This is a genomic window from Sphingobium sp. MI1205 (assembly GCF_001563285.1).
Lineage (GTDB): Bacteria > Pseudomonadota > Alphaproteobacteria > Sphingomonadales > Sphingomonadaceae > Sphingobium.
Genome location: NZ_CP005190.1, coordinates 170,495 through 283,591 on the forward strand (window position 1 = coordinate 170,495; position 113,097 = coordinate 283,591).

Below are 113,097 nucleotides of genomic sequence, written 5' to 3' on the forward strand. Positions count from 1 at the left end.
TCTTGCCGCTCAAATCAGACATCTATCCCTCCAACAGTTTCTTATCGGCGTTCCGGTTTCATTACTGGAACTTGAAGCGCACGGTCAAGCCATATTCGGCGGGTCGACCAGCGTAGCGAACAACGGTATCGTAAGTCTGGATCGTGTTTGTCCAGTAATACTTGTTGAAGATATTGCGACCCCAGCCGAAGACCGCCCAGCGGCCATCAGGCGCTTCCACGCCAAGCCGCGCGGAAACGAGCGTGCGGCCATTCACCTCGTAGAGATCCTTGTCCGCGTTGGTGATGGCCAGAACGCCCAGCGATTTGCTTTGTGAGGAGATCGTCGTGCCCATGGTTAGGTTCACGCCACCCAGCGGCAGGCTGTAGTCCGCGCTCAGGCTCGATTGCCATTTGGGCGAAAACGGCAGCCGTGCGCCGCTGAAATCGCCCCGGATCGGATCGAACAGGCCCACTTCGTTGGCAACGGAGCCGACGATCCCCTGATAGTGGCGAACCTTGGCGTCGATATAGGTCGCGGCCGCACTGACCGTGAGCCCCTCGACCACTCTGGCGCTCAGTTCCAGTTCGGCACCCTTGACGCGCGACTTGGGGACATTGACCAGGCCATCCAGCGCATTGAAGAACGGATCGACGATCTTGGCGCGCAGCTGCTTGTTCTTGTAGTCATAATAGAAAACGCCGCCATTCAGCGTCACTTTGCGATCGAACAGTGTGGTCTTGAAGCCTGCTTCGTAATCGACCAGCGATTCCTGCGTGACGGCGGCATATTGCGCGAACGTTCCGGCGGAGACGCCCGGGAAACTTCCCGCCTTGTACCCTTTCGAAACATTGGCGTAGAGCAGGAGCGTCGGCGTCGCCTTGTAGTTCACGCCGAGCATCCATGACGTGCTGTTTTCATTCAGCTTGTCCCGAAACGTGCCCGGCAAGCCCGTCTGGCTGTTCAGCGAAACCGAATCTCCCAATGGCACCAGCGGTATCGGGCCGCCGAAATCGAAGATCTGGCGATAGGTGTTGATGACGGTGGTGAACAAAGACGAGATTGAGCCATCGCCAAGGTCGAATGTCTTGTTGACCGAGGAACGCTTCGCCTCGGTATAGCGTATGCCGCCCTTCAGCGTCAGTTGATCGCTGATGTCATATTCGACATTGCCGAAAACCGCATAGTTCTTCAGGCGCTGCCGGTTGTTGTAGCCGGCCTGATCATAATCCTGCCCGATAACCTGTGTATTGACATAGCTGGATGTCGAATCGGCGTAGTTGACTTCATCGTCCTCGCGCACACGGCTGTGTTCGTAATTGGCACCGACCACCCATCGGAAAGACGAGCGTGCGTCGTTGGCCAGACGCAGTTCCTGATTGAACGACTTGATCGAACCATCGTTGCGATTGACGTCCAAGATCTGGAGATAGGTGCCGTGGCTCTGTTGCAAAGATTGGCGGCAGTCAGAGGTAGGCTGTCGCTCTGCGCCGATCAGGCGGCTGCTGCGAAATGGTGGTTGAGCATGCCCATGGCCTCCGTCAGCGCCGAGGGCCCAATGCCAAAAGCTCTCTCCACAAGGCGCACCTCGCCCCTGATGCCGGGCTGCAGGCACCAGGGGCGAGCCTGTCCTTTGCGCAGGGCTCGCATGACTTCGAATCCCTTGATCGTGGCATAGGCCGTGGGGATCGATTTGAAACCGCGCACCGGCTTGATCAGTATCTTGAGCTTTCCGTGATCGGCCTCGATCACGTTATTGAGATACTTCACCTGCCGGTGGGCCGTCTCCCGGTCCAGCTTTCCTTCGCGCTTCAATTCGGTGATCGCTGCACCATAGCTCGGCGCTTTGTCGGTATTGAGCGTGGCAGGCTTTTCCCAGTGCTTCAGGCCTCGCAGGGCCTTGCCCAGGAACCGCTTCGCTGCCTTGGCGCTGCGGGTCGGCGACAGGTAGAAATCGATCGTGTCGCCCCGCTTGTCGACTGCCCGGTACAGGTAGGTCCACTTGCCCCGCACCTTGACGTAGGTTTCATCCAGGCGCCAGCTCGGATCAAAGCCACGCCGCCAGAACCAGCGCAGCCGCTTCTCCATCTCCGGGGCGTAGCACTGGACCCAGCGATAGATCGTCGTATGGTCGACCGAAATGCCGCGTTCCGCCAGCATTTCCTCAAGGTCGCGATAGCTGATCGGATAGCGACAATACCAGCGCACCGCCCACAGGATCACATCACCCTGGAAATGGCGCCACTTGAAATCCGTCATCGTTCCGTCCGTCCAATCTCCGCCAAGCATGCTCAAGCTTCACGATTTTTGCAACAGAGCCGTGTTGACCGAGCGCGGCCGCGCCTCGCGCTTCTCCTGCAATTACCACAACTGGGTCTACCGCAACGACGGCAGCCTGATGGGCGTGCCAGACGAGGCGAACTTCTTCGATCTCGACAAGAAGAAATGCGGCCTCGTGCCGATCGCCACCGATGTGTGGGAAGGCTGGATATTCCTCAACCACCAGAAGCAGCCCGAAGTCAGCCTGCAGGAATTCCTTGGAGACTTCGGAACGCGGTTTGCCGGGGTTTCTTGGGAAAATACGGATACGTCACTCTATTTCGAGGCGCATCTCGATGCGAACTGGAAAGTGCTGGCCGATGCCTTTTCGGAAACCTACCATATCCCTTCGATCCACCCGGCGACGATCGGCAAGACTTTCGCCAGCGCGGTCAATCCGCATTCCCGCCCGCTCGATGCACGCTTCTGGGGACCACACCGCCAGTTTTCCACTTTCGGCAATCCGGACTACGCTCCGCCCGAAGATGCGATGGTCGAAAAGATGGCCTATGCGAACCGCGATACCGGCAACGTGCTGGGTGCCGCGGAAACGGCGGGGATGACCGAGTATCTCGATCATCCCGCGATCAATCCCAAGCAATCGAAACACTGGGCGCTGGACATCGCCGTCGCTTTTCCCACGCTGCACATAAACCTTTCGCCCGGCGGTTTCTGGTCGCACAGGTTCTGGCCGATCAGCGTCAATCGCACGCGGTGGGAAGCCGAGTTTCATGTACCCAAGCCACTGACCGGGCGGGAAAAGCTGCAACAGGAACTCTATATCACGCGCATCGCGGAAATCCTGCTGGAGGACGTGACGAACACCGAACGCACCCAGCGCGGCATCGAGGCCGGCGCATACGATACGATGCAGTTGCAGGATGGCGAAGTACAGATCCGCCACAACCTTCACCACGTCGATCGCTGGGTGAACGCCAGGACCGTGCGCGAAGCGCTGGGCATCTGACAGGCAGCGCCCTTCACTTGCCCGTCAGTCAAAAATGGGGTCCTCAATGTCCGGATTGGAGCAACGCAGCTATATCGTGACGGGCGCAGGCGGCAGTATCGGCCGCGCTGCCGCCCTTATTCTTGCCCGTCGGGGCGCGAATGTGGTTGTCGCCGATATCGTCGAAGCCGCAGCCGAGGAAACGGTCAGACTGATACGCGCGGAAGGTGGCAACGCCGTCTACAGCCATTGCGACGTCAGTATCGAGGACAACGCGTGGTCGACCGTGGAACTCGCCATCACCGAATTCGGTCGCCTTGATGGCGCATTCAACAATGCGGGGCTGCCGCCGGTCAACGTGCCGCTTCATCAACTGACGAGCGCCGATTTCCAACGATCCCTGGATATCAACGTGCTCGGCGTTTTTCATTGCATGAAACATCAGATCGCAGCGATGCTGAAAGCGGGGAGCGGCGGTTCGATCGTGAACACGGCGTCGGTTGGCGGCACCGTCGCGATCCCCGCACATGGCGAGTACATCGCAGCCAAACATGCCGTTATCGGGCTGACGCGGATCGCTGCCGTCGATTACGGGCAACAGGGAATCCGCGTGAACGCAGTTCTACCGGGCGCTATCCGCACTCCGATGCTGATGTCGGTGATCGAGAACGAGCCTTCGCACGCGGAATTCCTGAAAACCGCCCACCCGATCGGTCGATATGGCGAACCGGCGGAGATCGGCGAAACGGCAGCCTGGTTGCTGTCGGATGCCTCTTCGTTCGTCACCGGCGCCGCCATTGCTGCCGATGGCGGCTACACCGCAATCTGAACTGCCAGAACCGTTGGGAACCGGACTATGAGCGCAATACGAATGATGGCGGTCTTCGCACGGAGAGTGGGAATGACGCCTCAGGCGTTTCACGATCACTGGCGCTATCCCCACGGCTCGCTGGGACAAGGCATCCGGATTATCAAGCGCTATGTCCAGAGCCATCAGGTCGACGTCGATTTCCTCGATGCCGATCAGAACCGCTACGAAGGCATCGCCGAAGTCTGGTTCGACAGCGAAGCGGACGCTGCCGCCTTCGTGACCGATCCTGATTATGTGGCCTATGCGCTGAAAGATGAGCCGAATTTCGTCGACATGGACAACTTCTTTGCCGTTTTCGCACGCGAAGAGGTTCTCAAAAGCCGCGCCGAAGCGCTGCGCGGTGACGAGGCGGCCTATAACTGGTCGATCGACCGACGACCGAACTTCGCCAAGCTTACCCAGGTGGTGTTCGAGGAAGGCGGCACGGCCTGGGCCGGAGACGACGATTTCGCACTTGGCGAGCGTCTTGGCGCATTTCGCCATACCCGGTGCCATCCGATCGAAAAGCTCGTCCTCCCCGGCCCCTCGGTGATCGGTGTGCGCGAACTTTATTGGCCGACGCGGACATTGGCAGAACAGGGCATAGCTGCAGCAGGTGACGCTTTCCATGCGCTGTTTAGCCGAGCGCCAAAGGCACAAACGATCTTCTCGATAAGTGAGCGCTACGTCTGACGGTGCAGGTTAACCGCCCCTGCGCCTCAAGACGCTTCTCAACCAGACGCCGCTCCTGCGCAGCCCATGGTAGAGCCAGAATGCGATCCATACCGAGCTTCAGCGGCCCTTCCAGGCGCTTCTGCAAATAGCGGCCGATCTCGAACGGGTTAGTCTTCGCCTGCCCTTCCACCACGGTCTTGCCGTCGGGATCGAGAACACAGATGCTCGTGCTGCGCTGGCTGACATCCAGACCCACGCTGTATGTTGCTTCGTGCCGGATAGGCGAGCCGTCCGATCAGGCGCAGGATGTTGCGCTCTGCCGGCGATTGTGGCGCATTGCGCAGCCAGGATAGCCATGTCGCGGCCTGCCCCGGTCGTCGGGCTAGCAAATCGTCCAGACCCTGAGCCAGCCAGCGCGGACGACGGCGATGCTGGCCGATGCGCGAAATCGTCGAAGCCATTTTCTATCTGCTACGGGCAGGATGTCCCTGGCGGCTTTTGCCCGACAGTTTTCCGCCATGGCGCACGGTATACCAGTGGTTCTGCACCTTGCGCGACGATGGGGTATTCGAAAGCCTCAATCATCATCTCGTTCGGATCGATCGCATCCGGACAGGGCGAGAACCAGCACCATCCGCGGCAGTCATCGACAGCCAGAGCGTGAAGACCACCGAAGCAGGCGGACCTCGTGGTTACGACGCAGGCAAGAAGACCATGGGACGCAAACGCCATGCAATGGTCGATACCGATGGTCGCGCCCTTATCATACTGGTCCATCCTGCCGATGTGCAGGACCGCGATGGCGCGGTGCCCTTGCTCCAGCAGTCTCACCAGCGGCATCCCTTCGTCGCGCGCGCCTATGCCGACAGCGCCTACAACAGCGATCGCGTCCGGGACGCCACCTCCATTACGATCGAAATCGTCCGCAAATTCGCCGATCAGACCGGCTTCGTCGTCCATCCCAGACGATGGATCGTCGAACGCACCTTCGCATGGATCAACCGCAATCGCCGTCTGGCCAAAGACTTCGAGCGGACCATCAAATCCGCAACCGCGCTCCTCTATGCCGCCGCTGCCATCGTCCTCATCCGACGCATCGCTCGTTACCCATGAGATTCAAGACAGACTCTTAACAAAATTTCGTTACTTGACGGATTTCTTGGACTTAGGGTTGCAGTGCGCCGCATGTAGATGGCTGTTCGTGGAGAAAGACAACGTGATACGTATGTTGGGTGAATTTTGGCCAGATATATTCGTGATCTTACTGGTCTGTTCGCTCGTATCATTTGCAAACCAAAAATTCGGAATATTTGTCGCTACTCCGATAACATTGGGATCGACTGCATTAACGCTATTGCTCGGAGCCGCTGGGGCGACATGATTCTACTCTTATCTTCCTTTTGGCCTTGGCTTGTTCCAGCAATTGCGTGGATCGGATTTTTCACCGGTCGCTATTTTAGAAGAAAGAGCATAGCGAAAAACACATGATTGCCGCAACTCTGGCGGCTTCGCGCGCCTACGCCGGGCCGGGTTACTCCCGGCCGTGAAAGCGGCATCCATCTGCGGCCTGCACGTCAAGCGTGTCGGCGCTCCTTCGCAGCCGCCAACATCTCGCGCCGAAGGATTGCGTTCATGCGAGCCTGATAGCCCTTGCCCTGGGATTTGAGCCAAGCAAGCACATCGGCGTCGAGCCGCGCCGTTACCTGCTGCTTGATCGGCTTATAGAACCGTCCACGCTCGGCGGTCTTCCAGAAATCCTCTGTCAGCGTCGGGGCATCACTATAGTCGATACCGCTATCCGGCATCGCCTGCAGGGCATCCAGCTCGGCCTTCTGTGCCTCGGTCAAGGGGGGCAGATTGCCCGGATCGAGCTGGAAGCGGACGGTATCAGCGTCTTTCTTCTTCATAACGTCGTCTTTCCTTTCGATCGGCTTTTCGGGCCGAAATGATATGGATGATCTCCACATATTCGCCGTCGTCGTCATCCTCAGCGACGGTGTGGGCCACCAGCAGGAGTAAATGTCCTTCGACCAGGCCCAAGGTCTGCCATCGTTGCTCGCCGCCTTCGATCCGATCATGCACGCTAAGCGCAAAGGGGTCTGCGAAGGCGCTGGCGGCCGTCTCGAAACTGATGCCATGCTTTCTCAGATTGCTCTCGGCTTTGGCTGGGTGCCAGGAAAAGCGCATGGATAACATGACGGGAATATAATTATATTTTTGTCGTTATTCAAGGCGTATCCTTGACCGGCGCTGACCACCCGATCCGCTCCAACGTGTCCGTCAATGTTGATCGCGGCACGCTGAACGTGCGAGAAACCGACGCTTTGCTGGCCCCATTGGACAGAGCGGCAACTATCAACTGCATCTTTTCCGCGGCGATCGTCGGCGGTCGTCCACCTTGTCGGCCCCGCCGCTTTGCGGCGGCCAGGCCCGCCATGATCCGCTCCCGCGTCAACGCTCGCTCGTATTGGGCGAGCGCGCCGAACAGCGAGAACAGCAACTCGCCATGCGGCGTGGTGGTATCCATCTGTTCGGTCAGCGACCGGAAGGCGATGCCGCGTTCCTTGAGGTCGGTGACGATCGCCAGCAGGTGCGGCAGCGAGCGGCCGAGCCGATCGAGCTTCCAGACAACCAGCGTGTCGCCGGCGTTCATGTAGTCGAGGCAGGCTTTCAGGCCGGCGCGATCGTCGCGCGCACCGGAAGCCTTGTCGGAGTAGAGGTGCCGTTGATCGACACCAGCGGCCGTGAGCGCATCGCGTTGCAGATCGACCGGCTCTGTTGCAAAAATCGTGAAGCTTGAGCATGCTTGGCGGAGATTGGACGGACGGAACGATGACGGATTTCAAGTGGCGCCATTTCCAGGGTGATGTGATCCTGTGGGCGGTGCGCTGGTATTGTCGCTATCCGATCAGCTATCGCGACCTTGAGGAAATGCTGGCGGAACGCGGCATTTCGGTCGACCATACGACGATCTATCGCTGGGTCCAGTGCTACGCCCCGGAGATGGAGAAGCGGCTGCGCTGGTTCTGGCGGCGTGGCTTTGATCCGAGCTGGCGCCTGGATGAAACCTACGTCAAGGTGCGGGGCAAGTGGACCTACCTGTACCGGGCAGTCGACAAGCGGGGCGACACGATCGATTTCTACCTGTCGCCGACCCGCAGCGCCAAGGCAGCGAAGCGGTTCCTGGGCAAGGCCCTGCGAGGCCTGAAGCACTGGGAAAAGCCTGCCACGCTCAATACCGACAAAGCGCCGAGCTATGGTGCAGCGATCACCGAATTGAAGCGCGAAGGAAAGCTGGACCGGGAGACGGCCCACCGGCAGGTGAAGTATCTCAATAACGTGATCGAGGCCGATCACGGAAAGCTCAAGATACTGATCAAGCCGGTGCGCGGTTTCAAATCGATCCCCACGGCCTATGCCACGATCAAGGGATTCGAAGTCATGCGAGCCCTGCGCAAAGGACAGGCTCGCCCCTGGTGCCTGCAGCCCGGCATCAGGGGCGAGGTGCGCCTTGTGGAGAGAGCTTTTGGCATTGGGCCCTCGGCGCTGACGGAGGCCATGGGCATGCTCAACCACCATTTCGCAGCAGCCGCCTGATCGGCGCAGAGCGACAGCCTACCTCTGACTGCCGCCAATCTTTGCAACAGAGCCAAAAATGTCGTCGCTCATGTCGGTCTCTCCTATTGTCCTGCGCGGGTGATCGGCGTCGCCGCGTCTGTGGTTTGTTCGGATCTTAGAAAATGAGCCGGTTCCGGATTATGCTGGGCGCAATCGCCGGACAAACGCCGCAATCGCCGCGCCAATCTCGTCCGGACTGTCCTCCTGGATGAAATGGGCGCCTGCGACCGTGATTTCGGTCTGGTTTGGCCATGTGCGGCAGAAGTCGCGCATTCGGCCCGTGGTCAGGTGTCCCGGCTCGGCGTTGATGAAGAGTTTCGGAATCGGGCTTTCGCTGAGCCAGCCGGCATAGTCCCGGGCGATCGCGACCACGTCGGCCGGGGTGCCTGCGATCGGGATTTGGCGAGGCCAAGACAGGGTCGGTCGACGGGCTTCGCCGGCGGCGAGGAAGGGCTCGCGATAGGCGGCCATCTCCGCTTCGCTTAAGGGGCGCAGGATCAATCCGGGGAGAACTTGTTCGACAAAAACATTGTCCTGCAACACCAATTCTTCGCCCGCCTGCGAGCGAAAGGCCTGAAACAGATCGCGAGCCTGTTCGGGAAAATCCGCCCATTCGAGCGGCATGGCGAGCGCTTCCATATAGGCAATCCCCTGTACACGCTCGCGGTGGCGGCGGGCCCAGTCGAAGCCGAGGGCGGACCCCCAGTCATGCACGACCAGAACAACCCTGTCCCCGAGATCGAGCGCCTCCCACAGCGCGTCGAGATAGTCACGATGCTCGGCATAGGCATAACGCTCGGGCCCCGACGGATCGAGCTTGTCCGAATCGCCCATGCCGATCAGGTCACAGGCGATCAGCCGTCCCAGCCCGGCGCAATGCGGCATGATATTGCGCCACAGATAGGACGACGTCGGATTGCCGTGCTGGAAGAGGATCGGATCGCCGGTCCCTTCATCGATATAGGCCATGCGCCGGCCCTTGATCTCAATGAATTTCTTCTCGCCAAATGGCTTTGCGCCGAGGCTCATCGATATTCTCCTTGAGCGATTTTCTGGTCTGCCCGGTCGGCGATGCATATCGCATGATGAATATCATGTCAATCGAGGAATCGTTCTAGCCATTGCCGTCGAGCGGAGAGTTGCTGCCGGAGCATCGATGGATGACGGCGTAGGCCACGCAGGCGCCTCTCAGGCGGTAGCTTTCCTTAGCCCCGGGCGCATCCGAAAGATCGAGGAAGGTTTTGTGAGTCGGATACCAGACCGCGAGAATCTCATCGATATGTTGAGTGCCCACGGCCTGGCCAAACACGGGCGTGCACCACAGGATCCGCGCGCCGGCTCTGTTGCAAAAATCGTGAAGCTTGAGCATGCTTGGCGGAGATTGGACGGACGGAACGATGACGGATTTCAAGTGGCGCCATTTCCAGGGTGATGTGATCCTGTGGGCGGTGCGCTGGTATTGTCGCTATCCGATCAGCTATCGCGACCTTGAGGAAATGCTGGCGGAACGCGGCATTTCGGTCGACCATACGACGATCTATCGCTGGGTCCAGTGCTACGCCCCGGAGATGGAGAAGCGGCTGCGCTGGTTCTGGCGGCGTGGCTTTGATCCGAGCTGGCGCCTGGATGAAACCTACGTCAAGGTGCGGGGCAAGTGGACCTACCTGTACCGGGCAGTCGACAAGCGGGGCGACACGATCGATTTCTACCTGTCGCCGACCCGCAGCGCCAAGGCAGCGAAGCGGTTCCTGGGCAAGGCCCTGCGAGGCCTGAAGCACTGGGAAAAGCCTGCCACGCTCAATACCGACAAAGCGCCGAGCTATGGTGCAGCGATCACCGAATTGAAGCGCGAAGGAAAGCTGGACCGGGAGACGGCCCACCGGCAGGTGAAGTATCTCAATAACGTGATCGAGGCCGATCACGGAAAGCTCAAGATACTGATCAAGCCGGTGCGCGGTTTCAAATCGATCCCCACGGCCTATGCCACGATCAAGGGATTCGAAGTCATGCGAGCCCTGCGCAAAGGACAGGCTCGCCCCTGGTGCCTGCAGCCCGGCATCAGGGGCGAGGTGCGCCTTGTGGAGAGAGCTTTTGGCATTGGGCCCTCGGCGCTGACGGAGGCCATGGGCATGCTCAACCACCATTTCGCAGCAGCCGCCTGATCGGCGCAGAGCGACAGCCTACCTCTGACTGCCGCCAATCTTTGCAACAGAGCCACCAGATATTCATGCCTCCCTTTCTCGCCTTGCCACATGTCGTGATCGCGATGCGGAACCTGCGTCAGCGCGCCTGGATGAATTTCGATCGCCTGTGCAACGTTCATTTGGATGCGGTCACATGCCTCGCCCAAAACGGCATTTGCCATGTCGAGAAGGACAGGGTGGGTGACGAGGTCGGCGGCATGGGGTGAGCGCCTCAGCAGCGAACCAAATCTCTTGGTCCGCTCTCCGTAGAATCCTCCTTTGCAGAAGGGCGCTGCTGAAAAGACCGGCGACAGATCCGCTTCCAGCGCTGCTATTTTCTCGAGCGGCAGAAGGTCAGGGATGATGCAATAGCCCTGCTCCAGCAGTTTCTGTGTCCAAGCGGCGGCATCGACCGTCACAGACGGTGATTGGGCCATCACGCGCGCTCCTCCGCAACAGCTGCTGGCTGCTCCGGGAGGCGCGACGGTTCGTACACGCCCGCACGCTTCAGTCCGGCAATGGTGTCGTCATCGATCTCGATATGGATCGCGACCAAGGCCTGGCCTGCTACGGAGGCCACTGGTCCCAGGGGCTTGCAGCGCCACCCGAAAGTCATGATCTGCTCGGACCAGGCTGGCTCAGCCACACCGGTAAAGCCAGTGAGGTCATGCGCGAGCCCATATTCCGCCAGGGCGGTCACGAGCTGATTGCGTGCAAGGCGCCGCGCCGCCCCTCGGTGGTGCCGGCTCAGGCAGAAGCGCGTGATCTCTCGGACCGCCGGCCCCGAGGGCGGCGGCGCCGCGCAAAGCATGGGGAAGCAAGCGGAGAGAAGATGATCCGTGTCGGTTGGGAGTAGCCGCGCCGAGGCGCGGTGCGCACCGTCCCGGTCGGTGAGTATCACATATTCGGCGCCGGGCCCGTCAAACTGGTCAAGCTCATATTCCCCGGCCAGGACGGGCAGGTCCCAGCCCAGCAAATCGATGAACACTTCCTTGCGGGCCCTGAACATCGCGCGCATCGCCGCGCCCTCTGCGCCGTAAATCATGCTTTTGTTCGAATGTTCGAACATGTCCACCTCCCTTGTTGGAGAGCGAAGCGGACCAGATCAGCCGAAAAGCGGCCATACCTGGATATTGGTATAGCGCTCACTTCCAGATGCTCTGGCGCGGGTGCCTGCCGATTCGGCCTCGACCTTGAGACGCTCGTCTGGCACCTCGGGTGTCGCAATTTTTTGAGGAACGCTAAGAATGACCGGAACGGAACTGATCGAGGCTGTCGCGGCGGCGCAGGGCGCGACGAAGGCTGACGTCAAGAAGATCATTGACGCCGCATTGGCCGCCATTGCCGATCCGAGTGTGCGGCCGCTGGGGAATGCAGGATCGCGGGGATCAGGACCGCCGCCATGGCTGGCGCCATCGCCGCGGCCCGGTGCGACCGTGAAATCCATGCGCCCAACCGACCGCAGCATCTCGTCATGATCGGTGATCCGGTCGCAGATGATGTGGATGACCTCGCCTTCCTTCTGCAGCCGTCCCCGCATCGCGATCATCGAGGCGGACATGACCTGACGCCGGTAGATTTCGAACTTGTTTGGCCAGAGAATGCCCTGCGCGACGCCTGTCTCGTCCTCGATGGTGACGAACAGCACGCCCTTGGCTGAACCGGGGCGCTGCCGCACCAGGATCACGCCTGCGACCTCGACATTGCGCCCGTCGCGGATGGATTGAAGATCGGCGCAGCGCACGATGTTCATGGCGTCGAGCTGCGATCGCAGGAAGCTTAGCGGATGCGCGCGCAACGACAGCTGGAGCGAGCGATAATCCTCCACCACCTCGCGCCCCTCGCTCATTGGGCGCAGATCGACCGATGCTTCCTGACCTTCGGCTGAGAATGTCCCCTCCCGCTCATCGGCCGCGGCAAAGAGCGGCAGCGGCGCTTCGCCAAGACCCTTCACCTTCCAGAGGCCCTGCCGCCGGTCCTGCGCGATACAGGCAAAGGCGTCCGCCTCGGCCAGCCGCTCGATCGCGGCCCGCGGCACCCGTGCACGGCGCCAGACCTCCTCAACGCTCTCAAACGGCGCTGGTCCCCGCGCTGCGACGATCGCCGCACCATGCAGATTGGCGAGCCCGCGCACCTGCCGGAACCCGAGCCGCACCGCTCCGTAGCGGCCGCGCGCGGGTTCCAGCGTGCAGTCCCAGTGGCTGTGGTTGATCGAGACCGGCCGCACCTCAACGCCATGTTGACGGGCATCGCGCACGATCTGTGCTGGAGCGTAGAAGCCCATGGGTTGTGCGTTCAGGAGCGCGGCGCAGAAGACATCGGGATGATGATGCTTCATCCAGGAAGAGGCATAGGCAATCTTGGCGAAGCTTGCCGCGTGGCTTTCGGGGAACCCATAGCTGCCGAACCCCTCAATCTGCTTGAAGGTGCGTTCGGCAAAGTCCTTGGGGTAGCCGCGCGACACCATGCCGTTCACCAGCTTGTCGTAGAAGTGGCTGACCCCGCCCGTCAGCTTGAACGTCTGCTGCGATTATTTGCGCCACGTGATCGTTCCAGGCCTCAAGCGCGGCTCGCTTTTCATCGCGCCAATCATGTCGCTGATAGATCCCCGCCACGCCGGACCGAGCCAAGCCTACGTGATTCAGCACAGCCTCGGTAACTTCGAAGCGGACACCCAGACGTTGAAAGTTCGTTGCCAAGGTGCGTCTGAGATCATGCAAACGCCAGGGGGGCAAGGCGAACCCGCGTTCTGCTGCTATTGCGCTGTCCACCTTCAGTTTGCCTTTGTGATAGCTGGTGAACGAGCCGCCCCTGGAGGTCAAAAAGAGCCTTCCATGGCCGGGCCACTGTGCTCCCCCGGCGACGTCATCAAGGATGCGGATGGCAAGGTCGTTCAAGGGGATCGTATTCGCCTTGCCATTCTTCGCCCGTGTGCCGGGAAGGGTCCAAAGCTTTTCGGCGCGATCGAGCTCCTCCCATGCAATCCTCGACACCTCTTCTCGGCGCTGGCCGGTTACAATGAGGAGCCGAACTATCGGACCGAAACAGGGATCTGCCGCAGGAGCGTGCTTCCAGATTCTTTTAAGCTCATCGTCGGCGAGCCAGCGCTCCCGTGGCGTGACAGGAGGCGGTGTCTCCATGCCTTCCATCGGACTGCGCTCGAGATCGCCCCGGCTGACGGCCCAGCGAAACATGCGTCTGATCACTGCGAAGACATTTCGCCGATTGCCGATCTGGCTGACCGGCATAGCGTCGAAAACAGCGGCTATGTCGGGCCGGGTGATCTGCGGCAGCGGCTTGTTCTTGAGTGTCGGCTTGACATGCAGGTCAAGCGAACGCTTGACCATTTTTGTCCAGCCTCGCCCCTTCACTGAATTGCCAAAGAGATCCGCGTATTTGGAGAAGGCGAGGTCGACGGCCTCTCGCCGCCGCAATTTGTCTGCTTCGACTGGGTCTCGTCCTTGCGCGACAAGGATCAGGAGGCGCTCTGCTTCGGTGCGAGCGGTCGTCGCTGTCCAGGGGGATCCGTGCCTACCAATAGTATATCGCCGCGCAGCAGCCTCACGACCGCCCATCCTGTATTGGACGACGTAGGAGATGGCTCCTGATTTGGTGAATTTGGCCCCGAACCCTTTGGTGTCGAGGTCCCATACAAAGCCGACGTACCCTTTGGACACCAACGAATCGATGGTGCGCTTTGTGATCTTTCCGTTCGCCAATTTGGGGCCTCCCGCCAAGCGTGCCGAGTAATCACCGGGTGATCACCGTAGCGGAAAACACTGCTAAAAGACTACCAGGCTGGCGTAGGCATGTCGAAAAAAACCTTTCATTTTCAACGCTATAATACGATCTACCTACGTCTCCAGCGCATATACCAAGCTTCACGCCGTCACCGATGCCAACGGCCGCCCTTTGAGCTTCTTCATCACGGCAGGACAAATCAGCGATTACACCGGCGCGGCAGCCCTGCTCGATGATCTACCCAAGGCGCAGTGGATGCTGGCTGACCGGGGCTATGACGCCGAATGGTTCAGGGATGCGCTCGAACAAAAGGGCATCACGCCTTGCATTCCGGGCCGGAAATCCCGTTCTTTTCCCGTCAAATACGACAAGCGCCGATACAAACGCCGAAACCGCATCGAGATCATGTTTGGTCGCCTGAAAGACTGGCGCCGTGTGGCAACCCGCTACGACCGCTGCCCAACCGTCTTCTTCTCCGCCCTCGCTCTCGCAGCCACCGTGCTCTTCTGGCTGTGATCAACGAGTCCTGAGCCTAAGGACGCCCAAGGGTGTCATTTCTATCTAGCAGAGGGGTGTCATTTCTATCCGGCGCTTACAGGCTTTATGTCCGATAATAAGAATTATGTTAATAGCAATACCACAACGGTCAATGGCCATTCTGTGTCCATGCTGTGCGTTCAGGTGGCGCGAGGCTCAGTCGCCATTCAGCAGCCTGATCATCAGGGAAAAGTCGCGATTGGCCTCGCCTTGGTTTGCGAGGATTTGGTAGAGTGCTTCGGCAGCATTCCCCATCGGCACGCTGGCACCGACCTGAGCGGCCGCTTCGGAGGCAAGCTTGAGGTCCTTGAGCATCAGCCCCACGGCAAACCCGCCCTGATAATCATTGTCCGAGGGACTTTGCGGTCCAACGCCGGGCACCGGGCAGTAACTGGTCATGGACCAGCTCTGGCCGGAAGAGACGCTGGATATGTCATAGAATGTCTGCGGGTCGAGCCCAAGCTTCTGCGCCATGGCGAAGCTTTCGCAAGTGGCGACCATGGTCGCGCCAAGCAGCATGTTGTTGCAGATCTTGGCTGCCTGGCCGTTGCCTGCCGCGCCGGCGTGGATCACCGCCTTGCCCATGGCCGATAGAATGGGCTTGGCTCGGCCGAAAGCCGCGTCGGTGCCGCCCACCATGAAAGTAAGCGTGCCGCTGGCCGCCGCGGCGATGCCGCCGGAGACCGGCGCGTCCACCATCTCGAACCCGTTGGCGGTCGCCGCCTCGATCACGCGCCGCGCCGTGGCAACGTCGATGGTCGAACAGTCGAGAAACAGCGCGCCGGCTTTCGCGGCACTGAAGACGGAGCCGGTATAGACAGCCTCCACATGTTTGCCCGCTGGCAGCATCGACACGACCGCGTCCGCGCCTTCAACCGCATCGCCTGCGCTTGCGCAGGCGACCGCCCCCGCCTCGACGGCCTTGTCCAGCGCGTCCTTCGAAAGGTCGAAGGCGCGAACGGCATAGCCATTCTTCAACAGATTGGCGGCCATGCCGCCGCCCATATTGCCCAGCCCGATGAATGCGACGGTCATGCTCATTGTCTATTCCTCATCCTGATCTGTTGGGAAGGGCGGTCGCTTAGCGGCCCTTCCACTCGGCCTGGCGCTTCTCGACAAAGGCCGCCATGCCCTCTTTCTTATCTTCGGTCGCTGTTAGGATCTGGAACAGGCGCCGCTCGGTCACGATGCCCTGCGCCAGCCCAGTCTCAAAGGCGAGGTTGACCATTTCCTTGTTCACCATTGCAGCCATCGGCGGCATCGCCCCGATGGCTGCAGCGGTCTTGAGCGCGTCCTCCAGCAGATCGGCCGCGGGAACGACGCGTGCGACCAGGCTGGAACGCTCCGCCTCCTCGGCGCTCATCATCCGGCCGGTCAGGCACATTTCCATTGCCTTGGCCTTGCCGATCGCGCGCGTCAGCCGCTGCGACCCGCCCATGCCCGGCGCCACGCCGAGCTTGATCTCGGGCTGGCCGAACTTCGCATTTTCCGAAGCAATGATGAAGTCGGCCATCATCGCCAGCTCGCATCCACCGCCCAGGGCAAAGCCGTTGACGGCTGCAATCCAGGGTTTGCGCGTGGCGACCACATGGGACTGCCAGCCAGCGAAAAAATCCTCCAGGAAGAAGTCGGCGGCGGGCTTGTCCGCCATTTCCTTGATGTCGGCGCCCGCCGCAAAGGCCTTTTCGCCGCTGCCTGTCAACACGGCGCAGCGCTGCGAAGGATCAGCGTCATAGGCGGCAAAGGCGACGGACAGATCCTTCAGAACCTGCGTATTGAGTGCGTTCAGCGCCTGGGGACGGTTGATGGTGATGAGCGTGACAGCATCGCGCTGTTCCACCAGGATCGTTTCATAAGCCATGTCTTCAAACTCCCTTCAACGGCAGCGGCGTCCATTCTCTTTCCGGCGACAAGGGCGCGAACAGGCTGTCGATCAGCGCGTCGCTCACCTCTTCCGGCGTCGCCGGGTTCCACCTGGGCGCATTGTCCTTATCAAAGATCACCGCGCGCACCCCTTCCACAAAGTCGGGCCGCCGGATCACATGGTAAGCGATCCGATATTCATTGCGCATATTATCGGCAAAGTCGGTAAAGGCAGCGCCTTCCTTGAGCTGGCGCAGGGCGACCTTGACGGTCTGGGGCGACTTGGTGGCAAGGGTTGCAAGCTGCGCCCGTGCGAAATCCGACACGTCCGCTTCCAGCACGGCGAGTATCTCTTCATAACGGTCGGACGCAAACAGGCGGTCGATATCGACACGGTCGGCCTGCCATTGCGATGCAGGCGCGGGGTCGGCCATTTCGTCCAATATCTGCCCCGTCGCCGCTGGATCGGCAAAGATGCGAGACTTGACCGCTTCCAACTTCTCAGACGCCATATAGTGGGTGGCGAGCCCCATGGCCGCGGCGTCCGCGCCCTTGATCCGCGAACCCGTGGTAGCCAGCCAGGCGCCCGTGCGGCCCGGCAAGCGCGGCAGGAACCAGCCGCCCCCCACGTCCGGGAACAGACCGATGCCGGTTTCCGGCATGGCAAAGCTGGTGCGCTCGGTCGCGACGCGGTAGCGGGCCGGCAACGAAATGCCGACGCCACCGCCCATGACGATGCCGTCGATGAAGGCGATGACCGGCTTTTCATAGACGAACAGCAGATGGTTCATCCTATACTCGACGAAGAAGAAATGCTCGGCTTCCGCGCAGTCGGCCTTCGCGCTGTTCGCAAGCAGCGCGATGTCGCCGCCAGCGCAAAAGCCCCTGCCCTCCGCATGGTCGATCATCACCGCGACCACGGACTCGTCTTGTCGCCACGCCAGCAGCGCGTCATTGATCGCAATGCACATGCCGGTCGTCAGCGCATGGATCGCCTTGGGCCGGTTGAGCCGAATGCGTCCAACGCCATTGTCGACGGAAAGAAGAACTTCGTCTGTCATCGATACTCCATGGGCTGCGGGTAACGTCGCGGGCTTACTGCCGCAGCATGTCGCGCGCGACGATCATGCGCATGACCTGGTTGGTGCCTTCCAGGATCGAATGGACGCGCAGGTCGCGCCAGAAGCGCTCGATCGGATAGTCCATGAGATAGCCATAGCCGCCGTGGAGTTGCAGCGCACGGTCAACCACCGAAGAGCCGGTGTCGGTAGCGAAGCGCTTAGCCATGGCGGCAAAGCGCGTCTTATCGGGCGCATTCTCCGTCACCTTGACTGCGGCGGCATAGAGCAGCGTCCGCGCGGCCTCCAACTCCGTCTGCATGTCCGCCAGCGTGAACTGCGTGTTCTGGAAGTCGGCGATGCTCTGGCCGAACTGCTTACGATCCTTGGTATATTGCACGGCTTCGTCGATGCAGCGCTGCGCGCCGCCCAACGAGCAGGCGCCGATGTTGAGCCGCCCGCCATCCAGGCCCATCATCGCGATGCGAAAGCCGTCCCCCTCCCCGCCCACGAGATTCTCGACCGGCACCCGCACTCCGTCGAAATTGACCTGAGCCGTCGGCTGCGAATGCCAGCCAAGTTTCCGCTCCTGCGCGCCGAAGCTGACGCCGGGCATGTCCTTCTCAATGACGAGGCAGCTGATTCCTTTCGGGCCATCCTCGCCGGTGCGGACCATGACGACATAGATTTCGTTCTCGCCGCCGCCTGATATGAACTGCTTGGAGCCGGTGACGACATAATGATCGCCTTCGCGCACGGCCTTGGTCTTGAGCGCCGCCGCGTCCGACCCTGAACCGACCTCGGTCAGGCAGTAGCTGCCGAGCCGATCCATCGGCACCATGGAGGGAAGATATTTGTCCCTTACTTCCTGGCTGCCGAAACGGTCGATCATCCAGGCGGCCATATTGTGGATGGAGATGAAGGCGCTGGTGGAGGGGCAGCCATAGGCCATCGCCTCCATGATCAGCGCCGCCTCCAGCCGCCCGAGGCCGATGCCGCCGGACGATTCGGAAACATAGATGGCGCCAAAGCCCAGTTCCGCCCCGGCGCGGATCGTGTCGCGCGGGAAAATATGCTTTTCGTCCCATTCCGCAGCATAGGGGGTGATCGCATCGGCGGTAAAGCGGCGCGCCAGATCCTGGATTTCGCGCTGATCGTCGGTAAGGTCAAACTGAGACATTTGCTGCTCCTTGGGAGTGCGCGCATGTGGGAGACCAATGCCCGCACCCCGGGACTTGCCGGGGCACTCTCATCGGATACGCCGACGTCTGCGAGGTCTGCACCCCTCGCAAATCGGTCACCCCATCGTCGGAATGACGAAGGCGCTGTCTCCGCTCGCACCGCCATCGGGCCAGCGCTGCGTCACGGTCTTGACCTTCGTCCAGAATTTGACGCCTTCCATGCCGTGCTGGTTGGTGTCGCCAAAGGCCGAACGCTTCCAGCCGCCGAAGGTGTGATAGGCGACCGGCACCGGGATCGGGACGTTGATGCCGACCATGCCGACATTCACGCGGGCGGCGAATTCGCGCGCGGCGTGGCCGTTGCGCGTGAAGATCGCAACGCCATTGCCATATTGATGCTGGCTGGGGAGGGCGAGCGCCTCTTCGAAATTCTCTGCACGGACCATCTGCAGGACCGGACCGAAAATCTCTTCCTTGTAGGTGCGCATGGTGGGCTTCACATGGTCGAACAGCGTAGGGCCGACGAAGAAGCCTTCCTCATGCCCCTGCAGCTTAAAGCCGCGCCCGTCGACCACCAGCTCCGCGCCTTCATCGACGCCCATCTGGATATAGCTTTCGATCTTCGCCTTGTGCGCGGCGGTGACGACCGGGCCATAATGGGCATCCGGGTCAGTGGAGACGCCCACGCGCAACCCCTCGATCGCCGGGATCAGCTTTTCGCGCAGGGCAAGGGCGGTCTTTTCACCAACCGGCACGACGACGGGCAGGGCCATGCAGCGTTCGCCGGCCGAGCCAAAGGCAGCGCCCGAAAGGTCATTGACGACCTGATCGAGATCGGCGTCGGGCATGACGATGCCGTGATTTTTGGCGCCACCCATGGCCTGCACGCGCTTTCCGTTGTCGACGCCGCGTTTGTAGACATAATGAGCGATGTCGGATGAACCGACGAAGCTGATCGCGCCAATGTCGGGATGGTCGAGAATGGCGTCCACCATTTCCTTGTCGCCCTGGACCACCTGAAGGATGCCCTCAGGCAGACCCGCTTCGAGGAACAGCTCGGCAAGGCGGACCGGAACGGACGGGTCACGTTCGGAAGGCTTCATGATGAAAGCATTGCCGGTCGCGATCGCGACCCCCGACATCCACAGCGGAATCATGCCAGGGAAGTTGAAGGGCGTGATGCCGGCGCCAATGCCTATCGGCTGACGGAAACTGTAAACGTCGATGCCGGGGCCGGCGCCCTGCGTATATTCCCCCTTCAGCACATGCGGGATGCCGCAGCAGAATTCGATGACTTCCAGCCCACGCTGGATGTCACCCTTGGCATCGGCGACCACCTTGCCATGTTCCGAGCTGAGCAGATGCGCCAACTCCTCCATGTTCTTCTCGACTAGCGTCTTGAAGTTGAACATGATCCGAGCCCGACGCTGCGGATTCGTCATCGCCCAGGCCGGCTGCGCCTTCTTGGCAGCTTCGACCGCGCGATCGAGCAGCGCAGCATCACCGAGCGCCACACGAGCCTGAACGCCGCCATTGTTCGGGTCGAACACATCGCTATAGCGCTGAGCTTTGCCGTCATGGGCAAAGGCCAGCTTGTGGGTAATCTCGCGCATCAGAACATCACTCCAGCCAATTTGCGCGACCATGATCGAAAGCGATATTGCATTCAACGCCTCATTTATGCAGAGCCGCTCTGCAAGTTTGCAGAGGCTAGAAATGTTTGATTGGGATGATCTCCGCCCGTTCCTGGCCGTCGCTCGGATGAAAAGGGTGGCGCCTGCTTCGCGCCTGTTGGGAATTGATGCGACCACCATCGCCCGCAGGCTCAGTCGCCTATCCGCGGCGCTCGACGCGCAATTGTTCGAGCAGGTTGGCGCGGACCGCATCCTGACGCAACGAGGATTGGCCCTGCTTGCGCAGGCCGAGAGCGTAGAGGGTGCAGCGCTCACTGCGCTGGCGGAAGTCAAAGGTGAAAGACACAGCCTCCATGGTCATGTGCGCCTTTCGGTGGCGGAAGGGTTCGGCACTTGGATACTCGCCCCTGCCCTGCCGGCCTTTCATGCGGAGCATCCGGGCATAAGGCTGGATATCATCACGGCGTCGGGCTTTTTGAACCCGTCCAAGCGCGAAGCCGACATGGCGGTGATGCTCGCGCGGCCGCAGCGAGGCGACCTGCACGTGCAGCGGCTCGCTGACTATCACCTCCATCTCTACGCCTCACAGAACTATTTGGCACGGCGCGGGTTACCCCGCACGCGTCCGGCGCTTAGCGAGCATGCGCTGGTCGGCTATGTGCCCGAATTTCTCTTTTCCCCGGAGCTCGACTATCTTGACGAGGTCCATACCGGCCTTGAAGCCTCGTTGCGCTCCAGTAGCATCGGCATTCAGCGGCGGCTTGTCGTCGATGGCGCAGGCATTGGCGTGTTGCCCGACTTCATGATCAGCAAAGAGGATCAGCTTGTGAAGATTTTGGCCGAAGAAGTCAAGATAACACGCAGCTTTTGGCTTGTCACCCATAGCAATCTAAAAAAACTTGCGCGTATTTCGGCGATATCCAACCTGATTCGTGAACGCGCAGCAGAGGTGCTTTCTCAATCCTCATGATTAAGGTAGATGTGGAACAATGGCTTTCACCTATTTGCCTACTTCGCTTGAAATTCAAATTTCCAGTGCTTGCCTGTCGCTGAATTAGGAGAAACGATTTTTAACACCGGGTTACACTGAATAGGCACAACCATTTGTAACAGATCTATATTAATCCTTCCCGAAGGAAGCGAAGCGCCGACATGTTCAGCGCAGGTTGATCCTTCGATCCAATGGCTTTCTCAGAGTGCCTGAACGAGACACAGCTCGTCGGTTCCAAAGTTGAAACGATGGGACCAGCCCACGCATCTGTTCCCGGAACCGGAGGTGCCGGTGAAGATCGATGGGCGCCGGTTGGGCGGTGCCAAGCTCAAACGTCGTCCATGGCTCAGCCAGGCCGAGTTGCAAGCGCGTGGAACGCTCGAGTTCGTGAAGGCACGCTAAAGCGGCGCTGACCGAGCCCGCTGACTGCGCAGCGGGTCCATGCCCTTCCCCATCCAAGTTGCGCTTCCAGCAGGGTCTGCGCTGCGCTATCCCGAGGGCATGACCCAGCACAAGCTTGACCCCATCGACCAAGAAATTGTGCAGAGATTGTCGCACGATGCGCGCATTTCTAACCGTTCGATCGCAAAAGAGGTCGGCATTACCGAAGGCACCGTCCGGCAGCGGATCAAACGGCTTCAGAAAGACGGATTGATCCAGTTCACGGTTGTGACGGATTCCGCATGGCAGGCTCTCCCAATCTTTGCATGATGGGCATCGATGCCGATCCCTCCTGTGTGAGAACCTTAGCAGAGCAGTTGAGGCGAATTCCCGAGATCAATTGCGTCGTGTTGCTACTGGGTCGCTTCAACCTTCTGGCGATGGGTCTGTTCACCAATATCGAGCAGCTTGACCATCTCGTGAAAACACAGATCCGCAATCTGCCAGGCGTGCAGCGGGTCGAAACGGCGATATCCGTCCACAACCTGAAATATGAGGCGGGCGTCGCCAGGATCATGCCAAAGTCTGAGCCGGCCGCAGATCTGGCTCCTGGAGGCGCTCCGCTCGCAAATAGCAAGTCCAAACGCTCAACTCGAAAGCGCCGAGTGTCTGTCTAGATCGGAGGCTTTGCATTCGTGCCGGTCAAAATGGGGCTTGTTGCGGATGAACCCCTGCCTTTCTTTCATAGGGCGGTGACGATGCCGCGCTTGTAAACGCATGCTCCTAGGCAGATGATAAGCCCTCGACTCACAAGAGGAGCGCGGTATGCAAGTCGAGAGCCAAACCGATCATATCGCAATGCTGGCCCTTATGATGGTTGGCGTACTCATCAAGCGGCTGGACGATGTGGGCCAGCTTGATGATGCGACGAAGCATCACCTTCATAAGCTTGCGTCGGCAGTTCGCATTCACGCTGAAAATGCGGGGCACGCTGATCTGCATATACTTTTCGACAACATCGATCGAGCACTGGGCACGGAGTCTGAAACCGCCGCTGGCTAATCAGACCTGAGATGACCATCAGTGGGTGACGCAAAATGCCTCGACTCATTGTCACAACCCGGAGCGGCGAAGAGACTTTGATTGTGGAGTCACGGGAGGTTTCGGTCATGGAAGCCATCCGCGATGCTGGGATCGATGAAGTGCTGGCGCTCTGCGGAGGCTGTTGTTCCTGTGCGACGTGCCATGTTCATGTTGACGAAGATTGGTTCGAAAAGCTGCCCCCGATGACCGACGACGAGGGCGATCTGCTGGATAGTTCGGATCATAGAACAGCAACGTCTCGTCTCTCCTGCCAGCTGCCGTTTAGCGAGGCCCTTGATGGTCTGCGGGTGACTATCGCTCCGGAGGATTGACGTTCACTGGTTGGTGAGTGCGTGCGCATCGGACTCACCTTCTCGGTGACCTCGGGCAGACCGGCGCAAGCAAAGGGGCTGAAAGTTCAGCCGTTCCTCTTATTGGTAGAGGCCGATCCCGATGACAAATCCGAGGGCCCCCTCCCCGACCGGTAGTTCAGGATTTTCCCGCCCCCTATGAGGCGTGCGTCGTAAGCGAGGTGGGTGGGGCAAACTGATCGAGCCTCAGCAGCCCATGCCCTTTTTGACCGGCAACAATTGCTGTGAACGTCGCAACATTACGAAGTGGAAAGCGAAGTTTGCTGAGTGCAGGCATAACTTTCGTTCCGAGGGCTGCTGGATTGATCTCGCTGTAGATCTCGCCGCCAGCCGCTCTGATCATGGCACCTGGTTGATTGACACTGTCTATCTTCTGCATTGGACAGAGCGTCACATCAACAACGCAACATTTACATGTCTACAAATATGTTTAAAGGGGGCATTCTCACTGATCAACGGGTCGATCCTCATGGCAGACGAAAGCACGTCCGACATCACCGCGCTTACCGTTCAACTTCTGAGCGCATTCGTATCCAACAACACGGTTTCCAGCGAAAGTCTTGCTGAGCTGATCAAGACCACGCGAGCCGCGTTGACAGAAGACCTCTCGCCTGCGGCCAACGAAGCGCCAGCACAGGAATTTGTGCCAGCAGTTTCCGTCCGCAAGAGCTTGTCCTCACCAGATCACGTCATCAGTCTCATTGATGGCAAGCCCTATAAGACGCTGAAGCGGCATCTTGCCACGCATGGGCTGACGCCAGAACAATATCGCGAACGCTACAAGCTGCCCAAGTCCTACCCGCTGGTGGCCGCGAGCTATTCGGATGCGCGTCGCGCTGTAGCGGAGAGGCTTGGTCTTGGCAGGAAGCCGGCCGCCGCTTCTGTTCCCACCAATGTCCCGGCTGTGGAGGCACCGGCTGCTGCCGAGAGCAAAAACGCTGCCAGCAAAGCACCTGCCAAGGCCGCAAAGCCCAAGGCGCCCGCTGCATCGGCTGAAAAGGGCGAAGTAAAGGTGCCTGCAGCCGCCAAGGCCGCCCCCCGCAAGCGCCTTTCCATTGCATTTTCCAAGGAAGAAAAATCTCCCACTCCGCCTATTGAGAAAGCGGAGAGCCCGGACACTGTGATGAGCGGCGGGAGCAAGACCGCCAAGCCCAAGGCAAGCGCCGCGAAGGCAATGCCTGCGCCCAAGGTCAAGGCCGCCGACAAGCCCAAATCGTCGAAAACCAATATCACGGCCGCCGCTGCAAATGTGAATGCAAAGGTGCCCGAGCCGACAACTAACTGATCGAAGGATGTGCACCCCTGCCATCGAGTGGGGCTGCACATCCTTTTTGGGGACGATTGCCTGACGGCCAATCTGATGGTCGCATCGCTCTCCCAGCCTCTCTGGACACCGCAGCGGCCTTTCCGTTAAGCGGATGCGATGCCACAAGAACTCAGTCTTGCAGTTGTCGGCGCACTGCACCCCAACCTGGACGGCACGAACCGGCAGTTCGAAATCCGGATGCTCAATCCCGGTGATGCTATTTCGCTGGTGCGGGAGCCCAACAACAAGGCCGACAGCTCCGCCGTTGCGGTGTTCTCATTCCGCGGATTGCAGATCGGTTATCTATCGGCTGAACGGTGCGGCTGGATTGGCTCCAAAATTGGTCAAGGTCAGGATGTCCGCGCCATTTTCCAGGCTGCCACGAAGGACGGCGCAATCATTCGGGTGCATCTCGATGGCGGCACCCCCACCCTACCGCCGCGGCCACCTGAACCAGTCATGACAGAAGACGAGTTGCATGACAGCAACGCCGACCCGGATTGCGGCTTTTGGCCGGATTATATTCCACCGGATGATTGAAGCGTGCCGATCCGACGGGGCTCACTCTAGTGCACGCGGCCTAAAGCTCTCCTCGCCTCCGGCGTGATCGTGTAGACCGCCTCCCGCTGCGCGCCGCGGTTCGCGTGATCGACACGATACCCCTTATAGTGGCGCCGCAGCAAACCCGCCCGCACCAGGTCCGACGCGGCGCGGCTGATGCTTGTCCGTCCGGACCGCAAGATCCGCGCTTTCACCTCATCAGCGAGCACGATCTCCGCGGCAGCAGGATCCTCCGGCAGTTGACCTTTGGCGACCAGGTCCGCGCGCACCGCTTCAATAAGTGTGCGCCGCCGACCGTCACGCTGCGCCAGCGGAATCAACGCCTCGCAGAGCCAATCGCGTACCGGAAGAAGGGCGCCGCCATAGCGGACATAAGGTCCAACGCTGTCACCCTGGCCTACGGCCTTGTAGATGAGGTTCAGCACCATGAACGCATAACGGGGTCGCTTGGAAACCTGCGAAATACGTTCGATGAGATCAGGCAGCGAACCCAAGGTGGACGCTGCTTCATAGGGTGCGAAAAGATCGGCCTGCTGGAACATATCAGGAATCTAGCACAAGCTGCCCGCATGTGAATCCCCCGTACCCGTGGCAAACGACAAAAAACACACGTGTCACTTTACCGTGAGGCGCAGGGCTCTCTCGCCTGGCAAATCTCGTTGCCCGAAGTGGAAAAGCCGATAGATATGGCGCTCCATTTTTTCGGAGATCTTCATGAACAATAGCGCTCTCGCCGAAGCCATCGCGACCGAGCATGGCCTTAGCAAAGCCGACGCCCGCAGCTATGTCGACGCGGTGTTCAATGCCATTGCTACCGCCGCTGCCAACGGCAATGAGGTGAGCTTGAATGGCTTTGGCAAGTTCAAGGTGAAGGATAGCCCTGCTCGTGAAGGCCGCAATCCTGCCAATGGGCAAACGATCCAGATTGCAGCGTCAAAGAAGCTGACGTTCACGCCTGCCAAGGCTGTCAAGGACCAGCTGAACGGCTGAGAAAGGAGCGCCGCCGGACGCGGCGGCGCACTATCTTCGATCCGGGTGTCACTTTTTCTAAGCAGGTAAAGTGACACTTCTGGCATTCAGTTGGTCGGTGCCAGTAGCTGCGCGAGGGCGCTGATTGCACTTTCTGCAATCGCCCTGTCGCCGTTCGCAGTTGTCGAAGGCAAGGTGCGATGCGAAAGGAGGCCTGCCTTTCAGGCATCCTCTCCTAAGACTTAGTGGGCTGGTCGTTCGATCGGCCCTTTTTTTTCGCCTGGCCTGTCCGGATCACCCTTATAGGCTCCGTGGCCGATCATTTGCCGCACAGCCGCTTATCGCGATCCTTGGGGAGCATGCCGCGCTGAGGCTTAAATTTGGCGGGCATAAACCCCCCCGATGCATCATCGACCAGCACTTCAAATCCGTTCGTTATTGCGGTGACGGCCCTCCGCGGCGAACAAGCGTGCAGTTGACAAGCTCGCTCTCTTGTTCTCGGTTTCTAGCCTGAATGCAGGGAGACACATCATGCACCGGATAATGGCGTTGGGCGCGGCGATCGCGGCAGTCGCTAGCACGCCCACGCTCGCGCGAGACAATTCGGCTCGCGCAGTGCAGCTGATTGATCTGACGGGCAGCGCGCCAAACGCCGCTGAGCAGCCAAGCTCGGCTGCTCAGGCTGAAAGCCCGCACCGCGCAGCCGCCGAGCCCAAGATCGCGTCCAGTGCTATGGCATTCCGCGTTCATGACCTCAGCCGCCGTTGGGTAGAGTTCCAAATGGCAAGCAGTCTTGCTGAGCCTGACGAGCTGCCCGTTGCAGTCACCACCGCCGTGTCTGAGACGGACGGTCTCGTCATCCCTGCCTGGATGCGCGGCGGTTCTCCCCTCCCCTCGGCCAATTTACCAAGCTATATGTCGGGCTGTCACCCGCGGGGGTACCGTCCAACCGGCTTCCTCACTCCCGACGCAGAAAGCAGACGCCAGAGCTATTTTGCGCTCATGAGCAGGATCGCCTGCGAACATGGCCTTCCGATCGGCCTCTTCGACGCCATGATCATCCAGGAGAGCCGCTACAATCCGCTCGCGCTTTCCCCCAAGCGCGCGTTCGGCCTCGCGCAACTCATGCCGGGTACCGCCGCAATGCTCGGCGTCAACCGGTTTGATGTGATCGATAATCTCCGCGGCGGCGCCAGATATTTGCGCAGTCACCTCGCTCAGTTCGGCCGCTATGATCTCGCGCTAGCGGCCTATAATGCAGGTCCAGGAAACGTCCAGAATGGCCGAATACCTCCATTCCGCGAAACGCGCGGCTATGTCGCCAGCATCCTTGATTTCTGGCAGAGGCTGAGCGGACCAGTCCAGGCGCAGCCGATATTGTCGCGCACTTCAGGAGCGAGGGTCAGCCGTAGCGTCGCGGTTTCAACCTTCTGAAGCGGGCGTCAGTCTTCCCCGAGCGCAAATTCATCGCGGATGCGGCGGCGCCGGTCTAGCTCGGCGAGCACCCGCTTGATCAGCAGTTCGGCCAACGGCCGCGACCATTCCCTTCGGAACTCCACGCCTTCCAGTTCGGGCGTATTCAGCATCATCTCCGGGAAGGTCGCATTGAACTCCATCAGAAACGCATAGAAGGCGTCAAAGCTCTTATCGTGCGTCATGTCTGCGGTTTCCCGCTTCTTGGCGCCGGCCCACGCATGGATCATTTCAAAACCCAAGGCGCGCAGGATGCCGATGAATTCCGGTAGCTGCATGATGACGCGCTTCGCCGGCTGCCGATGCAGGATGATGCCGAGACGGCTCTTGGAGATTTGGGAGCGGATCGCAAGATCCCGCAGCGTCATTTTCCGCTCGTCCAGCATGCCGTGAATCACTGGAATGTAGCGGTCCATTTCGGCGAAAACCGCAGAATGTTGGCCCTCATCCCGTACACTAGCGTCCATCACTATGCCCCTGTTGCGAACTGATCGCAACTCGCAAAGCATATCATTGGGCCCGTGGCAAGACCCCATTCCTGCAATAAGCTGTTGATTCTAGGTCAATATGAAGTTGATTTGATGTCACTATTTGGTTTCCATCGCGTCAACCAAAGACACCGCGGCGTGCTCAATTACATAGTCGATCAGCATCACTGTGACGGCCTGAGCCTCGCTGATATCCTGGCCCAGATGCTCGGCGATGATTGTCTTGTGCCGCTGGAATGTTTCGTGATCCGCCTCGGGCAGATCGAGCCGCACCGGCAAGGTTGCGTCACCACTGGCGACGACGAGATAATCCCGCAGGTCAGTTGCCGAAGTCTGCGTGATCGCGCGGTCATGATTATGAAGTCGATTGGTGATGATTGAGGTGACTGGATCCTCCTTTTTTGTTTCCGACGAGTAGAGCTTGAAGCTTGCGAGAGCAAGTCCATGAAGGGGAACTGAGATCTCGAACTTCAACGCGACTTTACCCGATGTCATTCTCAGTCCCTACATCCATGAGCGATATTATAGTCTATTGTTTCAACACCATGCGAGCGTGTGTCTCCGGGCCGATTCGGCTCGGCATTACATCGCCCCGCACAACTCTGATATTCGGTCCCGAATGCTCGGACAAGCGGTCCCGGTCGCCGGGACAGCCGTCTTAACCCTCGGGACAAGCTGTCCCGGCTACAAGGACGCATGACGACTTAAGGCCGCCTGAACAGAGTTTTTTCTCGATCCTCCATCTATCGGGTGGGCTTTCCCTTGGCGAATGAAATCCGACCGCCGCAATCTCCTTCTCGGCACGAATGATGTGCCGTCCTTCAATAAGGAAATTGCTTATGCAGTCTCTCAAGAAATTCGCTCGAAAGAGCGAAGTCGCAGCGCTTGGCATGGCCACCTGCGTTATTGGCATTGCGGCCATGGCCTCCCCTGCCTTTGCCGGCGCTGACGCCACTTTTGATACCGCCCTCAATCAGTTCACCGGCTTTCTAGAAGGCTCGGGTGGCAAGATCATCACCGTCCTGTCTCTGGCCGGCGGCATCGTCGGCTTGGCCAGCGGCCGCTTCAGCCTCGGGCAGGTTGCCATCCCCGTGGGCGTGGGCGTGGGCGCCGGAACCGGCATCCCGATCGTCACCTCGACGGTGACCGCGACGATCTGACGCATTTTGGCAGGGCCGGCAATAGCAGCACCGGCACTGCCATGGGGGTGGTGTTATGGCCCAGGACAAATATGTCATACCTTCTCATCTAGACGATCCTGAACTGATTGGATTGTGGACAGTAGATGAGTTCCTGGCGATGGTGGCTCCCTTCATCTGGGGGATCCTGTCTCAGCACATCATCATTGGCATAGCGTCTGGCGGCGCTGGCTGGTGGGGATTACGAAAGGCTAAGGCAGGCCGCACCGCCTCGTGGCTGTTGCACCTGGCCTATTGGCATCTTCCGTCCGGACTTACCGGGCTGAAGGCCACACCACCTTCCTATCTCCGCCTGATGGCAGGGTGACATGGACCTTTCATTTCAGCATGCCCAAGCGCAGCGCATCCTGCGCCAGCGCAATCTTCTGGCAGCCGTCAGCCTTATTCTTGGAGGTTTTGCGCTTCTGCTCGTCTTCATCAGCATGTCGCGCGACCGTGAGGTCGTGCTGCAGCCCGTGCTGCGTTCGCCGGTAACGGTGAGCAGCGCCGGCGTCAGCCGCGAGTATCTTGAGATGATTACGCGCGATGTCGTGGTGCTGACGCTGGATCGTAGCCCGCAAAATCTCGACTATTGGATGAATGCGGTGCTCGATATCACAGCCCCGCGCGTCCACGGCAAGATCAAGGCCGATCTCCTCAAGATCGTGGAAGAACAGCGCGGTTCCTCCATCGCTCAATTCTTCACCATTCAGTCAATGAAGCTCGACCCCGCCGGTCTCCACTCGGAAGTTACAGGTGTCTCACGACCATCGTCGGCAGCAAAGTGGTCTCCAGACAGCCGCGCACCTTCCGCTACGACTGGGAATATTCTGGGCTGAGCTTGAAGCTGATCGGCTTTGGCGTCGTGGAAAAATCAGAAGGCAAGGATTGATGATGGCTTATTATGCCATTGGCAGCGCTGCTACCGGCGCTGCATTTCTCTCGCGCCAGTGCATTGGCAACCGGACGCTCGGCGCGTCGCTGCTTTTGCTCGCGGCAGCGCTGGTAACAACGCCCGCATGGGCCGACCAGAATATCATCGCCGCCGACAGCGCGCAGGTGGATTGCCAGGCTTCGGCCAAGGACCTCACTCGCATCAGCCTCGTCGAGGATGAATTTGCCAGCGTCTCGAAAATCTCGACCGGCAACACTTCCGACGATTTTTCTGTGGTCAATGAACCGGTCCGCGGCGACATTTATCTCTCCGTGCCTGACGGGTTCAAGCGGCCGATGCTTTCCTTTTTCGGGACCAGCAAGCGCGGCTATGTCTATAAGTTCGCTTGCCGGATCGGCGGCGAGCAAGCCGTGCAGGTCTTTGTCTCCAATCCCGCGATTGCGCGGGAGAAAGCGGCCGAAAGCGCGTCCAGCAACGCCGCGCCCGATCCCCAGGAGGCCGCCGTCCAGCTGATGCAGGCCATGTATGCCGGCGGAGCGACTGCAGGGTACGACATGGTCCAGCGTTCGCTGCGCCCCGTTTATGTCGGTGGCCTCAAGGTGCAGATGATCGCGGAATATCGAGGCGCCGACCTGACCGGCAAGGTGTTGCGCATCGAGAATAAGGGCGCCGCACACATCGAACTTAATGAAGCGACGGTTGCGCCAGCGAGCGCGCTCGCCGTCTCGATCGCTGAGCCCAAGCTCGGCCCGGGCAAGGTCACCACGGCCTATCTCGTATCGCACAATGGGAGGCAATAATGGCCCTGGCCGATCTGTTCTCGCGTAAAGCGAAATCCATCAACATGGCGAGTGATGGTGTTTCGCCCGTCGCCGCGGACCTCAACGGCAATGAGGAAGTACGCCGCAAGCAGATGACGCTACTCGCCGGCGTCGCCGGCGTCGGCCTTATCGCCTCCTGCTTCTGGATCTTCAACGACGACAAGAAAACCAACGATGTCGAAACCGACGGCGTCACCGACGTGGATGTGTCCACCAAGGATCTCGTGAACCGCAATCTTTCCCAACAGGAGTGGATGGCGATGTCGGAGAACCAGTTCCAGGCGCAGGAAAACCAGCTCAGGGCCGTTAGCGGCCAGCAGGAACGGATGGATTCGCTGACCGCGCAGGTCGAGGCCCTCAAAGGCCAGAACCAAGCCATGCAGGCAGATGGGCAGCGCGTGCTCTCTGCCTATCAGGCGGAGAATGATCAGCTTAAGCGCCAGCTCTCGCAGGGCCGCCCTGCACCGGCTCCGGTAGCGGGGCCCTCCGCGCTCTATGGTCCGGGCGGCACCCAAGCCTATCAGCGCCCCGATAGTCCTGACGTTAAAGGCGGAGCCTTGGCGCTCGCCCGTTCCAATGAAGTCAAGATGGTGAGCTTCGCCGGCGGCGACAGCGGCACTGCCTCCAAGGTCGAGCGGGGCAACACCGTCTATACCGACAGCCCCAATTATCTGCCACCCAACAGCTTTGCCCGTGCGCGCGTGATCGTCGGCGTGGATGCCAGCGCCGGGGTGAACAGCCAGACTGACCCGCTGCCGGTGGTGCTACGCGTCACAGGCCCTGCCCGCTCGGTCTTCGCCAATGGCAAGCTCCTCACGACCAAGATCGAGGGCTGCCTCGTCAATGGCGCTGCGCGCGGCGATCTCTCCAGCGAGAAGGTCTATGTGAAGCTCCAGAAGATGACCTGCCCGCAGCCCGGCGGGCGCTATGCGGTGTCAGAGGTCAAGGGCTTCATCGCCTTTGCCGGCAAAACCGGCGTGCGCGGCCGCGTGGTGTCCCGCGAAGGCTCCCTCGTCACCCAGGCGTTTCTCGCCGGCATGATGGGCGGCTTTGGTCGGGGCTTCTCTGCCAACACCAACAGCATCTTTCAGGGCACCAATATCGCCACCGACGGCAAGCGGGCGAAGCTCTCGAGCGGCGATATCCTCGAGGGCGGCATTGGCGAGGGCGTCGCCCAGACCGGTGACATGGTGTCCAAATATCTGATCGAGCGCGCCGAGCAATATCAGCCGGTGATCGAGATGCCGACCGGCATCGATGTCGAGATCGTCTTCCTGGAGGGTGTGTATGTCCGCAACTAAACTGGCCCGCCGCATCGGCGGGCTTGTCCGTCCCTCGCGCGTTGTCATCGCTGCCACTGCCTGCGTCGGCCTTGCCAGCCTCGCACTCGCCGCTGATGTCAGCAACGACAATAGTGCAGTTGGCGCCCTGCTGAAGGCCCGCCTGCCCAAGACCCAGGTGAGCGACGTCAACTGCGACAAGGTCAAGGGCCTGTGCGAAATCACCGCCGGTTCCAACCTCTTTTATGTCGACAGGTCGGCGCGCTATCTCATCATCGGCCGGGTCTATGACATGGAAACGCGGCAGGACGTCACGGCAGCGCGCCTGCTGGAGATGAACCCGGACATGCTGGTTGGCGCAGCGGCATCCGCCAATGCAGCGGCAACCAGCGGCGAAGTGCAAAAGGCCGCAGCCGGCGCAGCGCGCAGCGACAATGTCGTGCCGGACACCCCGCGCTTCCTGTCGCTGGCCAAACTGCCCAAGGACGGTGCGATTATCTGGGGCAAAGCGACGGCGCCTGCGGTGACGGTCTTTTCAGATTTCCGGTGCAGCTATTGCCGCGCCCTGTCATCCGTCCTGCGCTCCATGAACGTCCGGGTGATCGAACGACCGATCTCATCGCTTGGCAGCCGCGATCTCTCCGACCGTGTCTATTGCGCGCGCAACAAGGAAGAAGCCTTGCACGCTGCCTATGCCGGCGAGCCGATCAAGACCGGTCCCGCCTGCAATACCAGCGGGCTCGATGCCAATGAAGCCTTTGCCCGCAAACATGGCCTCAATGGCACGCCGGTGATCGTGCGAAGCGATGGCGCTGTGCTGGAAGGCTATCGACCCAAGCAGTTCCTCGAAAAATGGCTGAAGGAAGGCCGGTCATGATGCGGCTCACAACGGCTCGGCCGCTTGGCGGGGCGCAGGCCCTTGCCAGCCTGCTCGCTATCGCCGCGCTGTCCGGCTGCGTGGGCCTGGGCGGAAACATCAAGGGCAGCTTCGCCTGCCAGGCTCCCGATGGCATCTGCGCGCCCAGTGCCGTGATCGACGACCGCGCCCTCGCACTGATCAGCGATGATCCATCGGTCATGCCCGCGCCCGCCGCCCCCTATCGCGACGAGGTCAAGCCACGGCCGCCGCGCCTCGCTGCGGTCCTACCCGTTCGCGGCCCAATCAATGCGACACCGGGGCGGTCAAACGAACGCGTTCTGCGGATCGTATTCCCCGCTTATGTCGATCAGCATGGGCGGCTGCATGAAGCCAGCGCTGTCCATGCCGTCATCTCGCAGGGTGAGTGGCTGACCTGGACCGACGAGAGCGCGGCGCCAGCGCGCAATGCCATGACCGTTGCAGAAATGCCGAGCCTCGCTGAAGCGATGTCCAGCAAGGAGGCTGCGCCTCTCGAAGTTGACCCCAACCTCCCCGATCCCGCCATTGTCGCAGCGGCCAGAGCGCGCAATGCGGATCCGGTGGCCGCTATCAAGGCGGATGTGTCGCAGCGACTGAAACCATCGCCGCGTGCTGCTGCCGCGACCAACATCGCCGCGCCGGCTGCGAGCAGTCAGGCCCCGTCCACCGACGCTCCCGGGCCTGCAACGCCCGTCGTTGGCCCGACGGTGCGCGCCGCCTCGTTCCCCGCAACTGTTGCAGAGGATCAGTAATGGCCCGTTTCCTCCAGCGCCTGATGGCCAATGTCCTGGGCGATGCCGACCAACCCGACGCTGATCGGCCCGACATCGGCGTGCCGATGCTCGCCCATTGGCTTCCCTATCGCAGCTATGACCCCAAGACGGGCATCTTCTACAACAGCGCCTCGCGCGGCTTCGTACTCGAAGTTGCGCCGATGGTAGGCGCGGATGAACGCACCGGCGAAATCCTCGCGCAGTTCATCTCCGAGGGCATTCCAACCCCTGGGTGCCTCCAGTTTCACCAATGGATGAGCCCACGCGTGGGCGAGCATCTCTCGAAATGGAATGTCCCGCGCTATCTCGCCCGCGGGGTCTATGAGCGCATGGCCAAGCATCGGGTCGAGCATCTGACGCAGGGCGTGTGGACCTCGCTTTCAGGCGATGCGCCCTTTTACCTGCGCGATCACCGCGTGGCCATCTCCTATTCGACGCCAGAGTCCTCGACCGTATCGAATGAAGAGATTGTCGGCGTCATGGACGGGATGATCTCCGCCCTCGCCTCGATCAACGTCACCGCCCGCAAGATGGACCCGGTAAAGCTCATCGCCTGGATCGACGACATCACTTCGCCCACCACCGCACCAGGAGACGATGCGGTGAGCTACAGTCCCTATGACAGCATTGCCGACCAGGCCATTCGCCGCGACATCGAAATGCGGATCGAAGCCGACAAGATCCTGCTGCGGACCGAGCGCTTCCGTCCGACCGGCAACGAAATCGACGGAATGCCCGAAATCGGCGAAATCTATCCCGACACGTTCGACGTGCGCTCCTTCTCGGTCCGCAACCTGCCGCAGCGCTGGGCGCCCTGGGACATGACCCGCCTCATTGGCGACATGTTTACCGACAAGCTGCGCATGCCCTGCCCGGTCGCCACGAACCTGTGCATCGACTTTCCCGACATTGAAGCCGCCTCCAGCAGGGCCGGCATGAAATTTATGCGCACCACCAGCCTTGCTGACAGCAAGTCGGCCCGATTCCTGCCGCAGCTCAAGGAGCAGAGCCAGGAATGGGCTCGCGTGAATGAGGAGCTCAAGCAAGGCAGCAAGCTCGTTAAACTCTTCTATTCGGTCACCGCCTTCTCGCCGCAGGGCAAGGGCGATGCCCATGAGCGGGTATTGAAATCCGTGTACCGCGCTTGCGGCTGGGATCTGCTCGACGACCGCTATCTGCAGATCATGGGGCTGCTTTGCGCCATGCCGATGACCATGGCTAACGGCCTCGCCAAGGATCTCGTCCGCATGAAGCGGATGCGCACCATGCTCACCACCACCGCCGCGACCCTCGCGCCGATCCAGGGCGAATATCTGGGTGGCAGCGTGCCGCACATGCTGCTGATCGGCAGGCGCGGCCAGCCCTTCTTCTGGTCTCCTTTCGAAAATGCCGCCGGCAATCACAATGTCGCGGTGTTCGGCAAATCGGGGTCGGGGAAGTCGGTCGCGCTACAAGAGCTGTGTGCATCGCTCTGCGGCGCGGGCGCGCGCGTGGTTGTGATCGATGACGGACGCTCGTTTGAGCATTCCGCCAAGCTCCAGGGCGGCGCCTTTGTCGAATTCACGATGTCGTCGGGCTTTTGCCTTAACCCCTTCAGCATGATTGACATCGAGCTCGCTGCGCGGGACGAGGATTATCTGCTCGATTGCATGGCGATGCTGAAGGCGATCCTAAACCAGATGGCCCGGCATATCGACACGCTCAATGACACCGAGCGCGGGTTAATCGACGGCGCGGTCAATGAGGTGTGGGAAGCGGAGGGTCGGGGCGGCTCGATCGACGCCGTCATTGCGGCGCTGGAGCGAACCGGCGTTGAGCTTGCCACCAATCTCGCCATCGCCATGCGGCCCTTCTCTTCGAAAGGGACATACGGCAAATTCTTCGAAGGCGAGGCGTCGTTCGAACTATCAGCGCAGCTCACCGTGTTCGAACTTTCCGATCTCTCTTCCCGGGAAGAACTGCGCAGCGTGGTGCTGACCGCCATCATGTTCATGGCGCAGCAAATGATGCGCAAGGTTGATCGCGCAACGCCTAAGGCGCTGTTGCTGGACGAAGCCTGGCAGATGTTGCGCGGGGGCGCGATGGCTGACTTTATCGAAACCTATGCGCGCACCTGTCGTAAATATGGAGCCTCGCTGGTGACCGCGACCCAATCGCTCAATGACTATTATAAGTCTGCTGGCTCGATTGCTGCGCTCGAGAATAGTGACTGGTTCATGATCCTCCAGCAGAAGCCGGAAACCATCGCGGACTTCAAAAAGCATGATCGCTTCGAGATGGACGATTATACCGACGCCTTGCTGCGCTCCTTAAAGCGCAACGGCTTTGAATATTCCGACATCATGATCAAGGGACCGGACACGCTGGCAGTCGGTCGGTTGGTGCTCGACCCCTATTCCGCCACCCTCTTCTCCTCCAGCCCAAAGACCTTCGCGGCGATCGAGACGATGATGCAGCGCGGGCTCACCATGGAGGAAGCGATCGAGCGCATGGCCTATCCCGATAATCCTGAAAGATGGACGAGCAGCAACCCGGCGGCATTCGCCCTGGCGGCGGAGTGAAGGCATGGCGATACCCTTCGAACAGCCTCGCTCCTTTGATTGGCGGCACGCGGCCTATTGCCTGCTGCATGTCACCAGCATGGCCGCGTCCACGCTGCTCATGAGCTGGGGCCTTCTTGTCCTCTTCTTCCTGATGCTCGGGGATTTCAGCTTCGACGGGCTGATGCACCAGCTTCATAATCTGACCTCACGCTACATCGTTGCCGATCGCGCGCGCGCGGCCGCCTTCTTTGCGCTCTTTGGCCTTGTCCAGCTATTCCTGGTCGTCTGCCTCCTCCTTTTCCGCCGCCATTCGATCATGCCGCGCCGCGCGCCGCGCAGGAGCCATCCCTATGCCTGAGCAAGACCAACTCCACTTGCCCCATATTCCCGTTCCTCAAGCTACGCCCGCCCCCGACGAACAGCCGCGCCCCCAGCCAATCTTTGCCGGTCTCACCCGATCCCAGTCCGCCGCTGGCGCCCTCATCGTGGCTGCAGTGGTCTGGGGCATGTGGGTCACCAAGACGCTGCTGACGCCTGCCCAAGACCATATTGTGTCTGCGCGCCTGTCCGCGATTGTCGGCGATTATGTGCAAGCGCAGGCCCGCTCCGCCACGACGCCCGATCGGGTCGAAGGCGAGATGCGGCGGTTCATGGCAGCGCTCGACAAGGAGGTTGAGCGCCGCTCCGACAGAGGCGAGATTGTCATGGTCGGAGAAGCGGTGCTGAGCAAAAATGTCCCCGACATCACGGACAGCATCAAGAAGGCGGTTTATGCCTCAGGCGTTCCCTATCCGCGCCAGGCCTCCGCGCAGCAGATGCAGGCGATGTCGCGCCAGCCAAGCGCCATCCCGTCCCCCGCGGCTCTCCCGTCCGCGCCGATCGCCATGACGGCGGACGACGCGAGCGCGTCGCCCTTTACCTCTTCCCCCGCCGATGCTCCGCCAGCTCCCGCCTATGGAGGCTTTGATGGCACAAGCGGTCAGTGACGCGCGGGCCACTCGCTGGCGACCACGCTGGGATTTGTGGGGCGCCATCGGCCTCAGCCTCGTGGCGGTTTGCGGCTACAGGACGATGAGCCAATGGCGCGATGCCCATGCCTTCCTGATCAACAGGACGGACTCCCTGCCAAATTGGGCGTTCATCATCCATAAGGCCAAGGTCCCGCTGCGAGGCGACCATATCTTCTTCATACCCCCGCAGACCGCGCTGGTGCGGCGGCATTTTGGGGCGAGGCCGCAGTCTTTTGGCAAGATTGTCTATGGCCTCCCCGGTGATGTGGTGAGCCATCACGGCTCGGCCGTCGCCATCAACGGGAAGCCCGTCGCGCGGATGAAGCCGAAGACGCGGCTGGGCGAGCCTTTGGCCCCCGGCGTGACCGGGCCGGTACCGGCCGGCTGCTATTATGTCGGTACGCCGCACAAGGACGGGTTCGACAGTCGCTATGCGCAGATCGGCTTTGTCTGCGCCCGTCAGATTATCGGCACGGGGGTGCCGATCCTATGAGAGCGGCGCTGGCGGGAATGACGGGCGCGACCGCCCTGCTGGGCGCGTTGTTCGCGGTCGAGCCGATGCGGGGACAAGCCAAGGATTATGGCCAGGCCGGGCAGACCTTCCCTGTGATCGAGCCCGATCTGCTCGCCACCATCGAAGCCCGGTTGAAGCGAGCGGAGGCTTCAGGGGAGATGGCACGGATAAACGCGCAATTTGCCAAGCGCGCAGAGGTCAAGGTGCGACGGCTCGATCCGGTGGCCGGCATCACCACGACAGAGCGGGCTCGGACATGGGACTATGACCCGTCCGTCACGCTGGAGCAGGATATTCGGGATCAGCAGGGCCAGCTGATCGCGGCCGCTGGACAGCGGATCAACCCGCTCGATTTCGTGACCATCCGCCAGGACCTCGTGTTCATCGACGGTGACAATATAGCCCAACTGGATTGGGCGACAGCCCGCTACAGCGATAGCCAGGCCAAGATCATCCTCGTTGCCGGATCGCCGATCGAGGAAATGACCCGCCGCCAGCGCCGCTTCTATTTCGACCAGGAAGGCCGCCTCTGCGACAAGTTCGGGATCGAGCATGTCCCGGCGGTGGTGAAGCCAGCGGGCAAGCTTATGCGCGTGAGCGAAATCTTGTTGTCCAAGCGACAGGCGAGCTGATGCCGCTCTGGCTCGACCTGATGCGCACGCCCATGGCGGCGCCCGAGACGCGCCGCCTGCAGCGGATGCGGATCGCCTGGCAACTCCTCTGCCTCTTCACCGCGCTAAGCGTGGGACTTATTGGGCCGCTGCGAGCGGTGCTTGGCCAAGGCGCCCCTGGTCTCGCCGCGGTGCTGATCGTGCTGACCCTCATCCAGAGCCTGGTCTATTGGGTGGCGAAGCAGCGCGCGGACAACGCCCTTCTTGATCTGAAGGAGCCGTCGGAATGACCCGGCTGCTTCGGCGCGCCATGCTGGTCCTCTCGGCCGCCCTGCTGGGCCTTGCCCTATCGCCCGAAGCGCAGGCCGCGCCCACATGCAACGGCAAGTTCGTCAATCCCATCACCGATGTGTGCTGGTCCTGCCTCTTTCCGCTGTCGGTCGGGGGGCTGAAGATTTGGCCGGGCAACCGCCCCGATGCGTCCAACCCCTCCTCCCCGATCTGCGCCTGCGCTGATCCCATTCCGCGCATCGGCATCTCGGTTGGCTTCTGGGAACCTGCGCGGCTCGCCGATGTCACGATGAAGCCTTGGTGCTTCCCCAACCTTGGCGGCATCCGCATCGCCCCGGGCTTCGACATCGGCCAAGGCTATATGGCGGGCCCCTCGATGGTCGGCGGCCGCTCACAAAACACGGCCAAATGGCATGTCCACTGGTATGTCTATCCCCTGCTCTACTGGATGGAGCTGCTTACGGATTTCGTCTGTTTCGAGCAGGCGAGCTTCGACATCGCCTATATGACCGAGGTCGATCCGCTCTGGCAGGATGATGCGCTCTCCGGCCTCATCAATCCTGAAGCCATCGTCTTCGCCAATCCCATCGCGCAAGCCGCCTGCGCCGCTGACTGCGTGACCGCGACTGCCGCCATGCCGATCGACTCCCTCTTCTGGTGCGCGGGTTGCCAGGGAAGCATGTACCCCATGAACGGGAACATCCCGTCCTCGATCGGCCATGTTCAGTCCTCGCGGCTCGCGCTCTCCCGCTTTGCCTACAAGATGCACCGTCAGGCGCTCGCATGGGGAACGATGGGATCAAAGGGCCTGTGCGAAAAATATGTCATGCCGATCATGCGCAAGCAGCAATATCGCTTCCAGATGGTGAACCCGATGCCGACGGTGTCGGGCCGCTACGCCTGCTCCTCCATCGGTACGTCCACCATGCCCCCTGGTGCCGGGCGCGCCTATCCCGCCGGCGGGGAGGATATGGGCTATCTCGTTTGGAGGAAGAGGAATTGCTGTGTCTTTTAAGCAGCGTTCGCCCGAGCGGCGAGGGAAGCGCACAATGAGCGTAGCCTGGGCGCGGATCGGCGTCGGCGCGCTGCTTGGCACAGCCGGGATTTCGGCGCTGCTGGCGCAGACCGTCAACGGCCTCGATGTTCAGGCCATCAAGGCGCGCGCCGCCGAACTCCAAAGCGATGCGGAAGCCTTCGTCAACCACGTCAAGGATCGCGGCGACGCGTTCCGCGATGAGGCTCTGGCTGTTCAGCAGGGCGGCACCGAGAATATGCGCCGGGTCGCTTCCAGCGATCTGCCCAAGGGGCCGGACGGCGCGATCGATTTCGATGCGATCGTTTCGGGCGCTGTGACCAACCTCGAGGGCAAGCCAGGTGAAGCGCCGCAGTTCATTGCCTTTGCCAGCCTCTCCATGCCGCCTGCGTCATTGAAGCAGATGGTCCACGATGTAGCCCTGGCCGGGGGCGTCGTCGTGTTCCGGGGCTTCCCCAATGATAGCATGAAGACCTTCTCGACCGCATTGGCCAAGGTCGTCGACGCGAGCGACCTCGCCAATATCGGCATCGATCCTCGGCTGTTCCGCGCCTTCGACGTGCAGGCCGTGCCGACCTATGTCGCGGTGTCATCCGGTTTTGATCCCTGTTCGGGCTTCCACTGCGTGAGCGCCGTTCCGCCCTATGACCGGATGACCGGCAATGTGACCGCGCAATATGCGCTGGGCAGTTTCGTCGATGGCAATGGCCCTGGGGCGCGCGTCGCCGCGATCGCCTTGGCCAATATGAAGCGTAGCCAGCGATGAAACGGCTCGCCTCCCTACTTGCCTTGGTCTTGTTAGGCGCGGCTGTGCCCACGCCTGCGCAGATGACCAGCAGGCAAGCGCGTGACGAGGGCAAGACGCTCGGCACCGCGATGCGCAGCGATGAAGCCTGGGTTCCCAAGGACGATAGCCAAGCAGCGATCGTGCCCGGCTATCAGGGCACGGACCTGCCGCAGGCGGACTATTTCAGCGATCCCGAAAGGCTGGCCAGTGAGGCAGCCGCACTCAAAGGGTCGAGTGAGGTCTACCAGATCACGACCGACGCCAACAAAAGCCGCCCCACCTTCTCAGCTAAGGAGATCAAGGCGGTTACGGCCAATGCGTCAGCCATCGAAAATGATCCCTCCACGCAGCTGGGCGGCGAGAGCATCAGCGGCGGTAGTGGCGAGTGCAAACCCCTTCCCGCCGATGAAAGCCAGATCTTCTATGACGCGACATGCGATACCGGCGTCGTCGTCAATTCGGTGCCGTCGCAGACCGTCTATAGCTGCCCACCTGGTTGGACGCTGGGCGGCACGAACTGCTCGATGGTCCAGACCGTCCCCGCCAGTATCCGCTATAGCTGCGATGCGGGCTGGACCTTGACGGGGTCGCAATGCGCGCAGACCCAGCCAGCCAACGTCAGCGCCTATAGCTGCCCCTCCGGTTGGACATTGAATGGCAGCCGGTGCAGCCGGAGCCTCACGCAGAGCGCCGATCAGACTGGGTTCAGCTGCCCAAGCGACTATCACTTGGCCGGCTCGGTCTGCCAGATGACCGTCATCACCGGCGCAACCCCGGTCTATTCCTGCCCTGCCGACTCCTCGCTGTCGGGCACGCTGTGTGTCCGCAACTTCAGCTACGCGGCCACGGCAATCTATAGCTGCGAGGCGGGATGGACTTTGAACGGTACGACCTGCAGCCGCCAAGTGTCGCAGCCGGCTGCTGAAAGCTATTCCTGCCCGCCGGGCTATAGCCTTGAGAATGGGACCTGCTCGCAAAGCGCGAATTATGCGGCGACCGCGACCTATAGCTGCCCCAATGGCGGGACCGTCCAGGGCAGCCAATGTGTGACGACCAACACCACGTCGGCAACGCCCGCTTATGCCTGCCCCTATTATTATTATAATCCATCAGGCTTTGCCGGCGGTCCGCACTGCGTCATGCGCAAGGCCGAGTTTGCAAACAGGAAGTGCGCACCTACCAGCACCAATCCGGGCAGCATCGAATTTCTTCGCGAAGAAAAGAAATATGGCGACAGCTGGTGCCTCTACAAGCCGCTGACCACCTATACATGTCCGAGTGCACTCTGGAATTTCGATCCCGCCTATAATCAGTGCGTCTCGAACGTCGTTCAAAACGGCGTCGTCACCTACACTTGCCCGCAGGGCGGTGTCTTACAGGGCACGACCTGCTATCGCACCAACGTGACCGGCGCGACCGTCACTTATGTCTGCCCATCCGACTATATGTTATCAGGGCAAACATGCGTAAAATCTGAATACCGCCAGGCCACCGTCCACTATAGCTGCCCGAGCAGCGGCACGCTGTCGGGCACGACCTGCAGTGTGAACGAGCAGATCGCAGCATCGGTCAGCTATTCTTGCCCTGCTGGCTATGACCTCAGCGGCACAGCCTGTTCTCGCACGAATAGCGTGCCCGGCACGCCGGTATATGCCTGCCCCAACGGATATGCACTGAGTGGCACGACCTGCACCCGTGTCGAAGATCAGGCGGCTTCCCCGATTTATTCCTGCCCGACCGGGTTCGTGCTGTCAGGATCGACATGCACCGCAACCGTCGTCGCGCAGCCCATCTATTATTGCCCGGCCAATTTCACCCTATCCGGCCAGAGCTGCTCCCAGACCCACAGCCAGCCCGCCGCCTCGCACCAGCAATGTCCGGAAGGATCCAAAACCAACCCCGGCGGCAGCTGCTATACCGAAGATCCACAAAGTGACTGCGGCGCGCTCCAGGGCAATCCCCAATGCAGCTGGAAATATGACAATTGCCTTGACGACAACCCCTCGGCCGACGGCTGCAAGATGATGGAGAAAGTCTATCGCTGCCCGGTGCCGGGCGGGACGGTCCAGCAACCGCCCAAATATGTCTGCGGCGATGATGTCTACTGCTTCAATGGCGATTGCGAGGCGATCAACCGGGAGGCATCGAGCGAGTTTAAGGACGCGCTCACCGCGCTGCACGCGATCGATACGGCGGGCAAGGATTACGATCCTGACGACATGCATGTGTTCCCCGGCACCCGCGACACCTGCCACAAGCCGATTTTCGGCGTCGTTAATTGCTGCGCAGGCAAAGTGTCCGGCATGCTACCGCTCGGCATTGGCGGCGCCGCGCTCGCAGGCGCGATCAGCGGCAATGTCGCCGCACTGGCTGGGGTCGCCACGCAGTTTCTCACCACCTTCCTATGCTCGACCGAAGAAAAGATGCTCGACGTCAAGGATCGCATGGGCTTTTGCACCTTCGTTGGCAGCTATTGCTCCTCCAGCATCCTGGGGGTCTGCGAGACGAAGCGGAAGACCTATTGCTGCTTTGAAAGCAAGCTCTCGCGCATTCTCCAGGAGCAGGGCCGACCGCAGATCAGCAAGCCGTTCGGCAAACCCAAGACCGAGCAGTGCGAGGGCTTCACCGTCGACGAGTTCTCGCGACTTGACCTCTCGGTGATGGACTTCACCGATGTCTATTCCGACTTCATGGACGCGGCGCGAATGCCCGACGAAGTCCAGACGATGAACGACATTCAACAGAAGATACAGGACTATTATGAACTGCATAGTCGGTGATCTCCCCTCGCGCGCGCAGCCCTTCGGGTGGAATATGACCGCCTTCGAACTGGCTGTGTTTGTCCGCATTTATCGCAACGATGCGCCGCTCTGGCGCGATAATGTGCGCAAGGAAGTGAGCCTCTGGGTTGAGCACATGGTGGCTCCAGCTGAACTCAAGGCTTGCCTCGATCATATGCTCGCACGCGGATGGCTGCTGCAGCGCGGCGATCGGTTGCGCGCGAGCAATGAGGGCCGCGCCATCGCCCGGCCGCTGATGAACGGGCTCATTCGCATGCTGGATCAGGGCACACGCCTGGTCGACGTCGCCCTGATGTTGTCCATCCTGCGGCTGCCCCATGACCAGCTCGGCAGCCCGGTTGCGGAGGAACGCTCATGAAAGCGATGGGAATGACGATGCTGCTACTGGCCCTTGCGCCGCTGGCAGCGCGTGCGCGCGCGCAGGAGGCAGGCGGTGTTGATGCCGCCGACAGGCAGGGCCAGGGCGACGACTTCTATTGCGGTGAGCGCCGGCTCGGCCAGTGGTTCTATTGCAGCAAGCCCAAGGCCCCACAACGCCAGGCATCGGAGGCGCCGAAGGCAAGCGCGGCCGATCGCATGGCTGCGATCACCAAGGAACTGGATGAGCTCAAGGCCAAGGCGATCCTGGAACCGACAGAGGCCAATGTGATCGCCTATGTCCAGTTCCAACGCGAGCAACTCGATCGCGCCTCGACCTTCTCCGACACCTGGCAGCGCGCGCTGTGGCAGAATCCCGACCTCGACTATACGCTTCAGCGGCCAGTGAGCACGGTGGGCAAGCGCGCCTGGCTCGACAACCGCAAGGCCGACCGCGATGCGGTGCTCACCAATCTTGGCCAGCGCTATGGCCTCTTCTATTTTTACGCCCAGAGCTGCGGCGCCTGCGACATATTCGCACCGATCCTGCGCTCGGTCGCCGATAGCCACCGCATGGCGGTGATGGCGGTTTCGATGGATGGCGGACCCAGCCGCGATTTCCCCAACTATGTGGTCGATACCGGGCAGCGCGCGCGCATGGGCGTCCCCGGCAACGAGACGCCGGCGCTGGTGCTGTTCGACACGGCGACCAAGCGGGCCATACCGGTCGGGTTCGGCATCCTTTCGGGCGACGAGATCATGGACCGCATCTTCATGCTGACCAACACCAAGGTGGGGAGCGACTTCTGATGGAGCAGGATGGCAAGCCCGGCCGCGTTCGCCGTTTCCTGAACAGCGCGGGATCGACCATCGGGATGATGGCCGCCGCGCATTTCGCTGTGACGGGCGTTGCTAACGCCAATGTCGCCTCGGAAATGAACGTTTTCTTCAGCGAAGCGGGGGGCGCTGCCAATGTCACCGGTCCCTCCGCCTTCCAGGGCCAGTCGGCGGGCTATTATTCCATGGGCAATGTCTGGACGCGGTTCCCGCAGAAAAGCGTGTCGCCGTTCAACCTCCAGCTTCCCAGTGCGCGGGCAGGCTGCGGCGGCATCGATCTCTTCTCAGGCTCCTTCTCCTTTATAAATGCCTCGGAGATCGTGGCGATGCTGAAGGCGACGGCCAATAATGCGCTTGGGTTCGCGTTCAAGCTCGCGATCGACTCCGTCTCCCCCGAGATCGGCAAGGTGATGGACGAGTTTAGCCAGAAGGCGCAGCTCTTGAATCAGATGAACATCTCCAGCTGCGAAACGGCGCAGGCGCTGGTCGGCGGCATCTGGCCGACCATGGACACCACCCGGGCGACGATCTGTGAGGCCGTGGGTAATTCTCAAGGCATCTTCTCCGACTGGGCCGCCTCCCGGCAAGGCTGCAACAATGGCGGGAGCCGCGACAGCACGATCGCCGGAAATTCGGACGCCGCCATGAAGGACCAGCTCGTCGGCGAGAACCATAATTACACCTGGGAAGCGCTCAAGAAATCCGCAAAATTTGGCGCGTTCGATCAAGATTTCTCGGAATATATCATGACCCTGGTCGGCACCATCGTCACCCGGCCGTCGACCAGCGCCAGCGTTGGTGGCAATGTCGTGATGTTCGGCCCGGCCGAAGACGCCGTGGTCACCGCCTTGCTTGATGGGACGCAGAATGCTCCGGCGGTGAAGGTGCTCAAATGCAATGACAGCAATTGCTATGATGTGGGGGAAACCACCCTTTCGGTTCCCGCATCCGCAGCGCTGCGTCCCCGCATCCGGCAGATGGTCAGCAATATGAGCATGAAGGCCCGCACCAACGGCACGCTGACGGCTGCCGAGAAGCAGCTGCTCAACATGGCGACGATCCCCCTTTACAAGATCCTGACGGTGCAGGCGTTCGCGCATAACGCGCTGACCGATGGAGAGATTGAGGCACTCTCCGAGATCGTGGCGGTCGACATATTGAATGCCATGCTCGATAACATGCTCGATCGGGTTGAGCAGTCCAAGGTCCATTATCAGACGGCCGATCAGGCGACGGCCGAGCAGTGGAAGGCGCAGATCGCTGCTACCCGGCAGAAGTTCGGGCAGCGGGAGGTGAAGCTCAACAACAAGCTGCAACTCACCTATCAGGTCATCAACCGGAGCGTGTTTTTGGAGTCGACACTGCAAAATACGATGTCGCCGGGCATGGCGGCCGCGCTCAACTTCTCGCGCGGCCTGAACGCGCAAGGCATCCGGTAAAAGACGAACCGGATGCTGGAAGTCTTCACAGTCGGCGGCGGGGAATATCTCGTCAACACGTTCAACGCGGTTGCGGCCTGGACCGGGGGTGGCGGTTATCGCTCCATGATCCGGGTGATCATGGTGATGGGCCTCATTTACTCCCTACTCGTGGTGGCGTTCACGCTCAACTATAAAGCCTGGCTGAACTGGTTCCTTCAGGCCACCACGATCTACCTATGCCTGATGGTACCGACTGTCGACATCAAGGTCACTGACCGGGTCAATCCAAGCCTGGCGCCGGCGACGGTCGCCAACGTGCCGTTGGGCCTTGGGGTGCTCGCAAGCTTCACGACCCAGATTGGCGACTATCTGACCCGCACGGCCGAGACCGTGTTCGTGAGCCCAAGCGAACTCAACTATAGCAGCAATGGCCTCATCTACGGCGCCCGGCTGTTCGACGCGACGCGCAATTTCAATATACGGGATGCCGAGTTTTCCGCCAATCTCGATCATTATATGAAGCAGTGCGTCTTCGGCGACATCATGCTGTACCAGAAATCGCTGACCGACCTTGCCAACGCCACCAACCTGTGGGGCGCGATCGCGTCGGATGCGGGATCCCGGTCGCAGGAATGGCTGGAGCGCAGCGGCGGCACGGTCACGCCCTATATCGTGACGTGCAAGGACGCTTACTCCATGCTCGATGCCCAATGGGCGTCGATGATCGAGTCCAACTCCAAAATCTGGGGGCTGGAACTCTATCCCAAGCTCTCGGAAGCGATCGCGCAAGCCAAGCTCCGCAGTGACCTGCCGATCGCCAATCAGGCCTTTACCCAATCGACCGCCGGCTTTGTCGAAACGATGCGGCAGAACACCGCAATCAATGCCTTTATGCAGGCCCGCAACAATATGAGCGGGAGCGCGATCGACGCATTTGCGCAAACCCGCGCCGACATTCAGGCGCGCAACACCTATAACAGCATTGCCCAGCAGGCGATGACCTGGGTGCCGATCCTTAATATCGTGCTGACGGTCGTGTTTTTTGCCATGTTCCCGGTCATCTTTCCGCTGTTTCTGATGCCGCAGACAGGCCTGTCGGCGCTGAAGGGATATGCGACGGGGTTTTTCTATCTCGCTGCCTGGGGTCCACTTTATGTAATCTTGCACATGATCTGCATGACGCGGGCGGAGGTTGCCGCCACCGGCGTTGCCAAGGGCGGCGTGACGCTTGGCACCTATGCCGGGATCGGCGCGGTCAACGCGGAAACTGCGACGATCGCGGGGTTCATGCTCATGAGCGTACCCTTCCTTGCCGCGGGTCTGGCGCGCGGGGCCATGTCCATCGCAGGGCAATCCATGTCGATGCTGGCGCCGGCTCAGAACGCGGCGGAGGCGGCGGCGCTGGAGGAGACCACCGGCAATTATTCCTATGGGAATGTGAGCTGGGCGAACCAGACGTCCAATATGCGGCAGAGCGACCAGTGGAATACGGCGGCCTCCTATCAGGCCGGTGGGACTGCTTATAGCTGGCGTCATGAAAATGGCGGGGTCGTGTCAAGCTTCGGCAATGGGCAGGAGGTGATTGATACTTCTCATGCCATCTCCCGGCTTGGGTTCACGCCGACTGCCAATACCGGGTTCGTGTCCGAAATGCGGGAGCAGGCGCATGAGGCGCATCGGCAGGCGCAGGCGTATCGGGCCGCCGCGAGCGATATTCTCACAAGCACCCATACCGATCGTAGTTCGTCTAGCGTGTCGTCCGAGCGAACAAACGGATGGGACACCAGCGTGGGCCGCAGCTCGGGCACATCGGTCGAGCAAACCGACCGGCAAACCGGCAGCAGTTCCAGCGGCATTGACCAGCGGTCATCGACAGGACTTAGCCAATCAGAAAGCAGAGGGCGGGATTGGACAACTAATTGGAACGAAAATGTCTCGGGAGGTCTCGGTGGTCAGTTGAGTTTCGGCAAGGGCGGTAAGTCCGGTTTGGGCTCTGGAATCGACGGTCGAGTTGGGATTACTGCAAACCAAAACGATCAGTTGGGACAATCTCTCAAAGAGACGCGGTCAGCGGATGAATCTAGCAGTTCCTTCAGCGGCGTACGTGACGAACATTCGACCGGAAGCAGCGCTTCGACATCTGAGGGCACATATGAAAAGGGCGGGTCATTTGACCGGGCATCGACGACCAGTTCCTCGTCGCAAGGACGGGAAGATGCGCTTGCACGGGCCCGCTCCTATCAGGAGTCGGCAGATAAGCTCGAAGAGCTCTCCCAGCAGCTTTCCCGCGACGCCAGCTATGCCGAAACCCATGGAATGCAGCTAAGTGAAAATCTAAGCCAGGATCTGGCGCAGTGGTATCGCAAGGAGCAAGCAAGCAATCCTGGCCTCGACGCGCCGGAGCTATGGGCAACCGATCTGACCGACCACCAACGCATAGTCCGCGATAGCATGATAAACCGTTGGATGGGAGAGAAGCGGGATTCAGTCCGTGCTGAAGTACAGGACCGCCTTCGTGGGCCGGACATCGTAGACGTGCCGCATCGCACGATGGGCGGTTTTGACGACGTGCAGAAATCCTATCATCCTGGCGGTGTCGGAAGCTTGCCGAAGGGGCCAGCGTTGGGTGATCCGAGCCTGGCAGTCGAGATCATCGCAGAAGGGCAGAAAACCTATGCGGCCGTTAGACAAGCATCACAGGCCGGACGCGCAGGTCACATTCAGGCGGGCATGAACATGCAAAGCGACGTTAACGGGGAGACCAGCCGGAAATTTTTCGAAACCAGCCCGCCCGATGAATAATCTATCGCACTAGACAGAAGTAGAGGAGCATGCCGGAAATCAGGATCAAGGAGATTCCCTTCCCAATCAGCACACCGGCAGAAAGCCCACCTCCCTCATCGATTTCGTCGTGAACGCCATAGGAGACAGGCTGATCGACCACTTTGATGATCGGCCCACCCAGCGTATTCTGGGTCGTCAGATAGGTATCGATGTCAAACATCCCACAAACCTCCGGAGGTTCCCTCATAGAGCATTCTAGACGTGTTTTCAATGTGATAGGAGAATTCGAATGGTCCAACATTCAGCACCGCAACAGCTTTGGACATGTCATAGGATCTGCAACTGATCGCTCCCGGTCTGGGCGCCGCTAGATCGTTTGGGCAAGAGACCGAACGGCACGCTGGTCTTCACAGAGATGCCGCGAAGGGGGGGCCGACCAGCTTCGATGTGAGTGTGGTTCGCTGCTGAATGCCCGGAAAGGAGAAATCCGCGTCGCTCACTTCCCGGACCCGGGTGCAATGCCACACCTCAGGCAAAGCTGCACCGCTGGTCATCGCTGCACCCTGTAATTAAGTGCGCGCTCGATTGCTCCGCGAAGCATTGCCCTGTCGCCGTCCAACTCCGATCTGCAACACGCCTTTTTCAACGCGATCGGCCAGCAGTCCCTACCGGGCGCACCTCGGCCATAGCGTCATAGCTTTCGGTGAGTTCAAGCTGACGACCATCGGCGAACACGACCAGCGTTCCATCGTCGCAGGGCTGAAAATAATCGATCTGGTCCATGTTGATCGTGACCGGATTGCCGTCGCCCAGGGTAAATTCCGCGATCATCGCCGTCCTCCGTTTCGATACTGAAACGCAGTCGGTCGGCTAATGATCCTTAGCGGCTGCGCGGCGGCGGCCTGGATAGCTACATGCCGGAGCTAAAAGCGCCATCTCATGGATCATTCACCGGCAGCGGCTTGTGCTCCTCCTCGGCGTGGTACACCACATCCCCTAGCCGCCTCATGTCCACCAGCTGGCCACACGCTGGGCAGGCGTAAAAGTTATCCGCCTCGTCCTCAGAAACGGCATAGGTGGGCAAACAAGCATTTAGCTCTTCGCGTGTCTTTTCGTCGATCAGAGCACCACCGCTCCGGGCTGCCCCGCGCCGGAAACTGCCTGTTTGAGCTGGCGTCCCGCAGCTACAGAAGAAGCCCCGCAGCAGGGGTCACTGGCGGGGCTTCACAGGCTTTGCGCCTGTCCGCCAGTATACTCTCAGCTTGGTCGAAAACCCATGTCTCATAGGGATGAAAATCTCCGACATGGATTAAGAGGCTGCAGCAATTCCATCATGGTCGCGTGCCGCACCTTCTCTTCGCCTCCGAGATGTCGCACCTTCGCGCGCAATAGTGGCGTAATCCATTGCGCTGCCTTCCGCTTCTCTATGGCCACTGGCGGCGTTGATCGGCGCTGGCCCTCGATCGCTGCCCAGAAACGATCGCGCTCGTTCGCGTTGAGCGTGACCATGGCACCGCCAGCATCTTCCACGCCGTGCAGCGCCTCGCGCGCGCAATGCGCCATAGTAGGCCTAAGCCCTGCTCTGTGCCGACGATGACGAACTGCTCGACAGCGAACGCCTTAATCTTCAGCCATGACGTGGAATAGCCAGCGCGATATCGGCTGACCGCCAGCTTAGAGGCGGTCCCCTTCAGCCCCAGCTGTTCCGCCTTGTGGAAAAACTCGGGTCCGTGCCCCACGATAGTCGCTGAACTGGATCGGAAAGGCAGGGTCCCGATCATATCGCGCCGCTTCTGGTCCAAAGCAGCTTTGTCGTTCAGCGGTCCAATTACCTAACCGTCGCGAGATCCTTCAGCCAACACTCAAACCCCAACGGCCCCTTGGCGATATGACGGATGGCGCCCAGCACGTGGCGCCTGACGACCCATTGGAGCGTGCGGCGCCGCTTGGCGATCTCCGCGTAGCTTAATCCCTCCACGCTATTGAGTATGAATGTGTTGCGCCAATGTTCGGGCATCGAGGATAGCAACATTTGCTTCACGGCTTGGTCGTCGACTACATCACCATCCCATAAAATGATGCCGGTGATGCCCAGCTCGTGCAATGTCTTTTCGCAATATGCCCGATAACGGATTTGCAATGCCGATTCCGCTCTTTCGATTTCAGCGGCCTTCCGACGCTCTGTTGTTTCGCCATCGAGCATCACGGTGATCATGGCGAGTGCCTCGGCGACGCATGCCTCGATCGCGGAAGGCTCGATGGACAGGCGAACCGCTATTTCCTCATAGGGAAGATCATCCAGGCGGTGCAGAAGATAGATCACCCTGGTCACCACCGGCAGCCGCGCCATAGCTCCTGCGTATGCGGCGGGCGTCAATCTCGCGCGTTCAAACATCACAGAATTCTCCTGTTGCGCGAGCTATCGTGGCAAGCGGTTGGCCGCATTGGCTTTCCACCCTTTGATGCAGTAAGCCCGCACACTCTATCGCCCGTGCGAGTTCGGTACTTCTGATCCGGTACGCCCGGCTGTGCCTCGAACAGCATTGCCGTGACGTTGCGCAGATCGCGCTGAACCAGCGATAACAGATGGTCCATATTGGTGCGCCTCGTCATGCCTGTGCCTCCTGCTCTTCGCGCCTCGAGCCGACTGGACGCGGGTGCCCCGTCACGTCTTGCACGCGGTCGAGAAGGTCGCGTAGCAGCGGGCGTACCTGCGTCGCAGTGAAACCGCCGCTGTCGGGTTGCCGATTATCAAGTCGATGCGCACGGCCCCATTTCCAATAGGGCGACAGAATGGCAGCAAGGCGCGCCATGTCGGGACAGTGATGACCAAGGCCTGTCGCGTTTGCATAGGCAAGTGCCTTCCCGACGTCCAACCGGATATTGCGCGCATTCCACTCGTCGGCGAAACCGATATCCAGCAAATGCGATGAAATTGCCAACTGGCCGACGATGCCGGCCTGGTAAAGCATTTCCCCGGCGTCTTTGGCAAACAGGCCGTGGTCGATTCCCAGGCAAAAGGACTCCGCATTGTGATAGCGGAAGCGGCTTAAGCGCTGCCCTTCCCCACTGCGTACGATCTCTGCGGGCCAGTCGTCGTATCGGTGGTGGAGCGCAGCAACAGCCTCGCCCCAACACGTGTTGGCAGCCGCGGCAACGGCAACCGGCGAGACTATCAAACCGCGCAACATTGCGCGTCGTGATCTGGTGGGAGGACTGTCACCCATATGCACCTCCATTTTGTATTTTCGGCAGCCCAAGGAAGAGTTCGGGGGAAGCCGCGATGCCCGCAGTACCTCCGCACGATTCGCGGTCAGCATTGCAACTATGCGGGTCACAATCTCGCTTGCCCCAATATACGCAACCGTTTATCCAATAAACGACGGCGTATATTGAAATAAACGGTGGCGTCAACCAGTTTGGCTTGGAGATTGCCCGTATGGCCGATAGCGCCGAAACGATGGGACGCCCACCGCTTGGAATGAAGCCGACAACGATCAGGCTATCGGCAGAGACGATCAGACGCATTGAAGCGCTGGTCGGCAACAGGCGGCTTGCCTTGTTCATTCGGGAGGCGGTCGAGAATGAGTTACAGCGCCGAGAGGAACCAAAGGTGCCAAGCGACTGATTCCTACCTGAGAGGATGTCGGCTAAGCCGGCCTTGAAAAAGTGACCTTGAAGGTGTACATCCATTGACGGTAAAGAAAAAGCCGCACCACGACCTCGCTGCGATCAAGGTGAAATTCGCGGATGCGGAATCGCTGGAGATCACGGGCAAGGCGGAGCGCGATGCCCGGGCTATTGGTTACTCGCTGGAGGATATCGTTGATGTCGTACAAGCACTGGATCCGGGTGACTTCGTGAAGTCGGAAACGGCTCATAACCCAGTTAACCCGCGCAATTGGCACGACACTTACCACATCCCTTGCGATGGCTTGTATCTTTATCTGAAGTTTGCCGGCGAGACATTGGTCGACGTGATGCTTACGTCGTTCAAGGAGGTTTGAGACGTGTCAGAAACCCGAATTCATCCTGAGACCGGAAAGTCGCTGCGGCGTGATGTCCGCCAGCAGACGGTGCGGGTCGGTTCAATGTCACAGGTCGTCGATGTTCCGGGCTGGTATCCCGATGACGATGGCGATTCCGTCCATACTGGTGCCGACCTGAAAGCCTCAAATGAGGCCTATAAGTCGCTTCGGGACGCCTATGCCAAACATGTGAGGGCCGTCCGCAAGAAGCTCGGCCTTACACAGGAAGAAGCCGGCCATATCATTGGTGGAGGTAAACGCGCGTTTCAGAAATATGAGAGCGGCGCTACGCCGCCGAGCGAGGCTGCCGTTGGTCTCATTGAGCTGCTTGCCCGCCACCCCGATGAGATAGAAACGCTGCGAGCCTTTCGTCCCCCGTTCAAAGAGCGCACGTTGGCCAATCCAAAGCCATCGGTCGCTTTACCTGCGGTTCCCGCCCGCCGCGGCGTTCGTACCGAACGCAAGTTGCAAGCATAAAAAGGGCGACGATCGCACTCAGCCCGCAGAATCTGCCTATCTAAGTTTCATCCCTATGGCGGACCTACATCAGCACATTGCGGGTCTGTCCCGCTTCGGCTCTCAGTTTGGCGCCACAGAAACGGCTTCTGATGCCCGTCTCCACCTCGACCAGCGACAGCATGGTACTGCCTCGCCAGCGTCATGGCCTTGAGGCCCACAGCCGAGCAGAAGCTCCCTCCGACACCGCCGGCGCCCCCCGGTTGTTAGCGTCGGACTACAGGACCTGCGCGGAAGAAAATAATCGGCTGCTGTGGTCTCCTTAAAGATCGAGGCCAAGGCTCCGGTCAGGGAGCGTAGGGAAGATTTCTGCGCGATCGGATTGCGAGCGGCCCTGCCTATCGGCAGCGGCTACGTCGTTGCTCTTAGGCCCCGAACTCTGAGCACGATCGCTCGGCGATGACGGAGCTCCATCGGTAAGACCCAGCTCCCCTGTCCGTGCGGCGCGCGCTGCCCCGTCCGACTTGCCATCAATGTCGAGCCGACCGACGGTTTCGAGCGCGGAGGTCTTGTTGCCAGGATTGCTGGCAAGCTGGCGTTCGAGCTTGGCCTTGTCGTCGACGATCATGGTCAGCTGATCACGAACACGGGTGACACCAACGTTGAACAAGCGCTGATTGGAGAGATGCTTTTCATAGCTGGCCATGACCGTGATGGCCCTGTCAGTCGTGATACCCTGCGCCATGTGCATGTTGAGGCTATAGGCCAAGTCCACCCGCGACAGCATCGGATCGGACACGCCCAGGGTAATCCGCTGCTGTGCTGCCGTCTCGACCGTGACGCCGCTCCCATCGATTGCAACGATCTTGGCAATGGCGGCATTGTGCAGGTCGCGCGGTTTATCGTTGGCGGTCCAGCGGATGCGTTCGCCCGCCCGGACCTGGATGGTCTTCTTTTCCGACAGCTGAAGCCGGTCACGGGTTTTCTGCATGGAAAGCTTCTGGGGGTCGAAGAGGAGGCGCTCGCGGCCATTACGAAGGGCGACTTTGCCGTTGGCGTGGACCTTGACCACCTCATAGCGTCCACGCTTCAGACCGACATCCTGCGCACCGCCGTGCCCGACCTCCAACGTCTGGCCCGCCTGGTAGTTCTTCGCGTAGCGCAATTCCTCGCGGGTGAGGTTGACGCGCTCGTAGACAGTGAGGTTGATCGGCTTACCGCGCAGTGTGCCTTCTGTGGCCAGGCCTTCCTGTATGCGTTCATTGATTGCCGCCCGCGCTTCGCGGCCCGATGCAAAGACCGCTGTGCGCTCCCGTTCTTCGGCCGAGAGGCCGAGCCAACGATCGGCTGCATCTTCGGCCGGGCTATCCGATTCAATGACGTTGTCCCGCAGGATACGCATGGCGACGCCTGCCTTCCCCGCATTTGCCAATGACGCCACCGTTCGGAGCAGCGTGTTGCGCTGACGGATATTCTGGTCCATCCGGGCCATGGTCCCGCCGCCGGCCTGTATCATGGCAAAGGCTTTGCCAGCATCGATCGAGGAAAGCTGTTGACGGTCACCGACCAGGACCAGCTTGTCGATCCTGAGCGCGTCGGCGATCTGGTGCAGCCTCAGCATATCCTGCGACGACACCATGGAGGTTTCGTCGACGACGATCATCGTGTTTGCGAGGCCTGCGCGGACCTCCTCATAGCGCGAGCCGCTCTGCTCGGTGATGAACCGCTGATGGGCAAGGACAAAGGATGCAATGGTCTGGCTCTTGATCCCGGCCCCTTCCGCCATATCGGCCACCATCTTGTTCTGGAAGGCGAGACCCAGAACCTGACGGCCTTCCCCCTCGGCCACGCGCGCCACCGCAGACAGCATGGTTGATTTGCCGGCCCCCGCGACGCCCTGGATGGTCACGGTTCGATCCGCCGTGGACACAATCAGGCTCGCGGCGCCTAGTTGCCCAGCGTTTAGCTCATGGACGCTGACGGCCTGAAGGCGAGCGGGAGCGTCCGCGGCCGCGACGATCGGTGCGGCCGAACCCTTGCCAGATTCGACAAGCCCAAGGATCCTTTCTTCGGTGGCGAGGGCTTGCCTGGTCGTCACCATCGATATGGCCCCGTCGCTGTCGCGGCCGACGCCGGGTATAAGCGTACCCCGCTTGGTCAGCGTGGCTATGCGCTGATCGACATGTTCGATCGTAACTCCCTTCAACCCCAGGTCCAGCGCGGTTTTGGCAAGGTCCGTGATCTTGAAGGCGGCCTCGCGCTCGGCCTGAATCCTTACCGCCGACGCGACGGCAAGCTGCGCGCGAGCGGCTGATGCAGTGACCATCATGCGGGCCAGTCCACGATCGACCAAAGGGTCGTCCCGCGCGAGGATTCCGGACAGCTTGTCGAAGGCCGTCGCAATGACCTCCTTCATGGCATGATAGCCCCGATGCAGCGTGCCCTGTGCCCGTTCCTGCGTGCTGCGCGCCTCGGCCATCGAGAGGAAGTCCTTGCCGGTAAAACCGAGCTCGGCGGCCTTTTCCTTCCACGCCTTCCCCAGCGCATCACGATCGTCGATATTGAGCTTGGGATCGCGGGTCCGCTTGGTGATCGAAAATAGTGCCTCGCGTGACGTGACGCCGAGCTCAGCAGCCTTGGCAAGAATGTCCTGCCGCCGCTGACTGAAAGCGTCGATCACGTCCCTTGGCACACCGGCAATTTCAAAGGTGCCATGCTTGCCCTTCATGTCCATCACATAGCCCAGCTTCTCCAGCTCATGGCGCAAGGCGGCATGGTAGATCGTGCCGATGACGCTGTTGGCCTTCCAGATCGCGCCATTGTGGAGGGCCTGCCATTTCCCATCAGGCATCCGCGTCAGATTGGCGATAACCGCATGGACATGCCCCTGGGGGTCGAGGGCGCGGCTCGTGTCATGCTCGAACAAGGCATAGACGAGGTTGCCGGTCTTTATCGGGGCCTTCTTTCCGTCAATGTCCCGCCGCCCCTCGGCGAGGTTCTGTTCCACCCATTTCATGGTGGATTGCACCGCGCTCATATTGGCAGCGAGAATATGTCGGTCTCCGGCTACATAGGCCATGATTGAGGCTGATTTGGGCATGGAGAAGGTGAGGTCGGTCCCCGACTGGCGGTTCTCCACCTGGGCAACACCGGTGCCGTCAGGGAGAATGCCATTGAGAATGCGTTCGAACGCATCTTTCGTGACCTGGCCGGAAAGGCCGAGCTCCTGTGCCCCCTCCCCTGCCCAGATGCTCACTTCCGACGACCCTTCGACCGTGTAATAATTATCCTTCGCAAAATAGTTGGCGGCGCCGGAGGCGGAGCGAACGGGTGCGACGGAAAGCATGGATCAGATCCCGAAACCGTCGGTGTCTAGGCCGGCAGAGAGATCGTGGCGCAGTTCAATGAGGGTCTGATCCTCAACGACCGGGGCGCTGGACGCGGTCTCATGATCGCCGCGCTCTGACCGGCCCCGCTCCAGCGGCGCTTGGCGCTGCTCATTCTCCGATGCGGTGCCGGCGCTATCGGTGCGCGAGGGCGCCGCCCTGCTTACAAGCGGTTCGCTGGCGCGATCCGTCCTGCTGCCGTCCTCGGCCTGCGGATCGTCGTTAGCGGGTGACAGCCGAACTTGGTCGATCGCGCCGCCCGCGACGGTCGGATCGCTCACATTCACGATGACCTGCGCGGCGCCGTCGCGGCCTCCCGCCTCTCCGCTCTGCGGCTCCTCCTCAAAGGCCCCCTCCCCTCGTTTCGACCGCAGCGGCTGGATGTTCTTCCGGCGCACAAAACCCTGCGCGACCGATGGGTAATCCTGGTAGTGAAGAACGAGGCGGGCAGCGGGAAATCCATCGGGAAATTTGACGAAGCCATGGAGCGAGGGAAGGTTCGTGATGTCGTCGGCGATCACGAGCGGTTCTGTCTGCTTGCGCGGCGTCAGGGTCGATGCATCGCGGGTGTTGTTGTAGCCATAGCTATAGGCCTCATCCATCTGGCGGACCTCGCGATTGCCGATATAGCGCGCGCACTGTTCGGCGGTGTCGAGATCTGAGGTGGCGAGGATCAGCTTCGATCGTGCGAGCGAGGCAAGATTCTTCGCGCCATGCTCACCATAAACCTCCACCAATTTCTCGAAACTGTGCAGCCCCAAGATCATCGCGCCGCCGAAGGCGCGGGCGGTCTGGAGACCATTTTCAATCGCCGGGATGCGGTGAAGCGCGCCCAGCTCGTCGAACATGAACCAAGTCCGCAGCGACCGCGTTCGGGGCATCGACATCAGGTTGTTGATGGCAAGGTCCATCCAGAGCGTCAACAGCGCCTTGTTCATCGGCAGGTCGAGATAATGGGAGGTGATGAAAAGGATCGCGCCGGACTTCTTCTCCCCCGTGATCCAGCGCCTGATCGAGAAGGGTTCGCCCTCTTCGGGAAGGAAGCGCAGCACCTGCGCATTGGTATTGAAAACAGCGCGAATGGATTCCGCCATGCGTGCCGCTTCCGGTGCCGTCAGCGGGTCAGCAATGGTGTTGGAGAGATAGCGGTGAACCCGCGCCAGATCGGCGGTCATCAGATTTTCAGAGAGGGCCAAATTGGTGGCCTGTCCGCGCTCGATCAGGCGCATGCACATCTCGATGAACAAGGTGCGCGCCGCAAGCGCCCAAAAAGGTTCGGACGAACCGCCATCGGAAGGGATGAGGGCCGCGGCAGCGGAAGTAAATTCGCTATGGGAAGAGCAGTCGTTGAAGATGGACCAGACAGGGCAACGCTCGTCCATGGGATTGAGGATCGTGTCGCGCGCAGGGTCGTAGAAGGACTCCACATAGGCGCCGGTCAGGTCGAAGATGACCGCGCTATCCTGACGCTCGCGCATCTGCGCGACGAGGCTTCGGAGCTCCGTCGTTTTCCCCGAGCCGGTGGTGCCGATCAGCATGGCGTGGGATTGCTCGAGCCGATGCGGAAAAGGGATGCCGCCCAAGCTATAGGGATGGTGGATGCCCCTCCCCTTCCGCTCGGCAAATGGGAGCCGCAAAACCTCGCTTGGCTTCATGCCGGGACATAGATGGGCGACATCCTCCTCAAACTTGATGCGGTTATGCTCGATGATCTCGGACCGCAGCAATTCGACGTCCACCAGCATCGCCCCGCGCTCATGCCGCTCCTGAAGGATCGACTTGCCCCTGCGCTTGGATATGTCGACGAACCAGATGGCGGCAGGAACGGTGATGAAGATCGACAGCAGGAACGAGCCGATCAGCCCTCGCATCGCGACGTCCCAGGCGCGGATCACGTCGGGAATATAGGGCACGGCGGACATGATGGTGCGAATGATATCGCCGCTCGGCAGAGTGACGTTGACACGCTTCATCGGATCGAGGTCGACCCAGTTCCAAAGCTCGGAATAGACCTTCATGCAGATGAGCTGAAAACCATGCTCATCGAGCTTCACTGACATGATGCCGAACCAGCAGCCAAGAAACACGAAGAACCAGAAGATGACGGGCAATTTCGCGCCTGACAGCCACATCAACATTTCGTGACTCAGGAGCTGGCTTCCACGGGTGAAATTGCCCGAGTTGCGCTGGACGTTCCCGCGCGCCGAATGGTGACTGAGCGGTATGTTCTGGCCGTTGTCGCGGATGTCCTTACGCGCCATGATAAAGCTCCACGCGCTTGTCGGTTTCAGCGACGATGCGGTCGCGATATTGGGGAAATTGTTCACGGATCAGAACATCGAGGGCGAGGTGCTGAAACTCGCCTATGCGCGCGAGGCGCAGGCGGCTCATGTCCTTCAGGGAATCGCCGGACAAAAGTAGGTCCACCGCCGTCCGAATGAGATCAGCGGTAGGCACCCCCCGGCTACGGGATTGCTGCTCAAGGCGCTCCCACTGATCCTGTTCGAGACGGACCGTGTAACGCCGTTGCTTAATTGTCATCCACCCTACCTCCTAGCAGAGAGGCTGGTGGGGATTACGAAAGTGGAATATCGATAGCCGAGGCTCGTGCCCATTGCAAGTTGTCAGACAGTGCAGGCGCGGCTAATGGCCGATTTAACTATTCGCCATACAGGTTGAACTTCCTGTCATACAATGTCTGACACTTCCGAAACGGGGATTGCGTGCGGTTCCACTGATTTTGGTTGAACCGCAGGTGCATACGGTGTGCTGGCTGACCACTTGGGAAGGCACTCACGCAAATGGCGCGCTGGTTACCTGTAACCGGCTCCTGCTTACCCGGCCGCAGGGCCCGGTCGCCGATCCGGCAGGGATCGGCTCCGCCCATCGGGCGGAAGGATATGGCCAAACCATATCTCGCCGTTGCATGAGGGGTTCATCCCTCTAGGCCGCGGCGAAACTGCCCAAAACTGGCTCCAGGCGAAACGCAGTTCCGCCGCCAAACGACGATGCTATTCCGGCGCTCGTGCGCCACAGTATGGGGAGATGGAAGGAGCGCGGATTGCATCGCCGACCGCCACACCTCCAAGGACAATTCCCATGCAATATCAAAGGGATTGGGTCACGTCGTCAATGTGGCGTAATTTCGGGTGTGGTCACCGGGCGCCATCGTCAGGCGGCCTTGGGTGTAATCTGTAGCGGTTGAGCCTCCTCGATTTGGGGTGTGGCGAGCGCCATCATGCCTTCGAGCTGCATGTAGCGGTGTTGAAGTTGGTATTCGTCGTTTTGCTCGAGGAGCACGGCGCCGATCAGGCGGGTGATGCTGTCCTCGTTGGGGAAGATGCCGACGACGTCGGCCCGGCGCTTCACCTCCTTGTTCAAGCGTTCGAGCGGATTGGTGCTGTGCAACTTGACCCGATGCTGTTCGGGGAAGGTCATGTAGGCGAGCACGTCGTGCTCGGCGGCATCCATGCAGGCGCCCAGCTTGGGCCAGCGGCCGCGCAACTGATCCGCGACATGGCGCCAGGTCTGGGTCGCGGCCGCGTGGTCGGGCTGCAGGAAGACCTGGCGGATCGCGGCGGCGACAACGGTGTTCTGGCCCTTGGGCACATGCGCCAGTGCGTTCCTCATGAAGTGCACGCGGCACCGTTGCCAGGTCGCGCCGACGACGCGGGTGATGGCAGCTTTGAGGCCCTCATGGGCATCGGAGATGACCAGCTTCACCCCCTTCAAGCCGCGCCGGACGAGGTTGCGCAGGAAGGTGGATTAGAACGGCTCGGCCTCGCTCGGACCGATGTGCAGGCCGACGATCTCGCGCTTGCCCTCGGTGGTGACCGCGACAGCGATTATCGCGGCGACGCTGACGATCCTGCCGCCCTCGCGCACCTTGAGGTAGGTGGCATCGAGCCACAGATACGGCCAGTCGCCGACCAGCGGGCGCTTGAGGAACGCGTTCACGCGCTCGTCGATGTCCTTGCACAGCTTGGACACCGATGACTTGGAGATGCCGCTCATGCCCATTGCCTGGACCAGTTCATCGACCCGTCGGGTGCTGACGCCGGCGATCCATGCCTCCTGGATGACCGACACCAGCGCCTTCTCGGCGGTCTTGCGAGGTTCGAGGAAGCCGGGGAAGTAGGCGCCCGTCCGCAATTTGGGGATCTTCAGGTTGAGGGTGCCGAGCCGGGTGTCCAGACTGCGGTCGCGGTAGCCATTGCGCCATGTGCTGCGCTCACCGGATCGCTCGTGGCGTCCAGCACCGATCAGGCCGTCGACATCGGCCTCCATGATGATCTGCAGGACACTTTCGGCGACGGTGCGCAGAAAGTCGCCATCTCCGGTCTTCGCCATCAGCTCGGCAAGCGGTAGTCTATCATCGGTCATCGGGATCAACTCCTCGGTTGGTGAAGCTTCGACACTTCCACCTTACCGATGAGCCCGGTGGCCACCAGATGCGCCGCCGTGGGTGTGGCCTCGGCCACACCCACGGCAACACCATCAGCTACACCAGGAAATTACACCACGACCGCGGACGCTAGCAGGGATTGAGCTGGACTGAGGAGAAGCTATAACGGCCCCGTCCACAATCCGATCCGACATATGGGAAATGATCCATGGCCAAAGATCTGGACAAGGAACGGGCTGCCATTGCGGCGGAAGAAGCCAAGCTGGTCGAACGCAAAAAGCAGCTCGCTGAAAAGGAACGAGATGCCTCGCTGAAGGTCATCGAAAAAGCGGGCCTGATGAAGCTGTCCCTGGAGGATCTGGAAGCGCTGGTCGGGCGCATCCGCAAGCTTGGGCTCGAGGAGGTTCAGCGTCGCCTGGCGGCGTGAAGGCCAAACCGATCCTAACCAAAATGGGCAGGCCGGGCTCGATGCCCAGCCTGCCCAATGACCCAGGCCATAATATCTTTGGGAGAGCCTCACCGGCCCTCCCCTTTAGATTTCAGTAGCTGTCGTCGAGCTTGCCTGGAATGCTGTACACCACCCGGTTGATGATGGTCGTTGGCAGAGCGCCATAATCGCCTTCATCAATGGCGAAGAACCCACCCTCTTCATCCCGGATGATGTGCTGCGGAAAGTAGCTCGTCATCGCGCGTAGCTCGGCGTTGGCAAATGCTGCGATGTAGGTGCCCTCTGCGGCGAAAGCGTTGTGATTGATGTGCATGGGTTTTCCTCATCAAAATGAAATGATGGAGGTCAGCGGGCATGTGGATCGTGGCTGGGTCAACGACGGCGAAGCCGCCGCGAAGCGGGGAGCGGAGGACCCGATTTTGCTGCGGCCGGAACTGGACTTGTAACGGTTTTGTGCCGGTCACTTGAGAGTTTAAGGCTCATTCAAGGAGACCGACGAGATGATCAAGCATAGCGAAGAGTTCAAGCAGGAGGCCGTGCGCATTGCGCTGACCAGCGGGTTGCCGCGCGAACGGGTCGCGTCGGATTTGGGGATCGGCAAATCGACGCTGAACAAATGGGTGTCGCACTATCGCCCCTCGGATCTGGTGGCAGCGCCGCAGGCAGATCTGGCTCGAGAGAATGAACGGCTTCGTTTGGAGAACCGTATCCTCAGGGAGGAGAGGGAAGTCCTAAAAAAGGCCACTCAGTTCTTTGCGAGCCAAAGGTCGTGAGGTTCGCCTTTGTGCATAGCTGGCGGCACCGTTGGCCAGTGGAGTTGATGTGCCGTGTCCTACAGGTGAGTGAGCGCGGCTATCGGTCCTGGCGGTCGCGCCCGATCAGCCATCGGGAACGGACAGACATGAGGGTGCTGGCCCATATCCGGGAGCAATATAGTCTGAGCCTTGGCAGTTATGGTCGCCCCAGGATGACGATGGAGCTCAAGGAAGCAGGGCTCGACGTTGGCGAGCGCCGGGTTGGCCGCCTCATGCGGATCAACGGGATCAAGCCAGTCCGCACACGCAAGCACAAGTTCACGACGGACAGCCACCATCGCCTGGGTGTCGCGGCGAACTGGCTAGACGGAGATTTTGCGGCCGATGCGCCCAACCGGAAATGGGCGGGCGACATCACCTATGTCTGGACATCGGAAGGCTGGCTCTACCTTGCCGTCATCCTCGACCTGCACAGCCGTCGTGTTGTTGGCTGGGCTGTCAGCGATAGGATGAAGAAGGATCTGGCGATCCGGGCGTTGGATATGGCGGTGCGGCTGCGTCAGCCGCCTGAAGGCTGCATTTTCCACTCCGATCGCGGCAGCCAATATTGCTCTTATGATTATCAGAAAAAGCTGCAGGCCTATGGCCTGCGTCCATCTATGAGCGGCAAGGGAAATTGTTACGACTGTGAGAAGATGCATGCAGTCTGGAAGGTCTGACCCGTGCTTACGACTGACCACGTGTCATGGCGTTGATCTGTCGGCCCTCCAGGCTGCACCCGGGGCGTCGCGAAACGTGACTTGATAGGAGCCTGAGGGAGTGCCGTCCCGTCACAGTCCTGTCCGCTCGCGAAGGGCCTTCGGGTTCCACCCGCCTGGAGGACCAGTATGCATGATATCACACCAGACGCTGTCGTCATCGGCATCGACACCCATAAAGACGTTCACGTCGCGGTCGCGATCAACGGACTGGGCGCGCGGCTTGCCACAGCATCGTTCCCGGTAACCAGCAAGGGCTATCGCCAGGTGGCAGCTTGGGCAACCGAGCACGGAACCGTGCACGCGTTCGGCATCGAAGGAACTGGCTCATACGGTGCCGGCCTCGCACGCGCGCTGGCTGCGAAGGGTTTGCGCGTCATTGAGGTCGGCCGGATCAACCGGCAGCTCCGGCGTCGATATGGCAAGACCGATACCGTGGATGCCGAGTCCGCTGCAAGGGCCGTGCTTGCGGGTGACGCCGACGGTGAGCCCAAAGTCGGTGATGGCACCGTCGAAATGATCCGTCACCTCAAGATCGCCCGCGACACTGCGCTCAAAGCGCGAACACAAGCCATGGTCACGCTCAAGACAATGCTGGTGAACGCGCCACAGGCGTTGCGCGAGCGGTTCATCGGCATCACCGGCAAGATGACGCTTATCCGCGCGATCGCAGCACTGCGCCCGGGGGCACTGGTATCCACCAATGCATCGGCGAAGATGGCGCTACGCGCATTGGCGAACCGATGGCTGATGCTGGATGCCGAGATCAAGGAGCACGAAGCCGTCCTCGAGCAGTTGGTGCGTGCCCACGCACCGGCACTGATGGATGCGCCTGGCGTGTCGACCGGTACCATCGCCGACATGCTCATTGTCTTGGGCGACAATCCTCAGCGGATCCGATCCGAGGCCGCGTTCGCCAAGCTATGCGGCGTGTGCCCCGTGCCGGCATCAAGTGGCAAGACCAACCGTCACCGGCTCAACCGGGGTGGCAACCGGCGGGCGAATGCGGCCCTGTACCGCGTCGCCTTGGTTCGCATGCGCCACCATCCGCCGACCCGCGAATATATCCAGCGCCGAACCGCCGAAGGCAAGTCACCTCGCGAAATCCGGCGGTGCCTCAAGCGGTACATCGCTCGCGAAATCTACCAACACCTCTGTGCTGAAAAGCCGCTCCCAGCAGCCGCGAAAGGCTCTTGACCAACATAGGAGCATCAATGCCTCCGTCGAGACATTCTTCAAATCCCTGAAGGCCGAACTCATCTGGCGGCAGAATTGGCCAACCCGCCGGCACGCTGAAGCCGCCATCTTCCAGTACATCAATGATGGGATGGACGCCCCCCGACTGATAATTGTTCGGGGCGGATTGCCGCAGGGGCAATTTAACGATCAGGAGAAGGAACATGACGGAAATTGCATCGATTGGTCTCGATATCGCAAAAACGTGGTTTCAGGTTCACGCTGCTGATCGCGACGGCATGCCAGTTTTGCGTCGAAAGCTCAGACGAGACCAGATGCTGCAGTTTTTCGAAGACCTGCCTGCGTGCTTAGTCGGAATTGAGGCATGTTCAACCTCGCATCATTGGGCTCGTATGATTGAAAGCACGGGGCACCAAGTGCGGCTGATTCCTCCCCAATATGTCAAACCATTCGTGAAGCGTTCGAAAACAGACAGCGCGGATGCCGAGGCGATTTGTGAGGCACTTAAACGCGCCGGCATCCGTTATGTGGCGATCAAGACTCGGGAGCAACAAGCGTCGCTTGCTTTGCACCGCGCGCGGGATTTGCTGGTACGTCAACGTACAATGCTGACCAATATGATCCGTGGGACCGCCGCAGAATTTGGCGTTGTCGTCGCCACAGGTGTCCAGCGGGTGAGAGTCCTTCGTGAAGCACTGCAATCTGCCGAACAGGATGTCTTGCCGAACGAAGCAAGGGATACGGTGCAGTTGCTATTTGCCCAGTTCGACGATCTGGGCTGGAAGATCGAGATACTGGAGCAGCGCATAATGGCATGGCATCGTGCAAATGCGGTTAGTCGGCGACTTGCTTCCATACCGGGTATCGGCCCCATGAATGCGACACTTCTGGCCGCCACGGTGCCCGATGCCACACAGTTCAAGTCTGGGCGCGAATTTGCGGCGTGGATCGGGCTTGTGCCGCGCGAACATTCCAGTGGTGGAAAACAACGCCTTGGCGGAATATCGAAGCGCGGCAATCCCTACATGCGCCGTCTCCTCATCGTCGGAGCCCATGCGGTATTACGATGGACCCGGCGCGGCAAAGGCATGCAAAGCGCCTGGCTCCTGAGCTTGATCGAGCGCAAGCCAGCCAACGTCGTAGCTGTCGCGATCGCCAACAAACTTGCTCGCATTGCGTGGGCAATTATGGCGCGAGGAGGCGTTTACCAATCAGCCAACATCGCAATCGCCTAGAGGGCGCGTTTACGATGCACGGCTGAAGCTTGCATGTGTGAAAGGAGTGATGGCGCAAAGGTCGCAGACCTCGGATCGGACAAACCCGATAGAAGCCCAGGGCGTTAATGCCCGCATCAACGATAGGGACCGGTTCGCGAATACCCATCAGGGCCAGCGGCTATGACCGCGCAAACAGGCCGAATACATGGCTGCAAGCGATCTTCCGTTGTCAAACACTCCATTTCTGCACTTGCCAGTCGGGGTGCGTCCATACACGGCTTCTACAATTCCCGTCGCCGCCATTCATACCTGGGCGGCATCAGCCCACTCGCGTTCGAAGCCAAGGTGGCATAATGAGATAGGTGACCGGCGCAAAACCGTTACAAGTCCAGGGTTCATCTTGACGGTCGAGAGCATAATTGTCGTCTCATTAAGGGCTCGCCACGCGCCACGCCCACGCACAGACACGCGCTTAGGTTACCTGCTTGCGAGACAAAATAGCCCGATGTGTCACGCAAGCACCAAACCCCGGACATGACTTTGCTGATGAGGCTTTTGAGCCTTGTGTCTCATGATTTATAGGTGCGCGTAGGGAAGATCGACCTCCACTACAGCGAGCCCGGCAGGAATGTTCTCGCGTCCGATGACGGCATCGATATGCTGTTCGTGGTTATAGATGAACTGCTCCGACCAACACAGCGGGATCGAATCAATGCCGCCGTGGGCGAGGGCCTTGTGCATACCCGAGAGCGCATCAAGATCTTCGCCGATGAAGCTCCGGAAGAAGGTCAGGGTGTCCTGATCCAGTTTCTCATTGTCTGGTCCGCTGCCCGTCTTGACGAACGAAACCTCTACCCGGCATCGGCCGGGATCGATCGGCCAGACCATCACAATTGGAAACAAATACTCTGCGATCGGAAAAGTCGCGTTGGGGAAGACATTATAGCTGCGCTGGCCGCTCCGGGAGATCTCCGCGAGCTTGCTCGCCTGCTGCTCGGCGGTGTCGTCGTCCGACTTGAAGAATGCGGCGCCCATTCCGCTCGTCAGAGTTCCACGCGACTTGATGACGATGGCGTTGTGCCCGCCGCGGATCATTTGCAGAGCCGACGTCTTCGAATCGATGACTTTGTCGATCGTGTTCTCATGCACATATTTGGCATGATAATTTTCAGCGAAATTATCTTGCAGACATTTCCAGTTACAGTCGACCTCGAAACTGAATCGTTCGAACAACCGGAGATCGTTCAGCGGAATGTCGGACCACAGCGCCGGGATGTCGGTCAGATATTCCAACAGCGGCACCGCCTCATTGTCGAAGTTTACAAAGACCAAGCTCCCGAATTGCTCGCAGCGGATCGGCTTGAGGCTCCGTTCAGCCTTGTTGAGGCCGGAAAAATAATGCTCGTCCGGTACGAAGATCAATTTACCTTCGAGATCGTAGGTCCAGCAATGGTAGAGGCAGCGCATGTTTCGCGAGACGCCCGCCTCGTCTTTCATGAGCAGCGAGCCGCGATGCTGACATACATTGTGAAACGCTCTCAGTTCATTGTCTCGTCCGCGCATGACGACGACCGGCGCATCGTTGAGCGTGTAGGTCCGATAGCTTCCCGGTCCCTCGAATTCATGCGCCAATCCGACGAAAAGCCAGGTCTTCGACCAGAGATGCTGCTTTTCCAGCTCGTAAAAAACGTCGCTAGTGTAGCGAGCCGCCGGCATATCCGGAAGCGCCGGAAAATCGTCAGGGTGCCGGCGCGCGCGCATCTGCGTGCTTGCCGCTTCCCACATCGATTGAATGCGCTCGGGGGTTTCCAGGGTCATTACAGCTTTCCTCATCCTATCTCCATCTACGTTCTAACTTTCCGGAGATAGTCGCTCTATCCCCCTGGCGGGGGACCGGGAGGCTGGTCGATATCGTCCCGTCCAGTAGGGACTGCACCGCGAGCCAGTGAGCGCTAGGCAGAGCCTATTGGGACGGCTGGACTGAGAGCAACGATGCCACGGCCAACAGACCGTACCGCAGCGGAAGGACTGGATGTTGCCTAGGATTGTTGAAAGCGCTCAGGCCGCCCTTGATGGCGTTCTGTCGGATGGAATGACCATCGTCGCCGGAGGCTTCGGTCTTTGCGGCATCCCGGAAAAGCTGATTCTGGGCGTCCGCGATTCAAGGGTCAGCGGATTGACGGTCATCTCAAACAACGCCGGCGTGGACGATTTCGGCCTCGGGGTGCTGCTCCAGACCCGCCAGATCAAGAAGATGATCAGCTCCTATGTTGGTGAGAACAGGGAGTTTGCGCGGCAATATCTCTCCGGCGAGCTCGAGCTGGAATTCAATCCTCAGGGCACACTGGCCGAGCGAATCCGGGCCGGTGGGGCAGGTATACCGGCGTTCTTCACCAAGACCGGCGTCGGGACGCTGGTCGCGGACGGCAAGGAGGAACGTTTTTTTGAGGGAGAGCGGTATATCATGGAGACAAGCCTGTTTGCCGACGTGGCACTGGTGAAGGCATGGAAGGCGGACACAAAGGGCAATCTCATCTTCCGCAAGACCGCGCGCAATTTCAACCCCATCGCAGCGACGGCCGCAAGGGTCACGTTGGTTGAAGTGGAGGAACTGGTACCCGTGGGCGCGATCGATCCCGACCAGATCCATACGCCAGGCATTTATGTCGACCGCATTCTTGTCGGCGCGGACTATGTGAAGCCAATCGAACAGCGCACGATTCGGATGGAGACTGCGTAATGGCTTGGACACGTCACGACATCGCCGCACGCGCGGCGCGCGAGCTCCGAGACGGTGATTATGTCAATCTCGGCATCGGCGTCCCGACCCTTGTTCCCAATTACCTTGCTGAAGGCATCGAGGTCACGTTTCAATCCGAAAACGGGATGCTGGGCGTGGGCCCGTTCCCGCTCGAGGATGAGGTCGATGCGGACCTGATCAACGCCGGCAAGCAAACGGTCACCGCTCTTCCTGGCGCCTCATTCGTGAACTCTGCCGAGAGCTTCGCGATGATCCGTGGTGGCCATGTCGACCTGTCGATATTGGGCGCACTCGAGGTCGCCCAGAATGGTGACCTGGCGAATTGGACGGTTCCGGGCAAGATGGTCAAAGGCATGGGAGGCGCCATGGATCTTGTCGCCGGCGTCGCGCGGATCATAGTCCTGATGGACCATGTCTCGAAAGTAGGCGAGCCCAAGTTCCGCGCGGCTTGCAGCCTGCCGCTGACCGGCGCGAATGTCGTTGACATGATCATTACCGACTTGGCGGTCTTCGAGCGTCGAGTGCGCGGATCATCGCCCTTCCGTTTGACGGAACTGGCGCCTGACGTCTCGCTGGATGAATTGAGATCCAAGACCGAGGCAGCATTCACAGTCGATTGACTGTAGTGCCTGCTGCAGCCGTTGAGGCGCGCCCCATCGAACGGGAGACCAGCCACAACGTGCCGGCGGCTATCGGAAAGAAAGGGGTCAGGCCGAGCATAGCGCAGATAAGCGCCTGCGAACCAAAATGCGACGTCAGCGCCTCGCTCACAATCCCGACGAACCATGGCCCAAGCCCCGTCCCCAAGAGATTGAGCACCAGCAGCAGGATCGCGGCGGCGGCGCTGCGTTGATTGGGCGGCACATTGTTCTATACGAGCGCCGTCGCAGGCGCGAGGTACATCGAGCTGGTTGTCATTGGGATTACAAGGCAAGGGCGCATTGAGCACGGCGGACAGGCTATGGTCTCCGTAGGAGCCACAGCGGGCGCGGATTTGGCTTCGGAAGCGAACATCGGAGCAATTGGCATCGTCTCGGTGTGACCGGCACGATGAAAATGATGAAGCACGAGCGCGGAGCGTTCCGCCGACTTGAACCTACCCGGTCTGCTTTCGGCGGATCCACACTCCGCCACGATGGGTCTGCCCTCCCAGCGAAAACGAACGTCGCCGACTGATGTTCAGGACTCGTAGCGTGTGGCGTGCGACAAGGACGGCAGGCGGCATGTCATCCCGCCATCTACGGTAATGGACTGGCCAGTGACGTAGGCCGCTCCATCGGACGCCAGATACAGAGCAGCGGCTGCCATATCTTCCGGATGGCTGTATCGGCCCAGTACCGAGGCCACATCGAGATAGGCCCGACCCTCGGTGGACTGCGCCGACGAGAACCAGTCACGTGTGATGCCGGTGACGGTGTTCGCCGGATTGATGCAGTTCGCGGTAATGCCATATTGGCCGAGCTCAATCGCAAAGCCTTTCATCAAGCCCGAAACGGCATGCTTTGATGCGACATAGGCGCCTTGGAGCCGAAGGCCGTACTCGGCGCAAACGGACGCGGTGGTTATGATGCGCCCGCATTTGCTCGATCGCAGCAAGGGAACGCAAGCGCGTGTGAGGCGAAAAACCGCGTCGACGTTGACGACGAAGACTTGGTGCCAATTTGCATCGGTAGTTTCCTCAAGCAATGCCAGCTTTCCAGGGATGCCGGCATTGTTCACGAGAATATCGAGGCCGCCCAGCAATTCGCCCGATTTAACAACGAGGGTCTCGGCCGCATCGGTTGCAGTGACGTCCTGAACAATTGGGATTATCGCGGCATCTCGTGCGAAGGCCGCATTCAGTTTTTCGCCCGACACATCGATGGCCAGCACTTGCGCGCCCTCGCGCGCAAACGATTCCGCGATCGCCTTGCCAATTCCGTCAGCGGCACCCGTGACGAGCGCGCGGCGTCCTTCGAGTTGACCCATGCCCAATCCTTTCGAACGACCGCCTGACCGTCAGTTGAAATACATGCCGCCATCGACGTTCAGCGTCTGGCCTGTGACGAACGCACTCTGCTCCGTGCAGAGATAAAGAATTGCGTGAGCACAGTCTTGCGGGCGGCAGAGGCGCCCGAGAGGCGTTACGCTACGCATGGCCGTTTCGATCGTCGGACCGTCGCCAGTCTCGCCCTCTCGATAGGCACTCTTGACCGCGTCCCACATGGGTGTTTCGACAGCGCCAGGCGCAATCGCATTCACGCGTATGTCGTGTGCAGCCAGCTCCTGCGCCATCCCTTGCGTCAAACTGATGACAGCCGCCTTGCTCGCCGAATAGACCATGGAGCCGATCGAAGGTCTGCGAGCGGCTGCCGAGGCGATATTGACGATTGCTCCGCCTCGGCCCGCCTTGACCATGTAGCGTGCGGCGATCTGGCTGACAAAGAAGAGACCTTTCAGGTTGATCGACAGGACACGGTCATATTCGGCCTCGGTGATATCCATCATCTGCTGCATCGAATAAACGCCGGCGCAATTGATCAATATGTCGAGAGCGCCGTGCTCCTGCCAGACCGCGTCGAGTGCCGCCCGAACGCTCGATAGCTTTGTGACATCGCAGGGCAGGTAAGACATCCTGTCAGGGAATGCTGCGCAGGTTTCCAGGCAACCGCTACTCGCTCTGTCGACGGCGAAGACCATCGCCCCGGCCTCGGCCAAATCCCTTGCCGTCTGACGGCCGATCCCACTGGCAGCTCCCGTCACGAACGCAATCCTGCCGCCCATGTCAATGCGGGGTCCGTTTGTCCGGGCTTGCGTTCTCTGCACCATTATCGCGGTCCCATACGGATTGCGCCGTCGAGGCGGATCACCTCGCCGTTCAGCATAGGGTTGACGATGATCGATCGGACGAGATCGGCATATTCTTCAGGCTGCCCCAGCCGGCTCGGATGCGGAACCTGCTGCCCAAGGCTGTCCTGGGCGGCCTGCGAAAAGCCCAGCATCATTGGAGTCATGAAGATGCCCGGAGCAATCGTCATGACCCGTATCTTTTCCCGAGCAAGGTCACGCGCGACTGGTAGTGTCAGCCCAACAATCCCGCTCTTTGACGCTGCATAGGCTGCCTGACCTATCTGCCCATCGAAGGCGGCGATCGAGGCGGTGTTGACGATGATCCCGCGCTCCTCGCCGAGCGGGTCTGCCGTGATCAGCCTTGCGGCAAACTGGCTGAGGACGTTGAACGTGCCCACGAGGTTGACCTCGATCGCGCGGCGGAAATCAGCGAGTTTATGCGGGCTCCCGTCGCGGCCAACGGTCTTGATGGAGGGAGCGACGCCGGCGCAATTGACGAGTATCCGGGCGATCCCAAAAACTGATTCTGCTTGCACGAGGGCCTCTGCGACAGCCTCCTCGTCCCCGACGTCAGCTATGAAAAATCGGCCGCCGATCACGCGGGCTTGCGCCTCGCCGGCCTCAGGATCCCGATCAAGGATCACCACCCTGGCACCTTCTGTCGCAAGCATTTTGGCAGTCGCCGCGCCAAGTCCCGAGGCCCCTCCTGTCACGATCGCTGTCAGGCCCTCAATTTTCACACTCATTCTCCCTATTGCGATGTCGATTGCTTATCGGTCCCTTGGCCCGTTCGTCGGTCATGGCAGCGCTGCGAATTCTGGTTGTCGCTTTCCGAGGAATGCCGATACGCCTTCTCGACCTTCCGCCCCCATCGCTTGCGCGCGAACGCTCCGCGCCTCCAGATCCATCTGGGCCTTCGCGGTAGCGCAATCGGAAGACAGCAGAAGGCGCCGTGCCGCAGCAAAAGCTCCCACAGGACCGCGAGCAAGACGTTCGGCCATCTCGCGCCCCTCCTGGCGAAGATCTTTGTCCGGAACCGACCGCGTCACGAGACCGAGCGATGCTGCCTCGGCGCTCGTCAGGCGCCTGTTGGCGTAGGCGAGCTCCTGGGTTCTGCGCAGCCCGATTAGGCGAGGCAGTAACCATGTCGCGGCGCCGTCCGGCGAGAAGCCTATCCCGGCATAGGCCATTGAGAAATGAGCAGCCTCGGAGGCCAAGACAATGTCGCCGACCGCGGCGAGACCAAGCCCTCCGCCCGCGACGGGCCCGTTCACCGCCACTACGAGTGGCTTTTCCATATGAAGCAGTGTCTCGATCGCCCTGTGCAACGGAGTGGTGATCCGATCCAGCAGCGCGCCCACATCGTCTCCGGCCGCGCCAATGCTCCTGACATCGCCGCCGACACAGAAGAAGCGCCCCTCGGCCGTCATCAAGACGGATCGGATCGTACTATCTTCAGCCGCTTCCTCCACCCGTAGGAGCAGCGCTTCAGCCATGTCGACACTCAGCGCATTTCCCTTTTCGGGATTGGAAAGGGTTATCACCGCGATCCCGTTTTCTCGTTCGATCCGCACCAGGGGATTGATGTCGTCGCTGCCGCTCATTTAAGCGACCGCCTGTTGGGCTGCGATCTTTCTGTTCGCGATGATGTCGGCTGCCTTTTCTCCAATCATGACGGCCGTGGCATTGGTGTTGGTGCTCGGCAGCGTCGGCATGATCGACGCATCGGCCACACGGAGACCTTGCACGCCACGGACCTGCAGTGCGGGATCGAGCACTGATCCGTCGTCGCTACCCATGCGACATGTTCCGACAGCATGATATCCGAGGGCCGCTTTGGCCCGCACGAACGCCGCCCACTCGTCGTCGCTCTCCGGTATCGGGTTGGGATTGCGGTCGGCGACCACAAGCGCCTGCATGGACGGGGTGTGATAGAGCTGGTTGATCAGTCTACAACCCTCGATCATCGTGCTGAGATCGCGCTCATCGTCGAAGAGGCGATGGACAATTCGCGGACGACGATCCGCATTGAGCAGCACCCTGCCACGACTCTTCGGATGGCAAACCGATGCGTAAAGCGTGATGATTTGTTCTTTCGGCAGTCCTTTCGAATCCCAGGAGGTCGCGTTGGGGTCCATATCGTAGCCCAGCGGCATGAAATGGAATTGGATGTTCGGCTCATCCAGATCAGCGCGCGTTCGGACCAATCCCATCGCGGGCACAGCCGGCGCGGAAAGGGGGCCGCTGCGGTTCCAGGCGTAGCGTAGAAAATAGCCAAGAATGTCGATCGGACGCATCCGGCTGTTCATCGTCGGACGATTTACATATTTGTTCTGGCCTACGCCGGGATGCTCTTGAAGGTTGGCACCCACCTGTGGTGCGTCGTGCCGAACAGTTATCCCGTGCTCCAGCAGGACGCCGGCGGGTCCGATGCCGGAACGCATCAATAAGGCGGGTGTACCCATGGCGCCTGCCGAGAGAATGACTTCGGCGCGCGCCTTCGCCTTGCGCTCGACACCCTTGTGCCGGAAGGTTACCCCAACCGCCAGTCGACCCTCGAAGTCGACATGCTCGACATCGGCGTCGACGATAATCTCCAGATTGCTGCGCGAGCGGGCGGGACGAAGATAGGCCTTTTCCGTGCTGCAGCGCCAACCGTCACGCTGCGAGCCGTGAGTGAGATATACCCCCTCCATCTGGCCGTCCTGATATTCGGCGAGCGTTGGAATGCCCAGCTCGTTACACGCCTTCAGGAAAGTGTGCGTCAGTGGATGGAAGCCGGGCCGCATCGGCGCGACGGTCAATGGACCGTGTGAACCATGGGCTTGGCTCGGCGTACCTGACCAGGTCTCGGACCGGAGAAAATAGGGAAAGACGTCATTGAATCCCCAGCCGGTGGCTCCAGCCTCGGCCCACCGATCATAATCACGCCGCGTTCCGCGGACATAGACCATCCCGTTGATGGCGCTGCCGCCCCCCAAGGCCCGTCCGGCTGACCAGGCAAAGGTCCGGTTGTCGATGGTGGGATCGGGATCCTGGGCGTAGAGCCAGTCATATTCCTTGTTGCCGATGAGCTGCACGACACCGGCAGGAACTTGCATAATCAGGGAGCGGCCTTTCCCGCCGGCCTCAAGCAAGAGCACCTTGGTTTTTCCGTCTTCGCTCAAACGGTTGGCGAGCACCGCGCCCGCGCTACCCCCACCGACAATGATGTAGTCGGCAACTATCGCCTCGTCGTTCATATACTTCCTTTCTGGCGAGGCCTGATCGTAAATGGGTTCAACTGTAGCGCCTCGGCACGGCCGTTCGGGCGTCAGGCCACCGCGGAACGGGGATCGGATTCGCCGTCGTTGCTGGGCGCAATGCGGGCCTCGCGAAGTTGCTGTCGCCGAACCTTGCCCGCGTCGTCGCGCAGCATATCGGTTACGAACTCGAAGCTTCGCGGGAGCTTGTAGGCCACCAGTCTCTCGCGCAGGAAGGAAAGGAGCTCGTCAGACGTGAGATGTCCCTGTGCCCCGTCGGTTGGCTGAATAATGGCGTGGGTGGCAGCGCCGAAATCGCTGTCCGGAAGGCCGATCACAACGGCTCCCTGCACGCCAGGGTGGGCCATCAGTGCGCCCTCGACCTCGGCAGGAAAGATGTTCGCACCCCCGGACACGATCATGTCCGTGCGACGGTCGGCGATATAGAGGTATCCCTCTTGATCCATCCAGCCGAAATCGCCCAAGGTTTCGAACCCATCATCCGTCACGCGCGCGTCGGCGCCGATGTAACTATATGTCGAGCCCCGGCCTCCGGCCGGAAGGGCAAAGATCTCGCCCACCTCGCCGCGGGGCAGCTCGTTCCCCGCCTCATCGACGATCTTGATCTTGTCGAGGAGCGCGCGTCCGACCGAGCCGCGGTGCGCCAGCCATTCAACGCCATTCAGGATGGTTGTGACGATCCCTTCCGTCCCGCCATAAAGCTCCCAGATTTTCTCGGGACCAATCCAGTCGATCCATTCCTGTTTGAGTTCTGGCGGCATCGGTGCGGCCCAATGCCACACGGTTTCCAATGAAGAGACATCGTACTTATCGCGCACTTCCTTCGGCAGACGCGATATCCGCATCATCATCGTCGGCACGAAGCTTGTCCATTTTATGCCGAACGTCTCGATCAGGCGAAGCGCCTCTTCCGGATCGAACCTCGTCATCCCGATGACGGAATGGCCTTCGGACAGGGCCTGAATGTTCGTCGTCACGGGCATGTTGTGGTAGACCGGACCCGTGGCGAGGATGGGGCCATCCGCCGGAAACCGAAGGGGCGGCTTGCGCTCGGTGTCGAAGGTATTTGGCCCAGGGGCCACGATAATCTTCGGACGGCCGGTAGAGCCACCCGAAGACATGGCCTTCCAGCGCGGCGCAATGACAGCTTCCAGAGGGGTGGTATCGGCGTGACCCCGGCCGAAATCGGCCGGCTGTGCGCCGAAAGCTCTCCGCAACGCCTCGTCGGAAGCAATCACCATCCTGGGCCCAGCCACGGCTACAATCGCCTGAAGCTCCGCCAGCGGCAGGCGATAAGACACGACGTGCGGCGTCGCCCCGATCGTCCATAGCGCGAACATCAGTTCGTAAAATGCCGACCCGTTCGGCAGCGCCAGCGTAACAAGGTCGCCCGGTTCTACGCCGGCAGCGCGCAGCGCATGGGCGCGCCGCGTCGCGCGATCGGCCAAGTCTCCCCAGCTTATCACATCGTCGCCGTGCCGGATCGCCCATGCATCATGCCCGTGCAGCGCCGCGCCGCGCGCGGGTATCTCAGCCAGTGGAAATATGGCCATCGACGAAATCCTCCAAAATCCCTCGCCCGCTCACTCCGACGCGGGCTTGCCCTTCCAGGCCGCCTTGTCCTTCACGCTGGCCGGCAGTCCCGTCGGGTCAATCGGCAAGCCAAAAACCTGCTCATTGTGAGAATGGCTCAATTGATGCAGCGCGAAACTCGTCCCCATCGCATTCACGCGTCCTTGCGCGTCCTGTGCTGCGTTAACGGCTTCCTTCAGCAGCTTCAGCGTGAAGGATGGCTTTCTGGCGATCTTCTTCGCCATCGCCTCGGTAAAGCTTTGCAGCTCCTCGTTGGGAACCACATGGTTCACCATTCCCAGGCGATGAGCTTCATGTGCACCGATGAAATCGCTGGTGAACAGCATTTCCTTGGCTTTGCGGACACCAAGCTCCCAAGGGTGATTGAAAAACTCCGCCCCCGCGACACCGATTTCGCCGGTGTTATCCGCGAACTCCGCATCTTCGGCTGCGATGATGATGTCGCAGGGCCAGATGAGCATCAGCCCCCCGGAAATGGCCTTTCCCTGCACCTGGGCGATCGTGACCTTGGGAATGTTGCGCCAGCGCTCGGAGAGCCCCAGGAACATTTCCTTCTCGATCCCCATGCGGCCTTCCGCCCCTGCGCAGCCGAACCCGCACCAGGTTCCGACCGGATCCCAAGGGGCCATTTCCGCGACGAAATCCGGCACGCGAAGATCGTGTCCCGAGGAGAAATGCTTGCCGTGTGCGGCCAGGATGATCACCTTGACCGCGTCGTCCCGGGCTGCCTCGTTGAAAGCCGTGTTGAGCTCATAAAGCATGGCCGCATTTTGGGCATTGCGGCTCTCGGGCCGATTGAGCGCGATCCGTACTACGTCGGTCGACACCTTCTCGACGAGTATCGTTTCAAACACCTCTGCTCGGCCAACGCTCATCGCAGCAATCCTCTTCAGTATGGTTTTCTTGTTGGGGGGCTCGGTGCCCGAGGCGCTCGAGACCCTTTTCTCAAGCGCCTCGGACAACGGTCAGGCGGCGTCGCGCTTCCGTCCGGCGCCCGCGTCCGCCTGGTCCTTGGGATAGAGCCGCTGCAGCTTGGAGAAGGTCTCCTGACCCTCATTGCTCTTGTCCCAGACCATCCAACCACGGTCCATGTGGGAGAGGGCCTGCAACGCCATGCCGTAACCGACGCCGACCTGATCGTTGAAGAGCTGTTTCCAGCGATCCACGAAGCACTGCCGCGTGTAGCGGAGCGTGAGATCGTCATAGGTCGCCATCTGGTGGGCAAGCTCCAGGGCGCGAGGCATGAGATCCTCCGGGTTCAGCACCTCGTTGACCACACCGAGACGCTGCGCCTCGTGAGCATCGATATGCTGGCCCGTCAGCAGGAAATATTTGCCCCGATTCGTCCCGAGCAGTTCCTGCCACAGGATATGCACACCATCGCCCGGAACCTCGCCGGCCGTGAAATGGCCCTCGTCGGCATAGACTGCGGTCGTCGATGCGAGATTGATGTCGCCGAGGACCATCAGTTCGCCGTGGATCAACGCGGGGCCGTTGCAGGCACAAATCAAAGGCGCTTCGATTTCGAAAAGCCGACGGAACATCATCTTTTCGCCCCATGCGGGCACGTCGAAATTGCTGGGGGTCTTGATAGGCACGCCCCACTCACCATGGCGGTCAATGAAGACGTCTCCCGTGCCGGTGAATACGACGACCCGATTGCCGCGGTCTCCACCGATATCGGTGAAAGCCGGGGCCCATTCGGAGTGATGTTCCGCGCCGTAGAGCACCGGTCCGTCATTACTGTGCCACTGTACGACAAGAACACCATCATCCGACCGCTCGAACTTGAGGGTCTTGTACTTGTCGAAATATTCAGGACGCTCGCTCATCACATCTTCTCCATTAAATTGAAATTTCTGAATCGACTTTTCAGGCGATTACCATTCCGCCATCGACTGAGAGGGTCGCTCCAGTCAGGTAAGAGGCTGCTTCCGAACATGCCCATATGACGGCCGAAGCGATTTCATCAGGTCTTCCCGCCCTATTCATCGGCACGGACGACTGGACATATTGATCGATGCTGAAGAAACCCTCGGCAGCTTTCTTTGCGAGCATCGGTGTTTCTATGACGCCGGGACATATAATGTTCACCCGGATGTTCTGCTTGGCATATTCGAGAGCCGTAACCTTGGTCAGACCGATCAAGGCATGCTTGCTCGCCACATAGGCGGGCAATTGCGGCGCTGCCCGAAGCGATGACACGGATCCCGTGTTCATGATCGCACCACCGCCGGTCTTGAGCATGGCTTCGATCTCGTGCTTCATGCACAGCCACACGCCGGTCACATTCACGGCGAATATCTGATCCCAACGCTCCCGCGAGCAGTCCACGGTGGTGCCAGTGTCAGGCGATATTCCGGCATTGTTGTATGCCGCGTCCAGCCGACCGAACCGGCTGACGGTTTCGGCCACCGACGCAGCTACCGAGTCCTCACTGGTGACGTCGGTGGGCAAGAAGATCGCCTCGCCGCCAGCGCGAAGAATGGCCTCCAGCGTTTCACTGCCGGCACCCTCGTCACGATCGAGGATAGCCACTTTCGCGCCCAGCGCCGCAAACTCCTGTGCGGTGGACCGGCCAATTCCGCTACCGGCGCCGGTAATGAGGGCAACGCGGCCGCTCCAATTCATCACATTCACCTGTGTTGCTCCCAATCACCGACTCCAGAGACGCATTACTTGCGCATGTGCTCGGGCAGACGGTCATCGGGGATGGGGGGGCGATAATCTTCGGCCATTCCGTCGGTGATGCAGACACGCTGGAGGGTGCGGGTTTTGCCGGGAACAAGTCCGCCGCGAGCGTGATGATAGGCCTGGTTCGCCCAGATCACGATGTCGCCGTTGCGCCAGCGATGTTCGTAGATATTCGAGTCCGCATAGAGGTGCACGTGCAGCTCGGAGAGCAGATCCTCGCTTTCGGCTTCGCTCAGACCGATGACGAGAGCGGTGTTCTGCTGGGTCGCGTAAAGCACCTCCTGGCCCGTGATGGGATCGCGATGAATGAGAGGGTGTTCGGCCCGCGGAGCATTTTCCGGATAACCCTCAATGCGCTGGCGGCCGGTCAACCCTTCCTCGCTCGCGGAAAAGAGGTTGAGGCCCTTCAGGCCCCGCAGACGTTCCCTGGTCGCCGGCGCAAGCGCCTCGAGCGCCAGCCGGCCGCTTGCGAAGCGCGTCCAGGTTTCCTCGTACGGGACTTCGATACCGTGGAGGGATATGCCCAGAAGCGGCACCGGCGTGTACAGGAAGTCCAGATGGAACGAGACCTCAGAGTCGCCCAGAAGACCGTCCTTGCGCGTGTTCGAGACATAACCGACAGTCGTGAAATCTTCCAGGACCGGGCCCAGCTTGGACATCACCCGTTTTTGCTGATCCTGCGTCAGCTCCTGCTCACGGAACACGAGATAGCCATATTCCTTAAACAGGCGAGCGACCTCGTCGTCATTCTTCTCGTCCCTCAGGTCGAGATCGACCTCGACGCCGAATGGCTGGATCTTCGTAATCTTCGTTGCCGATTTGACAGACATCACAACCTCCAAATGCTGGAATTTCTCGTGCGGCGGGTTTGGTTATAGGTCCGCCGCTTCGTTTTCATCGTTCAGTAGACATCCCGTTGGTACCGACCCTCACTTTGCAGTGTTCCCAGGAGTGCCTCGGCGGCAGAGTCCGTGATGCCCATGCCGTCGCGAAGGGCGCAGACGAGGGCGCGATGAACGTCCGGCGCCATGTTCGCAGCGTCGCCGCAGACAAAGATATGAGCCCCGTCGGCGATCCACCGGCACAGTTCGCCGCTTTGCTCCAGCAGCCGGTGCTGGACGTAAACCTTGTTCATCTCGTCGCGGGAGAAAGCCGTATCGAGCCTCGTCAGCACGCCCGATCGAAGAAACGCACTCAGCTCTTCCTCGTACAGGAAATCCGTCGCGCGATTTCGTTCGCCGAAGACGAGCCAGGACCGGCCAGCACCGTCCTGCGCGGCGCGTTCCTGTAGAAAGCCGAGATAGGGGGCGACACCGGTGCCAGCTCCGATCATGATGATGGGAACGCCCGCCGCCGGCAGCCGGAAATGCGCGTTGGAATGCACATAGACCTGAAGCCGAGAGCCGATCGGGGTCCGTTCGCAAAGCTGCCCGGTTGCGACGCCACGGCGCTGCTCACCCCAAAGGGAATAGGATACAGGCGCTATGGTCAGATGCACTTGCCGAGGCGACGCCTTGAGGCTGGACGCAATCGAATAGAGCCGGGGCTGCAAAGGCCGAAGCATTTCGACAAAGATCTGAGCGTCGAGAGAAGCGGCAGGATATCTCCGCATGATATCGACGATATGATGGTTGCGCATCAGCGCGGTTCGTTCGCCCGCGTCGGGAGCGAGCGCGACGCCGGCGAGCATGTCATTGTGCGATGCTGCGCCCCAGGCCCCCAGAAAGCGGGGTGTCACTGCGGCGATGTCCAGATAAAGGCGAAGCGCTTCATCAAGTGGAAGGGACTCCCCCTTGAGCGTAACGATTGCTTTGGCATTGAGCCCGCCCGCTTCAAGGACCGCATCGATCAGCGCCGGATCGTTCTCGACGATGACGCCAAGGGCATCGCCGGGTTCATAAGCCGCGTCCGCCAGCTCAGGCAGCTCGAGAGCCAGGTGCCGCGTCGCCTTGCTGGAGCCTGGACCCGTCAGAACGCGGCTGTCGACCACGACGCCTTCGATCAGCCGATATTTTTCGCGTCGCGCTGCCGCCGGCCCGCTGGGGCCGAGAGCATCCTGCAACGCCAAAGGCTTCTGCACGATCGCTTGGAGAACCGCCGCGCGCCACTCGGCAGCCGGTTCCTCATAGTCGATGTCGCAATCTATCCGGTCCAAAATCCGTTTTGCGCCCAGCGCCGCGAGGGAAGTGTCCAGACGACGCCCCGCTGCGCAGAAGTGCTCATAAGTCGAATCGCCGAGGGCCAGCACGGCATAGCGCAGATGTCCGAGCGATCCGGCTTCAGCGGCGCCGAGCGCAGCAAAGAAACTTTCCGCGGCATAAGGCGCATCACCATCACCCGTCGTGCTGGCGACGAACAGGGCGATCTCCGTCTCCCCCAGTTCGGAGATGTCCGCGTCGGCCATATCCATGACGCGCGACGTCAACCCGTTCTGGTCGATCGCCTTGCCGAGAGCTTTCGCGACCTCCTCGCTGGCCCCGGTCTCAGTCGCGAACAATATCGTCACATGGCCCGAGGGCACATTGCCATCGCTGCTCTGCCCGCCATTGGCATACGCAACATGGGGCTCCCCAAGAGTGTCGCCTTGACCTCGCTGCGGCTCGAAAGTGCTTTCGCTGAGCGTCACCGCGGGTGCCCTCCGACTGAAAGGTTGCCCCTGCAGATCACGCGGACGCCGCCTCGACATCGTCGAACGTCACATAAATCGTGTCGTTCTCGACCTCGACGTCATAGACCTTGACGGGGATCCATGCCGGCACGCCGGTCACCTCGCCCGTCAGGAAGCTGAAACGGGAACTGTGCGCGGGGCACTCGACGCTGTCTCCGCAGATCCAGCCCTCGCTCAGAGACTCATCCTCATGGGTGCACCGATCATCGATCGCGCGGAATCCGTGATTCTCGATGTGCGCGACGCAGAGCGTGCGATGGCCAACTTCGACCTTGCGCATCTCGCCGGGCGGAAGGTCACTGACTTTGAGGATTTCCACCTTGTTCATGCGCGCGCGCTCCAGTTGTCGAGAATGACGGGGAAGGAGATGTACGTGGGGATCTGGTCCCTTGGATCGTCGGAGGCCTTGAGCGGCAAGGTCTGTGCCTGAAGCTTGGGATCGCGCCTGATCCCTGCACGGAACAAACCCTGGACGAGCTTCAGATGGCTGCCGCTCTTGCCGTCGTTGCCGAGCACGGCACGCAAGCCGAGGCATTGATGGGCGCCGGTTGCAAAGGCGAGGCCATACCTGCTTATACCTTCGGGAATCTCGCGCCGCGGATTGAATTCATTGGCATCGTCGCCAAAGATCGCGCGATCTCGGCCGGCTCGCGCCACCCATGCCTGGACTTCGTCACCAGCCTTCAGCTGGACATCACCGGCATCGAGGTCGTCGACCGCCAAGCGGGTAAGGAACGGAACGAAGGGGGCACGCAGGCGCAAGGCCTCCTGCAGCGCGTTGCTGACGAATTCCATGTCTTCGATGCAGGCCCGATCGGCCGGATATTTTTCGAACCAGTCGAGCAGATACTCGACGGTAGAGAGCACCGCCTGAACACTGGTCCCGGTCGTCGCAACGAAGAAGAGGATAGCCTCCTTGATGCCGACATCCTCATCGGCGTAGGTTTCATGGGCCTGTGTCGCGATCATCTGCAGAAGATTGAGCGGCACGTCGTCTTCTGTCAGTTCGCCCGCCGCCAGTCTTTGCAGCTGCCGACGCGTGTGCTCCAGTGACGGTCGATAAAACTCCTCCACGAAGACCTTCTTCGCTTCGATCCCGGCAGTCGTGACACCTTCACGATCTTCGAAATGCGCCGCACTAAGGCCGCCGAAAATCGGCAGGGCGCACCCGCGAAGGCGGGCCATCCCTTCTTCGGACTCGACGCCTTCGATGCCGATGATCTTTGCCGCGAACTCCAGGAAAATGAGCTCGACCACCCCAGCCAGGTCGCAGCCGAACGCCCCTTCCTCGTTGCGCTTGACCGCGCGACCCATCCACCGATCGACCGACGGAAGAATGATATCCTCGCGAAAGCGCACGAGCTGTTCGGGCCGTACCAACGAATTGAGCAGGCGCCTTCTTTGACGATGGACGTCGCCATTGCTCATGGCGAGGTTGCCTTGCTGGAACTCGCGGACGTTGATTTCGGCAAGGGCGCTCGGGCAAACATAATTGTCGGCCGACACGTCGGCATTTTCCTCGACCGCCTTGGAGCGAAGGACTGTCTGCATGGTATCAAGCGTGTCGATCGTCACACGCGAAACCGGACACTTGGACTGCGGTGCCTGTGGCGCGGTGTCCATTTTCATACTCTCCCATTGGGGAAGCGCGGGGCTCTTGGCCGACGCATCCACCGCTTGAAACTTCATAGAGGAAACTAGGGCGAGCGCGCCGCCGTGTATGTCACCGATGCTGGGGACTAATCGGAGACGGCATCCGATCCCGCTACAGTGCGGACCAGCCACCATCGATCGGGAGGCACACTCCGGTCACGAATTCTGCTTCGTTGGAACTCAAGAACATCACGGCCTGGGCGATTTCACGGGGCCTGCCGAGCCGCTTCATAGGGTGCATCTCGGCAATGGCGTGCCGCGCAGCGTCCGCCTGCTCATGTTCCAGGCCCGACAAGCTCTGTGCCATCATACCTGTGGGAATGCCGCCAGGTGCAACCGCATTGATCCGAATGCCCGCGGTGGCGTATTCGATTGCCGCATTCTTCGTGAGTCCCACTACGGCCGCTTTGCTCGAGGCATAGGCGGTCTGCATCGGCATGCTGTGATGGCTGAGGAACGACGCGGTGTTCGTGATCGCTCCACCGCCTTGGGTCTGCATGAGTTTGATTTCGGCGCGCATGCAAAGCCACACGCCGGTGACGTTGATTCGCATCACCCGATCCCACTCTTCGAATGTCAGATCGGCGGCGAGCGTCGACGATTGGGTAATGCCGGCGTTATTGAAGGCACAGTCGATCCGGCCGGTGACAGCCTTTGCCGCTTCGACGGCAGCCAAAACAGAGTCCTCGTTTGCCACGTCGGCCTCAATCGCCTCGAAACGCGCGTCGATGGCACGGAGCATCTCGGCGGTCCGGACCAATCCATCTAGCGAGCGATCGATGCCTACCACCACGGCGCCAGCCTCTGCAAAGGCCAAGGCGCTTTCCTGACCGATACCGCTTCCTGCACCCGTGATGAGTACCGTTTTGCCGTCAAAACGCGCCGCCATGTTATCTCTCCTCAATTTGTTATGCTATTGGGCAAAGCTGGGCGGTCAGCGCACGCGCTCGAGCACGCTGGCGTAATTGGCGACTGCCGCGCCACCCATGTTGAAGACTCCAGCGAGTTCGGCGCCAGGAACCTGCATATCTCCGGGTGCTTCGCCGCATAGTTGCATCGCGCAAAGGGCATGCATCGACACGCCGGTGGCCCCAATCGGGTGCCCTTTGGCCTTAAGGCCCCCCGAGGCGTTCACCGGGAGGCGTCCGCCGATCTCCGTCCAGCCTTCCAGGGCAGCCCGCGCGCCTTGACCGCTGGGAACGAGGCCCATCGCCTCATATTCGATCAGTTCGGCGATGGTGAAGCAATCATGGGTCTCGACAAGCGAAAGATCATCGAGCGCGATATTCGCCTCGGCAAAGGCCCGTTGCCAGGCTTGCGTGCAACCCTCGAACCGGGTGATGTCGCGGCGCGACATAGGCAGGAAATCCTGCACATGTCCTCGGCCGCGAAAGCGCACCGCCCTCTGCGCCTCGGCAGCGATATCCGGTGCGGCCAAAACGATGGCGGCAGCACCATCTGAGACGAGGGAACAGTCAGTTCGCTTAAGCGGTCCTGCCACAAAGGGATTGCGTTCGCTCTCGGTGCGACAGAATTCATAGCCAAGATCTTTGCGCATCTGCGCCCAAGGATTACTGACGCCATTTCTGTGATTCTTGGCGGCGATCCTCGCCAAAGCGTCGCTCTGGTCGCCATATTTCTGAAAATAGGATTGCGCGATCTTGCCGAAGATACCGGCGAATCCACCCTCTGTGTCGCCCTCTTCTGCAAGATAGGATGCGCGAAGCAGATTTTCGGCGATCTGGGGAGATGAAGAGTCGGTCATTTTTTCGACGCCAACCACGAGGACTATGCTGGCACGTCGGGCTTCGATGGCATTGACGCCTTGGAAAACTGCGGCCGACCCGGAGGCACACGCATTCTCCGTTCGCACGGCCGGCTTGAATCGTAGCTGCGGATTGGCCTGGAGCACCAGCGCGGAAGTTAGATTTTGCTTTGAGAATCCGGCGTTGAAATGGCCAAGAACGATTGAATCCACGTCTTCGGCGCTGACGCCGGCATGGGCCAACGCTTCGTTTGCCGCCGCAACGACCAACGTTTCGACGGTTTCTTCAGGTTGCTTCCCGAACGGGGTATGGCCCCAGCCTATGATCGAGGCAGTCACATTGGCACTCCAAATGAAATTGACAAAATTCGCACGTATCAGCGCCCCAGCAGCTTTCGCTCGGCGAGCCAATCTTCGGTGATTGAAGTTGCGCGCTCTAGATGTTCGGGCTGCCCGACGTAATAATGAGTCGCTCCGTCGATCACGACATGCTGCTTGTCGCTCGTGGCGGCGGCCTCGTAGACCGACCTGCAATGATATTGGGGTACGGCGTCATCAGCGGTGTTCTCGATAAAGAGAAGGGGCGCGGAAATCCGGGCAGCGGTTGCGGCACCTTCCGCGTTGGTGTCATCGATCGACCATTGAGACAGCCAGGCACGCAGGGTAGAGAAGCGCGCTAGTCCCACCGGGCCGCTGTTCACAGTCTCCGGGACCCCAAGATAGCACCGGCCGATCGGCCGATCATTTGGATCGAGGGTCGCATCGAGGAAACGGGGATCAGCAAGCGTGCGATGCGTTACGAATCCTCGCTCCTTTTCCGCGCCGCCCACTGCCCGCAGCCGTTCGAGCGTGTCCTTCACCCAGCTCGTAATTCGGCGCATGCGCGCCAATTGTGCAGCACGATACTGATCGATGAATGCCGCGGAATAGGGCGGCTGCGCGGGGCCCGCATAGATATCAAGCGCCAGGTCCCGCACATCAGGATCGCGCTCGTCGATGACCGACGGATCGATGATGTCGAGCAGGAGTTTGGCCCGCGAGCTGTGCGCAGCCTGAAATACGACCGCGTCGGCGGGAATAAGGCCAGCTCTTGTCAGATCGAGGGGGTCGCCGGCGGGTGTGTGGGTGATCGTTGGCCCCTCGGCCTGCGACTGGTAGAACAGCGACAGCGATCCTCCGCCGCTCCAGCCCACCAGAACCACATGCTTATAGCCCCACACGGATTTGGCGTGGCGAATATAGGCGCCCAGATCGAGGAGGACGTTCTCCAGGATGCAGGCGGTGTCGTTGCGCGCGTAGCGGCTGCCGGCGCATAGGACGTGCGCGCCGCGACGGGCGGCCTCCCGTGGCACGGGCAGAAGCTGCAGGGTCGAAGCCGGGTGCATGTAGATTTGAAGGGTTTCGCTTGGAACCCTGGCGGGGCGGATGAGGACGCCCTCAAGGTTTACGGCGCCTTGGTTGCCCGCGAAACCATAGGTCTCCGTGAAGCTCTGCGTCTCATCGTAATGAATGTGAACCCATTCAAACGTTATGTCATCCGACATGCAAAAACCGTGCCTCCCCGCTTTGGCGACCCTTCGCCCTTGTGATTCCGTGCGTCGATTGCTAGACTGTAGCAGGAAGCCACGCGCGCTCGTGTCCCTGTTGCGCGGGACGAATTGGCAAAAATCGGCTTGGCTCCATGGAGAGACCATGCCTTTTTGGACCGCCTTGCCGGAATCGGCGCTTCACAAGCTCGCTGCCAATTTTCCAGCCCTGATTATGTCGATCGGACAGAAGCAGTTCGGCGTGCGGTTGCTGACGCTGCTCAATGATACGTGCGGGGCCGAGCATGCCACGGTTTTCCACCTGACGGCCGACAACCTCATCGAAGTGACGGCGGCAAGCATGGACGGTTCGGATACCGCCCATCGTCAGGTCGGCGTCTATCTCAAGGAAGGCCTCTGGCGCCGGGATCCTACGCTTAGGGAAGCCAAGCTCCGGCTGACCTCCGAGGATGAGGCATTCGTCCGTACCGACATCGCGCACCTCACCGACGACGTGTTGCGCGACATCGTGTATGGTCAGCCGGATATCAGCGATCGGCTCCTGATTTGCTCCCGCTGGGGCGATGATATCGTGGGGCTGAGTGTGTTGCGGTCCTCGCATGCAGGGCCGTTCACCACCTCCGACATCAACGGTGTCCAGTCGATCGCGGGAACGATCTTCGCCCTCCTGGCCAAGCACATCAGTATCACATGGGACGGCCCCAATGTTTCGGTGGCCCTCACGTCGCTCGAGGAAATCGAGTCGTGCATAGCAGCGTGTGCTTCGTCACTGCCGCGGCGGGAGGCAGAGGTCTGCAGCAGGATCATTTACGGGATGTCTTCCGTCGGAATTTCGCTCGAGCTCAGTATCAGCGAAGAAACCGTGATGACCTACCGGAAGCGGGTCTATCACCGGCTCGATATCGCCACACAGCGCGAATTGCTGCTCTGGTATCTGGACCTTTGGAGCCATTGGCAGGATCGCGCCACCCGCGAGCCCGCCCAACTGTCTTGGAAGCCGGAGAAGATAGCATCTGCTCGATAGCAAAATGCCTGCGCCCTATGGTCGGGCGCCGGCATAACTGCGGCGTGTGGGGTGTGAGCGTCGAAATCAGCGCTTGTGACGACGGGCGGCGATCAGTTCCGTCATCGCTTCGCTGACATCGCGTCCCGTCGCGACAGCACGCTTCTTGCCTTCGTTCCACATCGTCAGATCGGCATGGCCCTTGGCCGAATGACGATTCCACTCAGGATCGGTCGGGTAGGTGATCTCCAGACGGATGCCGTTGGGATCGCGGAAATAGATGCTGTAGATCAATCCGCCGTGGTCAGTAGGGCCGACGACGTCTATCCCCTTGTCTGTGAGCCATTGATGCCACTGATCGACCTCATCCCGCGTTTCCGCCTGCAGGGCAATATGATCGAATATGTCATAGGCGGGGTGAGATACGTCAGGACGCGGCGGAAGACCGGGCGCCTCGAAGAAGGCGATCGTCGATCCATCCTTCATCCGGAAGAAAATGTGAAAATACGGGAAAGGATCGCCGGTCGAGGGAATCGTGTCGTCAATTACGGTGCTGGCCAGTTCCATGCCCATCACGTTCATGTAGAAGTCGGCCGTTGCCTCGACGTCATGGGTCACCCAGGCTGCATGGTTAAGCATGAGCGGAGTGAGCCGTACCATCGAATCCGCAACCGCCGCGTCGGCAGTCGTAACCATGGGAAATCCTCTCTGAATGGAAATAGCGCCTTGGTACCAAACTGCTCCGCTAGCCGCTGTCCCCAATTTGCGGGACTAACACGCGAACCCCCCGTTGAGAACGATCGCAGGTATCGACTCGCCTGAGCCGTTCCGCAGCCTCCACTCTTCAATCTGATCCCAGTGGTGCAGCGTTTCGCCTATCTCATCTCTCCCCTCCAGAAGCGCCGCCTTACGGCCTTCGTCGATATCGAAGGTGAAAGCATGGCCCAACGCGCACTCTATCCGCTGGCGAACCAGGTCGATCTTTACGAAGGCGGTGGTGGAGCTACCGACCAAAACCTGAAGGAATTCATGGTCCTCGGGATCAAGGACGATCGGCAGGATACCGTTCTTGAAGCAGTTATTGTAAAAGATATCCGCGAAGCTTTTTGCGATGATCGCGCTGATGCCGAAATCGATCAGTGCCCAAGGCGCATGCTCCCGACTTGAGCCGCAGCCGAAATTGCTACCTGCAACCAAAATGCCGGCCTTTCGCCAAGGGTCCTGATTGAGAATAAATGCCGGATTTTCAGTGCCATCGCCATGATAGCGCATCCGCGCGAACAGCGCGCCTCCAAGGCCGGCTCGGCTGACCGTCTTGAGAAATTCGCCCGGCAGAATCTTGTCGGTATCGATGTTGTCCAGCGGCAAGGGCGCGGCGATCGCCTCGAGATCAGTGAATTTCCGCATCACGAATAGGTCCTGACATCCACGATAGCGCCGGCGACCGCCGCCGCCGCTGCCATAGCTGGCGACATAAGGTGCGTCCTTCCCCCAGGTCCCTGACGCCCCTCGAAATTGCGATTGGACGTCGAGGCGCAGCGCTGTCCAGGCGACAAGCGATCCGGGTTCATGCCCAGGCACATCGAACAGCCCGCTTCCCGCCATTCAAATCCGGCGTTGCGGAATATGTCGGCAAGGCCTTCCTCTTCCGCCTGACGCTTCACACGGCCTGATCCCGGCACAACCAGCGCGCGCACACCGTCAGCCACATGACGGCCGGCGGCAATCGTCGCGGCACTCCGCAAATCTTCGATCCGTCCGTTCGTGCAACTGCCGATGAAGACGACATCAATTGGCAGGCCCATGATCGCCTGCCCCTGCCGCAGACCCATATAATCGAGCATCGCCTGCGCCTGATCCTGGCGTTGGGAAGGCATGGCATCGACCAAGGGTATCGTCTCGTCGACACGGATCACCGCTTCCGGGCTGGTTCCCCATGTCACCATCGGAACCACCTCCCGCGCATCCACGAGAATTGTGCGATCGAATTTCGCTTCAGGATCTGAACGAAGGTCGCGCCAGGCTTCGATCGCACGTTCGAAAGCCGCGCCTGCCGGAACGCCGGGTCTGTCTTTCAGATATGCGAAAGTCTTGCTGTCGGGGGCAATCAAACCTGCCCGCGCGCCGGCCTCGATCGACATGTTGCACACCGTCATCCGTCCCGCCATGTCGAGATCCGCAATGGCTTGGCCGGCATATTCGATGACGTGGCCGTTTCCGCCGGCGGTTCCGAGCTTCCCGATGATATGAAGCACCAGATCCTTCGCCGTGACACCGGTCGGAAGGGTATTCTCGACATCTACGCGCAGGGTGCGCGCCGGCTTCTGACGCAGCGTCTGGGTGGCAAGGACATGCTCCACCTCTGACGTGCCAATGCCGAATGCCAGGGCACCAAAGGCGCCATGGGTAGAGGTGTGACTATCCCCGCAGACGATCGTCATTCCGGGAAGCGTCAGCCCGAGCTCTGGACCGATGACATGCACGATACCTTGCGACTCGCTGCGCAGAGGAACATAGGGAACCCCGAATTCGGCCACATTATGTTCGAGCGTTTCGACCTGGATTCTGCTGTCGGGATCGCTGATCGGCCAATCACGATTTTCCGTCGGCACATTATGATCCGCGACCGCGATCGTTAGCTCGGGATGCGGCAGCCGTCTGCCCGCGATGCGCAGCCCTTCGAACGCCTGCGGGCTGGTGACCTCATTCACCAGATGACGGTCGATCTGAAGAAGCCATGACCCATCATCGAGTTCGAGGATAGCGTGAGCATCCCAAATCTTCTCAAACAGCGTGCGTGGCTTGGCCATCATGCCGTCTCCTCCCGGCGCGCCTGCGCGCTCATCGCATCGCGAACCCGGCCTCCCACACAGGCGCCAGGCAGCGTCGCGGCGCTGCCCGCGGCCTCCAGCAGTCGGGAGAGATCAATCCCGGTCGCCACGCCCATCTTGCCGAAGGTCCAGACTAGATCTTCGGTTGCGACATTTCCGGTTGCTCCCGGGGCAAAGGGGCAACCGCCAAGCCCGCCAAAGGATGAGTCGATCACGGCCACACCGGCATTGAAGGCGGCGAGAGCGTTGGCGACGCCCAGGCCGTAGGTGTCATGACCATGAAAAGCCCATTGACGAATTTGCGGGAAGAGCCGCCTAGCACCCTGAAACAAGTCGCCCACCTTGTCGGGTGTGACACGCCCGGTAGTATCGCAGAGGCAGAATTCGGCCTCCGCTGAAACCGCAACGAGCGACCCGATAAGATCCAGGGTTGCAACCGGATCGACGGGGCCATCGAATGGACAATCGAAGGAGGTCGCGAGGTTCAGACGAATTCGCGTGCCCCCGGGAAGCAAGGCGACGATGGCTCGGAAATCCTCCACCGACTGTTGAGGCGTCCGAAGCACGTTGCTCTGATTATGTTTGGGGGAGACAGAAAGGACGAAGGCAAGATGCCGTGCGCCTGCCGCGAGCGCGCGCTCGGCCTGGCGCTGGCTCGGAACGAGGACCTGTACGTCCAGGCCCGGTTTTGTCGCGCAATACGCCAGCAGTTCTGGGGCATCCGCCATTTGCGGAACCGCCCGCGGGCTGACAAATGCCGTCGCCTCCATCCGCCGAACGCCGGCATCGTACAGCTTATCGACCAAGCCTGCCTTCTGCTCGGTGGGAATGAACTGGTCGATCGGCTGAAAGCCGTCCCTGGGTCCAACCTCTACGATCGATACAGACGCGGCGCTCATTTCAACACTCCAGCACGCTCGAGTTCGAGAAGGCGCGGCTCGTCATAGCCGAGCAATTCCCTTGCGACGGAACGGCTATCAGCGCCGATGTCCGGTCCCGTGTTGCGCACCTGCCCGGCACCGTCCGGGAAATGCGGCACGATACCCGGATGAAGGACAGTACCGAGCAGGGGATCGTCCACTTCCCGTACCATGCCGCGCGCACGATATTGAGGATCTCCCGCAATATCCTCGGCCGTGTACACCTTCGACGCGGGGATATCTGCATCGGCAAGCATCTTCGAGAGCGTTTCCGCAGGATGTCGACGGCTCCACTGCTCGATCAACCCGTCAAGCGCGCGCGCGTTTTGCACGCGCTGGGCGTTCCCCTGGAAGCGCGGGTCGTCGTGGAGATCAGTTCGATCCATGAGACCAAGCAATTTGGCGAAAAGCGGCTCGGAGTTGGCGGCTATGAGGATCCACTGCCCGTCGGCGGTCGGATAGGCGTTGGACGGGGCGGCCGTGGCGATCGCCCCTCCCGTCGGCTGTTTGACTTTGCCGAGCGCGCCGAACTCGGGAAGCATGCCTTCCATCAGGCTGAGGACACTCTCCGTTAGCGCGACATCTACCGTCTGGAAGCGCCAGTCGGAGCCAAATCTCTCCCGGCGCCAAAGGGCCGAGACGATTCCGAAGGCGGCGTATAGCCCCGCAAGCGAATCCCCGACGCTAACACCTACGCGGACTGGAGGAAGATCGTAGGTTCCCGGCGGGTGGTTGGTCAGATGTCGGATGCCGCCGATCGCCTCGCCAATCACGCCAAAGGCGGCCTGATTGCGTCCCGGTCCACTCTGGCCATAGCCCGAGACATGGGCGACGATCACGTCAGGCCGTCGCTCTCGCAGCACTTCCGGCGCCAGTCCCATCTTGGCGAGCTGGCCGGGGCGAAAATTCTCGACCACGACGTCGCAATGCTCGACGAGGTCGAGCAGGACATCCCGGCCCGCCTGCGCCTTGAGGTCGAGCGCGACGCTGCGTTTGTTGCGTCCGTGAACCGACCACCATAAGGAACGCCCATCCACCTGGGCGCCCCATTGCCGCACGGGATCGCCTTGAGGCGGCTCGATCTTGATAACCTCGGCGCCCAGATCCCCAAGCAAGCGTGTACAGAAAGGCGCGGCCACGAAATGGCCGATTTCCAACACGCGGATGCCCGACAGCACGCCGCCCGCGCCCTCCTGTCCGCGATTCATGCGTTCACCGCGCCTTTCGTGGCGCCGCTCAGCTGCTTGTAATTGCTGACCCGCTTCGGATCGATGCCGAGCGGTCGCCGATAAGAAGGATCGCGCTCATCCCGGCTCGGCTGCGGGGCAGTTTCTGCCACCTTGAACTCGAAAGGTTGCAGGCAGTCATAATTCGGGCCGCCCTCCGCCGTCTTCGAGCCTTCGATCGTATTGATGGAAGGCGCAACCCAGTCCACGATATATTCGCGCGCTACGATGCCCCATTTGCCCTCGCGCTTTTCCATGCGATCGATATAACGACCGCCGATGGCGCTGAACGGGGCACCGGTCTTGTTCATTCCGGAATAGGACAGGTAGGTTTCGCAGTGAGCGACGTCGCCGTCGATCCAGGCCAGGTGATTACCGATCATATGCTGGGTCGCACTATGGTTTTCCGAGTGCATCTTGCTTACCCATGTCCAAAACTCGTCCGGCGATCCCACAAACATGCTGTGATCGTCGATCGCGTCATTATGGTAGGCAGACAGCACCATCTCCTTATCGAGACGGTCGACGCCTCGGCAATAGCGGTTCACGACATCGAGTATTTCCTGCCGATCCATGAGATAGGTCAGCTTCTCGTGCATCTCTTCAAGCGTCATCATTGGCTGCTTCTCCGGTTCCAGTCTGCCGCACATTCGATGCGATCGAGCAGACGGTGTGTTTGGACGGCGTCGGCAAAGGTGGGAGCGGTCGAGGAGCCGGTGGCGAGATCCTCATGGACCGCGCGGTATGCGTGAGCGACGGCATCGGAATGTCTCGACGGATCAGTGCCGACGAGGCGGTATGCCGCCGGAACGGGCAGGGGGCCGAGAGGTTCGCCGCCCCGGCGCCCCTGTATCCGTACATGGCCATATTGAAGGTGACCGGTGTCGCCCTCTACGATCAGATCGCCTTCACGACCATTGATCTCCCAACGGAAGCCCCCCACTGGCGCATCCCCTCCGCGATACTGGAGCGCAACGACCGCACCACTGTCGAGGGTACCGCCGACGACCACCTGATCCGGAGCCGTCGCCTTGACTACGCCGTCGCCATCGATGAGATCGACCGAGCGATAGCCTGTCGCCAAACTCGCATGCAGACGGGAAAAGTCGCCGAGAACCCAGGTAAACAGATCGATCATATGACCGAACGGGATGCTCAGCATCGTCGCACCTGTGGTATCGTCGAGCACATAAGCCATGTTGGTCATGCTGGCACCGCCCCAGGGGAAGCCGCCCGAGCCGAGGACATTGGACGAAACGACCTCGCCGACATAGCCTTGGCCCGTCAGATCGCGCAGGTATCGAAGGGCCGGTGCGCTCCTTCCCTGTAAGCCGGCGAAAGCCGAAACACCACGCGAGTGGGCGCCGGCCGCCATCGCGTCGGCCTGCTCCACGCCTTTCCCAAGCGGCCATTCGCAATAGACGGCTTTGCCCCGCCCGAGAGCGTGTGCGACCAACTCCTCATGCTGGGGCACTTTGACGGTCACAACCACCAGTTCCACGTCAGCTCTGGCGACAAGTTCGGCAGGCTCCGCGGTGGCAAAGTCGATGCCATACGCCTCCCCCGCGGCCTTTGCGCTCTCCGGCGTCGATGCGGACAGCCCTTTTATGAGGAATCGATCCGGCATGGCTCGGAGCGCCTCGAGATGGGATGTCGCGGCCCAGCCCCCCTTGGCGCTCAATCCAATAATGCCGACGCCGAGCGGTGTACCTGTCGCTGGCATTAACCGGCGGTCCGCGGTCCGGGCGTGAACGTCACGTTGAGGCTTTCCAGTGCATGGATCTGAAAGTGTTCCATGAACTTTGGCGCCGGATGTTTGTCCGAAATCTGGATGTTCTGCAGGCGTTCCAGCAGCCGGGCTATCGCGACGCGCATTTCCATTCGCGCGAGCTGATTGCCGACGCAGAAATGAATGCCCCTGCCGAACGCGAGGTGATTGCGAACGCCCTTGCGATCAATGTCAATCTTTTCCGGGCACTCCCATTTGGCCTTGTCGTAATTCCCGGCAAGGTAGCTGACCTGAACCACGGATTCCTTGGGGATCGACACGCCCTGAAGTTCGGTGTCCTGCGTCGTATAGCGATATTGATGCGGGACGGGCGCATGCGCGCGCAGCATCTCCTCGATCACCGCCGGGATCATCGTGGGATCGCCGAGCAGGCGCGCCTTCAACGCCGGATCGGTCAGGATCATGTACATGGCACTTGTAATGCCGGTCGTCGTGGTCTCGTTGCCCGCGACAAGGATGAGCTGCGCGATCATCAGCAACTGGCCCATCGTCAGCTTTTCGCCATTGACCTCCGCATGGACGAGCCGGCTCAACATATTGTCATTGGGCGCGGCCTCATACTCGCGGGCGCGCGCCGCGAGATAGTTCTGCATATCGATCATCCGATCGGTAAGCATGAGTTCGCGATCAGGCGGGCAATTCGGATCATTGCGATCGACCCAGGCCGTCGACCAGAGCTTGAACTGCTCATAGTCTTCGCGCGCGACGCCGAGCTGATCGGAAATGATATACATCGGCAGGTGGACGGCGAACCCTGATCCGAGATCGCTTTCGCCTTGCTCGATGAAGCCGTCGATCAGTTCATCCACCAGCTTTAGCGCGTAAGGCTCCAGTTTCTTGACATAGCTCGGCGTAAAGACCTTATCGACCAGGGCGCGGTGCAAACCATGTTCCGGCGGATCGGCAAAGGCGAGCACATGTTCCTCGGGCCAGCCGCGTTCACGGTAGCGCTTCGCAACCTCTTCCGACACCGACGTCTGCCGGTTGATCATGATCGGCGTTTTGCTGGAAAAGATTTCCGGATGGCTGTTGACGTAGTGAATGTCGTCGTACCGGCTGACGATGTACATCCCGGTGCCGGGATCACGATAGACGGGGGCTTCTTCAAGCAGCCGATTGAGGAACGGGAAAGGGCAGCGCTGCACTTCGCCCGATGCGTAGGTTCCCAGATCGTCTTGTGTGATTTCCATAGTCCCGCTCCACTGCCCCCGGCTCCGACTCTCTTGCGAAGTCGCCCAAGGCGGCATTCAAAAGTTTGCTGGATTCGTCCTAGCAGACGAGCCGCCTGAGTCCTGTCACCGAGCACCGGGACAGCGGCGGCGATCAGGCCGTAAGTGCGCCCGCGCCGCTCAGTGCGACATGCTCATCCTGCTCGGGGAGCGCGCCGGATACGCCGATTGCGCCGACACAGTATCCCTCATGGTAAAGCGGTATGCCGCCACGAAAAGGATGCAGGCCGGCGATAGCGATCATGGATGGCGTAGCGCTGACAGCCTGCTCCAGCGACGCGGAAGACATGTTCAACTCGACGGCGGTGCGCGCTTTGCCCTCAGCCACGCGCAGCGAAATGAGGGGCGCTCCCTCAAGCCGATCCAGGCGCAACAGATGGCCGCCGTCATCCAGGATGCAGATCGTTACCGCGAGCCCATCCTTTTGCGCGGCGATGCGGGCTGCCGCCATGATGTGATCGATTTCGGTAAGGGTGAGGCACGGCCGCGAAATCATAAGTCTTCCTCACCCGGCGCCGTTGCGCTTGCATCCGAGGATTTCTCGGCCGTCTCGAGCGGCGCGGTCTGGTACATGTCTAGGATGACGGCGTCGATTTCCCTGTCCGTTCGGGAACGGGCCATGTCACACATATATTCAGCGTCGCTGCCTACCGGATAGCGGGTCTCGGGCCGTTCCACCTCCAGCGCGTGAACAATGACAGCGGCGACCGTATCGGGCGAAGTGAACTTCTGGGCTGCGAGCCCTTCATCCGCCCTGTACTTCATCTGCCGGTAAAGCCGCCCGTACAAGGCTTCCTCGTCCGCAGGCAGGTCGGCGATCACCTTTGCGAGCGATGCCTGGCTGCGTCGCATCATCTGAGTGTCGAGCGCGCCTGGTTGGACAAGAACCACCTCAACGCCCCAAGCGCCGGCCTCCTGGCGCATGACATCGACCAGACCCTCAAGCGCGAATTTCGAAGCGACATAGCTCGCCATCATCGGCGTAGCGACGACACCCGACCACGACCCTGTGAATATCATCCTACCTCTGGTCTGCCGAAGGGCCGGGAGGCAGGCCTGGTAGACTGCGAGGTTGGAGAGGCAGTTGATTTCCATCGTACGACGAAAGACGTCGGGCGCCGTCGTCTCGGCCGGAGCGAAAGGGGCCACGGCCGCGCATATGATGACCGCGTCCAGCGATCCTAGATTACGAATAAGCCGTTCAACGAGCGTCTTGAGATCCTCGGACCGAGCCAGATCGGCGACTTCAACCGCAACACAGTCTGGACAGGCCTTCGTGAAGGCAAAGAGGGCGTCAATGCTCGAAACCGTAGCGCCCACCCTGTACCCGGAAGTAAGCAACGTCCGGATCACAGAAAGGCCCATGCCGCCATTTCCGCCGATCACAAGAGCGGTAGGCTCCGTCATCGCGGAATGCCCGCGGCTGTCTTGGACGTCACAACGCTTCTCGAACGAGAGCGAGCGTGCGGTGATCTTCGACCGCAGTGGAGACCCTTAGCAGAGCGAGCGCCATCGTCTCCCAGCCGTAGCTTTCGGGCGGGCAGGTCAGCCAACCGATATATAATGTCCAGAGCGCCGCCCGGCGATGTTCGGTCCAGAGAACGTCTGACGTGGGCGGCGACCCGACACCAAACTCGATCAGCTTGTCACGGTAATAGTCGAGCAACGCACGCTCATGCTCGCGCCGCTCAGCGATCGATAGCGCCGTATTGATGATATAAGTGACATCGTGGAGCGCGAAACCTCTCACGCAGAGCTGCCAATCGTGCAGCCCCACGCTTGAATCCGGCATGCGATAGGTATTGCCTATATGAAGGTCGCCATGAAGCAAGGTCTGCGGCAGTCTTGCCTGATGCTGCTTGTTCGCGCACATCCCTGCGAACAGCTCACGTTCGGTCGTACCGAGTCGCTCCAGCAATTCTCGCTTGAATTTGTGCAGCTCGAGCTGGCTGCGAATGCCCTCTTCCGGAATCACGTTCCGCATGTGGTTCTCGACACCACCGCTCAAGTGGGTTTCCACCCACGCCAAGTCTCCAGCAAAGCGATCACTTTCCCAAAAGCTCGCATGAACCTTGGCGATCGCATCAAGAATGCGTTTCACATTCTCGACACCAACTTCTTCGAGATTGCTTGGGAACGTCGCACCACGGCGCGTGACATCCTCCATGATTAACAGATAGCGCTTCGCAACCGGATCGAAATGGCCACCTAGCGAGCGAGGCGCTTCAATGGAAAGACCCGGCCTTATCCGGTTATAGAAATTGACCTCATTCGCGAACAGGCCGTCGAGCTGGCAATACCAGGCATCGGTGCCTTTCTTGCGCGGATCGAACGATAGCTTCAGGATGACGTCGCGCGGCAAGTCCGCCGGAGATTGATCGGAATAGCTTAGCCGCGCAGTGGCGCGCGCCGAGGTCGATACGTCGCCATCGCCATATTCATGCGATTTGACGATCGTGACGGCGTCGATGGCAGCGCCAGGCACCACCTGCCTGACAATGTCCGTCAACAGCTCGGGGGCCAAATCATATGGAGATGAAGGGATTTGCATCCGGTATGTCCTCGATCTTATTCGAAAAGGGCAGCGAGCCCGTCGAGGCTACTCGCAAGCAGCGTCAATCGGCTCACTTCGAAGGCACGCGCCTCTACCTCCGGCAGCGGCGTATCATAAGTCAGCCTGCGCTCGACCAGGGTCGGCCCTTCGCTGTTGACTGGGTAGAGCTGCATGGCCCCGAAGACATTGTAAACGGGCAATGGCAAATCCCCGACGACATCATATTCCTGTACCCAGTTGCGATCGTCGGCGCCGGTGAGCACTTCATCGAAATAAGAGCCATCGCCATATGTAACCCGCCGCTTTACACCGATCGTCAGTCCGTCGCCGCCTTCGAGGGTTATTTCGGGGTGATGCTCAATCCACCGGGAATGTGTGCCGAAGTCACGGATCGCTTGCCAAATTTCGGCTACGGGTGCGTTTATAATCCGACGTGCGCGAACCGTTGGCATTGCTCCTGTCCTCTCGAAAATCGGGGTTTAATGGGCGGTCATCCCACCATCGACCGGTATGGCGGCTCCAGTGATGAAGGAAGCGTCGTCACTGGCGAGAAATGCCACGGCAGCCGCGATTTCATCGGGCTCGGCAAACCTCTTTAGCGCGTGCTTGTCGGCCCATGCCGCGGTCGTTCCCTCGTCCATGAACGATAGAGCCAATGGGGTGAGAACGCCGCCTGGGCAAAGTGCGTTCACGCGGACGTTGTGGCGGCCATATTCAAGCGCCGCCGAGCGGGTCATGCCGACGACGGCGGCCTTGGAGGCCGCATATATCGAGAGGGTTTCAAACCCGACCAGCGCTGCGGCAGACGCGATATTCACGATGGATCCACCACCGCGAGCGATCATCCCCGGCAGCACGAACTTCATCGCGTGCCAGGATGCGCGCAGATTGACAGCGATCACGCGATCGAAATCCTGCCTTGTCCCTTCCGCGAGTAAAGCAGGTTTACCATCTATTCCGGCGTTGTTGACCAAAATATCGAGCCGGCCCCAACGCCGCTCTACTTCCAGGACTGCCTCGCGAAGAATTACCTCTTCACTGACATCACCGATGAGGGCAAATGTGCCACCTCCGATCGCCTCGGCGACACCTTGGACGCTGTTGTCGAGGTCGATGCATGCGACGCGAGCCCCTTCGGAGACGAGGCGCCGAACGGTGGCCGCGCCAATTCCTTGCGCGCCGCCGGTGACCACGGCGACCTTGCCGACTAGCCTGGGCTGGATGGGCGATTTCCCGCTTGTCACAGGGTCCACCCGCCGTCCGCAGCATAGCTTCCCCCGGTCAGAAAACTCGCGGATTTTGACGCCAGGAACACGATGACATTGGCGATCTCGTCAGCCGTACCGGGCCGCGGGATCGGCAGGCCCGACGCGAATTGGAGGATCGGCGCAAAAGCGGCATCTCCGCCCTCGGGGCGAACCATGGGCGTATCCACAAGGCCCGGATGCACAGAATTCACCCTGATGTTGTCACGAGCAAGATCGAGCGCTGCGACCTTGGTCATCCCCGTCACCGCAAACTTGCTAGCAGTATAGGCGATCGCGCCGCGCTCGGCCTTTAGGCCGGCGACCGACGACACATTGACGATCGCGCCACTCCCCCGATTGATCATCGAAGGCGCTACCGCCTTCATGCCGAGAAAACAGGACAATTGATTGATTTCGATCACTCGCCGATAATCGGCCTCGTTCAGCTCCTGCAGAGGCGTGGGAGCCGGAGCCACGCCGGCGTTGTTCACCAGTATGGAAACGGGTCCAAAACTGTCTTCAGCGACGGAGACGACCGTTTTCCAATCGCACCCGTTGCTGACATCGTGCGCGACGAAACGTGCTGCCTCGCCAATTTCCTTCGCGACCTGGGTTCCTCGCGCCTGATCGATATCGGTCAAGATCACTTTGGCGTTGAGCGTAGCGAACATTTTTGCCGTCGCGGCTCCAATGCCGCTTGCCGCGCCGGTTACGATCGCGACGTCGCCGCGGAATGTTTCGGCGTTCATGCGATATCCTCTGCCGGGGAGGCCAAGCTCGGATCGACCTCCCTCATCTCAGATTAAAACCGATAGCTGAAGTTCGCCCCGAACGTCCGCGGCTCGCCAGTGAAGCGGACGGCACCGTCGCCCGACGAAGCGACGGAATTCCAGTAATATTTGTTGGTCAGGTTGCGACCATAGACGCTCACCCGCCATCCGTGGACAGATTCCAGGCCGAGCCTTGCATCCAACAAGGTGTAGGAAGGCATTACGAAGTCGGGATTTTCGCCAAGATCCGCATAGGTCTTGTCGCGGTACGTGACCGTACCTCCGACGAATGGCGTCAAATCACCCCCAGTCTCGAACCTATATTCTGCATCGAGGTTGGCCGACCAGGGCGGTGCGTAATTGAACTCCTTGCCCGAAAAGTCGACTGGGCGACCGGCAAAATCGAAACCAATATAATTCTTTACCTTGGTTTTGATGTACGTAGCGCCGCCGCTCAGACGCAGCCCCCCAAACTGAGCCGTAATATCGATGTCCGCGCCGTCAACGGTCGATTTGGGAATATTGACGAGGGTTGCGGTCACGAGCGCACCCTGCAGCACCGGCAAGAACGAGAAGAACTGCTTGTTCACATAGTCATAGTGAAAGGCAGAGGCGTTGAGTTGGACATGATTGTCGAACAGCGTCAGCTTCGCGCCGACCTCATAGGAGGTGAGCTTTTCCTGTTTCACCGGCTGGATGACGGAATTGAACAGGTTGACGATCACGGGGAACGTTCCTGCCTTGAACCCCCGGCTGACCGAGCCATAAAGCAGAAAGTCTTGGTTTACCTTATAGTTGATCGCGCCCCGCCAAGCTACGTTATGCTCTTTCTGCTGACCGTCCGCAAAGATCGGCAAGAAGGTTGGAGCGGGTCCACCGTCATCGATCGTTATACATCCTCCGGATACATAGGCGGCCGCCAAGGCTGGATTGATCGCGCCGACAATCGCCTGGGAGACACCGCGGATCCCGGGCGTCCCACCCTTGTCGAAGGTGCAACCGTTGATCGTCTGCTTCGTCTCGGTGTAGCGCGCTCCGGCGGTCAGCGTCACGCCCTTGATCACTTCATAGTCCACGCTGCCGAAGACGGCGGCAGCGCGCTGTGTCAGGTCATATTTCCACTCGGCCGGAGAGTTTGGGGGGAACCCGGTGTAGCCGGTGTAGGCATTGGCGACGCCCTCGGTGATGTCGTCCTTGCCATAGCTTGCACCCAGGACAAAGTTGAGCCCAATGTCCTTATAATTGCCAGCGAGGCGAATTTCCTGATTGATCGACTTGATATCAGCCTTCGCGGTCGCAGGCTGCATCGGAACGGCTGTGCCGTCCTGATCGTGCGGCGAGCGGAAGCGGGTCTTCAGATAGTTTGTGATCGAGGTGAACGTCAGCTGATCCGTAACGTCGTAATCGGCCCGGAGGACGCCCTGATACGTGTAGTTGTCGGCCCGGGTATCATATCCCGTGTCGAAGTCGGCATCCCGGGCGTTGGTCGGCAGATGATTGCGATACTGCAAAAACGGCTGCGCGGACGCTGCGGCCGGATTGACCGGCTGGATCAGGAATGCCTGCGCCTGCTGCTGCTCACTACGGTCCTTGGCCGCGTTCAGGTTGACCGAGATCTTGAGCCGGTCGGTGGGAGTCCAGTCGAGCAGCAGCCGGCCTGCAACCTTGTTCTGGTCGCCGTTCTTCTGATCGTTGAGATAATAGCCATGCTGCCATCCACCGAACTGGGTGGTTTGCACAGCGACGCGGGCACGCAGGGTATCGGACAGCGGGCCGCTTACGAACCCTTCCGCGTTGGTCTCGCCCCAGTGGTTCACGTCCACGCGGAAACCGGCGGAGAGATGCGACGTCGGCTTCGCGGCGATAACGTTGATGGAACCGCCCGTCGCGTTTTGGCCGAAGAGCGTGCCTTGGGGGCCCTTGAGAACTTCGACCCGCTCGACGTCGAGGAACAGGGCCTGACCCATCACGGGATAGGGTATAGCAGCTTCGTCGACGTAGGAACTCACGGTCGGCGGCGCTGATGCCTGGAACGAGTTGAAGTTCACGCCGCGCAGCGAGAATACCGGCGGCCCGAACACGCTGGTGGAAGCCGTAAACCCGGGAACGATCGCTCCCAGGTCGGTGGCGTCGACCACTCCTGCACTTTGTAGCTGCGTGCTGGAAGCAACCGAAACACTGACACCGACGTCGTTGAGCCTCTGTTCACGCTTCTGCGCGGTGACAATGATCTCACCGAGACCAGAGTCATCGGTTGCCGGCTGTTGCGCCTGAGTGGACGCATCATTCGCTTGCGCGTTCGCTTGCGTGCTCGCGAACATCGACGAGGCGGTCAAGCCAATGATCGCTGCTGACACATGAAGCCGGTGTTTCATTCCAGATCCTCCCCTAAACGCCCCTCTCTTGGGGTTCGCTACCCTTAATAGCCGCCGAGTATGGGAGCCGCTGTCACCTGAGGGGGTGACTGCCTCCAGGGCGGCTAACGCACTTGCGCTTTGCGAAGGGAGAGGCGCATCCTGCGCGCGCGTAGCGCTGTGCCAATTGGGCGAAAACAAGGTCCGGTCATGAGACAGGACCGCATCGTGGCATCAGATGGCAAGACGTGTGTCGCGCGACCATTAATAATGACTGGGGGAGAGAGAGCGTGTTTGAGTTCAAAATTGATGGTACACGTGGAATAGTCAAATTCAAAATGGAGAGTGTCTTCACGGTCGAAGCGGCTCTGGCCTTTAATGGCCAAACGCGTACCCATGTTGACGAGGCAAGGCGCCGGTTTAGCGATGTGAAAATCTTGGGGGATGTGCGAGATGCTCCAGTCCAGCCTCTGGATATTGCAGAACGTATAGACCCTCCCATCAAATACCTGGATCACGAGAGTGATCGATATGCAATCCTGCTCTCGTCGACCCTTCTAAAGTTTCAGGCAAATCGCATAATCGATGATGCTAGGGCGAAGGTGTTCCTGAACTACAGCGAAGCCGAAGATTGGCTCGTGCAAGGCTAGCCTTCTTCCTGACCGCGATAAAGCTGCGTAGGCGGCCCTTTGCTGCGCACGCTTCCCAATACCGGGGCCCGCGGTAATTTCTCGTTGCTCGCCTGCGGCAAGCGCGGCTCATGGGCTACCTACTTCTTCACGTCGCAAAATTCATTCGGTTGGTCGCAGCAGTTCGTATTAATCCGCCGCGAAAGTACGGACCGAGGTAAGGATCGACATCAATACCCACCACCTAAGTGGTTGAACAATCGAGGAAATTGGCGGAATGGAGACCGTCACCGTCGCAGGGTGCAGCGCGCTGCGCCTTGATGCTGCAGGCGCTGCGATTGATGCCGCCCTGATGGTTGAGGACGATAAGTAGGCGACCCGATGCTCTTGCCTCCGCGGAGTAGAGGCGCTCGACCGTGCCGGGGCGCACGATTTCTTCCTCGAGCTCAATCAGCAGGTCGTCGCTCTCGGTGTCAAAAGCGGGATCATTGTCGGCTCCTAGCTCGGCAAGCCGTGCTTCGCGCTTTGCGCTCAGCTCATCCATCAACGCCTGCTCCGCCTCGCTATAGGTGCGGTTCGCCACGTCGGTATAGAGGCGGTTCCAGCTATAGCTGTTATAGGGTGTCTCCATGGCGGCGATCACATCGCCCCAGCCCTCGGCCCTCGCCACATCGGCAAGCTGATCGAGCTTTTCATCGGCCAGTCGCTCGGCGAGTTCAGGATCGTCGGCATAGCCCTAGCCCTCTTGCGCGAAGAGATCGCCAGTGATTGTGCCACCGGCAGCGCGATACGCGTCCATACCGATGAACTTGAACAGGCGGTTTGCTGTCGTCAGCTTCTCTTCCGTCAGTGTCAATCGGCACCGGATATTCACCCTCGATAAGCGTCCAACATTGACCCCCTAATGGTGAGCGAGGATTGTCGGCATGGGGGGTGAGGCGGTGGCGGGCGTAGCCCGCAGCCGGCTCACCCCCATGCCGATGGCGTTTCATCGGGGCTTTCAGGCGGCTTCGCGGTTCTTGAAGCGCCAGCTCTCGTTGCCGGTCTCGATAATGTCGCAATGATGCGTGAGCCGGTCGAGCAGCGCGGTGGTCATCTTGGCGTCGCCGAACACCGAGGGCCATTCGCCGAACGCAAGGTTGGTGGTCACCATGATGGAGGTCTGTTCATAGAGCCGGCTGACGAGGTGGAACAGCAACTGCCCTCCCGACAGCGCGAACGGCAGATAGCCCAGTTCGTCGAGGATCACCAGATCGAGCCGGGACAGGTGGTCGGCAATGCGCCCCGCTTTTCCGGCGCGGGTTTCGGCTTCGAGCCGGTTCACCAGGTCGATGGTGTTATAATATCTGACCCTGGCGCCGGTGCGCACGCAGGAGCGACCGATCGCGATGGCAAGGTGGGTTTTCCCGGTCCCCGTTCCTCCGACAAGTACAGCATTGCGCTGGTTGGCCAGGAAGGCGCCGGTGGCCAGATCGCGCACCAGCCCCTCGTTGATCGGGGTTCCTGCAAAGTCAAACGCCGTAATTTCTTTGGCCAGCGGCAGCTTGGCGATCGTCATCTGATATTTGATTGAGCGCGCCTGTTTTTCGTCGATCTCGGCCTTCAGCAGATCACCGACCACACGACTTGGGCCATGCTGTCGCTTCACCGCATCGGCGATCACCTCGTCATAGGCGTGGCGCATGCCCGCAAGCTTGAGTGTCCCCATCATCTCCAAGATCTCATGACGTTCCATAGAACCTCCTCAGGCTATCGTAACGGGCGCAGTCGGCGACGGGCTCGTGATGGAGCCGGAGCGCCTCGGGCGTAGCGATAGTCAGCGGCGCCAATGGCTGACGCTGACGGGTCAGGATGTTGAGCACGACATCGCGGCTGACGGTGCCGCCGGCCAACGCCTCGGCGCAGGCGGCTTCGACCGCATCAAGTCCATCGCTGATGACCGCCGTCAGGATGCCGACCATCTGGCGATCGCCATCAGCATGGCCGCCAAGGCGGCGGCGCACCCGCTCGATTGCTGGAGGAAGCGACCAGTCCTTGAACGGCGCGCCGTTACGCAGTGCGCCGGGCTTTCTTGCCAGTACCGGGACGTAATGCCAGGGATCATAGATCGTCTGGTCACGACCGAACCGGCGGGCATGTTCGCCCACTATCTCGCCTTCCTGCCGGATAACGATGCGATCGGCATAGGCATGGATTTCCACCGGGCGCCCCGCTGCCGCCGCATGCACCGAGTATTTATTATAGTCGAACCGCACCAGCAGCGTCTTCGATACTGACGCAGGGAGGGCATGGAAGCCATCGAACGGCCCCCGATAGGCGATCAGGGCGGGACGATCCGCAGTCTCGAACACTTCCCAGACCGTCCGGTCCTTCAACTCGGGATGTGCAGCGTGCTTCGATCGCGCGACACAGCGATCCTCGAGCCATGCGTTCATCTCGGCGTAGCTCTTGAACCGCAACCGGGGCGTGAAGAAGCGTTCACGGACTAGCCCCACCTGATTCTCGGCGAAGCGGGTCGGGGAATGGCGCATTTGAGGGCTGGTCGCGGCGGAGGGGGATCGCCCGGCCTGCACGGAGCGAAGCGCAGGAAGGACGGGGAAACCGCCGCGTCCACCAAGCGGCGCTGCATAGCGGCGCCGACGGCCAGGCCCTTGCGCCAGGGGGCCGGAACAGGCCCCAACAAGGGACAGGTGCACGGCGGCGCAGCCGCCTCCGCTTGTGGATGCGCGATCAGGCCCTTATCATCGCGCCATGACGAGCAGCATCGACCTCATCTTCCCGCATTGGGCCGCCACCTGGAACAATCTAGCCCGGTCAAACGCGCTCGTCCGCTCGCGATGCCCAAGCTGCGGCATCCAATTGCGGGTCGATCCCTCGATCCAGGCCTTCAGGTTCGGTCCGAGCGCCTCCCCTGTCGACCAGCTCGATCGTTGCACTATGGTCGGATGCCATGGGCAGGTCTTCTTCACGGTCGCGCGAAGCTATGGCCGCCAGTGGCTGACCATGTTGTCGCGCGACGATCTCCGGGACACACTGACCTCCGCTGCACCTGCGGCCAACGCCGTCTCGCTCGGACTGGTCGGCGCAGGCCCCTCCCCTTCCTGAGAACTCGACAAAGGCACCGGCGCGCCCGTCGCTTGCGGCGGGCGCGCCGCCATTTTGCGCGACATAGCGCCCCTGCCCTGCTTCTGTGCAGCGAGACGGGCGGAGCCGCCTCGCTGCCCGGTCGTATCAATATTCGTCGGCGCGCAGGATGGTGAGGACGCGGGCCGTCTGCGCAGGATCGGCGGGATCGTTGGACCCCCATTCAAGCTTGGGATCGTAATAATCGATTTTCCAATAGCAGCGGGTTCCTTCCCATTCGAAGGAACCGAAATCGCGTTCGCCGTGCGGATCGTTGCCTTCTGAGAATTCATCATATTCCATGACCAGACGGAGCAGCGCGCGCTGGCGGCGATAGGCGGTCCATTGGGTGGCATCGCCAATCATGGCGCTAATCCCGGGAGTGATGACGATCTGGTTGTAGCCCTGCGCCTTATGAATGTTGTGGCGAACAGCGTCATTGAGCGCGGCGATGATCGATGTCTTGTCCGCCGGGTTCGTGCGTTCGTTGGTCATATCGTCTGTTCCCTTTCTGAAAATGGAGCCGAAGGCGATGGCGCGCCATCGGCTTCTGCCTGCTGGCGAAGCGGGTCGGGGAATGGCGCATTTGAGGGCTGGTCGGGGCGGAGGGGGATCACCCGTCCTGCACGGCGCGGTAGCGCAGGAAGGATGGGGAGACCGCCGCGACCACCAAGCGAAGCCGCGCAGCGGCGTAGACGGTCTGGCCCTTGCGCCAGGGGGCCGGAACAGGCCCCGCAATCAAATAAATGGTGCGTCCTGGCGCCTGCGCAAATCGATCGGACGGCATGGGTCGAGCGCGATGGCTGGTCCGATCGACGCTCACTTTATATGAAGAGGTGATCGCTTTCAGGCGCCTAACGAGCGGCCCAAATTTGTATGATCCTTGAGGAAATGGCCTTCTGACGTCGCTTTTCCGGGGCGCGCGATCGCGGAATGCCGGCAGGTCGATACCGACCATTATGGCCGCGCCGTCGCCAGTTGCTCTGTGGAGGGGCGGGATCTGTCGTGTGCTCAGGTTGACGGAGGCTTCGCTGTGAAGCGGTATGGGTTCTGGTTTGTTAGAAGCAGTGGGGGATCTGCAACCTCTGTTCTTGCGAAGCCGACCCTTACACGACGTTCAGTCGCGGATTGTCTATGCTCAAATCCGGACGGGCCGCCTTCTATTCGTGGCCCGCTACGGCCGAATGCTTCCTCGGCGATACCGGCCTGGACTAGCCGATCATCAACCGGGGTTCGGCGAGTTCGACGGCTAAGCTCGGCATCCAGATATTCTCGGTTCGGCAAGAGTACCGCCTCCCGACGCCTGCGCGACCAGATATTTAGCGCTTCAATACCTGCGGAGAAGGCCATGGCGGCATAGATATAGCCCTTTGGCACATGCACGCCGAAGCCGTCCGCGATGAGCACCGTACCAATCATCAGCAAAAATCCTAGCGCCAGTATCACCACCGTGGGATTGCGGTTGATGAAGTTGGCCAGCGGGTCCGCGGCAAGCAGCATCAACAGCACTGCAGTCACCACGGCGATAACCATGATCGGCAGATGTTCGGTCATGCCGACGGCAGTGAGGATCGAATCGACCGAGAACACGAGATCAAGGAGGAGGATCTGGGCGATCGCCGCGCCGAAACCCAAGGTGACACGAGCGGTGTCAAACACACCTTCGACCGGATGCGGATCGACGTTGTGATGGATCTCCTTTGTGGCCTTCCACACCAGAAACAGCCCGCCGGCGATCAGGATGAGATCGCGCGACGAAAATGCAGTTTCGAAGACCGGCTTACCATTTGCGCCGAGCGCGCCCGATACCCAGGTCAAATACGGGGCTGGTTAGCCCTACCAGCCCGGCTATTGCGGACAGCAAGGCGAGCCGCAAGAACAACGCCAGCCCTATGCCCAGCTTTCTGGACGCTGCCGCTGCGCTTCCGGTAGCTTGTTGGAAATCCTAGGGTGAATCATTGGTAATGAGATATCCCACTGTCGTCCGCCCCCGCGATTAGCTAGGATCATTAGCGAGAGCGCGGTATGTCAGACGGATGGAAGAGGGATGACAATACCTTTTGATGACTTCGCAGACGACTGCACTTGGGATCTGACGATAGGCTCTGACCTCCAGGTTAAGGCTACCGAGCGACCCGACTCTCTGGTGCTTGCGCGGTTCTTTGCAGGGTATGATCAGGCCTTTCTGTTACCTGATGAGCGCGAAGAACTGAATGGCTTTAAAACATGCTTGGCACTCAACCCAGAGTGTCGCCGACGGTTCGGCCGCTTCCATCGTGAACTGGTCCTGATCATCGAAAATGGACAATCGCACCTGCTCGGCGGCGCCAATTTTCTCGCTACCAAGATGACTGACGTGCCTGAAGGCCACCCGGAAGTGGCCGTAGCGCTTAACTATTTATTCGTTGAGGAAGCCGCGCGCGGTCAGGGCTTGTCACGCCGCTTGCTCAGTGCCGTTGCAATACTGGCGAACCGCTCGGTCGGACTACCAGACGAGGCCAGCTGGCCCGCAATATTCATCGAACAGAATGATCCACTGGCAATGTCGCTTGAGAACTACGCCGCTGACACCGCCCATTCTGGTATCGACCAAGTTGACCGGATGGCTTTATGGGCGCGACTTGGAGCGACGCTCATCGACTTCCCTTACGTTCAGCCTGCTTTGTCCGTTCAACAAGAACCGGATGAGAGCCTAGCCTATGCGGCCGTCAGCTTCCCCTTATGGGCAATTGACGCAGGCTATTTTCGCGGTCACCTTGAGAGCTTCTTCGGTATTTCAGTGCTGAAGGGCGGTAATCCGGCGTTTGATCCAGCGGCGGCGCCCCAGTTGGCATTGTTGGCCAAGATGGCGGAACAAGGTGCCACTGTCCCGCTGATCGCGATGGAATCTGCTCTCGAACGATTGCGTGGCATGCGTCAGCCGCCGCGGGGAATACCGATACGAGAATTCGCACGGAAAAGCTGATGGGCAAAGTGAGCGGCAAGCGAGAAATCAGATGGCGGCAACCAACCAGACAGGACGCGAGCCCGCCAAGGATCAAACCATCTACTGGACATTGTCCTTTTATATCGCAGTCGACACGTTAGCCAAACATACTACCAAGCTCTCAGAATCGTCTGAAATGTTCGTGAGCTGGCTTCGCCGAGGGCTACTACCCCATGAAGTCGGTCAGCCCGTCGTGAATTGCAAAAGCTGTATAGACGATGAAACGAAAGCACTTCGACAGGCGATCGATCCCCTGTTCAACGACGTCGCGGACCGGTCTCGATTGGGCAAGATCGATGATTTTCTTTTTGCAGGCCTCGAGGCGCGAGATGTTTCGCTCACCGTTCCGGACAGGATCGAGTGGATGACCGAAGGCAAGACCTTCATTGTTGAGCCCGTCAAGAATCTAACGCGTACCTTCAAATTTCGAAGCTTCTGGTACGTGCATGGAAACGGATCGCTTTCCTGGCATGCAGGCTTTGCACATTGTTATGCTGAGACGCTTAAACAGGAACTCAAGAGCGGCCCCCCCGTCAGCTTCTACATGATGTCGCTGCTCCAAAAACTTGCCTGGCCAAAAGAGTTTGATCCAGCGCTGGGCGGGAGTTGCGAGGCAGGTGATTGCACGACGGATCGCCTGGTTGGCGTTCTCGTGAACGACGAGCCCTTTTGGCGCTTCCTGCGCCATCGGTTTAATGACGATGCGGCGGCAAGGCTCCCAGAAATCTATCGTCCGTTCAACTGGACTGACGAACCGAAGAAACAAGGGACCAATGCGGTCGTATCTCAGACATGTGGCCAGGAACCAGCCGGTGTAATCGGTCAGTCCCATGATCTTTTTGACAGGCTCATCGAAACCGGAGACTCAATCGAGGTGCCGGGGCTCCGGTGCGCAGACAGCAGGTCATGTTTCTTCATTCACGACAAAGCGCTCTTCGAGCTCATCCAGCCGCGCCGTGGGGGCAAGCTGGTCGGCCGTAGCGCGCGAGTGCTCGACGACAATTTCATAGGCTATCCGTCGTTGATAGAGAATGTGCGGGGCGAAGATGGCAGGTATGTGCTGGATGACCAGTATTGGACCCGCATCCACCAGCCAGACGCCGGGTGCGAGATCACGACGGCACATCCGTTCCCGGCATCGCCGGGGCTGCGGTCAATCAGGCGCCGCATAACAGGGCTCCCGAACGCTGCCGACCGGTTGTGCTACCTGTTCCTCGCCGGGTTTAACCAGAACATCATGGATTTCATGAACCAGGAGGCCTCAGAAGTTCTCGACAGCCTGGATCCCATTTACCCAAAATCCGAGGAGCAGGAGGCGGAAGGTTTTTTTATTCGCTACGCCAATCCGCGTTCAATGATCACTTATGTGCCACGCTCCCGCACGCTTGAGGTTGGTAACGACTTCATCGGCACCTGTCCTTATGCGTTTCTCATTCATGTGCTTTCGATGCACAATGAGGCGCTCACACGGTCGCAAGAGAGGGCGACCTTTGAGGCCATAAGCGAAGTGATGAAATTGATACCGGCAGCCCCTGAACCGGAAACTACCGAGCAATGCGCGGCGACGTATCGCAAAACCGTGGTTTTGGCACCTATCGCCCCTGTGCTCGCGATTTGCCATGCCATGCAGCCGCTTTGCAAATCGATCGTACAGGCAGGGTGGCTGTGGCTGCAAGCGGTGGCCGACAGGTTACCCCGACAGGTGCCTTCAGAGGAAGTCAGGCCGCGGACTGAGCTTGAAAAAGCCGAACAGCTGATCAACGACACGCGCCTTGATGCCTTCAGGAGGTTCGACCAGCATCGATATGTGAACCCGTTTCGGTACGATACCGAACGCGACGTCTTTGAGGCGATGGAACAGTTGCGCGGCACGTCGCGCTTGAAACAAGCTTATCAGTCGGCGCTCGAAGCGCTCGATGAACAGACAAGAGATATTCAGCGTATCCGGAAGGAACAAGATGTAGATGAACGGGCATCGCGTGAGCGACGACTGTCTTATATTTTAAGCTTTTTTGGGTTCACGGGCATGACTGGACTGATCCTTTCCACAGATGATTTCCTGCGCAAAAACGCGTACGGAATTGGAGTGCTTGTTCCCCATCCCGACAGCATCTTGTTGGTGCTGCTCTATTGGATAGTGCCCGCTATCCTTATTTATCTTGTCCTCCGTCTATTCGGCCCAGTGCGACGATAGAGCTATAGTTGATGTGGGCGCTAGTTTTAGAAAACGCCCGGCACCCGTCATCTGATGTGTTCGCCGTATCCACGACCCTTCCCAGACGCCCAGCGGCCACTTTTCACTCATCAGGTGCGGACCGACCGCTCTTCGTTTCTGCTGCCATAATACGGGCTCGCGGATTACCGCTTCTTCTACACGACATTCATGCTAAGAGGTCCGCCTAGGCTTGTCTTATGACATTGCGGTCCGTTTGGGCCATGCTGGATTGCCCGGGCCGGGGTGGCCACCCCGGCCCGGGCGGAAGGGGACGGATCGTGAAAACGCCGGTCGTTGTGGGACCGGGCTAGAGTAGGATCGCCCCTTTCTTTTCCATCAGGCCCGAACGGATACCGGGGTTTTGGACCCGGATCACAAGCATGGGATAGCGGAAAAGATGAGCGACAATCTACCACAGACGATCGGCATCGACATCTCCAAAGCGAGCCTCGACTGCCATGTCCACCCTGTCGGCGCCGAGCGACAGTTCGCCAACACCGCCAAGGGCCACAAGGCGCTGATCGCCTGGCTGCGACAATGGCCGGTCGAGCGGATCGCCTATGAGGCAACCGCAACCTACCATCGAGCGCTGGAGGCGGCTCTGGCCGACTGGCCCTGCGTTAAGCTCAACCCAGAGCGCGCCCGGCGCTTCGCCCAGGCGACTGGCACTCTGGCCAAGACCGATCGCATCGATGCCATGTTGCTGGCCCGTATGGCGGCCACCTTGCAGCCGCCGGTCAGACCCGCTCGAAGCGCACAGCAGGCGCAGATGGCGGAGCTCATCAATGCCCGAGACGGCCTCGTGCGCGATCGCACCGCGCTCAAGAATCGCGAGAAGAACCTCACCATCGCCTTCCTCAAGCGCCAGTGCCGGCAGCGGCTCGAGCAGATCGATCGGCATATCGAGGCGCTCGATACCGAGATCGCCAACCTGATCGCCGCCGATGCCGCGCTCGCCCGCCGGCATGAGATCCTCACCAGCATCGCCGGCGTCGGAACGCTGACCGCCAACCAGCTCATCGCCACCATGCCCGAACTCGGCAGCCTCGAGAATAAGCAGGCCGCATCCCTCGCCGGTCTCGCCCCCGTCGCTCGACAGTCCGGACAATGGAAAGGCAAGAGCTTCATCCGTGGCGGACGCGCCAACGTGCGGCAGGCTCTCTATATGCCGGCCCTCATCGCCGGCCGGTACAATCCCGATCGCAAGGCAAAATATCAGCAGCTCGTTACTGCCGGGAAGCCCGCCAAGATCGCCATCACCGCCGTCATGCGAAAGCTCGTCGTCACCGCGAACGCCCTGCTCAAAGCCGATCGATGCTGGACGCAATCTCCAGCTTGATCATCACGGATACTCTAGCGGTTTTTCCCGTCGGCGGCTGGTGGAAGTAAACCAAGGATCGAGAACGCAATAACGGCAGTATGGCATATAGCCTGGTCGTCACGATCGACGGCGGCGATATCGAGCAAGACCTCTGGATAGAAATCAATCAGCAGATTGAAGCCCAAACCGAGGTCGCCATAGAGACGCGGTGATGCCGCCAGTATATCCTTTGTTCGGCAGAATTATGGTATCCACCCTGCGAAGTTTAGTGGCCGATGCCATGCTCGCCCATATTTGTAAAACGGATGTCGTCGGCTAACCCATCACCCTGGTCTTAGCCTCCACAACCGCGTCCATGGCATCATCCATCTTGGCTTCCGCATCATGCAAGCTTCCGGGAAAATGCTCACCCAGAAACCCGCGCATCAGCGAAAAG

Annotated in this window: 112 protein-coding genes and 11 pseudogenes (2 of these 123 only partly in view); 52 read left to right on the forward strand and 71 right to left on the reverse strand. The window is 60.3% G+C overall.

The window, feature by feature from the left end:
* The 3 genes in view from linC to K663_RS20025 are tightly spaced (at most 41 nt apart) and all read right to left on the reverse strand, a layout consistent with a single transcriptional unit that may run on beyond the window.
* On the reverse strand, positions 1–22 hold the start of the coding sequence (gene linC / locus K663_RS20015) for a 2,5-dichloro-2,5-cyclohexadiene-1,4-diol dehydrogenase LinC (protein WP_015460611.1). 731 nt of this gene lie to the left of the window's left edge; 22 of the gene's 753 nt are visible here — the first part of the coding sequence; its start codon is at positions 20–22; its stop codon lies off the left edge, out of view.
* 39 nt (positions 23–61) lie between these two features.
* Positions 62–1,432 carry a TonB-dependent receptor gene (locus tag K663_RS20020; RefSeq protein ID WP_007682392.1) on the reverse strand — a complete coding sequence of 457 codons (1,371 nt, stop codon included), beginning with the start codon at positions 1,430–1,432 and terminating at the stop codon, positions 62–64.
* A 41-nt stretch (positions 1,433–1,473) separates the two neighbouring features.
* Positions 1,474–2,238, reverse strand: coding sequence for an IS6-like element IS6100 family transposase (locus tag K663_RS20025; protein ID WP_001389365.1), 765 nt, complete (start codon positions 2,236–2,238; stop codon positions 1,474–1,476).
* 61 nt (positions 2,239–2,299) lie between these two features.
* Between K663_RS20025 and K663_RS20030 the strand changes: the two genes are divergently transcribed.
* From K663_RS20030 to K663_RS20040, 3 genes are read left to right on the forward strand one after another with little or no spacing between them, the layout of a single operon-like run.
* Positions 2,300–3,265: an aromatic ring-hydroxylating oxygenase subunit alpha gene (locus K663_RS20030; protein ID WP_237229901.1), complete on the forward strand. Its 966-nt coding sequence runs from the start codon at positions 2,300–2,302 to the stop codon at positions 3,263–3,265.
* A gap of 46 nt (positions 3,266–3,311) precedes the next feature.
* Positions 3,312–4,073 (forward strand): SDR family NAD(P)-dependent oxidoreductase, encoded by a 762-nt coding sequence (locus K663_RS20035; protein ID WP_007682039.1) that lies wholly within the window; start codon positions 3,312–3,314, stop codon positions 4,071–4,073.
* A gap of 27 nt (positions 4,074–4,100) precedes the next feature.
* On the forward strand, positions 4,101–4,787 hold the full coding sequence (locus tag K663_RS20040; RefSeq protein ID WP_011627728.1) for an EthD domain-containing protein: 687 nt from the start codon (positions 4,101–4,103) through the stop codon (positions 4,785–4,787).
* On the opposite strand, the gene K663_RS24480 is transcribed toward K663_RS20040, so the two are convergent.
* Positions 4,732–5,025 (reverse strand): hypothetical protein, encoded by a 294-nt coding sequence (locus K663_RS24480; RefSeq protein ID WP_145907151.1) that lies wholly within the window; start codon positions 5,023–5,025, stop codon positions 4,732–4,734. The two genes, K663_RS20040 and K663_RS24480, sit on opposite strands and share 56 nt — an antisense overlap.
* Positions 5,026–5,180: 155 nt before the next feature.
* Here K663_RS24480 and K663_RS20045 point away from each other — a divergent pair.
* A pseudogene (locus K663_RS20045) lies at positions 5,181–5,882 on the forward strand (IS5 family transposase); the annotation flags it as partial.
* 461 nt (positions 5,883–6,343) lie between these two features.
* Here K663_RS20045 and K663_RS20050 read toward each other — a convergent pair.
* Genes K663_RS20050 through K663_RS20060 form a run of 3 tightly spaced genes read right to left on the reverse strand, consistent with a single transcriptional unit; the run spans position 6,344 to position 7,557 of the window.
* Positions 6,344–6,676, reverse strand: coding sequence for a BrnA antitoxin family protein (locus K663_RS20050; protein WP_007682049.1), 333 nt, complete (start codon positions 6,674–6,676; stop codon positions 6,344–6,346).
* On the reverse strand, positions 6,657–6,965 hold the full coding sequence (locus K663_RS20055) for a BrnT family toxin (protein ID WP_007682056.1): 309 nt from the start codon (positions 6,963–6,965) through the stop codon (positions 6,657–6,659). Before K663_RS20055 ends, K663_RS20050 begins: the two co-directional genes overlap by 20 nt.
* 31 nt (positions 6,966–6,996) lie before the next feature.
* Positions 6,997–7,557 carry a recombinase family protein gene (locus K663_RS20060; RefSeq protein WP_029987071.1) on the reverse strand — a complete coding sequence of 187 codons (561 nt, stop codon included), beginning with the start codon at positions 7,555–7,557 and terminating at the stop codon, positions 6,997–6,999.
* Positions 7,558–7,601: 44 nt separating this feature from the next.
* Between K663_RS20060 and K663_RS20065 the strand changes: the two genes are divergently transcribed.
* Entirely contained in the window at positions 7,602–8,366 is a 765-nt protein-coding gene (locus K663_RS20065; protein ID WP_001389365.1) for an IS6-like element IS6100 family transposase, read from the forward strand.
* Between the two features lie 159 nt (positions 8,367–8,525).
* Here K663_RS20065 and linB read toward each other — a convergent pair whose 3' ends face one another.
* Together linB and K663_RS20075 are read right to left on the reverse strand one after the other, a co-directional pair.
* Complete coding sequence (linB, locus tag K663_RS20070; RefSeq protein ID WP_062121713.1) at positions 8,526–9,416, reverse strand: haloalkane dehalogenase; 891 nt, start codon at positions 9,414–9,416, stop codon at positions 8,526–8,528.
* Positions 9,417–9,501: 85 nt separating this feature from the next.
* The gene (locus tag K663_RS20075) at positions 9,502–9,798 is read right to left on the reverse strand and encodes a hypothetical protein (protein ID WP_235589608.1); all 297 of its coding nucleotides are present in this window, start codon (positions 9,796–9,798) and stop codon (positions 9,502–9,504) included.
* On the opposite strand from K663_RS20075, the gene K663_RS20080 reads away from it, so the two are divergent.
* Positions 9,785–10,549: an IS6-like element IS6100 family transposase gene (locus K663_RS20080; RefSeq protein WP_001389365.1), complete on the forward strand. Its 765-nt coding sequence runs from the start codon at positions 9,785–9,787 to the stop codon at positions 10,547–10,549. The genes K663_RS20075 and K663_RS20080 overlap by 14 nt on opposite strands.
* Before the next feature lie 137 nt (positions 10,550–10,686).
* On the opposite strand, the pseudogene K663_RS23535 reads toward K663_RS20080, so the two are convergent.
* From K663_RS23535 to K663_RS23545, 4 genes and pseudogenes are all read right to left on the reverse strand, one after another.
* Positions 10,687–11,007 (reverse strand): annotated as a pseudogene (locus K663_RS23535) (phytanoyl-CoA dioxygenase family protein); the annotation flags it as partial.
* Positions 11,007–11,639 (reverse strand): acyl-homoserine-lactone synthase, encoded by a 633-nt coding sequence (locus K663_RS20090; RefSeq protein WP_083536050.1) that lies wholly within the window; start codon positions 11,637–11,639, stop codon positions 11,007–11,009. The pseudogene K663_RS23535 and the gene K663_RS20090, both read right to left, overlap by 1 nt.
* Positions 11,640–11,948: 309 nt before the next feature.
* Positions 11,949–13,091, reverse strand: a pseudogene (locus tag K663_RS20095) (helix-hairpin-helix domain-containing protein); the annotation flags it as partial.
* Positions 12,982–14,289, reverse strand: coding sequence for a tyrosine-type recombinase/integrase (locus K663_RS23545; protein WP_145902387.1), 1,308 nt, complete (start codon positions 14,287–14,289; stop codon positions 12,982–12,984). The pseudogene K663_RS20095 and the gene K663_RS23545, both read right to left, overlap by 110 nt.
* 154 nt (positions 14,290–14,443) lie before the next feature.
* Between K663_RS23545 and K663_RS20105 the strand changes: the two are divergent.
* A pseudogene (locus K663_RS20105) lies at positions 14,444–14,827 on the forward strand (IS5 family transposase); the annotation flags it as partial.
* Positions 14,828–15,004: 177 nt separating this feature from the next.
* Here the strand turns inward: K663_RS20105 and mmsB are convergent.
* The 5 genes from mmsB to K663_RS20130 form a co-directional block, all read right to left on the reverse strand.
* Entirely contained in the window at positions 15,005–15,889 is an 885-nt protein-coding gene (mmsB, locus tag K663_RS20110) for a 3-hydroxyisobutyrate dehydrogenase (RefSeq protein ID WP_062121716.1), read from the reverse strand.
* A gap of 40 nt (positions 15,890–15,929) precedes the next feature.
* Positions 15,930–16,709, reverse strand: a complete 780-nt coding sequence (locus K663_RS20115) for an enoyl-CoA hydratase-related protein (protein ID WP_062121717.1) — start codon at positions 16,707–16,709, stop codon at positions 15,930–15,932.
* Between the two features lie 4 nt (positions 16,710–16,713).
* A complete protein-coding gene (locus K663_RS20120) occupies positions 16,714–17,772 on the reverse strand; it encodes an enoyl-CoA hydratase/isomerase family protein (protein WP_062121718.1) in 1,059 nt (352 codons plus the stop codon).
* Positions 17,773–17,806: 34 nt separating this feature from the next.
* On the reverse strand, positions 17,807–18,949 hold the full coding sequence (locus K663_RS20125) for an acyl-CoA dehydrogenase family protein (RefSeq protein ID WP_062121719.1): 1,143 nt from the start codon (positions 18,947–18,949) through the stop codon (positions 17,807–17,809).
* Between the two features lie 117 nt (positions 18,950–19,066).
* Positions 19,067–20,563 (reverse strand): CoA-acylating methylmalonate-semialdehyde dehydrogenase, encoded by a 1,497-nt coding sequence (locus K663_RS20130; protein WP_062121812.1) that lies wholly within the window; start codon positions 20,561–20,563, stop codon positions 19,067–19,069.
* Positions 20,564–20,666: 103 nt separating this feature from the next.
* On the opposite strand from K663_RS20130, the gene K663_RS20135 reads away from it, so the two are divergent.
* The 7 genes from K663_RS20135 (at position 20,667) to K663_RS20165 (ending at position 25,256) form a co-directional block, all read left to right on the forward strand.
* On the forward strand, positions 20,667–21,554 hold the full coding sequence (locus tag K663_RS20135) for a LysR family transcriptional regulator (RefSeq protein WP_062121813.1): 888 nt from the start codon (positions 20,667–20,669) through the stop codon (positions 21,552–21,554).
* Between the two features lie 462 nt (positions 21,555–22,016).
* On the forward strand, positions 22,017–22,286 hold the full coding sequence (locus tag K663_RS20140) for an Lrp/AsnC family transcriptional regulator (protein WP_083536051.1): 270 nt from the start codon (positions 22,017–22,019) through the stop codon (positions 22,284–22,286).
* Positions 22,259–22,633, forward strand: a complete 375-nt coding sequence (locus K663_RS20145) for an Lrp/AsnC family transcriptional regulator (protein WP_083536052.1) — start codon at positions 22,259–22,261, stop codon at positions 22,631–22,633. The genes K663_RS20140 and K663_RS20145 overlap by 28 nt, the downstream gene beginning before the upstream one ends.
* A gap of 148 nt (positions 22,634–22,781) precedes the next feature.
* Entirely contained in the window at positions 22,782–23,018 is a 237-nt protein-coding gene (locus K663_RS20150; RefSeq protein ID WP_062121722.1) for a hypothetical protein, read from the forward strand.
* 35 nt (positions 23,019–23,053) lie between these two features.
* Positions 23,054–23,371: a 2Fe-2S iron-sulfur cluster-binding protein gene (locus K663_RS20155; RefSeq protein ID WP_062121723.1), complete on the forward strand. Its 318-nt coding sequence runs from the start codon at positions 23,054–23,056 to the stop codon at positions 23,369–23,371.
* Between the two features lie 235 nt (positions 23,372–23,606).
* Positions 23,607–24,695, forward strand: a complete 1,089-nt coding sequence (locus tag K663_RS20160; RefSeq protein WP_235589609.1) for a MucR family transcriptional regulator — start codon at positions 23,607–23,609, stop codon at positions 24,693–24,695.
* A gap of 138 nt (positions 24,696–24,833) precedes the next feature.
* Positions 24,834–25,256 carry an HIRAN domain-containing protein gene (locus K663_RS20165; RefSeq protein WP_062121725.1) on the forward strand — a complete coding sequence of 141 codons (423 nt, stop codon included), beginning with the start codon at positions 24,834–24,836 and terminating at the stop codon, positions 25,254–25,256.
* A gap of 26 nt (positions 25,257–25,282) precedes the next feature.
* Here the strand turns inward: K663_RS20165 and K663_RS20170 are convergent, their stop codons facing one another.
* Entirely contained in the window at positions 25,283–25,819 is a 537-nt protein-coding gene (locus K663_RS20170) for a hypothetical protein (RefSeq protein WP_062121726.1), read from the reverse strand.
* A gap of 172 nt (positions 25,820–25,991) precedes the next feature.
* On the opposite strand from K663_RS20170, the gene K663_RS20175 reads away from it, so the two are divergent.
* The gene (locus tag K663_RS20175) at positions 25,992–26,267 is read left to right on the forward strand and encodes an HU family DNA-binding protein (protein ID WP_062121727.1); all 276 of its coding nucleotides are present in this window, start codon (positions 25,992–25,994) and stop codon (positions 26,265–26,267) included.
* Positions 26,268–26,777: 510 nt separating this feature from the next.
* Entirely contained in the window at positions 26,778–27,680 is a 903-nt protein-coding gene (locus K663_RS24060; RefSeq protein ID WP_235589610.1) for a lytic transglycosylase domain-containing protein, read from the forward strand.
* 8 nt (positions 27,681–27,688) lie between these two features.
* Here the strand turns inward: K663_RS24060 and K663_RS20185 are convergent, their stop codons facing one another.
* A complete protein-coding gene (locus K663_RS20185; protein ID WP_062121728.1) occupies positions 27,689–28,135 on the reverse strand; it encodes a hypothetical protein in 447 nt (148 codons plus the stop codon).
* Positions 28,136–28,306: 171 nt separating this feature from the next.
* A complete protein-coding gene (locus tag K663_RS20190) occupies positions 28,307–28,702 on the reverse strand; it encodes a hypothetical protein (protein ID WP_062121729.1) in 396 nt (131 codons plus the stop codon).
* 395 nt (positions 28,703–29,097) lie between these two features.
* On the opposite strand from K663_RS20190, the gene K663_RS20195 reads away from it, so the two are divergent.
* From K663_RS20195 to K663_RS20290, 20 genes and pseudogenes are all read left to right on the forward strand, one after another.
* On the forward strand, positions 29,098–29,367 hold the full coding sequence (locus tag K663_RS20195) for a hypothetical protein (protein ID WP_443019038.1): 270 nt from the start codon (positions 29,098–29,100) through the stop codon (positions 29,365–29,367).
* Positions 29,368–29,422: 55 nt separating this feature from the next.
* The gene (gene traL / locus K663_RS20200) at positions 29,423–29,713 is read left to right on the forward strand and encodes a type IV conjugative transfer system protein TraL (protein WP_062121731.1); all 291 of its coding nucleotides are present in this window, start codon (positions 29,423–29,425) and stop codon (positions 29,711–29,713) included.
* A gap of 1 nt (position 29,714) precedes the next feature.
* Positions 29,715–30,277, forward strand: a pseudogene (locus K663_RS20205) (type IV conjugative transfer system protein TraE).
* Positions 30,277–31,080 (forward strand): type-F conjugative transfer system secretin TraK, encoded by an 804-nt coding sequence (locus tag K663_RS20210; protein WP_062121732.1) that lies wholly within the window; start codon positions 30,277–30,279, stop codon positions 31,078–31,080. Before K663_RS20205 ends, K663_RS20210 begins: the two are co-directional and overlap by 1 nt.
* Positions 31,080–32,402, forward strand: a complete 1,323-nt coding sequence (locus tag K663_RS20215) for a TraB/VirB10 family protein (RefSeq protein ID WP_062121733.1) — start codon at positions 31,080–31,082, stop codon at positions 32,400–32,402. The genes K663_RS20210 and K663_RS20215 overlap by 1 nt, the downstream gene beginning before the upstream one ends.
* Positions 32,389–33,258, forward strand: coding sequence for a DsbC family protein (locus K663_RS20220; RefSeq protein ID WP_062121734.1), 870 nt, complete (start codon positions 32,389–32,391; stop codon positions 33,256–33,258). The genes K663_RS20215 and K663_RS20220 overlap by 14 nt, the downstream gene beginning before the upstream one ends.
* On the forward strand, positions 33,255–34,031 hold the full coding sequence (locus tag K663_RS20225; RefSeq protein WP_235589611.1) for a TraV family lipoprotein: 777 nt from the start codon (positions 33,255–33,257) through the stop codon (positions 34,029–34,031). Before K663_RS20220 ends, K663_RS20225 begins: the two co-directional genes overlap by 4 nt.
* On the forward strand, positions 34,031–36,613 hold the full coding sequence (gene traC, locus K663_RS20230; protein ID WP_062121736.1) for a type IV secretion system protein TraC: 2,583 nt from the start codon (positions 34,031–34,033) through the stop codon (positions 36,611–36,613). The genes K663_RS20225 and traC overlap by 1 nt, the downstream gene beginning before the upstream one ends.
* A gap of 4 nt (positions 36,614–36,617) precedes the next feature.
* Positions 36,618–36,953: a hypothetical protein gene (locus K663_RS20235; protein WP_062121737.1), complete on the forward strand. Its 336-nt coding sequence runs from the start codon at positions 36,618–36,620 to the stop codon at positions 36,951–36,953.
* The gene (locus K663_RS20240) at positions 36,946–37,581 is read left to right on the forward strand and encodes a type-F conjugative transfer system protein TrbI (RefSeq protein WP_062121738.1); all 636 of its coding nucleotides are present in this window, start codon (positions 36,946–36,948) and stop codon (positions 37,579–37,581) included. The genes K663_RS20235 and K663_RS20240 overlap by 8 nt, the downstream gene beginning before the upstream one ends.
* Positions 37,562–38,098 (forward strand): S26 family signal peptidase, encoded by a 537-nt coding sequence (locus K663_RS20245; protein ID WP_062121739.1) that lies wholly within the window; start codon positions 37,562–37,564, stop codon positions 38,096–38,098. Before K663_RS20240 ends, K663_RS20245 begins: the two co-directional genes overlap by 20 nt.
* Positions 38,095–38,751 (forward strand): type-F conjugative transfer system protein TraW, encoded by a 657-nt coding sequence (gene traW, locus K663_RS20250; protein WP_062121740.1) that lies wholly within the window; start codon positions 38,095–38,097, stop codon positions 38,749–38,751. The genes K663_RS20245 and traW overlap by 4 nt, the downstream gene beginning before the upstream one ends.
* The gene (locus K663_RS20255; protein ID WP_062121741.1) at positions 38,751–39,020 is read left to right on the forward strand and encodes a hypothetical protein; all 270 of its coding nucleotides are present in this window, start codon (positions 38,751–38,753) and stop codon (positions 39,018–39,020) included. Before traW ends, K663_RS20255 begins: the two co-directional genes overlap by 1 nt.
* The gene (gene traU, locus K663_RS20260; RefSeq protein WP_062121742.1) at positions 39,017–40,036 is read left to right on the forward strand and encodes a conjugal transfer pilus assembly protein TraU; all 1,020 of its coding nucleotides are present in this window, start codon (positions 39,017–39,019) and stop codon (positions 40,034–40,036) included. The genes K663_RS20255 and traU overlap by 4 nt, the downstream gene beginning before the upstream one ends.
* Before the next feature lie 34 nt (positions 40,037–40,070).
* The gene (gene trbC, locus K663_RS20265) at positions 40,071–40,820 is read left to right on the forward strand and encodes a type-F conjugative transfer system pilin assembly protein TrbC (RefSeq protein ID WP_062121743.1); all 750 of its coding nucleotides are present in this window, start codon (positions 40,071–40,073) and stop codon (positions 40,818–40,820) included.
* Between the two features lie 1,931 nt (positions 40,821–42,751).
* Positions 42,752–43,621: pseudogene (locus tag K663_RS24975) on the forward strand (conjugal transfer protein TraN); the annotation flags it as partial.
* Complete coding sequence (locus K663_RS20275) at positions 43,602–44,000, forward strand: hypothetical protein (RefSeq protein WP_235589612.1); 399 nt, start codon at positions 43,602–43,604, stop codon at positions 43,998–44,000. The pseudogene K663_RS24975 and the gene K663_RS20275, both read left to right, overlap by 20 nt.
* 17 nt (positions 44,001–44,017) lie before the next feature.
* Positions 44,018–44,809, forward strand: coding sequence for a conjugal transfer protein TraF (locus K663_RS20280; protein WP_062121815.1), 792 nt, complete (start codon positions 44,018–44,020; stop codon positions 44,807–44,809).
* Between the two features lie 65 nt (positions 44,810–44,874).
* Entirely contained in the window at positions 44,875–46,275 is a 1,401-nt protein-coding gene (locus K663_RS20285) for a conjugal transfer protein TraH (protein ID WP_062121816.1), read from the forward strand.
* Between the two features lie 12 nt (positions 46,276–46,287).
* Entirely contained in the window at positions 46,288–49,059 is a 2,772-nt protein-coding gene (locus K663_RS20290; RefSeq protein WP_062121746.1) for a conjugal transfer protein TraG N-terminal domain-containing protein, read from the forward strand.
* 1 nt (position 49,060) lies between these two features.
* Here the strand turns inward: K663_RS20290 and K663_RS20295 are convergent, their stop codons facing one another.
* The 5 genes from K663_RS20295 to K663_RS20315 form a co-directional block, all read right to left on the reverse strand.
* Positions 49,061–49,261 (reverse strand): hypothetical protein, encoded by a 201-nt coding sequence (locus tag K663_RS20295; protein WP_062121747.1) that lies wholly within the window; start codon positions 49,259–49,261, stop codon positions 49,061–49,063.
* A 422-nt stretch (positions 49,262–49,683) separates the two neighbouring features.
* Positions 49,684–49,872 carry a hypothetical protein gene (locus tag K663_RS20300; protein ID WP_062121748.1) on the reverse strand — a complete coding sequence of 63 codons (189 nt, stop codon included), beginning with the start codon at positions 49,870–49,872 and terminating at the stop codon, positions 49,684–49,686.
* 997 nt (positions 49,873–50,869) lie between these two features.
* Positions 50,870–51,391, reverse strand: coding sequence for a sigma factor-like helix-turn-helix DNA-binding protein (locus tag K663_RS20310; RefSeq protein ID WP_062121750.1), 522 nt, complete (start codon positions 51,389–51,391; stop codon positions 50,870–50,872).
* 44 nt (positions 51,392–51,435) lie between these two features.
* Entirely contained in the window at positions 51,436–51,654 is a 219-nt protein-coding gene (locus K663_RS24065; RefSeq protein ID WP_145902389.1) for a hypothetical protein, read from the reverse strand.
* Entirely contained in the window at positions 51,651–52,268 is a 618-nt protein-coding gene (locus K663_RS20315) for a hypothetical protein (RefSeq protein ID WP_235589613.1), read from the reverse strand. The genes K663_RS24065 and K663_RS20315 overlap by 4 nt, the downstream gene beginning before the upstream one ends.
* A gap of 465 nt (positions 52,269–52,733) precedes the next feature.
* On the opposite strand from K663_RS20315, the gene K663_RS20325 reads away from it, so the two are divergent.
* Together K663_RS20325 and K663_RS20330 are read left to right on the forward strand one after the other, a co-directional pair.
* A complete protein-coding gene (locus tag K663_RS20325) occupies positions 52,734–53,048 on the forward strand; it encodes a type II toxin-antitoxin system MqsR family toxin (RefSeq protein WP_062121753.1) in 315 nt (104 codons plus the stop codon).
* A gap of 3 nt (positions 53,049–53,051) precedes the next feature.
* Complete coding sequence (locus K663_RS20330; protein ID WP_083536055.1) at positions 53,052–53,546, forward strand: type II toxin-antitoxin system MqsA family antitoxin; 495 nt, start codon at positions 53,052–53,054, stop codon at positions 53,544–53,546.
* A gap of 301 nt (positions 53,547–53,847) precedes the next feature.
* On the opposite strand, the gene mobF is transcribed toward K663_RS20330, so the two are convergent.
* The 4 genes and pseudogenes from mobF to K663_RS20345 all read right to left on the reverse strand — a co-directional run bounded on the left by mobF (position 53,848) and on the right by K663_RS20345 (position 61,294).
* Positions 53,848–56,871, reverse strand: coding sequence for a MobF family relaxase (gene mobF, locus K663_RS20335; protein ID WP_062121754.1), 3,024 nt, complete (start codon positions 56,869–56,871; stop codon positions 53,848–53,850).
* Between the two features lie 3 nt (positions 56,872–56,874).
* Complete coding sequence (locus K663_RS20340) at positions 56,875–59,172, reverse strand: type IV secretion system DNA-binding domain-containing protein (RefSeq protein WP_062121755.1); 2,298 nt, start codon at positions 59,170–59,172, stop codon at positions 56,875–56,877.
* A complete protein-coding gene (locus tag K663_RS23555; RefSeq protein ID WP_083536056.1) occupies positions 59,162–59,452 on the reverse strand; it encodes a ribbon-helix-helix domain-containing protein in 291 nt (96 codons plus the stop codon). The genes K663_RS20340 and K663_RS23555 overlap by 11 nt, the downstream gene beginning before the upstream one ends.
* Positions 59,453–60,082: 630 nt before the next feature.
* Positions 60,083–61,294: pseudogene (locus K663_RS20345) on the reverse strand (IS256 family transposase).
* Between the two features lie 230 nt (positions 61,295–61,524).
* Here K663_RS20345 and K663_RS20350 point away from each other — a divergent pair.
* Positions 61,525–61,743 carry a hypothetical protein gene (locus K663_RS20350; protein WP_062121756.1) on the forward strand — a complete coding sequence of 73 codons (219 nt, stop codon included), beginning with the start codon at positions 61,525–61,527 and terminating at the stop codon, positions 61,741–61,743.
* A gap of 112 nt (positions 61,744–61,855) precedes the next feature.
* Here the strand turns inward: K663_RS20350 and K663_RS20355 are convergent, their stop codons facing one another.
* On the reverse strand, positions 61,856–62,077 hold the full coding sequence (locus K663_RS20355; RefSeq protein ID WP_062121757.1) for a hypothetical protein: 222 nt from the start codon (positions 62,075–62,077) through the stop codon (positions 61,856–61,858).
* Here K663_RS20355 and K663_RS25110 point away from each other — a divergent pair.
* The 5 genes and pseudogenes from K663_RS25110 (at position 62,076) to K663_RS20375 (ending at position 65,709) form a co-directional block, all read left to right on the forward strand.
* Positions 62,076–62,210 carry a hypothetical protein gene (locus tag K663_RS25110; RefSeq protein ID WP_256382213.1) on the forward strand — a complete coding sequence of 45 codons (135 nt, stop codon included), beginning with the start codon at positions 62,076–62,078 and terminating at the stop codon, positions 62,208–62,210. The two genes, K663_RS20355 and K663_RS25110, sit on opposite strands and share 2 nt — an antisense overlap.
* 54 nt (positions 62,211–62,264) lie before the next feature.
* A pseudogene (locus K663_RS20365) lies at positions 62,265–63,232 on the forward strand (IS3 family transposase); the annotation flags it as partial.
* 174 nt (positions 63,233–63,406) lie between these two features.
* A complete protein-coding gene (locus tag K663_RS20370; RefSeq protein WP_062121759.1) occupies positions 63,407–64,474 on the forward strand; it encodes an IS110 family transposase in 1,068 nt (355 codons plus the stop codon).
* A gap of 16 nt (positions 64,475–64,490) precedes the next feature.
* Positions 64,491–64,619: pseudogene (locus K663_RS24070) on the forward strand (IS3 family transposase); the annotation flags it as partial.
* A gap of 58 nt (positions 64,620–64,677) precedes the next feature.
* Positions 64,678–65,709 carry an IS110 family transposase gene (locus K663_RS20375; protein WP_062121760.1) on the forward strand — a complete coding sequence of 344 codons (1,032 nt, stop codon included), beginning with the start codon at positions 64,678–64,680 and terminating at the stop codon, positions 65,707–65,709.
* A gap of 558 nt (positions 65,710–66,267) precedes the next feature.
* On the opposite strand, the gene K663_RS20380 is transcribed toward K663_RS20375, so the two are convergent.
* On the reverse strand, positions 66,268–67,509 hold the full coding sequence (locus tag K663_RS20380) for an aromatic ring-hydroxylating oxygenase subunit alpha (RefSeq protein WP_062121761.1): 1,242 nt from the start codon (positions 67,507–67,509) through the stop codon (positions 66,268–66,270).
* A 214-nt stretch (positions 67,510–67,723) separates the two neighbouring features.
* On the opposite strand from K663_RS20380, the gene K663_RS20385 reads away from it, so the two are divergent.
* Both K663_RS20385 and K663_RS20390 read left to right on the forward strand, forming a co-directional pair.
* Positions 67,724–68,431: a CoA transferase subunit A gene (locus tag K663_RS20385; protein WP_145902390.1), complete on the forward strand. Its 708-nt coding sequence runs from the start codon at positions 67,724–67,726 to the stop codon at positions 68,429–68,431.
* The gene (locus K663_RS20390; RefSeq protein WP_062121762.1) at positions 68,431–69,072 is read left to right on the forward strand and encodes a 3-oxoacid CoA-transferase subunit B; all 642 of its coding nucleotides are present in this window, start codon (positions 68,431–68,433) and stop codon (positions 69,070–69,072) included. The genes K663_RS20385 and K663_RS20390 overlap by 1 nt, the downstream gene beginning before the upstream one ends.
* Here K663_RS20390 and K663_RS20395 read toward each other — a convergent pair.
* The 17 genes from K663_RS20395 to K663_RS20475 all read right to left on the reverse strand — a co-directional run bounded on the left by K663_RS20395 (position 69,059) and on the right by K663_RS20475 (position 86,461).
* A complete protein-coding gene (locus K663_RS20395; RefSeq protein WP_062121763.1) occupies positions 69,059–69,316 on the reverse strand; it encodes a hypothetical protein in 258 nt (85 codons plus the stop codon). The genes K663_RS20390 and K663_RS20395 overlap by 14 nt on opposite strands.
* 315 nt (positions 69,317–69,631) lie before the next feature.
* Positions 69,632–70,420, reverse strand: a complete 789-nt coding sequence (locus K663_RS20400) for an SDR family NAD(P)-dependent oxidoreductase (RefSeq protein WP_062121764.1) — start codon at positions 70,418–70,420, stop codon at positions 69,632–69,634.
* 30 nt (positions 70,421–70,450) lie between these two features.
* Positions 70,451–71,260, reverse strand: coding sequence for an SDR family NAD(P)-dependent oxidoreductase (locus K663_RS20405; protein ID WP_083536058.1), 810 nt, complete (start codon positions 71,258–71,260; stop codon positions 70,451–70,453).
* Positions 71,260–72,021, reverse strand: a complete 762-nt coding sequence (locus K663_RS20410) for an SDR family NAD(P)-dependent oxidoreductase (RefSeq protein ID WP_062121819.1) — start codon at positions 72,019–72,021, stop codon at positions 71,260–71,262. Before K663_RS20410 ends, K663_RS20405 begins: the two co-directional genes overlap by 1 nt.
* Positions 72,022–72,078: 57 nt before the next feature.
* Positions 72,079–72,885, reverse strand: a complete 807-nt coding sequence (locus K663_RS20415; RefSeq protein ID WP_062121766.1) for an enoyl-CoA hydratase/isomerase family protein — start codon at positions 72,883–72,885, stop codon at positions 72,079–72,081.
* On the reverse strand, positions 72,886–74,523 hold the full coding sequence (locus K663_RS20420; protein ID WP_062121767.1) for a GMC family oxidoreductase: 1,638 nt from the start codon (positions 74,521–74,523) through the stop codon (positions 72,886–72,888). It abuts the gene before it with no gap.
* Between the two features lie 71 nt (positions 74,524–74,594).
* Positions 74,595–76,097 carry an AMP-binding protein gene (locus tag K663_RS20425; RefSeq protein ID WP_062121768.1) on the reverse strand — a complete coding sequence of 501 codons (1,503 nt, stop codon included), beginning with the start codon at positions 76,095–76,097 and terminating at the stop codon, positions 74,595–74,597.
* Positions 76,098–76,127: 30 nt separating this feature from the next.
* Complete coding sequence (locus K663_RS20430; RefSeq protein ID WP_062121769.1) at positions 76,128–77,012, reverse strand: enoyl-CoA hydratase; 885 nt, start codon at positions 77,010–77,012, stop codon at positions 76,128–76,130.
* Positions 77,013–77,102: 90 nt separating this feature from the next.
* A complete protein-coding gene (locus tag K663_RS20435; RefSeq protein WP_062121770.1) occupies positions 77,103–77,969 on the reverse strand; it encodes an enoyl-CoA hydratase/isomerase family protein in 867 nt (288 codons plus the stop codon).
* Positions 77,970–78,009: 40 nt separating this feature from the next.
* A complete protein-coding gene (locus K663_RS20440; RefSeq protein ID WP_062121771.1) occupies positions 78,010–78,768 on the reverse strand; it encodes a glucose 1-dehydrogenase in 759 nt (252 codons plus the stop codon).
* Between the two features lie 44 nt (positions 78,769–78,812).
* Entirely contained in the window at positions 78,813–79,661 is an 849-nt protein-coding gene (locus K663_RS20445) for a TauD/TfdA dioxygenase family protein (protein WP_062121772.1), read from the reverse strand.
* Positions 79,662–79,732: 71 nt separating this feature from the next.
* Entirely contained in the window at positions 79,733–81,457 is a 1,725-nt protein-coding gene (locus K663_RS20450; RefSeq protein ID WP_062121773.1) for a diflavin oxidoreductase, read from the reverse strand.
* A 37-nt stretch (positions 81,458–81,494) separates the two neighbouring features.
* Positions 81,495–81,827, reverse strand: a complete 333-nt coding sequence (locus tag K663_RS20455) for a Rieske (2Fe-2S) protein (protein WP_062121774.1) — start codon at positions 81,825–81,827, stop codon at positions 81,495–81,497.
* Positions 81,824–83,074 (reverse strand): cytochrome P450, encoded by a 1,251-nt coding sequence (locus K663_RS20460; RefSeq protein ID WP_158511241.1) that lies wholly within the window; start codon positions 83,072–83,074, stop codon positions 81,824–81,826. The genes K663_RS20455 and K663_RS20460 overlap by 4 nt, the downstream gene beginning before the upstream one ends.
* Before the next feature lie 190 nt (positions 83,075–83,264).
* Complete coding sequence (locus K663_RS20465; protein WP_062121776.1) at positions 83,265–84,041, reverse strand: SDR family NAD(P)-dependent oxidoreductase; 777 nt, start codon at positions 84,039–84,041, stop codon at positions 83,265–83,267.
* Positions 84,042–84,086: 45 nt separating this feature from the next.
* Positions 84,087–85,256 carry an acetyl-CoA acetyltransferase gene (locus K663_RS20470; protein WP_062121820.1) on the reverse strand — a complete coding sequence of 390 codons (1,170 nt, stop codon included), beginning with the start codon at positions 85,254–85,256 and terminating at the stop codon, positions 84,087–84,089.
* A gap of 38 nt (positions 85,257–85,294) precedes the next feature.
* Positions 85,295–86,461, reverse strand: a complete 1,167-nt coding sequence (locus tag K663_RS20475; protein WP_062121777.1) for an alpha/beta hydrolase — start codon at positions 86,459–86,461, stop codon at positions 85,295–85,297.
* 148 nt (positions 86,462–86,609) lie between these two features.
* Between K663_RS20475 and K663_RS20480 the strand changes: the two genes are divergently transcribed.
* Entirely contained in the window at positions 86,610–87,488 is an 879-nt protein-coding gene (locus tag K663_RS20480; RefSeq protein WP_062121778.1) for a helix-turn-helix domain-containing protein, read from the forward strand.
* Positions 87,489–87,554: 66 nt separating this feature from the next.
* Here the strand turns inward: K663_RS20480 and K663_RS20485 are convergent, their stop codons facing one another.
* From K663_RS20485 to K663_RS20555, 15 genes are all read right to left on the reverse strand, one after another.
* On the reverse strand, positions 87,555–88,163 hold the full coding sequence (locus K663_RS20485; protein ID WP_063619120.1) for a VOC family protein: 609 nt from the start codon (positions 88,161–88,163) through the stop codon (positions 87,555–87,557).
* A 75-nt stretch (positions 88,164–88,238) separates the two neighbouring features.
* Positions 88,239–88,874, reverse strand: a complete 636-nt coding sequence (gene leuD, locus K663_RS20490) for a 3-isopropylmalate dehydratase small subunit (RefSeq protein WP_062121779.1) — start codon at positions 88,872–88,874, stop codon at positions 88,239–88,241.
* Positions 88,874–90,280 carry a 3-isopropylmalate dehydratase large subunit gene (gene leuC, locus K663_RS20495; RefSeq protein WP_083536061.1) on the reverse strand — a complete coding sequence of 469 codons (1,407 nt, stop codon included), beginning with the start codon at positions 90,278–90,280 and terminating at the stop codon, positions 88,874–88,876. The genes leuD and leuC overlap by 1 nt, the downstream gene beginning before the upstream one ends.
* Complete coding sequence (locus tag K663_RS20500) at positions 90,277–91,197, reverse strand: hydroxymethylglutaryl-CoA lyase (RefSeq protein ID WP_062121781.1); 921 nt, start codon at positions 91,195–91,197, stop codon at positions 90,277–90,279. Before K663_RS20500 ends, leuC begins: the two co-directional genes overlap by 4 nt.
* Positions 91,194–92,426, reverse strand: coding sequence for a CaiB/BaiF CoA transferase family protein (locus K663_RS20505; RefSeq protein ID WP_062121782.1), 1,233 nt, complete (start codon positions 92,424–92,426; stop codon positions 91,194–91,196). The genes K663_RS20500 and K663_RS20505 overlap by 4 nt, the downstream gene beginning before the upstream one ends.
* On the reverse strand, positions 92,423–93,061 hold the full coding sequence (locus K663_RS20510; protein ID WP_062121783.1) for a nuclear transport factor 2 family protein: 639 nt from the start codon (positions 93,059–93,061) through the stop codon (positions 92,423–92,425). The genes K663_RS20505 and K663_RS20510 overlap by 4 nt, the downstream gene beginning before the upstream one ends.
* Positions 93,058–94,167, reverse strand: coding sequence for a Gfo/Idh/MocA family protein (locus tag K663_RS20515; protein WP_062121784.1), 1,110 nt, complete (start codon positions 94,165–94,167; stop codon positions 93,058–93,060). Before K663_RS20515 ends, K663_RS20510 begins: the two co-directional genes overlap by 4 nt.
* On the reverse strand, positions 94,167–95,423 hold the full coding sequence (locus K663_RS20520) for a cytochrome P450 (protein ID WP_062121785.1): 1,257 nt from the start codon (positions 95,421–95,423) through the stop codon (positions 94,167–94,169). The genes K663_RS20515 and K663_RS20520 overlap by 1 nt, the downstream gene beginning before the upstream one ends.
* Positions 95,424–95,556: 133 nt before the next feature.
* Positions 95,557–95,958: a GlcG/HbpS family heme-binding protein gene (locus K663_RS20525; RefSeq protein ID WP_062121786.1), complete on the reverse strand. Its 402-nt coding sequence runs from the start codon at positions 95,956–95,958 to the stop codon at positions 95,557–95,559.
* Entirely contained in the window at positions 95,955–96,869 is a 915-nt protein-coding gene (locus K663_RS20530) for an SDR family NAD(P)-dependent oxidoreductase (RefSeq protein ID WP_062121787.1), read from the reverse strand. Before K663_RS20530 ends, K663_RS20525 begins: the two co-directional genes overlap by 4 nt.
* A 28-nt stretch (positions 96,870–96,897) precedes the next feature.
* Positions 96,898–97,971 (reverse strand): phosphotransferase, encoded by a 1,074-nt coding sequence (locus tag K663_RS20535; RefSeq protein ID WP_158511242.1) that lies wholly within the window; start codon positions 97,969–97,971, stop codon positions 96,898–96,900.
* Positions 97,972–98,030: 59 nt separating this feature from the next.
* The gene (locus K663_RS20540; protein WP_062121789.1) at positions 98,031–98,468 is read right to left on the reverse strand and encodes an SRPBCC family protein; all 438 of its coding nucleotides are present in this window, start codon (positions 98,466–98,468) and stop codon (positions 98,031–98,033) included.
* A gap of 27 nt (positions 98,469–98,495) precedes the next feature.
* On the reverse strand, positions 98,496–99,209 hold the full coding sequence (locus tag K663_RS20545) for an SDR family NAD(P)-dependent oxidoreductase (RefSeq protein WP_235589614.1): 714 nt from the start codon (positions 99,207–99,209) through the stop codon (positions 98,496–98,498).
* 47 nt (positions 99,210–99,256) lie between these two features.
* A complete protein-coding gene (locus K663_RS20550) occupies positions 99,257–100,012 on the reverse strand; it encodes an SDR family NAD(P)-dependent oxidoreductase (protein WP_062121791.1) in 756 nt (251 codons plus the stop codon).
* A gap of 53 nt (positions 100,013–100,065) precedes the next feature.
* Positions 100,066–102,408: a TonB-dependent receptor gene (locus K663_RS20555; RefSeq protein ID WP_062121792.1), complete on the reverse strand. Its 2,343-nt coding sequence runs from the start codon at positions 102,406–102,408 to the stop codon at positions 100,066–100,068.
* 269 nt (positions 102,409–102,677) lie between these two features.
* On the opposite strand from K663_RS20555, the gene K663_RS20560 reads away from it, so the two are divergent.
* A complete protein-coding gene (locus K663_RS20560) occupies positions 102,678–103,037 on the forward strand; it encodes a hypothetical protein (RefSeq protein WP_145902391.1) in 360 nt (119 codons plus the stop codon).
* 223 nt (positions 103,038–103,260) lie between these two features.
* On the opposite strand, the gene K663_RS20565 is transcribed toward K663_RS20560, so the two are convergent.
* The 3 genes and pseudogenes from K663_RS20565 to K663_RS20575 form a co-directional block, all read right to left on the reverse strand.
* Positions 103,261–103,686: a hypothetical protein gene (locus tag K663_RS20565; protein WP_062121794.1), complete on the reverse strand. Its 426-nt coding sequence runs from the start codon at positions 103,684–103,686 to the stop codon at positions 103,261–103,263.
* Between the two features lie 330 nt (positions 103,687–104,016).
* A complete protein-coding gene (istB, locus tag K663_RS20570; protein ID WP_062121795.1) occupies positions 104,017–104,751 on the reverse strand; it encodes an IS21-like element helper ATPase IstB in 735 nt (244 codons plus the stop codon).
* Positions 104,738–105,520, reverse strand: a pseudogene (locus K663_RS20575) (Mu transposase domain-containing protein); the annotation flags it as partial. The gene istB and the pseudogene K663_RS20575, both read right to left, overlap by 14 nt.
* A gap of 247 nt (positions 105,521–105,767) precedes the next feature.
* Here K663_RS20575 and K663_RS20580 point away from each other — a divergent pair.
* The gene (locus K663_RS20580; RefSeq protein WP_062121796.1) at positions 105,768–106,121 is read left to right on the forward strand and encodes a hypothetical protein; all 354 of its coding nucleotides are present in this window, start codon (positions 105,768–105,770) and stop codon (positions 106,119–106,121) included.
* Between the two features lie 126 nt (positions 106,122–106,247).
* On the opposite strand, the gene K663_RS20585 is transcribed toward K663_RS20580, so the two are convergent.
* From K663_RS20585 to K663_RS24980, 3 genes and pseudogenes are all read right to left on the reverse strand, one after another.
* Entirely contained in the window at positions 106,248–106,634 is a 387-nt protein-coding gene (locus K663_RS20585) for a DUF3768 domain-containing protein (RefSeq protein WP_062121797.1), read from the reverse strand.
* 118 nt (positions 106,635–106,752) lie between these two features.
* The gene (locus K663_RS25115) at positions 106,753–106,881 is read right to left on the reverse strand and encodes a hypothetical protein (protein ID WP_256382214.1); all 129 of its coding nucleotides are present in this window, start codon (positions 106,879–106,881) and stop codon (positions 106,753–106,755) included.
* A gap of 554 nt (positions 106,882–107,435) precedes the next feature.
* Positions 107,436–108,083 (reverse strand): annotated as a pseudogene (locus tag K663_RS24980) (TerC family protein); the annotation flags it as partial.
* Positions 108,084–108,186: 103 nt separating this feature from the next.
* Between K663_RS24980 and K663_RS20595 the strand changes: the two are divergent.
* From K663_RS20595 to K663_RS20605, 3 genes are all read left to right on the forward strand, one after another.
* Positions 108,187–109,104: a hypothetical protein gene (locus K663_RS20595; protein WP_062121799.1), complete on the forward strand. Its 918-nt coding sequence runs from the start codon at positions 108,187–108,189 to the stop codon at positions 109,102–109,104.
* A gap of 31 nt (positions 109,105–109,135) precedes the next feature.
* Positions 109,136–111,319 (forward strand): hypothetical protein, encoded by a 2,184-nt coding sequence (locus K663_RS20600; protein ID WP_062121800.1) that lies wholly within the window; start codon positions 109,136–109,138, stop codon positions 111,317–111,319.
* Between the two features lie 418 nt (positions 111,320–111,737).
* Positions 111,738–112,679: an IS110 family transposase gene (locus tag K663_RS20605; protein WP_062121825.1), complete on the forward strand. Its 942-nt coding sequence runs from the start codon at positions 111,738–111,740 to the stop codon at positions 112,677–112,679.
* 297 nt (positions 112,680–112,976) lie between these two features.
* Here K663_RS20605 and K663_RS20610 read toward each other — a convergent pair whose 3' ends face one another.
* A protein-coding gene (locus K663_RS20610; protein WP_062121801.1) for a hypothetical protein crosses the window boundary here: on the reverse strand, positions 112,977–113,097 show its end. 1,487 nt of this gene lie beyond the right edge of the window; only the last 121 of its 1,608 coding nucleotides appear in the window; its start codon lies beyond the right edge, outside the window; the stop codon is at positions 112,977–112,979.

What these genes read in the sequence shown, in the direction of transcription:
- K663_RS20025 (WP_001389365.1), bottom strand. Translation starts at nt 2,238, where the DNA reads ATGACGGATTTCAAGTGGCGCCATTTCCAGGGTGATGTGATCCTGTGG.
- K663_RS20035 (WP_007682039.1), top strand. Translation starts at nt 3,312, where the DNA reads ATGTCCGGATTGGAGCAACGCAGCTATATCGTGACGGGCGCAGGCGGC.
- K663_RS20040 (WP_011627728.1), top strand. Translation starts at nt 4,101, where the DNA reads ATGAGCGCAATACGAATGATGGCGGTCTTCGCACGGAGAGTGGGAATG.
- K663_RS20050 (WP_007682049.1), bottom strand. Translation starts at nt 6,676, where the DNA reads ATGAAGAAGAAAGACGCTGATACCGTCCGCTTCCAGCTCGATCCGGGC.
- K663_RS20055 (WP_007682056.1), bottom strand. Translation starts at nt 6,965, where the DNA reads ATGTTATCCATGCGCTTTTCCTGGCACCCAGCCAAAGCCGAGAGCAAT.
- K663_RS20065 (WP_001389365.1), top strand. Translation starts at nt 7,602, where the DNA reads ATGACGGATTTCAAGTGGCGCCATTTCCAGGGTGATGTGATCCTGTGG.
- linB (WP_062121713.1), bottom strand. Translation starts at nt 9,416, where the DNA reads ATGAGCCTCGGCGCAAAGCCATTTGGCGAGAAGAAATTCATTGAGATC.
- K663_RS20080 (WP_001389365.1), top strand. Translation starts at nt 9,785, where the DNA reads ATGACGGATTTCAAGTGGCGCCATTTCCAGGGTGATGTGATCCTGTGG.
- K663_RS20090 (WP_083536050.1), bottom strand. Translation starts at nt 11,639, where the DNA reads ATGTTCGAACATTCGAACAAAAGCATGATTTACGGCGCAGAGGGCGCG.
- mmsB (WP_062121716.1), bottom strand. Translation starts at nt 15,889, where the DNA reads ATGAGCATGACCGTCGCATTCATCGGGCTGGGCAATATGGGCGGCGGC.
- K663_RS20115 (WP_062121717.1), bottom strand. Translation starts at nt 16,709, where the DNA reads ATGGCTTATGAAACGATCCTGGTGGAACAGCGCGATGCTGTCACGCTC.
- K663_RS20120 (WP_062121718.1), bottom strand. Translation starts at nt 17,772, where the DNA reads ATGACAGACGAAGTTCTTCTTTCCGTCGACAATGGCGTTGGACGCATT.
- K663_RS20125 (WP_062121719.1), bottom strand. Translation starts at nt 18,949, where the DNA reads ATGTCTCAGTTTGACCTTACCGACGATCAGCGCGAAATCCAGGATCTG.
- K663_RS20130 (WP_062121812.1), bottom strand. Translation starts at nt 20,563, where the DNA reads ATGCGCGAGATTACCCACAAGCTGGCCTTTGCCCATGACGGCAAAGCT.
- K663_RS20135 (WP_062121813.1), top strand. Translation starts at nt 20,667, where the DNA reads ATGTTTGATTGGGATGATCTCCGCCCGTTCCTGGCCGTCGCTCGGATG.
- K663_RS20140 (WP_083536051.1), top strand. Translation starts at nt 22,017, where the DNA reads ATGCCCTTCCCCATCCAAGTTGCGCTTCCAGCAGGGTCTGCGCTGCGC.
- K663_RS20145 (WP_083536052.1), top strand. Translation starts at nt 22,259, where the DNA reads ATGGCAGGCTCTCCCAATCTTTGCATGATGGGCATCGATGCCGATCCC.
- K663_RS20150 (WP_062121722.1), top strand. Translation starts at nt 22,782, where the DNA reads ATGCAAGTCGAGAGCCAAACCGATCATATCGCAATGCTGGCCCTTATG.
- K663_RS20155 (WP_062121723.1), top strand. Translation starts at nt 23,054, where the DNA reads ATGCCTCGACTCATTGTCACAACCCGGAGCGGCGAAGAGACTTTGATT.
- K663_RS20160 (WP_235589609.1), top strand. Translation starts at nt 23,607, where the DNA reads ATGCCCTTTTTGACCGGCAACAATTGCTGTGAACGTCGCAACATTACG.
- K663_RS20165 (WP_062121725.1), top strand. Translation starts at nt 24,834, where the DNA reads ATGCCACAAGAACTCAGTCTTGCAGTTGTCGGCGCACTGCACCCCAAC.
- K663_RS20170 (WP_062121726.1), bottom strand. Translation starts at nt 25,819, where the DNA reads ATGTTCCAGCAGGCCGATCTTTTCGCACCCTATGAAGCAGCGTCCACC.
- K663_RS20175 (WP_062121727.1), top strand. Translation starts at nt 25,992, where the DNA reads ATGAACAATAGCGCTCTCGCCGAAGCCATCGCGACCGAGCATGGCCTT.
- K663_RS24060 (WP_235589610.1), top strand. Translation starts at nt 26,778, where the DNA reads ATGCACCGGATAATGGCGTTGGGCGCGGCGATCGCGGCAGTCGCTAGC.
- K663_RS20185 (WP_062121728.1), bottom strand. Translation starts at nt 28,135, where the DNA reads ATGGACCGCTACATTCCAGTGATTCACGGCATGCTGGACGAGCGGAAA.
- K663_RS20190 (WP_062121729.1), bottom strand. Translation starts at nt 28,702, where the DNA reads ATGACATCGGGTAAAGTCGCGTTGAAGTTCGAGATCTCAGTTCCCCTT.
- K663_RS20195 (WP_443019038.1), top strand. Translation starts at nt 29,098, where the DNA reads ATGGCCACCTGCGTTATTGGCATTGCGGCCATGGCCTCCCCTGCCTTT.
- traL (WP_062121731.1), top strand. Translation starts at nt 29,423, where the DNA reads ATGGCCCAGGACAAATATGTCATACCTTCTCATCTAGACGATCCTGAA.
- K663_RS20210 (WP_062121732.1), top strand. Translation starts at nt 30,277, where the DNA reads ATGATGGCTTATTATGCCATTGGCAGCGCTGCTACCGGCGCTGCATTT.
- K663_RS20215 (WP_062121733.1), top strand. Translation starts at nt 31,080, where the DNA reads ATGGCCCTGGCCGATCTGTTCTCGCGTAAAGCGAAATCCATCAACATG.
- K663_RS20220 (WP_062121734.1), top strand. Translation starts at nt 32,389, where the DNA reads ATGTCCGCAACTAAACTGGCCCGCCGCATCGGCGGGCTTGTCCGTCCC.
- K663_RS20225 (WP_235589611.1), top strand. Translation starts at nt 33,255, where the DNA reads ATGATGCGGCTCACAACGGCTCGGCCGCTTGGCGGGGCGCAGGCCCTT.
- traC (WP_062121736.1), top strand. Translation starts at nt 34,031, where the DNA reads ATGGCCCGTTTCCTCCAGCGCCTGATGGCCAATGTCCTGGGCGATGCC.
- K663_RS20235 (WP_062121737.1), top strand. Translation starts at nt 36,618, where the DNA reads ATGGCGATACCCTTCGAACAGCCTCGCTCCTTTGATTGGCGGCACGCG.
- K663_RS20240 (WP_062121738.1), top strand. Translation starts at nt 36,946, where the DNA reads ATGCCTGAGCAAGACCAACTCCACTTGCCCCATATTCCCGTTCCTCAA.
- K663_RS20245 (WP_062121739.1), top strand. Translation starts at nt 37,562, where the DNA reads ATGGCACAAGCGGTCAGTGACGCGCGGGCCACTCGCTGGCGACCACGC.
- traW (WP_062121740.1), top strand. Translation starts at nt 38,095, where the DNA reads ATGAGAGCGGCGCTGGCGGGAATGACGGGCGCGACCGCCCTGCTGGGC.
- K663_RS20255 (WP_062121741.1), top strand. Translation starts at nt 38,751, where the DNA reads ATGCCGCTCTGGCTCGACCTGATGCGCACGCCCATGGCGGCGCCCGAG.
- traU (WP_062121742.1), top strand. Translation starts at nt 39,017, where the DNA reads ATGACCCGGCTGCTTCGGCGCGCCATGCTGGTCCTCTCGGCCGCCCTG.
- trbC (WP_062121743.1), top strand. Translation starts at nt 40,071, where the DNA reads ATGAGCGTAGCCTGGGCGCGGATCGGCGTCGGCGCGCTGCTTGGCACA.
- K663_RS20275 (WP_235589612.1), top strand. Translation starts at nt 43,602, where the DNA reads ATGAACTGCATAGTCGGTGATCTCCCCTCGCGCGCGCAGCCCTTCGGG.
- K663_RS20280 (WP_062121815.1), top strand. Translation starts at nt 44,018, where the DNA reads ATGCTGCTACTGGCCCTTGCGCCGCTGGCAGCGCGTGCGCGCGCGCAG.
- K663_RS20285 (WP_062121816.1), top strand. Translation starts at nt 44,875, where the DNA reads ATGATGGCCGCCGCGCATTTCGCTGTGACGGGCGTTGCTAACGCCAAT.
- K663_RS20290 (WP_062121746.1), top strand. Translation starts at nt 46,288, where the DNA reads ATGCTGGAAGTCTTCACAGTCGGCGGCGGGGAATATCTCGTCAACACG.
- K663_RS20295 (WP_062121747.1), bottom strand. Translation starts at nt 49,261, where the DNA reads ATGTTTGACATCGATACCTATCTGACGACCCAGAATACGCTGGGTGGG.
- K663_RS20300 (WP_062121748.1), bottom strand. Translation starts at nt 49,872, where the DNA reads ATGATCGCGGAATTTACCCTGGGCGACGGCAATCCGGTCACGATCAAC.
- K663_RS20310 (WP_062121750.1), bottom strand. Translation starts at nt 51,391, where the DNA reads ATGGCGCGGCTGCCGGTGGTGACCAGGGTGATCTATCTTCTGCACCGC.
- K663_RS24065 (WP_145902389.1), bottom strand. Translation starts at nt 51,654, where the DNA reads ATGACGAGGCGCACCAATATGGACCATCTGTTATCGCTGGTTCAGCGC.
- K663_RS20315 (WP_235589613.1), bottom strand. Translation starts at nt 52,268, where the DNA reads ATGGGTGACAGTCCTCCCACCAGATCACGACGCGCAATGTTGCGCGGT.
- mobF (WP_062121754.1), bottom strand. Translation starts at nt 56,871, where the DNA reads ATGCTTTCCGTCGCACCCGTTCGCTCCGCCTCCGGCGCCGCCAACTAT.
- K663_RS20340 (WP_062121755.1), bottom strand. Translation starts at nt 59,172, where the DNA reads ATGGCGCGTAAGGACATCCGCGACAACGGCCAGAACATACCGCTCAGT.
- K663_RS23555 (WP_083536056.1), bottom strand. Translation starts at nt 59,452, where the DNA reads ATGACAATTAAGCAACGGCGTTACACGGTCCGTCTCGAACAGGATCAG.
- K663_RS20350 (WP_062121756.1), top strand. Translation starts at nt 61,525, where the DNA reads ATGGCCAAAGATCTGGACAAGGAACGGGCTGCCATTGCGGCGGAAGAA.
- K663_RS25110 (WP_256382213.1), top strand. Translation starts at nt 62,076, where the DNA reads ATGGGTTTTCCTCATCAAAATGAAATGATGGAGGTCAGCGGGCATGTG.
- K663_RS20355 (WP_062121757.1), bottom strand. Translation starts at nt 62,077, where the DNA reads ATGCACATCAATCACAACGCTTTCGCCGCAGAGGGCACCTACATCGCA.
- K663_RS20370 (WP_062121759.1), top strand. Translation starts at nt 63,407, where the DNA reads ATGCATGATATCACACCAGACGCTGTCGTCATCGGCATCGACACCCAT.
- K663_RS20375 (WP_062121760.1), top strand. Translation starts at nt 64,678, where the DNA reads ATGACGGAAATTGCATCGATTGGTCTCGATATCGCAAAAACGTGGTTT.
- K663_RS20380 (WP_062121761.1), bottom strand. Translation starts at nt 67,509, where the DNA reads ATGACCCTGGAAACCCCCGAGCGCATTCAATCGATGTGGGAAGCGGCA.
- K663_RS20385 (WP_145902390.1), top strand. Translation starts at nt 67,724, where the DNA reads ATGTTGCCTAGGATTGTTGAAAGCGCTCAGGCCGCCCTTGATGGCGTT.
- K663_RS20390 (WP_062121762.1), top strand. Translation starts at nt 68,431, where the DNA reads ATGGCTTGGACACGTCACGACATCGCCGCACGCGCGGCGCGCGAGCTC.
- K663_RS20400 (WP_062121764.1), bottom strand. Translation starts at nt 70,420, where the DNA reads ATGGGTCAACTCGAAGGACGCCGCGCGCTCGTCACGGGTGCCGCTGAC.
- K663_RS20405 (WP_083536058.1), bottom strand. Translation starts at nt 71,260, where the DNA reads ATGGTGCAGAGAACGCAAGCCCGGACAAACGGACCCCGCATTGACATG.
- K663_RS20415 (WP_062121766.1), bottom strand. Translation starts at nt 72,885, where the DNA reads ATGAGCGGCAGCGACGACATCAATCCCCTGGTGCGGATCGAACGAGAA.
- K663_RS20420 (WP_062121767.1), bottom strand. Translation starts at nt 74,523, where the DNA reads ATGAACGACGAGGCGATAGTTGCCGACTACATCATTGTCGGTGGGGGT.
- K663_RS20425 (WP_062121768.1), bottom strand. Translation starts at nt 76,097, where the DNA reads ATGGCCATATTTCCACTGGCTGAGATACCCGCGCGCGGCGCGGCGCTG.
- K663_RS20430 (WP_062121769.1), bottom strand. Translation starts at nt 77,012, where the DNA reads ATGAGCGTTGGCCGAGCAGAGGTGTTTGAAACGATACTCGTCGAGAAG.
- K663_RS20435 (WP_062121770.1), bottom strand. Translation starts at nt 77,969, where the DNA reads ATGAGCGAGCGTCCTGAATATTTCGACAAGTACAAGACCCTCAAGTTC.
- K663_RS20440 (WP_062121771.1), bottom strand. Translation starts at nt 78,768, where the DNA reads ATGAATTGGAGCGGCCGCGTTGCCCTCATTACCGGCGCCGGTAGCGGA.
- K663_RS20445 (WP_062121772.1), bottom strand. Translation starts at nt 79,661, where the DNA reads ATGTCTGTCAAATCGGCAACGAAGATTACGAAGATCCAGCCATTCGGC.
- K663_RS20455 (WP_062121774.1), bottom strand. Translation starts at nt 81,827, where the DNA reads ATGAACAAGGTGGAAATCCTCAAAGTCAGTGACCTTCCGCCCGGCGAG.
- K663_RS20465 (WP_062121776.1), bottom strand. Translation starts at nt 84,041, where the DNA reads ATGGCGGCGCGTTTTGACGGCAAAACGGTACTCATCACGGGTGCAGGA.
- K663_RS20475 (WP_062121777.1), bottom strand. Translation starts at nt 86,461, where the DNA reads ATGTCGGATGACATAACGTTTGAATGGGTTCACATTCATTACGATGAG.
- K663_RS20480 (WP_062121778.1), top strand. Translation starts at nt 86,610, where the DNA reads ATGCCTTTTTGGACCGCCTTGCCGGAATCGGCGCTTCACAAGCTCGCT.
- K663_RS20485 (WP_063619120.1), bottom strand. Translation starts at nt 88,163, where the DNA reads ATGGTTACGACTGCCGACGCGGCGGTTGCGGATTCGATGGTACGGCTC.
- leuD (WP_062121779.1), bottom strand. Translation starts at nt 88,874, where the DNA reads ATGCGGAAATTCACTGATCTCGAGGCGATCGCCGCGCCCTTGCCGCTG.
- leuC (WP_083536061.1), bottom strand. Translation starts at nt 90,280, where the DNA reads ATGATGGCCAAGCCACGCACGCTGTTTGAGAAGATTTGGGATGCTCAC.
- K663_RS20500 (WP_062121781.1), bottom strand. Translation starts at nt 91,197, where the DNA reads ATGAGCGCCGCGTCTGTATCGATCGTAGAGGTTGGACCCAGGGACGGC.
- K663_RS20505 (WP_062121782.1), bottom strand. Translation starts at nt 92,426, where the DNA reads ATGAATCGCGGACAGGAGGGCGCGGGCGGCGTGCTGTCGGGCATCCGC.
- K663_RS20510 (WP_062121783.1), bottom strand. Translation starts at nt 93,061, where the DNA reads ATGATGACGCTTGAAGAGATGCACGAGAAGCTGACCTATCTCATGGAT.
- K663_RS20515 (WP_062121784.1), bottom strand. Translation starts at nt 94,167, where the DNA reads ATGCCAGCGACAGGTACACCGCTCGGCGTCGGCATTATTGGATTGAGC.
- K663_RS20520 (WP_062121785.1), bottom strand. Translation starts at nt 95,423, where the DNA reads ATGGAAATCACACAAGACGATCTGGGAACCTACGCATCGGGCGAAGTG.
- K663_RS20525 (WP_062121786.1), bottom strand. Translation starts at nt 95,958, where the DNA reads ATGATTTCGCGGCCGTGCCTCACCCTTACCGAAATCGATCACATCATG.
- K663_RS20530 (WP_062121787.1), bottom strand. Translation starts at nt 96,869, where the DNA reads ATGACGGAGCCTACCGCTCTTGTGATCGGCGGAAATGGCGGCATGGGC.
- K663_RS20540 (WP_062121789.1), bottom strand. Translation starts at nt 98,468, where the DNA reads ATGCCAACGGTTCGCGCACGTCGGATTATAAACGCACCCGTAGCCGAA.
- K663_RS20550 (WP_062121791.1), bottom strand. Translation starts at nt 100,012, where the DNA reads ATGAACGCCGAAACATTCCGCGGCGACGTCGCGATCGTAACCGGCGCG.
- K663_RS20555 (WP_062121792.1), bottom strand. Translation starts at nt 102,408, where the DNA reads ATGAAACACCGGCTTCATGTGTCAGCAGCGATCATTGGCTTGACCGCC.
- istB (WP_062121795.1), bottom strand. Translation starts at nt 104,751, where the DNA reads ATGGAACGTCATGAGATCTTGGAGATGATGGGGACACTCAAGCTTGCG.
- K663_RS20580 (WP_062121796.1), top strand. Translation starts at nt 105,768, where the DNA reads ATGACGAGCAGCATCGACCTCATCTTCCCGCATTGGGCCGCCACCTGG.
- K663_RS20585 (WP_062121797.1), bottom strand. Translation starts at nt 106,634, where the DNA reads ATGACCAACGAACGCACGAACCCGGCGGACAAGACATCGATCATCGCC.
- K663_RS20595 (WP_062121799.1), top strand. Translation starts at nt 108,187, where the DNA reads ATGACAATACCTTTTGATGACTTCGCAGACGACTGCACTTGGGATCTG.
- K663_RS20600 (WP_062121800.1), top strand. Translation starts at nt 109,136, where the DNA reads ATGGCGGCAACCAACCAGACAGGACGCGAGCCCGCCAAGGATCAAACC.
- K663_RS20605 (WP_062121825.1), top strand. Translation starts at nt 111,738, where the DNA reads ATGAGCGACAATCTACCACAGACGATCGGCATCGACATCTCCAAAGCG.